This window comes from Kineosporia succinea (assembly GCF_030811555.1).
In the GTDB taxonomy this organism is placed as follows: domain Bacteria; phylum Actinomycetota; class Actinomycetes; order Actinomycetales; family Kineosporiaceae; genus Kineosporia; species Kineosporia succinea.
This window is the reverse complement of sequence record NZ_JAUSQZ010000001.1, coordinates 3041610-3155109: the sequence shown is the minus strand read 5'-3', so window position 1 is coordinate 3155109 and position 113500 is coordinate 3041610. Positions and strand designations below refer to the sequence as shown.

Sequence of the window (113500 nt, the reverse complement as noted above, 5' to 3'; positions counted from 1 at the left end):
TTTCGGCGATGACGCCGGTTCAGGTCTTACGAAGATCCCCACCCGGCACCAGGACCGGGGAAGGTGGCCACCGCCAGGCGGGCGGCCGGGTGGTTCAGGAAGCCAGGACCTCGTTGAGCAGGGCCTCGGCCTTGTCTTCGTTGGTGTGCTCGGCCAGCGCCAGCTCGGAGACCAGGATCTGCCGCGCCTTGGCCAGCATGCGCTTCTCACCTGCGGAAAGGCCACGATCCTGGTCACGGCGCCAGAGGTCACGCACGACCTCGGCGACCCGGACGACGTCACCGGAGGCGAGCTTCTCCAGGTTGGCCTTGTACCGGCGGGACCAGTTGGTGGGCTCCTCGGCGTAGGGGGCGCGCAGCACCTCGAACACCTTGTCGAGGCCCTCCTGGCCCACGACATCGCGAACACCGACGAGGTCGACATTCATCGCCGGCACCTCGATGGTCAGATCTCCCTGTGCAACCTTCAGGACGAGGTACTGACGCTCCTCGCCTTTAATAGTGCGGGTCTTGATCTCCTCGATGAGTGCCGCCCCGTGATGGGGGTAAACGACAGTCTCGCCGACCGTGAAAGCCATGTGTAAGTATCCCCTTTCCCGAATACAGACTACCACGTCCAGCTAGGGAGGGACCAGAGGATCTTCAGTATTTTCGCAGGTCAGAGGCATAGCAACGATACGACGTGATGAAAAGATGCAACACAGCGTGGTTTCGAGCGGTCACGCTGGGTTCATCCCGGCCCCGGACGGCGGCCGCAGGGCGGCGCACAGCACGCCGGCACGAGGCCCTCACAGGGGCTGCACGGCCAACCCGTCGAGGCGCTTTTCCCCGGCCCTCCGGGCGCCGATGCAGCAAGGGTGCAGCCCTGCCGCCCGCCCGCGCACAGACGGCATGTCCCAGCGGCGTGGGGTGCCTCAAGTGTCCGCCGGGCGCCCGATAGGCTGCGACCGCACTTTTCGAATCCGCAGGAGGCCAGCGCCGTGAAGCGCACCCGTGTTCTAGCCGCCAAGACCGCCCTTGCCACCAGCGTCCTGGCCCTCGGTCTGGCCGGCTGCTCGGTCCTGAACCCCGCCGTCATCAAAGACCCGTACCCGGCGTCCGACGGCATCGACGCCGACCTGCCCGGTCAGGGCCGGAGCAGCACCGTCCTGCTGCGCAACCTGATGGTGATCGGCGCCGAGAAGGGCGGCGAGGCCGAGCTCATCGGCTCCGTGATCAACCGCGGCACCACCGACGCGCGGGTGCAGCTGCAGGCCGCCGTCGGCGAGACCGGTCAGCCCAGCCAGACCACCGTCGCCGTGCCCGCCGGATCCTCGGTGCAGCTCGGCCCGGGCGCCAACCAGACCCCGGTCTCGATCAGCTCGCTCGCCGTCGACCCGGGGGCCCTCACCGGTCTCACCGCGTCGACCACGAACGGCGGGCGCATCGACCTGAGCCTGCCCGTGCGCCTGCCCGAGGGCGACTACGCCACCGTCACGCCGGCCGCCGAGCCCAGCCCGAGCGCGACCACCCGTCCGCGCAACGGCAACGGCAACGGCAACAACAGCGGCAGCAGCGAGACCACCGAGTCGACCGGCGCCGGGGCCTCGCCCGACGCCTCGGTCAGCCCGGCCGTCGAGGAGTCCGAGACCGCCAACTGAGGCCGGCTCGGGCAAGCAAGCCCCGGTCACACGCAGAAGGGCGGCTCCCGGTGGGGGAGCCGCCCTTCCGCGTGTCCGTGATCAGGCCTCGAACTTGTAGCCCAGGCCGCGCACGGTGACCAGGTAGCGGGGGCTGGCCGGGTCGGGCTCCAGCTTGCCGCGCAGGCGCTTCACGTGGACGTCGAGGGTCTTGGTGTCGCCGACGTAGTCGGAACCCCAGACCCGGTCGATCAGCTGCATCCGGGTCAGCACCCGGCCGGCGTTGCGCAGCAGCAGCTCGAGCAGCTCGAACTCCTTCAGCGGCATCGGCACGGCGTCGCCGTTGACCGTCACCACGTGCCGCTCCACGTCCATCCGGACCGGGCCGGCCTCGACCGTGGCGCCCTCGACCGCGTCCGGCTCGGTGCCGCGGCGCAGCACGGCCCGGATCCGGGCGACGAGCTCACGGGACGAGTAGGGCTTGGTCACGTAGTCGTCGGCGCCGAGCTCGAGCCCGACCACCTTGTCGATCTCGCTGTCCTTGGCGGTCAGCATGATCACCGGCACCTTGCTGCGCACGCGCAGCTGGCGGCAGACCTCGGTGCCGGGCAGGTCGGGGAGCATCAGGTCGAGCAGGACCAGGTCGGCGCCATTGCGGTCGAACTCGTCCAGGGCGGCCGGACCGTCGCCGGCCACTGCGACCTCGTAGCCCTCTCGGCGCAGGAGGTAGGACAGCGGGTCGCTGATCGACTCCTCGTCCTCCACCACCAGGATGCGGGTCACGGGGTTGCTCCTTTCAGCGCGGACCCCGCGTCCTGCGGGAGTCCTCTCTCAGCGGTCCCGGCGGCACCAGGGGTGGCCGGCGGGAGTGGTGCGGTCTCGGGTGCGGGAGCCTGCGGCTCCCAGGTCTCGGTGGTGGAGTGATCGGCGTCCACCACCGGGTGCGAGGCGGGCTGCACGCTCTCCGGCAGCCGCAGCGTGAAGGTCGAGCCCTGACCGGGCCGGCTCCACAGCATGACCTCGCCGCCGTGGTTCGCCGCCACGTGCTTCACGATGCTCAGCCCCAGGCCGGTGCCCCCGGTGACCCGGGAGCGGGCCGGATCGACCCGGTAGAAGCGCTCGAAGATCCGGTCCTGGTCGGCGCCCGAGATCCCGATGCCCTGGTCGCTGACCACGATCTCGCAGATCCCGCCGACGCGGCGCACCCCGACCCCGACCCGGGTGTTCTCCGGGGAGTAGGAGATCGCGTTGTCGACGAGGTTGCGGATGGCCGTGACCAGGAGGTTGTGGTCGCCGTAGACGACCGCGCCGTGGTCGCCCCCGACGACCACCTCGATGTTCTTGTTGCGCGAGGCCATCGAGCAGCGGTCGACCGCGTCGGAGATCGCGTCGTCGATGCCGACCGGCACAGGCGGGTGCAGGGCGTCGGCCACCTGGAGCCGGGACAGGTCGATGATCTCCTGCACCAGCTTGGTCAGGCGGGTCGACTCCCGGGACATCTGACCGGAGAAGTGCCGCACCGCGTCGGCGTCGTCGGCGGCGTCGGCCACCGCCTCGGCCAGCAGGCTGAGAGCGCCGATCGGGGTCTTGAGCTCGTGGCTGACGTTGGCCACGAAGTCACGCCGCACCTCTTCGACCCGCTTGGCCTCGGTGCGGTCTTCGACCAGCACCAGCACCAGGTCGGGCCGCAGCGGGGCGACGCGGGCGTAGACCACCAGGCGGCCACGGCCGAGCGGGCCGCGGGGCAGCTCCAGCTCGCGCTCGCGCACCAGGCCGAGGGTGCCCGCCTCGGCGGCCATCTCGCGCAGCTCGGCGTGCACCAGCTCGCGGCCACGCACCAGACCGAACGCGTGGGCCGCGGGGCTGGACTTGATCAGGCGGCCGTCGGTGCCGAGCACCACCGAGGCGGAGGCGAGAACGTTGAGGACGTCGGCCGCACCCTCGGGCAGCGGGCCGGTGGGCAGCGGGGTCACCGCCTGCTGCTCCTCGCGTCTGCCCCGCCCGGCAACGCTCAGGACGCCCAGGACCAGCCCGACGACCAGGCCGATCCCGGTGGCGATGGCAAAGGCCAGGGGCGTGCTCACCATGTCAGCGTAAGCTGATAGCCGGGCAGTTTTGCGGCGGAAGGTCTGACCGGCTCAACCCTTCGACGCCTGTTCACCTTCAGCTGGGGATCTATTCATGGGTCGCTGCGAGCGTGAGTCCCGATCCGCCGTCGCACCGTCACCCGCGGTGACGACGTCTGCCCCGACAGGTGAAGAGAGACAGCCGTGGCCGAAGCCAGACAACCGGGAGCTCCAGTGAGCGGCGGGATCCGCGAGCAGTTCGAGACCGACCTGCAGTCGATCGACGACCAGCTGGTCGAGATGACCCGCCTGGTGGGTTCGGCGATGGCGCGGGCCACCACCGCCCTGCTCGACGCCGACCTCCCCCTCGCGGAGAGCGTGATCGGCGCCGACGAGCAGGTCGACGCGCTGCACCACGACCTCGAAGAGCGGGCCCTGGTGCTGATCGCCCGGCAGGCTCCGGTGGCCACCGACCTGCGCACCCTGATCGCCGCCCTGCGCATGAGCGCCGACCTCGAGCGCATGGGCGACCTGGCCCGGCACGTGGCCAAGCTGGCCCGGCTGCGCTACCCGAACTCCGCGGTGCCGGCCGAACTGCGCGCCGACATCGTCGAGATGGGTCACATCGCCGAGCGACTGGTGATCAAGACCGGCTCGATCATCGCCAGCCGCGACATCAAGTCGGCCGAGGAGCTCGAGGCCGACGACGACGCGATGGACCGCATCCACCGCGACCTGTTCGGCAAGCTGCTGGCCCCCGACTGGGCCCACGGCGTCGAGACGGCCGTCGACATCACCCTGCTGAGCCGCTACTACGAGCGCTACGGCGACCACGCCGTGGGCGTCTGCCGCCGGGTGGTCTTCCTGGTCACCGGCGACCACTCCGCGGCCCACGGTGAGCCGGCCGAGCAGGTCTGAACCACCCCGAAAAATGAGGGACGCGTGGGGGTGGCCCCCACGCGTCCCTCATTTCTGGGCCCGGAAGCTCAGCGGCCCTGGTTGGCCACCGCCGCGACAGCAGCCGCGGCCGCGTCGGGGTCGAGGTACTTGCCACCCTTGACGACGGGCTTGAAGTTCTCGTCGAGCTCGTAGACCAGCGGGATGCCGGTCGGGATGTTGAGCCCGGCGATGTCGTCGTCGGAGATGCCGTCGAGGTGCTTGACCAGCGCGCGCAGCGAGTTGCCGTGCGCCGCGAGCAGAACCGTCTTGCCGGCCTTCAGGTCGGGGATCACCTCGCCCTCCCAGTACGGGAGGAAGCGGGCCACCACGTCTTTCAGGCACTCGGTGGAGGGCAGGTCGTCGCCGAGGTCCGCGTAGCGGGGGTCGTCCGCCTGGGAGAACTCGTCGTCCGCGGCGATCGGCGGCGGCGGCGTGGCGTAGGACCGGCGCCAGAGCATGAACTGCTCCTCACCGAACTCGGCCAGCGTCTGCTTCTTGTCCTTGCCCTGCAGAGCGCCGTAGTGACGCTCGTTGAGACGCCAGTTGCGCTTGACCGGGATCCAGTGCCGGTCCGCGGCGTCGAGCGCCAGGAAGGCCGTGGTGATCGCGCGGCGCAGCAGCGACGTGTGCACGACGTCGGGCAGGATCCCCGCGTCGGTCAGAAGCTTGCCGCCCGCAGCGGCCTCCTCGCGGCCCTTGGCCGACAGGGGCACGTCGACCCAGCCGGTGAACAGGTTCTTCGCGTTCCATTCGCTCTCGCCGTGACGGAGCAGCACGAGGGTGTACGCCATACCCCGCACATTAGTGGACGCGCCTTTTGGTCACTCGGCCCGTTGGTCGTCGAGCAGGTGACGAAAGGCCTCGAGGTTGCGGGTCGATTCACCACGATCGGTGCGCCAGGCCCATTCCCGGCGCATCGAGGTGAGGAAACCGAGGGCCAGCAGGTCGTTGAACGAGCCGTCGGACGCGGTCAGCAGCGCACCGAGCAGGTCGTCGATCGTGTCGGGGGTCACCCCGGGCAGCGGGATGCGGCCGGTCAGGTAGACGTCACCCAGCTGGTCGAGCGCGAACGCGATCCCGGGCAGCCGCACGTTGCGCTGCAGCATCCAGCGGTAGAACGCCTCGTGGTTCTCGTCGGGACGCCGCATCACGAACGCCGACACGCTGAGGGCGCGGTCGGTCACGAGCAACGACACCCCGGTCTTCAGCTTCGCCTCGCCCGGCAGCTCGACCACGAACTCGCCCCTGCGGGTCCCGGTCACCAACTCGAGGCCCGCCTCGTCCGCCCATCGGCGCAGGGCGTCCACCGCGTCCCCCGTCGGCTCGCTCATCCGGCTGCCACCACCCATTTGGGACGCCGGTGGGCGGCGCACGCGGCCGCGTAGGTCGCGAGGGTGGCGTCGACCGTGTGGTCCCAGCCGAAGCCGTTCGCGTGGCGCACGGCCGCCCGGCCCATGCGCTCGCGCACGAGCGGGGCGCCCAGCAGGTCGTCGAGGGCGCTCGCCCAGTGCGCCGGCTCGTGGCCGGTGATCAGCAGGCCGGTGCGACCGTCACGCACCGCGGAGGCCAGACCGCCCACCCGGGCCGCCACCACCGGGGTGCCGCAGGCCTGTGCCTCGACCGCGACCAGGCCGAACGACTCGCTGTGGGAAGGCATCGCGAGCAGGTCGGCGGCGCGGTACCAGTCGGCCAGAACAGCCCGGTCGGCCGGCGGGTGGAACTGCACCAGGTCGCCGATGCCCAGCTCGACGGCCAGCTTCTGCAGCTCCTCGGGACGTTCCAGCCCGGAGCCGCTGGGCCCGCCGAGCACCGCGACGAGGAGGTTCTCGCGGCGCTGCGGGTTGCGGACGACCAGCTCGGCAACGGCCTTCAGCAGCACGTCGGGGGCCTTCAGCGGCTGGATGCGGCCGACGAAGAGGATCACGTCGGTCTTCGCGGCCAGGCCCAGACGCTGACGGGCGCCGCTCCGGCCGCCGTTCGCGTGCGGGCCGAAGGTGCTCAGGTCGACACCCGGCGGGATCACCGAGACCAGGTCCGGATCGGCGCCGTAGAGGCTGATCAGGTCGCGGGCCTCGAGGTCGGTGTTCGCGATCAGCCCGTCGGCCGCCGCCACCACCTGCTCCTCGCCGATCACCCGGCCGGCCGGTTCCGGCTTGTCGTCCGCCGCCAGCGACAGGTTCTTCACCTTGGCCATGGTGTGCATGGTGTGCAGCAGCGGCACGTTCCAGCGCTCGGCGGCCAGCCAGCCGACCTGCCCCGAGAGCCAGTAGTGCGAGTGGATCAGGTCGTACCAGCCGGCGGTGCGGCGGGCCTCGGTGCGCAGCACGCCCGCACTGAAGGCACACAGCTGGCCGGGCAGGTCGTCCTTGGAGAGCCCGTCGTAGGGGCCCGCCACCACGTTGCGCACCAGCACCCCGGGCAGCATCTCGGTGACGGGCGGCAGGTCGCCCGAGGTGGCCCGGGTGAAGATCTCCACCTCGGTGCCGCGCTCGGCCAGCCGCTTGGCCGTCTCCACCACGTACACGTTGAGCCCGCCCGCGTCACCCGTGCCCGGCTGCTCCAGCGGGGAGGTGTGCACGGAGAGCATCGCGACCCGTCCGGGGGTTCCGTCCGGCCTCAGCCCCATGCGTCCTCCTTGCTCGTTCCACACCGCTGAAAAACCCCCGAAGGAAGCTAACTCACGGAACCAGGCCGCTCTTCCCGATGTTGGCGGGGGTGACCGTCACCACGTGGTCACAGCGGTGTGCGGTCCCGTCCCGGGAGCAGTCGGCGGGCTGTCCCCGGGCTGCAGTCAGGACAACCGTTCGGGCGTGTGCGGCGTGCCCCGGGTGGGCGGGCGCTGTCCTCCGCCGCACCCGTCGTCATCCGCCCGCGCGCTGCCGCGGTGACAACCATCGGGCGGGGTCGCGCGTTCCCTGGGTGGGCGGGGCCGGCCCGGGCCCCGGACGAGGCCACCTAGGCTCTGTCCCCGTGACCCCGCCCCGAGCCCCTGCCGTCCAGGGCACGATCACCCGGGGCACGACCAACCCCAACCGGCTGCGCCGCGTCGACCGCTGGCTGGCCGGGCCGGCCGCCGCCCGGCTGCGGCGGGCCCGCGACCCGCTGGTGGTCGACCTCGGCTACGGGGCCAGCCCGATCACGGCGGTGGAGCTGCACCGGCGGCTGAGCGTGGTGCGGCCGGACGTGGACGTGGTCGGCATCGAGATCGACCCGGCCCGGGTGAGCGTGGCCAAGCCGCTCGAACGGCCGGGGCTGAGCTTCCGGGTGGGTGGGTTCGAGCTGCCGCTGGACGGGCGCCGTCCGGTGTTCGTGCGGGCCTACAACGTGCTGCGGCAGTACGCCGAGCCCGAGGTCGCACCGGCCTGGGACCTGGTGCGCTCGCGGCTGGCCCCCGGCGGCCTGCTGGTCGACGGCACCTGCGACGAGATCGGGCGGCGGTCGGCCTGGGTGGCGGTGGACGCCGGGCACGGGCCGGTCTCGCTGAGCGTCTCGTTGCGGCTGGGTGGGCTGGAGCGTCCGTCGGACGTGGCCGAGCGCCTGCCCAAGGCCCTGATCCACCGAAACGTGCCGGGTGAGCGGGTGCACGCGTACCTGGGCGCGCTCGACGCGGCCTGGGCGCGGCACGCGCCGCTGAGCTCGTTCGGGGCACGGCAGCGGTGGCTGGCGACGGTGCACACGATGAAGGACGCCGGATGGCCCGTTCTCGACGGGCCGTCCCGGTGGCGACTGGGCGAGATCACGGTCGGGTGGGACAGCGTGCGGCCCGGTTCCTGAGCCGGCTCAGGCCTCGAGCAGGATCGTCACCGGGCCGTCGTTGACCAGCTCGACCTGCATGTCCGCGCCGAAGCGACCGGTTGCCACCTTGAGCCCGTGCTCGCAGCGCAGCGCCTCGGCGACGGCGTCGACCAGGGGCTGCGCCACCGGGCCGGGCGCGGCCTGGTTCCAGGACGGGCGGCGGCCCTTGGCGGTGTCCGCGTAGAGCGTGAACTGGCTGATCAGCAGCACTCCGGCGCCCACGTCGACGGCGGCCTTCTCGTCGCGCAGGATGCGCAGGGTCGCGATCTTGCGGGCGATGGTGGCCACCTGACCGGGCCCGTCGCCGTGGGTGGCACCGAGCAGCACCACCAGACCGGGCCCGTCGAGGGCACCGACCTCTTCACCCTCGACCGTGACCCGCCCCGACAACGCCCGCTGAACGACTGCTCTCACAGCCGTTCAGCGTAGCGGCGGGCGCACGCTCAGAAGCCCAGGGCGACCTGGTCGAGCTGGTAGCGCCGGGCGACCTCGGCGGTCAGCGCGTCGACCACGTGCTGAACCTGCTTGCGGGAGCGGGAGACCCGGCCCTCGACGTCGTGCAGCTTCTGGATCGCGGCCTCGAGATCGGCGTCGGGCATGTCGAGGTCGGAGGCGCTGACGTCGGACACGGCGCGCTCGGCCTCGCGGCGGTGCTCGCCCACCCGGCTCGGCTCGGCCGCCATGTGCCGGCCCATGCCGCGGTCGCTGCGCTTCTCGGCCCCGAGGATCTTCTTCAGCGTCTCGGCGATCGCCTCGTCGGTGCGGTTGCCGAACACCGGGGCGTCGGAGCCGTCACCGCTGCGGCGCTGTTGCTCGGCGCGCAGGATGTCGATGCGCCCCTGCAGCAGGCGGCGGGCGTAGGAGAGGTCGACCTCTTCCTGGTCGGCCTCGGCGCGGCGGGCCCTGACCTCTTCGAGCTCGAGCCCGTCGAGCCCGTCCACGAACTCCGGAGCGAGCACCCGGTCGATCCGGCGACGCCCTCCGGGCATGTACTCGGTCATGGACCCTCCTGAGGTCGAGCAGTCACGCTGGCACCGTCCGGCCCGCACGTCGCGAGCGCGGTGACTTCGGGTGAGCCTAGCGGCTCTTCGGTGCCGATGCGTGACTGTGCGACCTCGGAAAGCTACGAGTCTCCGGAGATAGCCCGACCGGGTGAACGACCTACCAGCGGCCGTAGGGGCCGCTGTTGCCGCCGCCGGTGATCGACTTGATCGCGGGGCGCACGTCGACCAGGTACACGGCCGCGGCCACGAAGGCGATCAGGTCGAAGAAGCTGAACGGGTTGAACACGAAGATCACGCCGATCGCCGTGGCCACACCCAGGATGGTCAGCCACAGCGGCTTGGTGAGCTTGCCCGCGGCCGTGAACGCGTCGGTGCGCTGACGCAGCGCGTCGACGAGGGCGAAGGCCTGCACACCCAGAGCCAGCACACCGATGGTGAGCGTCAGAAGGCCTTGGAGATTACCCAGCGCGTCCATAGACATACCTTAGGGCCTCGAGGTTTCCCCCGGGTCCCCCGGAGGCTGGTCGACAGGGAACAACGTCCGGGACGGGAACCGGTTCCCGTCCCGGCGCCGGGGAGGCTCAGTCGGTGATCTTGGGCGTACGGGGTGTGCGGGGCGCGCGCGGGGCGCGAGGGGTCTTGGCCACGCCCGGGGTCACCCCGGTGGCAGCGGGCTCGGCCGGGGCCACACCCTTCACCGCCGCGGCGCTCTTGCGGGTCGTGACCGTGGCCTTCTTCGCCGGGCGCACCCGCGGCACCGGCTTGTCGCCACCGTCACCGGCCGCCACCGCCTTCTCCACCGCGGCCACGTCGAGCTTCGCCGGCTCGTTCACCCCGGCAGGCGCGTCCACGGGGGCGACCACGACGCCGTTGCGCCCGTTCACCAGCGATCCGCGAATCACCGAGGCGGTGCCGTCGGCGGCCCGGCGCGCGACGGTGACGGCCGCCCGCCCCCGGTTCAGGGTGGTCTCGGCCTGGGTGCGGAACGTCTGGGTCTCGGGCTGCGTGGAGACCCGGTCGACGAGGTCCTTGCCGCGGCGGGCCAGTTCCTCGTAGGCGGCCTCGGCGCGGACCTTCGCCTCCAGGGCACGGGCCATCGCGAACGTCGGGGCCTGCTCGGCCTGGGCGCGCAGCGACTTCGGGTCGAGCCCGCCGACCCGCTTCTCCACCTCGGCCAGCCGGGCCTCGATGTCGGACTGGAAACGCTGCTGCACCGCCACCGCTCCGGCCGCGGCCGCGCGCACCTGCCGCAGCGCCAGGTCGGTGACGCCGACCACGGCGAACAGCGGGGTGGTGGGCAGACCGGGACGGCCCTTCGGCTGCGGCTCTTCGGTGCTCGTGTCCGTGCTCGAGAAGTTGCTCATGAGGTCCTCCAGGCTGATCGGGTGCCACCGGGAACCGGGGCGGGCGACGGGCCCGTCGGCGGCGCTGCCGGTGGACCGGATCGTGCGGTCGTGCGGTCGTGCGGTCGGCGGGACTTCAGTCGTCCGTGCCGACCTCGCGCAGTGACTTGGACGGGCCGGAGCGCCGGGGCCGGGTGGAGCGCGGCGCCCGCGGGGTGACGCGCTTGCGCACACCCCGCCGGGCGGCTCCCGCGGCGCGCGCCGGGTCGTCGGCGGTCAGGTCTTCGTCGGGCTCCTCGTCGGCGACGGGTTCGCCGGACTTGAACCCCTCACGGGCGATCAGCGGCACCACGGTCGCGGCCACCTCGGCGGCCCGGTTCGCGGCATCGGTGTCGTCGCGGGCGTTCTCGGCCCGGAACGTCTCGTAGATGTCGAGCAGCACCCGCTTCTGCCGGGCGGTCAGGCGCACGTCGCTCTGGATCGCCACCTCGACCTCGACGCCCACCGACTCCTCGAGCAGGCCGGCCCGCTGGAACAGCGCCTCGGCGGAGATCTGCAGCCCCTTGGCGATCTGCGTCAGCACCTCGGCGGAGGGTTTGCGCAGGCCGCGTTCGATCTGGCTGAGGTAGGGGTTGCTCACCCCGGCGGCGTTCGCGAGCTGCCGCAGCGAGAGCTTGGCGCTCTGGCGCTGCTCCTTCACGTACGCCCCGAGATCGGTCACCCGATCGGGCACTTTGAGGGTAGCCACCACGTCACTCTGCTTGCTCCAGTTAGCACTTTGCAAGCGGGCCGAGGTCCTGCGGTTCATGACCCGGGTCACAGGCCGAGCAGCTCGCGCGCCTCGGCCGGGCTCATCACCGGGCGTTGCAGCTGGTTGGCCAGCGACGCGGCGCGGGCCACCAGTTCGGCATTGCCGGTGACCGGGCGGCGCGGGGCGAAGAACAGATTGTCTTCCATGCCGACGCGCAGGTGCCCGCCCATCGCCAGGCTCGCCGCGAGCACCGGCAGGTGCCCGCGCCCGATCCCGGTCGCCGACCACGAGGTGACCGCCGGCGGCAGCGCCTGCACCCCGGCGACCAGGGCCGGCACCGTGGCGGGCAGCCCGCCGGGCACGCCGAGCACGAAGTCGCAGTGCACCTTCCCGCCCGCCGGGGGCCCGAACTCCTCGAGCAGCCGGGTCATCGCGGTCACCTGCCCGAGGTCGAACAGCTCGAACTCCGGCACCACCCCGGCGAACTGGGTGCGCCGGTAGAGCTCGGCCATGAACGGCCAGGGGTTGCTGAACACGTCGTCCCCGAAGTTCACGGTGCCGCAGGTCAGCGAGCAGGCGTCGGGGGCGGCGCGGAGCACGTCGAGCCGGGCGTCGAGCGGATCGTGCACGCTGCCCCCGGTGGACAGCTGCACGATCATCGCGGTGTTCTCGCGCAGCGCGCTCACGGTCTCGCGCAGGCGGCCGGGGTCGAGCGTGGGCCGGTGCCGGTCGTCGCGGACGTGCACGTGGATCATCGCCGCGCCCGCCGCCTCACAGGCCTTCGCCTCGGCGACGAGCTCGTCGAGCGTGGTCGGCAGCTGCGGGCAGTCGGCCTTGGGAACCTCGGCGCCGGTGGGCGCCACGGTGATCAGCGTGCGCTTCATCCGAACATCCTGAACCAGAATGGTGGACGAACGGGAGACCTTGCGGCGAACCTCGCCTCAAGCGGTAAGAAATTCCGTCAGTTCTGCGGGAGTCGCCGGATCTTGGGGGCCGGAGCGGAGGGGGCGGCCGCAGCGTCGACCACGATCTCCTGCGAGGCCTCCACTCCCCCGGCGCTGACCTGCGCGTCGGGCGGCGTGGAGCGCTTGAGCACGGCCAGGGCGACCGGGCCGAGCTCGTGGTGCCGCGCGGCGGTGGTGACCCGGCCGACCTCGCGGGTGCCGTGGAGCACGGGGGCGCCGGTGACGGGCAGCTCGTTCATGGTGCCGTCGAGGTGCAGCATCACCAGGCGGCGCGGAGGGCGACCGAGGTTGTGCACGCGGGCGACCGTCTCCTGCCCGCGGTAGCAGCCCTTCTGCAGGTGCACGGCGGTGCGCAGCCAGTCGAGCTCGTGCGGGATGGTGCGGTGATCGGTCTCGAAACCGTGCCGCGGCCGCCAGGCCGCGACGCGCAGCGCGTCCCCCGCCCAGGTGCCCGCGAAGGCGCCGTCGAACTCCCCGGCCGACACCTGCGTCCTGAATTCCGCTCGGGGAACCAGCACTTCGCGCCACGACCAGGCCGGGTGCCCCTCGACCTCGATCTCGGAGGTGGTGTAGATCGCGCCACCGGTGACCAGGTCGGGCCACGGGTCGCGCCAGGACAGCGGGTCGCCCTCGACGGTGGGATCGGTCTCGCGGTCGACGGCCTCGCCGTACACGGCCCAGTCGTCGGTGACGTCGGTGACCTCGACGCGGAGCATGAACTGCATCTTCTTCAGGAACGCGACCAGGTCGGGGGCGCCGCCGGGCTCGACCGTGATCCAGGTGGCCGTGCCGTCGTCGACGAGGTGCAGGTCGTGCTCGACGTGCCCGTTCGGCGAGAGCACCAGCGACTCGGTGGAGGTGTACGGCTTCAGGCCACTGAGGTGCTGGGTGGTCATCGAGTGCAGCCAGGTCAGCCGGTCGGTGCCCTCGATGCGCACGACCCCGCGGTTCGACAGGTCGGCCTTCGCCGAGCCCACCTCGAGCCGGCGCTGCTCGCTCACCGGGTTGCCGAAGTGCCAGACCAGGCCGGTGTCCGGACCGTTCTCGACCGGGACCGCACCGGGCCTCTCGAGCAGGGGGCTGCGGTAGGTCGGGGCCTGGATGTCCTCGGCAACGTCACTCATGCCCATCGCCAGCGTCGGCGGGGCCGCAGAACTTCCCGGCTCAGTCATGCGGGTGCCCGTGACCGTGGCCCGCGGGCCTCGCGACCCCTCGGCAGTCGGCGCAGGTGCCGTGCAGCGACAGGTGGGCCAGGTCGGTCTCGAAACCGGTGGCCGCGCGCACCGCCTCGGCGAACGGGACGGCCAGGTCGAGGTCGGCCTCGTCGATGCGCCCGCACCCCCGGCAGACCAGGTGCAGATGGTTGACGTGGTCGGCCACCTGGTAGGTCGGCGACCCGTGGGTGAGGTGCGTGTGGCTGACGACGCCGATCTTCTCCATCAGCTCCAGCGAGCGGTAGACCGTGGAGAGGTTCACCGACTCGCCGGAACCCGCCTGCCCGGCCTCGGTCTCGACGAAGTCGCAGACCTCCTCGGGCGTCGCGTGCCCGAGCTCGGCGACCGCCCGCAGCACCGACCGGCGCTGCGGCGTGGCCCGCAGGCCCCGTTCGCGCAGCGCCGCGTCGAGCGCCTCGGTGGTCACCCGGTCCACGTCGGTCAGACCCGCTTGAGCCGGGCCGAGGCCTGCGACTGCAGGGCGTGGCCCTCGGCGGCGACGTCGAGCGCCCACAGCAGGTCGCCCTCGACCAGGCCGTAGAGGCGGGTGGCCGCGGTGTACTCCTTGGCCGTGGAGGTGCGCGCCACCAGGTCGGTGGCCAGGTCGATGCGGGCCCCGGCGGCCCGGCCCAGGTAGATCTCGCAGATGCCGGTGGGGTGCACGATCAGCACCTCGAGCTCGGCGCCCTGGGTCTCGTCGCCCTCGTCCTTCGGGACGGGACGCCAGTAGCCGGTCTCGGTGGCCAGCGGCTCGACCTGGTTGCCCTCGGCGTCGAGACGCCAGGTGCGCGAGACGTACGACAGGAACGGGCGCCCGTCGTGCGAGAACTCGATCTCCTGGCCGAACTGGGCCTCTTCGATCGTCGGGTAGCCGAGCACCCCGGCGCCCTCCCAGCGGCCGATCAGCCAGGCCAGGGGCGCGAGCGGGGTGGGCAGGTCGGTGTCTAGTTGGAACGCCACGCCGGAATCGTATGCGCAAGCCCCCGGGTCGCATCCAGCCGTTAGCGTCCGCCCATGGCTGATTCGCTCGTCATCGAGGTGACCGTGGGGCCCGAGGCGCCCGAACGCTGCAACCAGGCCTTCACCGTGGCGGCCGCCGCCTGCGCCGCGGGGGTGCCCGTCGACCTGTGGCTCAGCGGGGAGGCGGCCTGGTTCGCGCTGCCCGGCCGGGCCGCCGCCCTCGACCTGGCCGAGAGCGCGCCCCTGCCCGAGCTGCTCGGCCTGATCGTCGAGGCCGGGACCGTGTCGGTGTGCACGCAGTCGGCCGCCCGCCGCTCGTTCGGGCCGGACGACGTGCTGCCCGGAGTCGTCGTCGCCGGGGCCGCGACCTACGTGGAACGGCTGCTGCGACCGGGGACCCAGGCTCTCGTGTACTAGGTGCCTCGGTCACCAGGAGCCTCAGTCACCAGGTGCCTCGGTCACTGGGTGCCTCAGTGCGAGAACTGCACCTTGGCCAGCGCGATGACGACCCCGACGACGGCGACGCCCACGCCGCTCCAGAGGGTCGCGCCCGAGACCCGGCGGCCGCTCAGGCGCTCGACCGCGATCCCGGTGCCGGCCAGCCGCAGCACGACCAGGCCCACCGCGGCGACCTCGGCGGCCAGCGGGTCGAACCGGTGCAGCGCCAGACCGGCGAAGATCAGGGCGGGCGCCACGCCGGAGCTGATGATCGGCACGGCGTCACGCATCTCCTGCCGCAGGCCGACCGCGTGCTCCTGCGGGTCGAGGCCCACCCGCTCGCCGATGTCGTGGGCGAGGACGTGCGCCGCGTAGGTGGTCAGCACCGTGGCCAGGACCACGATCCAGGAGTGCGAGTGGTCGTCCGCCCCGATCGTCCCGACGACGGCCGCCAGCACCAGGACGTTGCCGTAGACATAGGCCGAGAGCCGGCTGCGGGCCTGCTCCTGGTTCACCGGCCGGCCCGCCGGGAACTGACGGCTCAGAGGCCCGAACCGCAGCTCCGGGTCGGAGATCGCCTGGTTGGTCATGATCCGAACCTAGTGGCCGGGGTACCGGTTCGCCCCTGGAAGCACGAGCCGGGACAGGGCCTAGCCGATACCCAGCCGGAACACCGCGTAGGCGGCCATGCCGGCGGCCGCGACCGGGGCCGCGGCCCGGGCCAGGGTGGCGGGCTGCAGGCGGGTGAGCAGACCCTCGGCGTCGACCAGGCGGTCGATCGCGATGCCGATGCCCGACACCGCGACGCCCACCGTGGCGGCCGTGCCCACCGGCACCCCGCCCACGACGATCGACGCGATCACCGAGGCGACGAGCCCCGTGCCCACCCCCAGCCAGGTCAGCAGCGACGGAGAGACCGGCAGCGCCAGGGCCACCCGGGCGGCGGCGGTGCCGGCGACGGCCACCACCACGGCCTCCGGACCACCGCTGTCGGCGACGAGCACCCAGCCCGCGGCCAGCAGGGCGACCAGTTGCCCGGCGAGCGTGCCGGTGACCGACTCGACCAGGTCGTGCCGCCCGTCCAGACGCATGATCTCGTGGCCGAAGCTGGTCAGCACGGCCACGGCCATCACTCCGGAGAACACCGTGAGCGGCTGCTCGACGGCGAACCGGGGCGAGACGGCGAGGGCGCCGGCCACCAGGCCGGCGGCACCGAGGGCGAGGACCAGGGCCGAGGTACCGGAGCGGTGCGGCAGGCGGAGCAGGTCGCCCCAGCCGATCGCGAGCGCGAGCACGGTGAGACCCGCGGCGGCGGCGATCAGCCATCCTCCGGCGTAACCGGCCACGGCGAGGACGACGGTCGCCACCAGGGCGAGGCCGGCGGGAAGCGGGGCGGTCACCGTCGCATCCTGACAGATGGCCGCCGGGCCGCCGGGCCGGAGCGCACCTTCGTGCCGGTTCGGGTGGATTCCGGCACTGACGCGAGCAAAGTTCCCCGGGTCACACCGCCGGCCTCTTGGCGGGGACACGCCGAACCGGATTCACTGCAGACATCCCCTGGAAACGCCCCGGCGAAGTCGCGTTCACCTTCGGGACCGGGCGCCCGAAACGCATCCGTAACGTTGCGTGGCGATAAATCGCGGGTGACCCCTGTGCCAACAACGCCTGGTCACATACCCTGAGCGGGTTGTGCTCCGCAATGACGCGGCATCACGGGGGCTCGCCACCTGCACGGTCGGACGACGCGGAGGTCCACAGATGGCTTCACTTCTCTTGCTGACGAATGCCCTCGCCCCGTCCGCCGAGGTGCTTCCCGCGCTCGGTTTGCTGCCGCACCAGATCCGGGTGCTGCCGGCCGAGGCGGCGGTACTCGTCGACGCTCCACCCGCCGACGCCGTCATCGTCGACGGCCGGCGCGACCTGGCCGGCGCCCGCTCGCTGTGCCGCCTGCTGCGCACCACCGGGCTGTCGTCTCCGCTGCTGCTCGTGCTCACCGAGGGCGGCATGGCCGCCGTCGTCGCCGACTGGGGTGCCGACGACGTGCTGCTCGACTCGGCCGGCCCGGCCGAGGTGGAGGCCCGCCTGCGCCTGGCCGCCGGCCGCAGCCGTCTGGCCGAGGCCCAGCAGTCCGACGAGACCCCCGAGATCCGCGCGGGCGACCTGATCGTCGACGAGGTCACCTACAGCGCCCGGGTTCGCGGCCGGGCGCTCGACCTCACCTACAAGGAGTTCGAGCTGCTCAAGTTCCTGGCCCAGCACCCGGGCCGGGTCTTCACCCGGGCCCAGCTGCTGCAGGAGGTCTGGGGCTACGACTACTTCGGCGGCACCCGCACGGTCGACGTGCACGTGCGGCGACTGCGGGCCAAGCTCGGCCCGGAGCACGACGCGCTGATCGGCACCGTGCGCAACGTCGGCTACCGGTTCGTGCCGCCCGGCCGCGACCGCATCGGGGCCGAGGACACCGTCGACGCGTAGTCCGGCCCCATCGGGACAGAGGCCGGGAATGCGCCGTTTCCCGTCCGTTCACGTCGACACGACGACAATCCGCGGTCGACGTCTCACCGTCACGACCTATGCTGCGAACGGTGACCTCTCGCGTGACTGTTGACGTTCTCGAGCATCTGTCCGACTCCGACGCCCGGGGCGTCCGGGCCGTGATCGCGTCCGCGACGGCGGCCGACGGCGCCGCCCCGGTCTCCGAGCACGTGCTGCTGCAGTTCGGTTCGGCCGAGCCGGGCGGCGTGCACCTGCTGGTGCGCGAGGAGTCCGGCGCGGTGATCGGGTACGCGCACAGCGAGGTCTCCCCCGAGTCCGGCGGCCCGCGCACCGTGGTCGACGCCGAGGCCGTGATCGATCCGGCCCACCGCCGCCGCGGTCTGGGGCGCGCGCTGCTGGAACGGCTGGTGGACGCGGGGCAGCTGGCCCGGGTGTGGTCGCACGGTGATCACCCGGGAGCCCGCGCGCTGGGCGCGGAGCTGGGTTTTCGCGTGGTGCGGGAACTGCTGCAGCTGCGCCGCCCGTTGAACGGGGTGGAAGACCTGGCCGAGCCGGTGCTGCCCGAAGGAGTTGTGCTGCGCACGTTCCGGCCCGGCGCCGACGACGCCGAGTGGTTGCGGGTGAACGCGAAGGCGTTCAGCTGGCACCCCGAGCAGGGCCGGATGACGCAGGCCGATCTCGACGCCCGCAAGGCCGAGCCGTGGTTCGACCCGGCCGGGTTCTTCGTGGCCGAGTCCGCCGAGTCCGGTGAGTCCGGTGAGTCCGGCGCGAAGATGATCGGTTTCCACTGGACCAAGGTGCATCCCGAGGGTCTGGGCGAGGTCTACGCGGTGGGTGTCGACCCCGATCGGCACGGCGGTGGGCTGGGCACGGCACTGACCGCGGCCGGGCTGCGGCACCTGGCCGGGCTGGACCTGCCGGCCGTGTCGCTCTACGTCGAGGCCGACAACGCCCCGGCGCTGAAGGTCTACCACCGGCTCGGGTTCACGTCGTTCAGCGTGGACGTGGTGCACGAGGGCCCCTATGCCGACGCTCAGCCGCAAGCACAGCCTGACGTCCGGAAAGACTGAAGTTGCGGTCGGCGGACGCCGAACCAGGCCGTACAGGTGGGCTTTCGCCCGCGGCCGGCCGATTGACCGATCACCACGAATGCCCGGCTCCGGACACCTCCCGGACCGGGACACCGAGCGCGAGACCAGGACAGTGAGAGCATGGCGGACATGACCAGCTCGGCGGGCCCCTCCCCCACCCCGGCGGCCACCCGGACCACCGGCGCGGCGAGTTCGCGTCCCCGGAAAACCGCGTCGTCCTCCCCCGAACCGGCGGCTGACCACGCGGAACGACCGGCCCCCGCCCGCAGGAGCACGCCCCGTAAGACCACTCCCCGCACGAGCACTCCCCGCACGACCACCCCGCGCCAGGCGTCCACGCGTACAGCAGCTCCGGCGACGAAGGCCCCCGCGAAGAAGGTGACCGCGAAGAAGGTGGCCGCCGCCCAGTCCGACAGCGGTGTCGAGAACACCGTCACCGCCGCCACCGGCGAGCCCACGCCCGTCAGCACCTCACGCCGGGCCCCCGCGCGCCCGACCGCCAGGACGGCGACGAAGTCAGCCACCGAGGCCGCCCCCCGGAGCGCCACCAAGACCACCACCAAGACCGCCACCCGCCGCCCGCCGGCCAAGAAGGCCACCACCCGCACGACCACCGGCCAGTCGACCACGCCGCCCCGCGCGTCCACCCTTCGCGACCAGGCCGGCGAGAGCACCGAGACCCTGCCGTTCGCCGAGGAGACCCTGCGCGAACCCGCCCGCAAGACCGCCGGAACCACCCGGAAGACCCCGGCGAAGAAGGCCCCGGTGAAGAAGACGACGACGAAAAAGACGACGCCGCGCCCGAGCGCCCCGGCGGAGCCGAAAGCCGGAACCACCGTGCCGGCCAGCGAGATCGCGGCCTCGCAGATCACGTCGACGGCGTCCACCGTCGACCTGCCCGACGCCCTGGTGACCCCCGAGGAACCGGTCGCCCCCGCGGAGGTGGTGGCCAGTAAGGACGACGTGACCCCCGAGACCTCCACCGCCGACGCCAACCGCACCGCCCAGGCCCGGGCCCTGGTCGGGGCCGCCCAGGACGCCCAGCTGTCGTCGCTGTTCCGCGAGGTGGAGCAGACGCAGGTGCGGCGCTTCCTCGACCGCGAGCTGAGCTGGCTGGCGTTCAACGAACGCGTGCTCGAACTGGCCCGCGACCCCGACCTCCCGCTGCTCGAACGGGCCCGGTTCCTGGCCATCTTCGCCAGCAACCTCGACGAGTTCTTCATGGTGCGCGTGGCCGGTCTGAAGCGCCGCATCGCCACCGGTCTGGCCGTGCGCGCCGCCAGCGGCCTGGAGCCCCGCGACCTGCTCGGCCGCATCCGCAGCCGGGCCCACGAGCTTCAGTCGATGCACGCCAAGGTGTTCTCCGCCGAGATCGCCCCGGCCCTGGCCGACGCCAACATCACCATCGTGCGCTGGGACCAGCTCGCGGAGGGCGAACAGGCCCGCCTGCACACGTTCTTCCGCTCACAGGTGTTCCCGGTGCTGACGCCGCTGGCGGTCGACCCGGCGCACCCGTTCCCGTACATCTCCGGCCTGTCGCTGAACCTGGCCGTGGTGCTGCGTAACCCGGTGACCGAGAAAGAGATGTTCGCCCGGGTGAAGGTGCCGCAGCTGCTGCCGCGCCTGGTGAACGTCGACGCCGACGACGAGGCCAACAACGTCGACGAGGGTGACGACCTGCCCCGCGCGCGCTTCGTGCCGCTGGAAGACATCATCGCCACGCACCTCGACCAGCTCTTCCCGGGCATGGAGGTGCTCGAGCACCACACCTTCCGGGTGACCCGCCAGGAGGATCTCGAGGTCGAGGAGGACGACGTCGAGAACCTGCTCAAGGCACTCGAGAAGGAGCTCCTGCGGCGCCGTTTCGGCCCGCCGGTGCGCCTGGAGGTGGCCGAGGACATCGGGCCCCACATGCGTGACCTGCTGGTGCGCGAGATGGGCGTCAGCGAGTCCGAGGTGTTCCCGCTGCCCGAGCCGCTCGACCTGCGCGCGCTCAACCTGGTGGCCGACCTCGACCGCACCGAGCTGCGCTACCCGAAGTACGTCGCGGTGACCCCGCGCGCGCTCTCGGAGGTGGAACGCTCCAAGCCCACCAACATCTTCGACGCGATCAAGCGCCGCGACGTGCTGCTGCACCACCCGTACGACTCGTTCTCCACCACCGTGCAGTCGTTCCTGGAGCAGGCCGCCGACGACCCCCAGGTGCTGGCGATCAAGCAGACGCTGTACCGCACCTCGGGCGACTCGCCGATCGTCGACGCGCTGATCGACGCGGCCGAGGCGGGCAAGCAGGTGCTGGCCGTGGTCGAGATCAAGGCCCGGTTCGACGAGCAGGCCAACATCTCCTGGGCCCGCAAGCTCGAGCGCGCCGGCGTGCACGTGGTCTACGGCATCGTCGGCCTGAAGACGCACGCCAAGCTCAGCCTGGTGGTGCGTCAGGAGGCCGACGGCCTTCACCGCTACTGCCACGTGGGCACGGGCAACTACAACCCGAAGACCGCCCGGCTGTACGAAGACCTGGGCATGCTGACCTGCGACCCCCAGGTCGGCGAGGACCTCAGCCGGCTGTTCAACCAGCTCTCCGGCTACGCCCCGAAGACGGCCTACCGCCGGCTGCTGGTGGCGCCGCGCTCGCTGCGCACCGGTCTGGTCGACCGGATCGAGCGGGAGATCGCCAACCACGAGGCCGGGCGTCCCGCGGGCGTCAAGGTCAAGGTCAACTCGATTGTGGACGAGGTGGTCATCGACGCGCTCTACCGCGCCTCCCAGGCGGGGGTGAAGGTGGACGTGATCGTCCGGGGGATCTGTGCGATCCGTCCGGGGGTCCCCGGCCTGAGCGAGAACATCCGGGTGCGCAGCATTCTCGGCCGGTTCCTGGAGCACTCCCGGGTGTTCTGGTTCGCCGGCGGCGGTGAGCCGGTGGTCTACATCGGCAGCGCGGACATGATGCACCGCAACCTCGACCGCCGGGTCGAGGCCATGCTGCGGCTGCGCGACCCGCGGGACATCGCCGAGCTGGAAGAGCTGCTGGGCATCTCGATGTCGCCGGAGACCGCGTCCTGGCACCTCGACGGCGACGGCGTGTGGACGCGTCACCACCACGACGCCGAGGGCAAGCCGCTGCGCGACCTGCAGTCGTACATCATGGCGAGCCGTCCGCCCAAGCGCTCGGGGCGACGCCGCTAGAACCTCCCGAAAGACTCCTGACCAGGGGCGGAAGCCGGGAAATCACCCCGGTTTCCGCCCCTGTGGGGTTGTTCGGCGCCCGGGCGGCGGATGTGACCGGCCCGGCGCGTGCGGGCACCGGTGCGGGGGGCACACTTGTCCTCATGACTGACCAGCATCCGACGTCCACCGACCTGCTCGTCATCGGCGCCGGACCGGCCGGCTCGGCGGCGGCGGCCTGGTCCGCCCGGGCCGGGCTGAACGTGGTGCTGGCCGACAAGGAGACCTTTCCCCGCGACAAGGCCTGCGGCGACGGCCTGACGCCCCGCGCCATCGCCGAGCTCGACCGGCTCGGGCTGGGCGGGTGGCTGGCCGACTACCCGACCAACCGGGGCCTGCGCGCCTGCGGTTTCGGGCAGGAACTGCAGCTGCCCTGGCCCGGCGGCTCACTGCCCGCCCGCGGCTCGGCGGTGCCCCGCACCACGCTCGACCACCGTATCCGCGAAGAGGCCCTGGCCTCCGGCGCCCGCGGCCTCGAGAACGCCCGGGCGGTCGACGTGCTGCGCGACGGCGACCGGGTGATCGGCGTGGTGTTCGCCGGAAAGGACAAGCAGACCTTCACCGTCGGCTGCCGCCGCCTGGTCGTGGCCGACGGCTACCGGTCGCAGCTGGGCCGCGTGCTGGGCCGGGAATGGCACCAGAACACGGCTTTCGGGGTCGCGGCGCGCGCCTACGTGAAGTCCGGGCGCAGCGACGACGAGTGGATCACCTCGCACCTGGAACTGCGCGGCGCCCAGAACGAGCTGCTGCCCGGCTACGGCTGGGTGTTCCCGCTCGGCGACGGTGAGGTCAACATCGGCGTGGGTGCGCTGGCCACCGAGAAGCGGCCGTCCGAGGTGCATCTCAAGGATCTGATCAACGTCTACGCGGGCCTGCGGCGCGACGACTGGCAGCTCGAGGGCGACCCGCGCGCGGTGCGTTCGGCGATGCTGCCGATGGGCGGTGCGGTCAGCGGCGTGGCCGGGCCCAACTGGGCGCTGATCGGCGACGCGGCGGGCTGCATCAACCCGCTGAACGGTGAGGGCATCGACTACGGCCTGGAGACCGGCCGGCTGGTGGCCGAGCTGTTCGCCGCCGGGGCCGGCACCGGCCGCGGAACCGGGCGCAGCTACGCGGATCTCAACCGCGCCTGGCCCGCGACGCTGCGCGAGCACTACGGCTCGGCGTTCTCGATCGCCCGCCGCGCGGCCACCCTGCTCACCGTGCCCGGCCTGCTGAAGTACGCCGGGCCGGTCGGGATGCGCTCGAACTTCCTGATGACGATCGCGCTGCGGGTGATGGGAAACCTGGTGCTGGAAGAGGACAAGGACTACGTGGCCCGCCTCTGGCGCGGTGCCGGCGCGGTGTCCCGCCGCTTCGACGAGCGGGTGCCGTTCGGTGAGCTGAAGAGCTGAGAGCCGTTATTTCGCCGAGGCGATCAGGCGGGGGAGGTTCGTCTCGGCGAAGTCGGCCATCAGCTTCATGCCCCGGGTGTTCGGGTGCACCCCGTCGTTCGACAGTCCGGCCTTGAACCGGCCGTTCCAGGCTGCCAGCAGCGGGTAGGTGTCGAGCAGGGGCACGTCGTGGTTCCTGGCGTAGGCCCGGATCGCCTTGTTCAGCGCCGCCGCCTGCTTGGGCGTGGCGTTCCGCGGGGCGATCGTGCACAGCACCACGATCGAACCGGAGTCCTGGATCCGGGTGACGATGCGGTGGATGTTGCGCATGCTCTGCGCGGTGGTCATGTCGTGCAGCATGTCGTTGGTGCCGGCCATCACGGTGACGACCTCGGGGTGGAGATCGAGCACGTCGGTCTGGAGCCGCTTCACCATGCCCTCGGTGGTGTCGCCGCGGATGCCGGAGTCACGGCAGGTGTGGATGACACCCGAGCCGCAGACCCGGCGGAACCACGAGCCCTGGCGGTAGGTGATCGAGTCGCCCAGCCCCACGGTCAGTCTCAGCACACCGTCGGTGCGCTCGGGCGGCACCACGGTGAGGTCGGACAGGGCCTGCCCGCGATAGGTGACGATGCCACCGCTCTCGGTGGTGGTCGCGCTGCCGGCGGCCTTCTCGGCGGCCTCGCTCTGCGCGGCGCTGTAGGTCTTGCCGGTGACGTCGCTCGTGACCCCGGCACCGGGAACCGCATCGGCGCTCGCCTGCGGGCTCACCCCCGGACTCGCGGAGACCTGCGGGGAGGCACTCGCGGAAGGCGCCGCGCTGACGCTCGCGGAGGGCTCGGGCGATGCCGCGGCAGCGCTCGACGAGCCTTCACCGGAGAACCCCCCGGAGACGACCACCCCGACGACGACGCCGGCAGACAGCATGACCGCTCCAGACCCGATCCTACGCACGAGCGACAAGGGTAGTGACCAATACTGTCGATTCGTCACCCGAGCACTGCTGAACAACTTTTGCCCGATGTGAATCAGACCGCATTGACATGGGCACATTCCCTTGGTGCGTCCGTGCGGGAGGACATCAAAAGGGCATGTCGGTCGCGCGTCTTCGCAGCTCGGGGCCGATGCGCCGAGCCTCCGGCCTTCTGCGACACTCGCTGGTGTGAGTCGCCGTCCCACCCGCTCGTCAGGTTCCCGCGCTGCCGGTAAGCGACAAGGCAAGACCCAGCGAAAAGGACGCTCCGTCATCCCGCGCCCCCGCTCCCGCCGTCCGCCCCGTCCCCCGGCCCCCGCGTCCGTCGTCTCCGCCGGGGCCCTGTGCTGGCGCCCCCGCACCCCCGACGCCGCTCCCGGCGACATCGAGGTGCTCCTGGTCCGCAGTGCCCGCTGGAACGAATGGTCCTGGCCCAAGGGCAAGATCAAAACCGGGGAGACCCTGCCCGAGTGCGCCGTGCGGGAGGTGACCGAGGAGACCGGCACGCGTCCCGCACTCGGGCGTCCCCTGCCCTCGGTCGGCTACGTGCTGCCCGACGGGCGCGACAAGACCGTGCACTACTGGAGCGCCGCGGTCGCGGCCACCGGCGAACGCACCGCGGGGGCCGACGAGATCGCCGACGTGGCCTGGCTTCCCCCGGAGCAGGCCCGGATCCGGCTGACCCGGCCCAGCGACGTCCCGCCCCTGGACGCCCTTCTCGAGCACGCCCGCACCGGGGAGCTGCACACCCGCCCGCTGGTCGTGCTGCGGCACGCCAAGGCCCGGGCGCGCGCGAACTGGCCCGGCACCGAGGGAGACCGGCCCCTGACATCGGTGGGCCGCTCACAGGCGAACGCCCTGCCCGGTCTGCTCGCGGTCTGGGCCCCCGAGCACCTGCTCACCTCCCCCTGGGCGCGCTGCATGCTGACGCTGGCGCCCTACCTACGGGCACGCAACGACACCGATGACCCGTACGCCGGGGTGGAGGTGCTGCCGCTGCTGTCCGAACAGGGGCTGCGCAACGCCCCGGAGCGGGTGCCCGAGCTCCTGCGCTCGCTCCTGGCCCGGGACCTCACGTCCGGGGGCTCACTGGTCTGCACCCACCGCCCGGTGCTGGAGACCGTGATGGCCACGCTCGCGACCGCCTGCACGCCGCCCGCACTCGAGCGGCTGCCCGCGGCCAACCCCTGGCTGGGAACCGGTGAGGCCCTCGTCGCGCACGTCGCGGCCTCGGGGCAGATCGTGGCGATCGAGCGGTTCCGGGGCGCGGTCCGTCCTTCCTGAGCCATCCCGAAAACCCGATGGGGGACGCCGTGGTCACCACGACGTCCCCCATCGGGTTCTGGATGGGCCGGCTAGCCCACGAGCTCGCCGGCGTCCAGGTACCCGCTCTTGATGAGCAGGGTGTTGTAGTTGCTCTTGTCCACGGCCACCGGGTACAGCAGGTACGTCGGCACCGTCTTGACGCCGTTGTCGTACGTCTCGGTGTCGTTGACGATCGGTGTGGTGCCGGTCAGCAGCGCGTTGCCCTGCTGCACGGCGACCTTGGCGAGCTCGCGGGTGTCCTTGAAGATGGTCGCCGTCTGCTCGCCCGCGATGATCGACTTCACCGAGTCGAGCTCGGCGTCCTGGCCCGAGGTGACCGGCAGCGGCTTGGACTCGGTGCCGTAGCCGTCGGCCTTCAGCGCGTCGATGACGCCTCGTGTCATGCCGTCGTAGGGCGACAGGATGCCGTCCACGAGATCGCTGTCGCTGTAGTACTTCCCGAGGATGGTGGTCATCCGCTCGCCGGCGATCTTGCCGTCGTACTTCTCGGTGGTGATCGGCTTGAACCGGGTCTCCCCGCTGCCCACCACGACGTCACCGTTGCGGATGTAGGGCTTCAGCACCGACATCGAGCCGTCGTAGAACGACTTGGCGTTGGAGTCGGTCGGCGAACCGGCGAAGAGCTCGATCTTGGGCGCGCTCTCGTTGCCGCCCGACCCCAGCTTGAGCTTGTCCACCAGCAGGTTGGCCTGCATCACGCCGACCCGCTCGTTGTCGAAGGTCGCCTGGTAGCTCACGTCTTTGGTGCCGGTGAGCAGACGGTCGTAGGCGATGACCGGGATGTTCTTGGCCGCCGCCTTGGCCAGCACGTCGCCCAGGGCGCCACCGTCGAAGGCCGAGACCACCAGGAGCTTGGCGTCCTCGTCGATCATGGCCTGCAGCTGCGACGACTGCTTGGCCGCGTCGTCGGCGGCGAACTTCAGGTCGACCTGGTAGCCCATCGCCTTGAACTGGTCGGCCATCTGGTTGCCGTCGTTGATCCAGCGCTCGGAGGTCTCGTTCGGCATCGAGATGCCGACCATGGCCTCCTGATTCGCGTACACACTGTCGGCCGGCGCCGCGTCCGAGCCACAGGCCGCCAGGGCCAGGGCCAGGCCCGCGCTCACCAGTCCGGCGACGATCTTGCGCACTGCTCGTGCTCCTGTCTCAGCCACGGCTGCGGGATTTCGCCCGGGCCAGGATGCGCCGCAGCAGGGTCAGCACGACGGCCTTGACCTGCTCGCGGTCACGCGCGTCGACGGAGACCACGGGAACGTCCGGGTCCACGTTGACGGCGTGACGCACCTGCTCGAGGGTGAGCGACGGGCGCCCGGCGAAGTGGTTCACGGCCACCACGTAGGGCAGCCGGATGTTCTCGAAGTAGTCGAGCGCGACGAAGCAGTCCTCCATCCGGCTCGGGTCGACCAGGACCACGCCGCCCAGGGCGCCGTCGGCCAGGTCGTTCCACATGAAGCCGAACCGGTCCTGACCCGGCGTGCCGAACATGTAGAGGATGATGCTCTCGTCGATCGTGATCCGGCCGAAGTCCATGGCCACCGTGGTGGTGGTCTTCTGGCTGCCGGTACCCGCGTCGTCGACGCCGATCGACGCCGAGGTCATCGGCGCCTCGGTGCTCAGCGGGTCGATCTCGGACAGGGCGCCGACCGTGGTGGTCTTGCCCACGCCGAAACCACCGGAGATCAGGATCTTCACCGGGATCGGCGGGCGCTTGCCACCGCCGCCCGCCGGCTCGAGCCCTCCCGAGCTTCTGGTCTCAGAGTGCAGAGACACCGTGAATCAACCTCTCGATGAATGCGACGTCGTCCGCCAGGGACTTCGAGGACGCGGAACGCTGGAGAACGCCGGCGGCGACGAGGTCACCGGCGAGGACCTGGACGACGCCGATCGGGAGCCCGATCCGGGCCGCGACCTCGGCGCAGGCGACCGCCCGGTCGCAGGCCCGCACGATCATCATCATCTCCGGCGACCAGGAGCCGCTCGGGACCGCGCCCGGGTCGCGGATCAGCAGGGTCTCGATGCCGATGCCGGCCTTGCCACCACCGGTGCGGCCGCCCGTGATCAGGTACGGCCGGTTGACGCCACCGGGGGTGTCCTCGACCGGGGTGGTGAAACCCTGCTCGGCCTCGGACCGGATGACCCGGCCCAGGAACGGCCGCCCGAAGCTCTCCTCTTCTTGGTACCCGTCGTAGTTGCTCACCGCGCCAGGTTCGCCTTGAGCTCGGTGATCAGCTCGGGCGTGAGCAGGGCGCCGACGCGCTCCACCAGCATCGCGGTCTCGTAACCGACCAGGCCCAGGTCGCACTGGTGGCTGGTGACCACACCGAGGCAGGCCCGGCCGTTGATCATGGAGCAGAGCAGGTAGCCGCCGGAGAGCTCGATGATGACCTGGGTCAGGCCGCCCTTGTTCAGGAGGTGGCTGGCGCTCTGCGAGAGCGTGGTCAGGCCGGAGACCGTGGCCCCCAGCTTGTCCGCGTCACCGCGGTCCATCCGCACCGACATCGCCATCAGCAGGCCGTCGGAGGAGACCCCGATGATCTGCTCGACGCCCGCGGTCTCGCGGACGAAGTTGTCCAGCATCCAGCTGACGTTCTGGGCCGCGGGGCTCAGGACCGCCGTCGCGCCGTATCCGTTCGGGCTCATCAGTTGTTCCCCTTGGTGTCTTCGTCGCCTGCGTGGTGCCGGCCGGTCTCTCGCTCCGCGCGGGTGGTCGCCTGCTGCAGGCCCGACAGCTGACGGCCGATGCCGGCGGCGTCGCGCGGCAGGCCCCGGAAGGCGCCTCCGTTGCCGGTGTCGAGCTCGGAGAGCTGGGCGCCGCGGACGCGGCGGACGGGCTCGGTGGGCGGCGGGTTCTGCGACGGGTCGCCGGTGGGACCCGCCTCACGGCGTGCGGCCGCCACCCCGGACTGAAGCGAAGACATCTGTGACCTCACGCGGTTCGGATCTACGGTGGTGTTCTGGGACTCGCCCGGCGCCCCGGCGCCGAGTTCCCCGAGCTGTGCTCCCCGCACCCGGCGTACCGGCGCCGGGCCGGGCGGGGTGACCGGGGTCTGGGCCGTGGCGGGGCTGGGCAGGTTGCCGCCACGGGTCGAGGCCAGGCTGTTGCCGGGCGCCTGGCTGTAGCCCTGGTTCTGGCTGTAGCCCGGGTGCTGGCCCGGATTCTGGTACTGGCTCTGGCTCTGCTGCTGGCTCTGGCCCGGGTTCTGGCCGTAACCGTTGGCGCCCGGGCCGTTCTGGCGGGCGGCGGCCACCCCGGACTGCAGCGACGACATCTGCGAGCGGGCCGCCTCCGCGTTCACCGGCCGGGGGGCCTGGTCACGCAGGTTGGTTCCGAGGTCGCCGAGCTGGGCGCCGCGGACCCGGCGGGACGGGTTGCCGTCGTTGCCGTTCGACCCGTGACCGTTGGACCCGTGACCGCCGTTCGGGGCGCCTCCGGGCAGCGAAAGGTTTGACGAAACACCGGATGTCAGCTGTGGTAGCTGCGACAGCGGGTTGTCGGCGGGGGGAGCATACGAGCCGCCTGCCCCTCCCATGGTCGATCCGGCCGGAAAGGGCTGGACCACGCCGTTGCCGGCCGGTTTCGGGGTCGGGCGGCCCGCGGGGGCGGCGTTGGGCGTGCGACGGGGAGTCGGGGCCATAGCCGGTTCCAGCGGGGCCGGGGCCCCGTCGGGACGCGGCGCCGGGGCCGCGCTCAGCATCGGGACGTCGGTGACCTCGTGGAAGTTGGTCGGCAGCTTGGCGTCACTGATGACCGAGGCCGGCACCAGCACCTGGGCGGTGAGACCGACCTGGTCGGACGGCAGCAGCTGGACGACCATGTCACGCCGGGCGGCGATGCGGCCGACCACGTGGAGGCCGAGCACCTTGGCGTCCGGCCGGCGGGAACCGGCCTGGGCGATGCGCTCGTTCGCCGACGACAGCTCCTCGTCGGTCATGCCGAGGCCGGAGTCGATGACGTCGAACTGGTAGCCGCTCGGGATCAGGCGACCGACGACCTGCACCTGGCGCTCGCGCGGCGAGAACCGGGTGCCGTTCTCCAGGAGCTCCGCCAGCATGTGCGTGAGGTCGGCCGCGACCGACCCGGACACCTTGGCGTGGTCCATGTGGTGGACCGTGACCCGGTTGTACTCCTCGATCTCGGAGAGCGAGGCGCGCACCACGTCCTGCATGGCGATCGGGTGCGACCAGGTACGGGTCTGCTTGGCGCCGGCAAGAACCAGCAGCGACTCGGCGTTCCGCCGGATACGGGTGGTGAGGTGGTCGAGCCGGAACAGCTTGTCCAGCGCGCCCGGGTTGCTCTCGTCCCGCTCCAGCTCGGTGACGTAGCCGAGCATACGAGTCATCAGGCTCTGGTTACGGCGGCCCAGGTTGACCAGGGTGTCGGCGTTGGCCTGCTCGTTGCGTCGCTGCTCGAGGGCCAGGTCGACGGCGCTGTCCTGCAGGGTGCTCAGAGCACCGGCGAGTTCGGACAGCTCGTCCTTGGTGTCGACCCGGAACCGCGGCAGGCTCGGGGCGGGAGCCTCGGCCGGCAGGTCGGCGATCTCGGCGACGACCTTGGGCAGGCGCTGGTTGGCGACCTCGAGAGCGGCGCTGGTGAGCGAGCGCACGGGGCGCACGATGCCCCGCACGACGACGACGGCGAAGCCGGTCGCCATCAGGAGCAGCAGCACGCCACCGATGTAGATGAGGCGCAGACGCGACGCGGTCGAGTCGTTCTGCTGCTGGATCATCTCGTCGGCCGATCGGGTCCGGTAGTCGGCGATGTTGTTGACCAGGTCGTTCGGGAACTTCTCGAGGCCCTCGACCGAGGTGCTGATGCCTTCCGCGTCCTTGTACCGGGAGTTGACGAACGCGTCGAGGGCCGCGGAGTACTGGAACCCGACCGCCGCGTGCGAGGACTTGAACTCCTCCAGCGAGGTCTTCAGTCGCGGGTCCTCGGGGCCGACGTTGGCGAGCAGTTCGTCGGTGAGGGTCGCGACCGTGCCGGTGCGCGCGTCGTACTCCTTGCGCAGCCGCTCGTAGTCGGCCTTGCCGCGGGCCTGCAGCAGGATCTGCTGGAAGGCGGTCACCTGCTGTCCGAAGGCCACCAGCATCGTGCGAGAGGCCTCACGCTGCTGGATGTTGCCGCCGATGAGCTCCTTGTACTCCTTGGAGGTCGACGAGAGCTGGGCCGAGAGAACGAGGATCGTGACCAGTACCGCCGCCAGGAGAGCACCGACCAGCAGGCCGAGCTTCTGTGCGATCTTCATCGATGTGGACTCCAGTAGCGCTTCCGTGCGCGCGGTAGGGCGTTGCTGCGGAGGTGCCCGGCTGTCAGCCCGGGCGGGGGACGGGGTGTTTCGAGTGGGGGCTTGGCGGGATCGGGCTGGTGTTCGGCTGGTTCGGTTTCTCAGGGACGCCCGTCGGCGTCGCCCAGGCCCTCCCAGAGCAGGGCGGCGAGGTCCGAGACCACCAGGTCTTCCGAGCTGGCGCCCGGCATCGCGTCGGTGATCGAGGAGGACACCACCCCGAGGGGCTCGGTGATCGGGCCGCTGGACTGCGGGATCAGCGACCCGCGGATCACCTGGCGGCCGGGTTCGGACATCGACTGCGGACCCACGGTGGCGGTGGCCGTGGCGGGCTGCGGCTGGGGGGCGACCGGCATCGAGGCGGCGGGCTGCATCGAGGGCATCGACTGGGCGGCCGGCATCGATGGCGCCGCGGACACCGACGGGGCGCCCGTCGGACGCGGCCGCACGTCGCCCGCGTAGGCGTTCTCGAGCTCGATCACCTCGACCTTGACCTCTCCGTGCAGCTGCTGGATCCGCACGCCGAGCGGGGCGGAGGGCACGGTGAGAACGATGTCGAAGGTGGGACGACGGGCCGCCAGGCCGGCCAGGGAGGCGAGGGAGGCACGGAACGAGCCGTCGAAGTCGAACTGCTCCACGGTCATGCCGACACGGGAGGAGATGAGGTCGACCTGCTCGCGGATGGCGAGTTCGAGATCCCTGACCCGGTCGAGGCGCTGCTGCATCATCTGGCGCCGGCCGATCAAATCACTGGCCACCGGGGTCTTCCCTCACCATCTTCTGCGCTCCACTCTTCGGAACGGCGCTCATCCGGAACGGCTTGAAACAGTTACCTGCGGCAAACGAATCCACCCGCCGCGGCGAAAGGACCAGGCCAGAGCAGGGTTCTAGTTGCAGAGGATAATTACCATCGAAAGGGATGCAGCGTACCGCGATTGCACTATTCGTTGTAGCAAGGTAAAGGCCGGTCAAGCACGTTCGCAAGGGCCCTAATTGGTGCAACTCTTCGTCAGGAATGCTTTACCGTCGGTAGTTTTCGCGGTTAAAGCGGACATTTCGAGTCTCCTGGAAGACATTTGAATGGCTCGATGCGCACGATCCGGCACGGGGAGTGACGAGCAAGGGCGCAACAGGGCGTTATTGACCGTTTACGGTTGATGATCCGCACACAACTCGATCAGCCCAGAGGTCGGTCCGGCCGCCACGTTCCGAAACCGACAGTTGTCGCAAACGAAACTCTTGGGATACAGCGGTACACCCTATAGCACTCCGGGCACCGCCTCGGCCACGGCAGAACGACGAACGGCACCGCCCGGGCCTGGGCAGTGCCGTTCATGGGTTGTTACAGCGACCGTAAGGTCTGATGATCAGCCGAAGCGGCCCGAGATGTAGTCCTCGGTGGCCTTCTCGGTCGGGTTGCTGAAGATCTTGTCGGTGTCGTTGATCTCCACCAGGCGACCCGGCTTACCGGTGGCCGCCAGGTTGAAGAAGGCCGTGCGGTCGCTGACGCGGGCGGCCTGCTGCATGTTGTGGGTCACGATCACGATCGTGTATTCGGTCTTCAGCTCGTTGATCAGGTCCTCGACCGCCATCGTGGAGATCGGGTCCAGGGCCGAGCAGGGCTCGTCCATGAGCAGCACCTGCGGCTGGACGGCGATCGCGCGGGCGATGCACAGACGCTGCTGCTGACCGCCGGACAGGCCGGCGCCCGGCTTGCTCAGCCGATCCTTGACCTCGTTCCAGAGGTTGGCGCCGCGCAGCGACTTCTCCACGCGCTCGGTGAGGACCTTCTTGTTCTTCTCACCGTTCAGACGCATGCCGGCCGCGACGTTGTCGAAGATCGACATGGTCGGGAACGGGTTCGGGCGCTGGAACACCATGCCGACCGTGCGGCGCACCGCGACCGGGTCGACCTCCTTGGAGTACAGGTCACGCCCGTTGAGCTGCACGCTGCCCTCGACGCGGCCGCCGGGGATGACCTCGTGCATGCGGTTGAGCGTGCGCAGGAAGGTGGACTTGCCACAGCCGGACGGGCCGATGAAGGCCGTGACCGTGCGGGGGTCGACGGACATCGACACCCCCTCGACGGCCTTGAACGAGCCGTAGTAGACGTTCAGGTCTTTGACATCGATGCGCTGGGCCATCGAATGCTCTCCTTGCTCTCCGGGCCGTGGGGGACCCGAAACGGATGGTGGGCGACGGGGGGCCTAGCGGCTGACCTTGTTGGTGCGCGCGATCACGCGGCCGGCGATGTTGAGCAGCATGACCAGGAGGATCAGGGTGAGAGCGGCGGCCCAGACCCGGTTCACGGCCGGGCCGTAGGCCTCGGAGCGCTCCTGGTTGATCATCGTGGGCAGCGCCCCCATGAACCCGCTGAACATGTCGGTGTTGATCGACTTCGCGTACGGGCCGAGGATGAGCAGCGGCGCGGTCTCACCCATGACGCGGGCCAGGCCGAGCAGCACACCGGTGACGATGCCGCTGAAGGCGGTGGGCAGCACGATCTTGAAGATCGTCTTCCACTTCGGCACACCCAGGGCGTACGAGGCCTCACGCAGCTCGTTCGGAACCAGCTTGAGCATTTCCTCGGTGGAACGCACCACCACGGGGATCATCAGCAGGACCAGGGCGAGACAGACCGCGAAGGCCACCCGTTCGAAGTGGAACGTGGTCACCCAGAGCGCGTAGACGAACAGGGCGGCGACGATCGACGGGATACCCGTGAGGATGTCGACCATGAAGCTGACCGCGCGGGCCAGCTTGCCCCGGCCGTACTCGACCAGGTAGATCGCGGTGAAGACGCCGATCGGCACCGCGATGATCGCGGTGACGGCCGCCTGGAGCAGGGTGCCGATGATCGCGTGGTAGGCGCCACCGCCCTCGCGGCGGGCGATCATGCCGCGCTGCGAGTTCGTCCACCAGGTCGAGTCGAAGAGCAGGTTCGCTCCCCGGTCGATGACGGTGTAGAGGATCCAGACCAGCGGGATCAGCGCCAGGACGAACGCGGCGTAGACCGCGACGGTGGCGACCCTGTCCTTGACGACACGCATCGAGCTGGGCTTGTCGATGGGCGAGGCCGGTGCGGGGGACACGGTGTCCTGCGTCAGCGTGCTCACTCGGAGAAGGCCTTCCTGCGCTCGATGATGATCCGGGCCGCGGCGTTGACCAGGAAGGTCAGGATGAACAGCACCAGGCCGGCCGCGATGTAGGCACCGGCCCGGGAGGCGGTGCCGAACTCGCTGGAGTTGTTGGCGATCTTCGACGCGAACGTCTCGCCGCCGGAGAAGAGCGAGAACCGGAACGGTCCGGGGTTGGTGCTGACGATGATCATGACGGCGACGGTCTCACCGAGGGCGCGGCCGAGGCCGAGCATGGCGGCGGAGATGACACCGGGCGTCCCGAACGGGAGGACCGCGGTGCGGATCATCTCCCAGCGGGTCGCACCGAGCGCGAGCGCGCCCTCCTTGTGGGTCGTCGGCGTCTGCGCGAACACCTCGCGGGAGATGGCGGTCACGATCGGGAGGATCATGATGGCCAGCACGATCGAGGCCAGGAAGACGGTGCCGAGAGAGACCGGGCCGCCGAACAGGCCGGTCCAGCCCAGGGTTTTCGCCATCCAGTCCTGCAGCGGTTCCACGTAGGAACGGAAGACGTAGAAGCCCCAGAGGCCGTAGACGATCGAGGGCACCGCGGCCAGCAGGTCGACCAGGTAGCCGAACGGGGCGGCCAGGCGGGCCGGCGCGTACTGGGTGAGGAACAGCGCCACCAGCACGGCGACGGGCACCGCGATGATCATGGCGACGAGCGCCGAGATGACCGTGACGTAGAGCAGGTCGGGGATACCGAAGGCCAGGCCGCTGTCGTTCACGGTCCAGATCCGGTCGAACAGGAAGCTGGCCTTGTTGTCCATCAGGGCGGGGACGGCCTGGCTGAGCAGGAACCCCGCGACCGCGAGAACAAGAAGGATGACGAAGACGCCGGAGCCGGTGGCCAGACCGCCGAAGATGCGGTCGCCGCGCCTACCGGTTGAGGCCTTGTCGCCGGAGGGCTCGGCGTCGAGCTCCGAATGGCCGGTGATGGTGGACATCCGTGAATCCTCGGGGGGCTAGGGGGCTACGAGGGAGTGGGAGACCGTCGTCGAGCCGGTTCCAGTGGCTCTTCGGACAGCAGGTCCGGATACGAACCGAGCCCCGCCGCCGCCGATGCCGCCCTCTCGGGCGGGACCGGGGGCCGCGGGGCATCGGTCCTTACGTGGTGCTACTCCGTGCGTCGACCTGCAGAAGGTCAGGAGATCGCGTCGATCGCGGTGTTGACCTTGTCCGCGATCTCGGTCGGGATCGGCGCGTAGCCGGCGTCCTGCAGGCTGGTCTGGGTCTCGCTGCTGGCGAAGTGCTTGAGGAACGCCTTGATCAGCGTGGTCTTGTCGGCCTCGAGGCCCTTCGAGCAGACGATCTCGTAGGTGACCAGGACGGCCGGGTACACGCCGGCCTCCTTGGTCGCGTAGTCCAGCTTCAGCTTGAGGTCGTTGCCCTCGCCGACGACCTCGGCCGCGGTCAGGGCCTTACCGGCCGACTCACCGGTGAGCTCGACGGCGCCGCCGCCGTTGTCGATCTGCGCGACACCCAGCTGGTTCGAGGTGGCGTAGCTCCACTCGACGTAGGTGATGCCACCCTCGACGCTCTTCACACCCTGGGACACACCGTCGGACTTGGCGCGACCCTCGCCGACCTTGCCCGGCCACGCCTTCGACGGCTCGGCGGTCCACGCGTCCGGGGCGGAACCGGACAGGTACTTCTGGAAGTTCTCGGTGGTGCCCGACTCGTCCGAGCGGAAGAACACGGAGATCGCGGTGGACGGCAGGGTCACGCCCGGGTTGAGGTCGGCGATCGCCTTGTCGTTCCAGGTCTTGATGTCGCCCAGGAAGACCTTGGACGCGACCTCGGGGGTCAGGATCAGCTTGTCGACGCCCGGCAGGTTGTAGGCGATCGAGATGGGGCCGGCCACCAGGGGCAGGTTCCAGGCCTCGTTGCCGCCACAACGCTCCTTGGCGGCGTCGGCCTCGACGACACCGTCGACGGCCTCGGACTTCAGAGCCGAGTCGGAACCGGCGAAGTCGACCTGCTTGGCGATGAAGTTCTTGACGCCGTCGCCGGAACCGGTCGCGTTGTAGTTCACGGTCGCGTCGGGGTTGGCGTCACCGAAGGTCGAGATGACCTCTTCGATGGCGTTCTTCTGAGCCGAGGAACCCTCGCCGTTCAGCGTGCCGCTGACGCTCGCGCTGCTGCTCTCCTCGGTGGTGCTACCACCCGCGCTGTTGTCGTCCGAGCCGCAGGCGGTCAGCGCGAGAGCGCCGGCCAGCGCCACGCTCGTCAGTGCAACGTGCTTGGGGAGCTTCAATGGAATTCCCTTTCATGGAGCCGGGAACGAAGCCCAGCCAGTTCTTCGGGCGCCGCCCTCAGGCGCGTCGCCGGGGCACGGTTGGATGCCCCGACACAGAACGTAGGCAGCCGAGGTGAAGCGATCCGCCGACGATGGTTAACGACGGCCAAACGAACCCTCGACATCCAGCAAAGAGACCTGGACCACATGGCGACTTTCAAGTGAACGCCACCCGGGAAGGGCATTCCGCAAGCACACACCGTCACGTGATCGGTCGCTCTCGGTGTACTTGAGGCCGATTCTGCGCCCACCTGCGGGCCGGCCGGGTAGCGGAGAGTGGAGATCACGGACCGGGTGTCAGGCGTGACCCGATCGTGATGATCATGGTCGGGGCCCCGCGTCCCGATGTCTCCCCGTAGTCGCCGCAGAGCCCACCTGACCAGGGCCGGGGTCGATCGCAAACGACGAACGGTGCCGATCCCGCGAGGGGATCGACACCGTTCGTCATGCACGTCTTGGGACGTCGGACCGGGAGCACCTCACGGTGCAACGGCCGCTCTGGGCGGCTTAAAATGGGACCCGGGGCTACCGCAGCCCGACGCCCGGTGAGACCCCGAAGAGCGTCACCGAGGTCTATTAACTCACGACCGGACGCGGATGTTCCCCCGCCGGGCCCGTTTCGCCCCGCTTGTTTGCCCTCCTGGCGCAGCTCCCCCGGGGTGCCCCGCAGCGGTGAACTCAGCTAGGCATTGACTCAGGAGACCGGCCTAGCTGAGTTCACCGCTGCGCCACAGCTTCGCGGCCAGTTCGAGCTCGGTTCCGGTACGGGCCAGGCCCGAGGCCTGACGGGTGAGGCTGTCGTCGCGCGGCGGGTGCTCGGTGTCGGCCCGTACGGCCAGGCCGGTCGCCACCACGTGGCAGAAGGCCGCGGCCCGTTCCAGCGCGTCGGCCAGGTCGCCGGTGAAGGCGCCACCCAGGATCGCGTCGGACATGTCCTGCACCTCGGTCGGCCCGGGCGGGTCGGCCACGCCGGCCACCGCCTCGTGCACCGGAGCCCGGTGCCGGCCGGCGTCGAAGGCCCGGGACATGGCCAGCGGGTCCTGCCGGATCCCGGCCTGCAGAGCGTAGATGCGCCAGAGGGCGCCGGGCAGGGTGGACGCGGGACGCGCCGACCAGAGCTCGGCGATCTCGTCGAGCCCGTAGATGTCGGCGAGGGCGACGATGCGGGCGGTGGCCGCCGGGTCGCCGCCGCTGCGGGCGTGGTCGACCAGAGCCGCGGCCGTGCGATGGGCCGCCTCGATGCGCTGGACCGGGTCGATGTCGCCCTGGAACGTGTCCATGACGGCGGGGCTGAAGAAGGCCGGGCGCCGGGGGCGGACCTGTTCACCTGAGCTCATTCGCACCATGGTTCCACCGCCGGGGGCCAGGTGCAGCCCAGGCCCGGAAGACGAAGTTCACACCCAGGATCCGTCCGGATCCGCGCAGTCACGGAATACCCAGGTCAGCGAGGAGGGACCGGTGCGCCGGGCGCCGATCCCTCCTCGTCAGCAGCTGTGTGATCAGGCGGCGGTGACCGGTTCCGGGGTCTCGTCCGGGTCCGGGTCCGGCCGGCCCGCCGCGGGCGCGGTCCCGTTCAGCCCGTTCTCGCCCGGCTCGGCATCGGGGCTCCGGGGGGCCGGGCTCGCGGGTTCCGGGCTCGCGTGGGTCGGTTCGATGGTGGACGCGTCGGTCCCGTTCTCCTCGACCGCCCCCGCCGGGGCGGTGGGCACGGTGGCCTGCGCCCCCTCAGTGCGCTGTACCGGAATGGCGGTAGCGGTCACCTGGGCCACGGAACTCCCGTTGGTGACGTCGGACGACCTGTTCACCGACGGGTTCGAGAGCTCCGGAGCCCGGAGCACCCCGTTCTCGGGCGCGGGGACGATCTTCTCAGCCGCCCGAGACGTACCGGTCTCCCCGGCCGCCGGACGCGACTGCGTCTCACCGGCCGTCCGGGCCACCTTCTTCGCGGCCGCCCCGGTGCGGGGACCCGCACTCTTCACAGCCGACCGCCCCGAGGACGCCTTCTTCGGCGCCTTCTCAGCCGTCCCGGCAACGGCCCCGGACGCCGGAACCGCCTTGGCCGCGGACCGCGCCGTGGTCGTCTTCTTCACCACCGGACGCGTGGCGGACGCCTTCGTGGCCGCTCGCGTGACCGTCGCCTTCGTGGCCGCCGGACGCGTGGCCGTCGCCCTCGTGGCACCCGAACCCGTCGTGGCGCTCTTCGTGGCGCTCTTCGTGGCGGTCTTCGTGGCGCTCTTCGTGGCGGTCTTCGTCGTGGCCGGTCGCGGGGCAGCCGGCTTCTTCGCCGCCGACCGAGTCGTGGTCGCCTTCTTCACGGCTGGACGTGTGGCAGTCACCTTCGCCGCAGCCGCCCGCGTCGTGGTCGCCTTCTCGGCCGGACGAGCCGTCGCAGCCCGCTTCGTCGTGGCCGCCTTCTTCGTGGCCGGTCGCGTGGAGGTCATCTTCGTCGCAGCCGCCTTCTTGGCCGCCGAACGCGTCGCCGTCGCCGCCTTCACGGCCGGACGCGACGTGACCGACTTCTTCGCGGCCGAACCCGTTGGAGCAGCCGAACTCTTGGCGGCGGCGCGCGCGGGGGCAGTCTTCTTCGCGGCCGAACGTGTGGGGGCCGACTTCTTCGCGGCCAGTCGTGTGGAGGCCGCCTTCTTCGCGGCCGCTCCCGTGGAGGCCGCCTTCTTCGCGGCCACTCCCGTGGAAGCCGCCTTCTTCGCGGCCACTCCCGTGGAAGCCGCCTTCTTCGCGGCCACTCCCGTAGAGGCCGCCTTCTTCGCCACCGAACGGGTAGCGGTCGCTGCCTTCTTCGCGGCCGGTCCCGTGGAGGCCGCCTTCTTCGTCACCGAACGGGTAGCGGTCGCTGCCTTCTTCGCGGCCGGTCGCGTCGCTGCCGACTTCTTGGCCGGAGTACCGGCGGAGGCGGTCTTCCGGGCTGCGGTGGAGGTCGTGCGCTTCGAGGCCGTCGCGGACCTGCGCGTGGTCGCGGTTGTCTTCTCGGCCGAGCGGGTGGTCGCCTTCTTCGCGGCCGAACCCGTTGTCGCACCACGCTCAACCGCCGGGCCGGACTTCTTCACCGTCGTCCGTGTGGCAGTCGCCCTCTTCGTCGCTGGACGAGTCGTGGCCGCCTTCGCTGCCGGGCGAGCCTTGGACGTCTTCGTTGCCGAACGCGTCGTAGTCGCCTTCACCGCCGCACGCGTCGCGGTCGCCTTCACCGCCGGACGCGTCGCGGTCGCCTTCACCGCCGCACGCGTCGCGGTCGCCTTCACCGCCGCACGCGTCGCGGTCGCCTTCACCGCCGGACGCGTCGCGGTCGCCTTCTTCGCCGCCGCACGGGCCGAGGTCGCCTTCGCTGCGGGGCTGGCCGTGGACGTCTTCGCTGCCGAACGCGTCGTAGTCGCCTTGGCGGCCGAACGCGTCGTAGTCGCCTTCGCGGCCGAACGCGTCGAAGTCGCCTTCGCGGCCGAACGCGTCGAGGCCGCCCTCTTCGCGGCCGGGCGGGTGGCGGTCGCCTTTTTCGTGGGTGCGCCGGATGTGGTGCTCGCGGCCGGGCGCTTGGCTGCGGCCGCCGTCCGAGTGGTCGTGGAGGCCTTCCCGGCCGTGGACCGGCCGGCCGCCTGCGTCGCGGATGCCGTCCTGGTCGTGGGACGGGTCGCCACCGTCTTCTTCGCCGAAGGCCGCGCCGTCGTGGGGCTGGTCGTGGACGTCTTCTTCGCAACGGGACGCGTCGTGGCCGGCTTCGCCGCGGGCCGCGTGGTGGCTGTCTTCCTCGCCGCGGTCCCGGTCGTCGCCCGCTTCTCCGCCGTGGGCCGCGCCGCGGTGGTCTTCTTCGACGTGGCCCCGGCCGCAGACGTCTTCCTCGCCGTGGCCCCGGCGGGCGACTTCTTCGTCGCGGGGCGGGCCGTCGCTGCCTTCGCGGCGGGCCGGGTCGTGACCGCCTTCGCGGCGGGCCGGGTCGTGGCCGCCTTCCCGGCGGCGGTCCCGGTCGTGGCCGCCTTCCCGGCGGCGGTCCCGGTCGTGGCCGCCTTCCCGGTCACCGGACGGGTCGTGGCGGACTTCCTCGCCGGAGGGGTTCCCGTCGTCGCGGTCTTGCGGGCCGGGGAGAGCGTCGCGGGCCTCGTCTCCACCGACGTTCCGGCGGCGGGTGACTTCTTCGTCGCCGTCCGGGAGGAGCTCGTACGGTTCTTGCCCGCGGTGCTTTTCACGGCAGTGCTTTTCGTGGCAGCGGTACTGGTGGTCTTCGCCGGCGTGACGACCGCCGCGGAAGTCCCCCGGCGGGTGGCCGGACGAGCAGCAGGCGCCGACTCGACCGGCCGGGCGACCCGGTCGCCGGCCGGCTTCGTCGCCGCGGTGGTGGTGTTCGAGGGCACGGTGCCTCCTGGGTGAGATCCGGGGTTACGTCCGGATTCTGTGTGGCTTGCGCAACATCACGTCGCGCCACTACATCGACTGCCCGGCAAGCAGCTTTAACCCGTTCGGCAGATGCATTCACGCGAACTCCGTGATCCACGGGGCCGGTGAGGGGATTTCAGCCCGCGCCGGAGTCTCGCGTGAAGGGGCGTTCACGTCAGCTCGTGATGTCCTTGCGCTCGAAGTGCCACCAGGCCCACGCCAGCAGCACCACCGCGTACCCGGCCGACCACAATGCCCCTCGCACCATGGCGTTCCAGACCAGTTCGGGACCGAGGACGTCGGTCCAGGCCAGCGAGTAGTGCGTCGGCAGCACCCGCCGCCAGTCGCCGAGAGCCGTGATGGTGTCGAGGATGTTCGAGAGGATCACCAGCATCACGGCACCGCCGACCGCTCCCAGCGGCGCGTCGGTGTAGACACCCACCAGGAACGCGAGCGCGGCCACGAACAGCAGCGACACCATGATGTAGCCGACGGCCACCACCAGCCGCACGGCCAGCTCCGAGCCCGAGATCGAGCCTCCGAGAGGTGTCTTCAACGGCGCCCAGCCGTAGAACACTCCCCCGACGACGTACGACACCACCGGCAGCAGCACCAGCGCGAACGCGCAGTAGCCCAGCGCCACCAGCAGTTTGCGGCGCAGCAGGGCTGCTCGGGGCACCGGGATCGCCAGCAGGTAACGCAGACTCGACCAGCTCGCCTCGCTGGCCACCGTGTCCCCGGCGAACAGGGCCACGATCACCACCAGCAGGAAGCCCGAACTGACGAACAGCGTGAAGACGGTGAAGTTGGCCGCGCCGCTGGTGGCCAGGTCGACGAGCGCGGTCTGCGCGTTGCGTCCCTCGGGTTCACCGAAGCTGAACGCGGCCACCAGGATGAACGGCAGCGCGACCAGGAACCCGAGCGAGATCTGGGTCCGGCGCCGGGTGAGCTGCCGCCGGGCCTCCACCCGCAGGCTCAGGGTGCGCCGGGCGCTGTAGCCCGGGGCCGCGCCGTCGGCCGCCGCGGGCGCGGAGGGAACCGAGAGCCCCTCCAGCCCTTCCGAATGACCGGTCGCCGGCATCAGTTCTCCTCCCCGACCAGGGCCAGGAACGTCTCTTCCAGACCGCGTTGCGGCGCGATCCTCGAAACCCGTACGCCGGCGAGCACGAGGGCCCGCACCAGCTCGGCCCGGCCCTCGAGATCCGCCTGCACCACGAGAAGCCCGTCGGCAGTGTGCACTTCGGCGACCCCGGGAACACCCGCGGCCACCGAGACCGCCTTGTCCACGTCGTCCACCGTTACCGCCACCGACGCGCCGTCGCCGACCAGCTCGTCCACCCGCCCCTGGGCCACCAGCCGCCCCGCGGCCATGACCACCACGTGCGTGCACGACTGCTCGACCTCGGCGAGCAGGTGACTCGAGACCACCACGGTGCGCCCGGTGGCCGCGTAACGCCCCAGCACCTCACGCATCTCGCGGATCTGCGGCGGGTCGAGCCCGTTGGTGGGCTCGTCGAGCACCAGCAGGTCGGGCAGGCCGAGCATGGCCTGGGCGATCGCCAGCCGCTGCCGCATGCCCTGGCTGTAGGTGCGCACCTTGCGCTCCACGTCGGTGCCGAGTCCGGCGATCTCGAGCGCGACGTCGAGGTGCGGTTCGGCCGTGCGGCCGGTGGAACGCCAGTACAGCTGCAGGTTGTCGCGGCCGGACAGGTGCGGCAGGAAGCCCGGCCCCTCGATGAACGACCCCAGCCTCGACAGCACGGGCGCACCGGGGCGCACCTCGTGGCCGAAGATCCGGATCCGGCCCTCCGAGGGCATGATCAGGCCCATCAGCATGCGCAGGCTGGTGGTCTTGCCGGCACCGTTCGGCCCGAGAAGTCCCAGGACCTGGCCGCGTTCGACGCGGAAGCTCAGGTCGCTGACCGCCCGGAACCCGTCTTTGTAGGCCTTGCCCAGGTTTTCGATCGACAGGGGGACGTCGGCGAGACTCTCGTCGAAAGGTGCCCCTCGACGACGGCGGACGAGGAGGAGCAGGCCGAGCAGGAGCGTGCCGGCGGCCAGACCGATCACACCGCCCCAGGGCACCGTGGAACCGGCGTCGGTCACGGTGAGCGAGGGACGCGGCACCGTCAGGATCCCGTCGCCGCTCAGCTCGACCCGGTACAGGCGGGCCTCCTGGGGCATCGCGTACGCCTGGTCGGTGGTGCTCAGCACGACCCGCAGCCGGTGCCCGGCCGGGATGTCGCGCACCACCGAGGGCAGCGCGATCGTCACGTCTTTCGTCGCGTCGGCCAGCCCGGTCACCCGCACCGGCGAGACCAGCTGCGACGGAAGGGTGGTGCCGCCGTCTTCGTCGACGTCGAGCAGCGAGGCGAACAGCGTGGCGTCGTCGGCCGAGGAGGCCACCCTGACCGTGACCCGCGACGAGCCGGTGACCGTCAGGGCCCCGCTCAGCGGCGCGGTCTCGAAGGTCGCGGTCTCGCCCGGCAGGGCGTTGAGGCCGAGCGAACTGCCGGAGAGCGCCGACGACGACCCCAGCGCGTTCAGCAGGGCCCCGGCCCCGGGCAGTGAGGTGATGGCGGACGGGGTGGCACCCGGGGGTGCCAGCGCGAACTGGGCGTTTCCGTCGAGTTCGAGACGGGTGACGGGGGTGCTGTTCCGACTGACCCCGCCCGAGGCGTCCCGGGAGGAGACCCCGGGAGCCAGGTCCGACGTCCTCAGTCGGGAGTCGGCGGCGGTGGTGTCGGCGGCCGGTGTGCCGGAGGCGACATCGACGCGGAAGCCGGGCACGTCGTCCACCGACCCGTTCCGCAGCGAGCTGTCGAGGAAGGAGGCGACCACCGGGCGCAGCGCCTCGGTGTCGACGCCGGAGTCGTGGCCCCCGGTCTGCCAGTAGAGCTTCACGTCCGCCCCGGCCCCGGCGATGGCCTGCGCGTTCGCATCGGCCTCGGAGAGCGGGAAGAGCGAGTCGCCCTGCCCCTGGATCAGCAGCGTGTCGGCGCTGATCCGGTCGGCCACCCGCGCCGGGCTGGACTCCCCCAGGAGCTTCAGCATCCCGGCGGTGGGCCGGCCGGTGGTGGCGGTCTCGACGTAGCCCAGGCACAGGTCTTTGGCCAGGCGCCCGCAGACGGCCTGCTCGGCGTCGCCCGCGGCCAGGTTCTTCAGCTGATCGGCCGACGGCGTGGTGCTCAGCGAGCCCCCGGAACCGATCAGCGTGGAGCCGAGCAGCGTGGCCGTCCACTGCTTCTTGAACACGCCGGCCGCGTCGGCATCGACCTCGTCGCGCACCGGGTATCCCCCGCCGGCGAACTGCGGGAACAGCGACTGACGGAGGTCGTTCCAGGTCACGGCGGGCACGATCGCGTCGACCCGGTCGTCGGTGCCGGCCAGCATCAGCGCCAGCGCGCCGCCGTACGAGGCCCCGACGACGCCGACCACCGGATCGCCGTCGCGCTGCTCGACCTCGGGCCGGGCCGCGAGCTGGTCGAGCATCCGCTGCCCGTCCTTGACCTCGTAGTCCGGGCTGTCGAGGTGGATCAGGCCGCCGGACGTTCCCATGCCGCGAGCGCTGTAGGTGAGCACCACGTAGCCGCGGTCGGCCAGGTCCTCGGCATCACCCGCGACGCTGTCCTTGCTGCCGCCGAAGCCGTGGGCGAGCAGCACGGCCGGGGCCGGGGTGCGCTCGGGCAGGTAGAGCCGGGCGTCGAGGGTGACGGTGTCGCCGTCGGCCTCGGGGGTGCCGTCGACCTTCAGGTCCTGCGTGGTGAAGGAGGCCTCGGCCGAGGAGGAGGACGCGCGGGCCACCAGGAACCAGGCGACCAGGGCGATCACGAGGATCAGGGCGGGAAGCAGGATCCGGCGGGTCTGCAGTCGAGCGATCAACCCGGGCACTCCCTGGAGGGTCTTGGGATTCAGCCCTCAAACTACGGCACGGGCCGCCCCGTGACTCGGCGACCCGTGCTGAACGTGCAGGTGGATCAGGGTTGCGGCTGCTCCTGCTGGAGCTGGGTGTCGGTGCCCGAGCCGGTGTCGGTGCCGTCGCCGGTGCCGCCCTGGTCGGTGGTGGTGCCGTCGCCCTCACCCGTGCCGGTGCCGTCGGTCGGCTGCACCTCGTCGCTGCCCGTGGCGGGAGCGGTGTCGGTCGCGGTCGGCACGTCGGTGCTGGTGACGTCGGGGGCGGCCGTCTCGGTGGGGACGGTGCCCGCCGGGTCGGTCGCCTCGGGGGTGGCCGTCTCGGTGACGGTGCCCTCGCTCGGCGTGACGCTCTCGGTCGGCGTGGACTCGGAGTCGTCGGAGTCGTCGGTGGTGCTGCTGGTGTTGTTGCTGACCAGCTTGGACAGCGTGGTGCCGCCGCTGTCACCGCCCGAGATCGGCTTGTCGATAACGGTTTCGACGCCGGTGATGACGAACATGGCGATCAGGAAGGCCGCTCCGGCCAGCCCGGCCATCAGGAAACCCGGCTTCTTCCACCAGATCTGCGCGGCGGGGGCCTTGCGGGCCGCACTGCGCGACCCGTAGACCTGCGACCGGTGCGGCTGGGGCCCGGAATGCCCCGTCGCGCCGGCCACCGGGCCGGTGACCGGCGGCATCATCCGGGTCTGGTCGTCGTGGGCCGGGCTCATCAGCTCGGTCTCGTCACCGACCGGCACCTGCACCCGTTCGACGTCGACGTGGCGGGTGTCTTCGTGCCCGACCCGATTCAGCGAGTCGGCGACCGGCACCCCCGCGGGGCCGGACATCCGATGGATGCTGTCGGCCTGCGGCACGTCTCCCGGGAACCGTTGCACGACAACCGCGGTGGTCGTCTGCACGGCCTGGTGAGCCTTTTTCAGCGAGTTGGTGTAGAAGGTGCCCGCCACCGACGAGACGACGGAACCGAACGCTGCCCCGGCGATCGTTCCCCCGACCCCGAAGTACGACGCCGCGATCGCGGAGGTGACGGCGGCACCGGCACTCGCGCTGATCTGGATGACGTTGACGGGCAGCTTCGGCTTGTTCTCTTCTGGACTCTCGCCGACCGGCTGCGGATCACGACCGTGATGAGCGGTGGGTGATCCGTGGGAGCCGGCTCTTTGCGGCGGATGTTGTCTGTCGGTCATTGATCTCCGGTCTTACGCAATCGGCCAGCGATCAGTTTCTCCCATCCGGCCCCCCGGGCGCCAACGCCCCGGCGCGCACCCGCCAAGTTTTCAGCAAAGTCTCAGCCGGGCAGTGATTTACGCCAAACATCGGGTGATCCGGGAACTCGGGCCCCCGAACGCGCCGCAGGCACGGGTGGACCTACGGTGATCAGGGCGGACCGCCACCTGCGAATATCGGTGGCACGCGCCGGGATCCGGCCCTCGATGCAGTCCGCGTACAGCAAGAGAAATACGTCACTCGAAAATCCGGTAACGCCAGGGAAAGAGACACACCGCACGCCCGCCGGCGAAGTCTTTACATGCTCGCGAGGCGGGGTTTGCACGGGCTACCGACCGGACAGTCGGCACGCCTGGTGCGGGCCGGCGAGGCGGCCCCGGAGGGCGGCCGGACCGTCCACGATCGCCGCACGATCACCGGCCCGCGACCCGAGACTGCCCGAGTGGGCTGACACGATCGTGAATCTCCCCTGAACCTGTCCTGGACATCTGTACGTTTACGCTCGATGACACTCCGTCAGGACGTCCCTTCTCGTCTTGCGCTTCGGCTCCTCGGCCCGCTGGACGTCACCGTCGACGGAACATCAGTCACTCTCGGTGGCCGTCAATCACGGGCAGTGTTCATCCTGCTCGCACTCTCGGCCCGCACCCCGATCCCGACCGAGCGGCTCATCGACCAGCTGTGGGACGACGAGCCACCGGGCGGTGCCGTCAACACCATGCAGGTCTACGTCTCGAGGCTACGTCGCATCCTCGGGGTCGCCACCGGGCGCACCGGGCCCGACGCCGTGCTGCGCAGCACCTCGCAGGGCTACCTGCTCGACGTCCCGGCCGCGGCGATCGACCAGCACCGTTTCGAGCAGGCCGCGGCCACCGGCCAGGCCGCGCTGGCGGCCGGCGACCCGCGCGCCGCCGCCCGCGAGCTGCGCGCCGCGCTCGGCCTGTGGCGGGGTCCCGCGCTGACCGACCTGACCAGCAGCATCGGCGAGGTGCACCGGGTGCGGTTGGAGGGGCTGCGGCTGTCGGCGCTGGCGGCCCGGCTGGACGCCGACGCGGCCCTCGGCCAGGACGCCGCGATCGTGCCCGAGCTGCAGGAACTGGTGCGCCGCCACCCCCTCGACGAGCGTTTCACCGGGCAGCTGATGACGGCCCTGTACCGCTCCGGCCGGCAGGCCGACGCGCTCGCCGCCTACGCCGCGGCGCGACGCCGGCTCGGCGAGGAGCTGGGGGTGGATCCCTCCCCCGCGCTGCGCGCCCGGCACGCCGAGGTCCTGCGCCACGCCACCTCGCTGAGCCCCACCCGACCGGAGAGCCCCGGCGGGCCACCGCGTCCCCGCACCGGTCTGATCGGCCGCGAGCGCGAGCTGCGCGCCGCCCACGACCTGCTCGCCCGCGGCACCCGGCTGATCACCGTGGTCGGGCCCGGCGGCATCGGCAAGACCCGGCTGGCCACCGAGATCGCCGGGCGGGCGGCCGAGACGCGGCGTGTCGTCACGGTCGCTCCGGAGGGGGTGCGCGACGGCGAGGAGCTGCTCACCGCGATCGCCCGCACGCTGGGCCCGGGCGTCCGGCCGGAACGCCCGCGGCCGGACGCGGTGGCCGATGCACTCGACGAGGAACCCACGCTTCTGGTGCTCGACGCGGTGGAACCGGGGCACGGGGCGGCGCCGGTGGTGGCCGACCTGCTCGACCGCACCGGGGCGCTGGTGGTGCTGGCCACCGGCCGGGGCGCGCTACGGCTGCGGGGTGAGCACCTGCTGCCGGTGCTGCCCCTGCCGGTGGCCGACGCGGTGCGGCTGTTCCGCGACCGGGCCGCCGCGGTGCTGCCCGGGTTCGAGGTCAGCAGCGTGAACGCCGTTGAGGTGAGCGCGGTCTGCACGCTGCTCGACGGCCTGCCGCTGGCGATCGAGCTGGCCGCGGCCCGGGTGCGCACCCTGCCGCCGGAGGAGATGCTGCGCCGGCTGCGGAGTCCGGAGGCCGGCAGCGGGCGGCTGGACCTGCTCCAGCACGGCCCGGCCGACCTGCCCGAACGTCAGCGCAGCATGCAGGCGCTGCTGGACTCGGCGGTGGCCCAGCTGCCGGAGTCGGGGGTGCGGCTGCTGGCTGACCTCTCGGTGTTCCGGGGGGGCTGGACGCTGGCGGCGATGGAGGGGGTCTGCGAGAACGGGAGCCTGGGCGAGCTGGAGCGGCTGGTCGACCACTCGCTGGTGCTGGCCGACGGTTCCGGGCGCTTCGGGATGCTGGCCACGATCCGCGAGTACGCACACGGCCTGCTGGCCGCCCGGCCGCCGGAGCCGCGCCGCGCGGTGCTCGACCGGCACGCCCGCTGGTTCGCCGACCTGGCCCGGCTGGCCGCCGACGATCCGGGCCGCAACCCGGACTCGGCGGTGCTGCGGGCGCTGGAGACTGAGTCGGCCAACCTCACCGCCGCGCTCGAGCACGCCTGGTCGGCGCGCGACGGAAGTCTGCTCGTGAGCCTGGTTCTCAGCCTGCTCGGGCACTGGTTCTACACCGGCCGCCTGCGCCGGGCCGACCACTGGGTGCAGGCCGCCCGGGAGGCCGCCACCTCCGAGCACGAGCGGGCCCAGCTGCTGCTGGTGGCCGGCAACCTGGCCCTGGTCGGCGCCGACCTGGAGCGCGCGGTGCCTGCCCTGACCGGTGCGCACCAGGCCGCGCATGCCGTCGGCGAGGGGGAACTGACGGCCCGCACCCTGGCCGCCCGCTCGGTCGCCGCCCGCTACTCCGGCCAGCCCGTGACCGCGCTCGAACTGGTCGAGCAGGCCCTGACCGCGGCCCGTGAGGCCGGGGCCTGGGCGCTGGTCGTGCGGCTGGGCAACGAGCGCGGTGAGCTGCTCGACGAGACCGGTCACCCGGCCGCCGCGGAGTCGCTGTTCGAGTCGTTCCGGGCCTGGTCACAGGTCGAGCAGGCCTCGAGCAACCTGGCGGTGGCGCTGGTGAACCTGGCCGCGGTGGCGGCCGGGCAGGACGACGTGGCCCGCGCCTCCGACCTGCTGGCCGAGGCGGCGGCCGCGGCCGCCGCCGGGCAGTCGGTGCCGCTGCGGGCCGACGTGCTGGCCGGCACCGGGCTGGTGCAGCTACGGCTGGAGTGCCCGGACGCGGCGGGCGCGGCACTGCGCGCGGCGCTGCCCCTGATGTACGAGTCCGGGCAGCTGCTCACCCTGGCCGACACGGTGAGCCTCCTCGGCGCCGTGGCGCTGGCCCAGGGCGAGCGCCGGGCCGCGGTGCGGCTGCTGGCCACCGGCCGGGCCTGGCGCGAGTCCCGGGGGCTGGCCGTGGTGGGCCGGCTGACCCGGGAGGTGCTGGCCGAGGCGGAGGCGGATCTGGAACGGTCGGGCCCCGGCGAACATGACGCCCGCGACCGCGCAGCCGGCGCCGCAGTGCCGTTTGCCCAGCTCAGCGGCCTGGGAGCACCCGCCGCGTGGGGATCTGTCTGGATGACCGGACACCCGGACAGCGTCTCACATGCTGGGCATGTTGTTCAGATTCCGGAATCCGGGGTGCTGATGACCCTGCCCGGTGGCGAGCATCTTGCGGCAGACTCAAGACCATGAGCCACGACTTCCCCCTCTCCGGGAACGGCACCGCCCCGGAGGAGACACCGACCGTCCAGCAGATGGTGGACGCCGATCGCCGGGAACCCGACGTCGGTCAGTTCGCCGGCGGCGTGGCCTCCGACGAACAGCACACCGCGCTGCGGGCCTCCGTGCGGCAGCTGTCCACCCTGCTCGGCGAGGCCCTGACCCGGCACGAGGGTCCCGAGCTGCTGGCCCTGGTCGAGCAGGTGCGCGGCCTGGCCCGCCGGCCCGACGACGGCGAGCTGCACACCCTGCTGTCGGGTCTGGACGACCCCACCGCGATCGTGCTGGCCCGGGCCTTCACCGCCTACTTCCAGCTGGCCAACATCACCGAGCAGCTGCATCGCTGGCAGGAGCTCACCGCCCGGCCGGAGGGCCCGCTGCAGGCCACGGTCGGCCGGATCGGCACCGCCGTCGAGGCCGGTGAGATCGATCCCGCCCGGGTGACGGAGATCCTGGCCCGGGTCGAGCTGCGGCCGGTGTTCACCGCGCACCCGACCGAGGCCAGCCGCCGTTCGGTGCTCGACCTGCTGCGCAAGATCGCCGACGAGATCCAGGAGCAGGAAGACCCGCGCGCCCGGTCGGTCGACGTCGCGCGCACCCACCGCCGGCTGGCCGAGCTCGTCGACCTGCTCTGGCAGACCGACGAGATCCGCACCGAGCGGCCCAAGCCCACCGACGAGGCCCGCACCGCGATCTACTACCTGCGGACGCTCGCCGCCCAGGTGGTGCCCGACCTGCTCGAGGAGCTCGGCCTCCAGCTGGCCGCCATCGGCATCGAGCTGCCCGCCCACGCCCGCCCACTGCGCTTCGGCACCTGGGCCGGCGGCGACCGCGACGGCAACCCGAACGTCACCCCCGAGGTCACTCTCGACGTCCTCGGCCTGCAGCACGACTTCGGCCTGCGCGAGCTGATCGCCGCGGTCGACGAGCTGGTGCTCGACCTGGGCTCCTCGACCCGGGTGGTCGAGATCAGCGACGAGCTGAAGGCCAGTCTGGAGGTCGACCGCAAGGCCCTGCCCGGTGCCTACGCGGCCTTCATCGGCCTGAACCACGAAGAGCCCTACCGGCTCAAGCTCAGCTACATCCGGGTGCGTCTCTCGCGTACCCGTGACCGTCTCGACCACGGCACGCCGCACGAGCCCGGCCGCGACTACCTAGGCCTGGCGGGCGTTCTCGAAGACCTCGACCTGGTGCGTGACTCGCTGCTGGCCAACGACGGCGCGCTGATCGCGAACGGCCCGGTGCTGCGCCTGATCCGTACCGCCGTGGCCACCGGGATGGGCCTGGCCACGCTCGACATCCGTGAGCACGCCGGCCGGCACCACGCCGCGCTGGCCACGCTGTTCGACCGGCTCGGCGAGCTCGACCAGCCCTACGGCGAGCTGGAGCGGGCGAAGCGCATCGAGGTGCTGTCCAAGGAACTGGCCCACCGCCGGCCCCTGATCGGCGCGGGGGTCGACACGCTCCCCGAGCCGGCCGCCGGTGTCCTGCAGCTGTTCCGCACGATCCGTAAAGCCCTGCAGCGCTTCGGTCCGGGCGTGATCGAGAGCTACATCGTCTCGATGTCGCAGGACATCGACGACATCCTGGCCGTGGTGGTACTGGCCCGGGAGGCCGGTCTGGTCGACACCGGCAACGCCGACACGGCGGCCTGGGCCAAGCTCGGCTTCGTGCCGCTCTTCGAGACGGTCACCGAGCTCGAGACGGCCGGCCCGCTGATGGACGCGCTGCTCTCCGACCCGTCGTACCGCCGGGTGGTCACCGCCCGCGGTGACGTGCAGGAGATCATGCTGGGCTACTCGGACAGCTCGAAGGACGCGGGAATCGCGGCCTCGCAGTGGCAGATCCACCGGGCCCAGCGCGCGCTGCGCGACATCGCCGCCCGCCACGGCGTGGTGCTGCGCCTGTTCCACGGACGCGGCGGCTCGACCGGCCGGGGCGGTGGCCCGACCGGCGAGGCGATCCTGTCGCAGCCCTACGGCAGCCTGAACGGCCCGATCAAGATCACCGAGCAGGGCGAGGTCATCTCCGACAAGTACACGCTGCCCCAGCTGGGCCGTGAGAACATCGAGCAGGCCCTCGCCGCGGTGCTGGAAGCCTCGGTGCTGCACCGCAGTTCGCGACTCCCGGCCGACGTGCTGGACGGCTGGAACAGCACCATGGACCTGGTCGCGGGCTCGGCGCAGAACGCCTATCGCTCGCTGGTGCGCGACCCGCTACTGGTGCCCTTCTTCGTGGCGGCGACCCCGGTCGACGAGCTCGGCAACCTGAACATCGGCTCCCGGCCCTCGCGCCGGCCCGGTGGCGCGGGCGGTCTCGACGACCTGCGGGCCATCCCCTGGGTGTTCGGGTGGACGCAGTCGCGGATGAACCTGCCCGGCTGGTTCGGTCTGGGCAGCGGCCTGGCCGCCGCCCGCCAGGACGGCCGCGAGGACACGCTGAAGCAGATGTACGGCTCCTGGCACTTCTTCCGCACGTTCCTGTCGAACGTGCAGATGACGCTGTCGAAGACGGACATGCAGATCGCCGCCCGCTACGTGCGCACACTGGTCGACGACGACGCGGCGGCCAAGCTGTTCGCGATCATCGAGGCCGAGCACGCGCGCACGGTCGAGGAGGTGCTGCGGGTCACCGGGCACGAGCAGCTCCTGGCCACGTCACCGGTGCTGCGGCGCACGCTGGAGCTGCGCGACTCGTACCTGGCTCCGCTGCACGCGCTGCAGATCTCGCTGCTGGCCCGGTCGCGTCAGGCTCAGGCGTCGGGCATCACGCCCGATCCCGACCTGCAGCGGGCGCTGCTGCTCACGATCAACGGCATCGCCGCCGGGCTGCGCAACACCGGCTGAGTTCGTCTTTCGAAGGGGGGACGCGCCGGTCCGGCACCCGTGCGGGTGCCGGACCGGCGCGTCCCCCCTTTTGTTTCCGTGCTCGAGGACGCTTCGGTCACCGATCGCGTTCAAGGCGCGGCTCCCCCGGGCCGATTCCTGGAACGGTGCACCACAGCACAACCGGGGGATGGGGGATCCGTGGTGTTTGGCAGAAAGCGTTCCACCGGCGTGCCCGCGGCGGCCGCCGCGGGGTACATCGCGCCGCGCGACGTCGAGACGTACGCCGAGGTCATCGAGGCACTGGAGTCGGTGACCAGCGAGGAGAGCGCCTACCAGATCGCCGTGGACGCGTTCGTGCGGGCCAGCGGGGTCGACTACGGCGCCGCCTGGCTGCTGGAACCGGCCGGGGAACTGCGGATGATCCACGAGTCCGGGAACATCGCCGCAGCCATGGCCACGGCCTTCCCCGGCCGTCGCAACACCGTGGACGCCAGCCTCGTCGGCCGCGCGTTCCGCACCGGAGAGCCACTTTTCGTGGAGGATCTGCGCACCGCCACCGGTTCGGTGCGGGCCCAGGCCGCCCGTGACCTGGGCATGACCGCCGGGATGTTCTACCCGGTGAGCAACCAGGGCCAGGTGCGCGGCGTGCTGGAGTACTTCTCCTCCCGGCCGATCGCCGAGACCTCCGGACGCCGCGAGAAGATCGTCGAGATCGCGAAACTCGCGGACATGGCGGTGTACCGGGCCATCGCCCAGGCACAGCTGCAGGAGGTCGCGGACGACCGGCTGGCCGTCACCCAGGTGGTCAGCACCCTCAACGACGCCAAGGACGAGGTCACCTGCACCCGGGCCGCGCTCGACGCCGTGCGCGCCTCGTTCCACTGGGCCTACGGCTCCTACTGGACGATCCACGACGGCGAGGACGTGCTGCGCTTCGACCTCGAGTCGGGCTCCGCCGGTGACGAGTTCCGGGAGGTCACGCTGGCCGCGAGCTTCGCCGAGGGAGTGGGCCTTTCGGGGCGGGCCTGGCGGGCGCGGGACCTGGTGTTCGTGAAGAACCTGGCCGACCTGACCGACTGCGTGCGAGCTCCCGCCGCGGGCCGGGCCGGGGTGAAGTCGGGCATCTGCTTCCCGATCATCATCGGCGGCCGGGTGATCGGCACGATGGACTTCTTCACCACCGAGACCATCGAGCTGTCCGAGTCGCGGATGGGCGCCCTGCGCAACGTGCAGCAGCTGCTCAACCAGCGGCTCGAGACGATCCGTCGCGCCGACAACGAGAAGGAAGGCGCGCGAAACCTTCTCGACACCGTGGAGCAGTTGCGCGGTGCCACCCAGGACGCCACCCGGGTGCAGCGCGAGGCCGTCGACCGGGCCGGGGACATGACCGGCGAGGTCGACAACCTGGGGGCGGCCTCGGCGGCCATCGGCGACGTCATCAAGATCATCTCCGGGATCGCCGACCAGACCAACCTCCTCGCCCTGAACGCCACCATCGAGGCCGCCCGGGCCGGGGACGCCGGCAAGGGCTTCGCGGTGGTGGCGAGCGAGGTCAAGGACCTGGCCCAGGAGACGGCCCGGGCCACCGGGCAGGTCGCCGAGCAGATCGCGGCGATCCAGGCCAACGCCCGCTCGGTGGCCAGCGGCATCCAGAGCACCAGCGAGATCATCGGCCAGATGGACGCGGTGCAGATGCGCATCCAGGAAATCCTCGAGGTGCAGGCCCGGATGGCCCAGGAACTGGAGAGCTACTGATCCTCAGACGGGCCTCCACAGCGACAGGGAGAACCGGCCGTCCGGGTCGGTCCACCACCCGTCGTTGCCGAATCCCTGCTGCCCGAGCTCGTTCTCGAGCCGGGCCCGGGTGAACTTGGCCGAGATCTCGGTGCGCAGCTCCTCACCGCGGGCGAACGCCACGGTGAGATCGAGATGCCCGAAGCGCACGACGAGGTCGTCCCGCGCCCGCAACCGCATCTCGATCCACTCCTGCTCACCGTTCCAGACCGCCCGGTGCTCGAACGCCCGGGCGTCGAAATCGGCTCCCAGGCGGTCGTTCAGCACCTGCAGCAGGTTCAGGTCGAACGCCGCCGTGACCCCGGCGGCGTCGTCGTAGGCGGGCACCAGCTCGGCCGGTGACTTCACCAGGTCGGCACCGAGCAGGAAGCTGTCACCCTCACCCAGGCCCTCCCGCACCGCCCGCAGGAACCCGCCCCGCTGGTGCGGCGTCAGGTTGCCGATCGTGCCGCCGAGGAAGGCGACGAGCTTGCGGTCGCGGCCGTCGCGGAGCACCTGGGTGAGGTGCTGCTCGAAGTCCGCCCGCACGGCCTCCACCCGCAGGCCCGGGTAGGTGACGAGAAGGTCCGCGGCCGCGCCCCGGAGGGCACTCTCGCTGACATCCACCGCAGTATAAACGGTTTCGTCACCCAGCAGGGGCGCCAGCAGGATGGTGGCCTTCTCGGCCGACCCCGACCCCAGTTCCACGAGATGACGGGCACCCGACCGCCCGGCGATCGCCGACGCGTCCCTCATCAGGATCGCCCGCTCGCTGCGGGTCGGGTAGTACTCCGGCAGCCGGGTGATCTCCTCGAACAGCTCGCTGCCGGTCTTGTCGTAGAACCACTTGGGCGGCAGGCTCTTCGGCGTGGCGGCGAGCCCGCGGCGGACGTCGTCCCTCAGCGCCTCGTCGGTGAAGTCCTCGGGCAGCAGGTCGGTGAACCGGTAGTCCATGAATACCTTTCATCCTCGGAGCTGTTCGACGGTGACCTCTCCACGCTCCACCGTGAGCAGCCGGTCGTCGGGCACGTCGTGCCAGTCGGTCTCCTCGTCGTACGACTCGGAGGCCACGACCACTCCCCCGTGCGTGTGCCGGTAGCACAGGCTCGCCCCGGCCGTGGTCGCGGCGATCCGCTGCCCGTCGGTGAGCAGCAGGTTCACCCGGCCCCCGGTGGTCTCCAGCGCGCGGCGCGTCACGTGCCGCAGCGCCTCGCCGGGCGTCAGGCCGGCGTCGAGACGGTCGAGGGTCAGAGCCCAGAGCGCGGCCGCGTCGGTGGGGGCGTCGAGGCGCAGCAGCCGTTCCGGCGCCAGGTCCTTGACCAGCTCCGCGCCGGAGGCGGGCCAGCCCGGCAGCGCCCCGTTGTGGCTGAACAGCCAGCGCCCCGCGCGGAACGGCGCCGCGGCCCCCCGCCCCGACACCATGCCCTCGGTGCCGGACCGCACGGCCGCGAGCAGCCCGGTGGTGCGCACGGTGCGGGCCAGGTCGGCGAACGTCTCGTCGCCCCAGACCGGGCCGTCGCCGCGGTGCCGGGCGGGCACCGCGTCACCCTCGACGTACCAGCCCAGCCCGAACCCGTCGACGTTCATGATCCCGTGGGTCTGCCGGCGCGGGGCCCAGGCCTGCCGGGTCAGGGCGTGCGGCGGGTCGGCGACCAGCTCGCCGACCCGCACCGGCGGACCCACGTAGGCGAGGTGCCTACACAAGATCGCGCTCGGCGTCCGTCAGCGAACGGGCGCAGCGGAAACCGCTGAAGATCTGCCGGCGGATCGGGTAGTCCCAGTTGCGGAACGTGGCGCGCACGGCCGAGGGGTCGGAACCGAACGAGCCGCCGCGCAGCACCCGGTAGTCGTCACCGAAGAAGACCTCGGAGTACTCCCGGTAGGGCCAGGCGCGGAAGCCCGGATAACCGTGGAACGTGCTCGAGGTCCACTCCCAGACGTCGCCCATGAGCTGGTGCACCCCGAGCGGCGACCGTCCCTGCGGGTAGGCCCCGGCCGCGGCCGGTTCCAGGTGCCGCTGGCCGAGATTGGCGTGGGCCGGCGTGGGCTCGTCGTCGCCCCAGGGGTAGCGCCGCGAGCGCCCGGAGGCCGGGTCGAAGCGGGCGGCCTTCTCCCACTCGGCCTCGGTCGGCAGCCGGCGCCCGGCCCAGCGGGCGTACGCGTCGGCCTCGTACCAGTTCACGTGCACCACGGGCTGGTCGTCGTGAAGCGGTTCACTGCGCCCGAAAACCCGCCGGGTCCAGGTACTTCCCTCGCGCTTCCAGAACTGCGGGGCGGTGATGCCCGCCTCGCGCCGGTGCTTCCAGCCCTCGGGGTGCCACCAGCGCTCGTCGTCGTAACCCCCGTCGTCGATGAACTCGCGGTACTCGCGGTTGGTGACCAGGGCGGTGTCGATGAAGAACGCGGGGACGTCGACGGCGTGCGCGGGGCGCTCGTTGTCGAGGGCCCAGGGCTCGATGTCGGTGCCCATGGTGAAGGAACCGCCGGGCACCAGCACCTCCCGGGCGTGCGGACGCGTGGTGCTCCGGGGGGCCGGGGGTGCGCTCAGCAGCGCCTCACCGGCCCGCAGCTGGTGGGTGGCGAGCATGGTCTCGTCGTGCTGCTGCTCGTGCTGCACGATCATGCCGAACGCGAAACCCCGCTCGAGCAGAGGACGGCCGCGCAGCGGGATGCGCTCGAGCACGTCGAGCACCTTGCCGCGCACGTCGTTCACGTAGCTCCGGGACGGCTGGGGCTCCAGCAGCGGCAGCTTCGGCCGCACCGTGCGCGGGTACTGGAACGCGTCGTAGAGCTGGTCGACGGTCTCGGGCAGCAGCGGGTCGCGGCCGTCGACGTCACGCAGCAGCCACAGCTCTTCCTGGTTGCCGATGTGGGCCAGGTCCCAGACCAGGGGCGACATCAGCGGCGAGTGCTGGTGCACCAGCTCGGTGTCGTCGACCGAGGTCAGCAGCAGGGTGCGCTCACGGGCGCGGATCAGGTCGGCGGCCAGGCGCTCGCGCACCTGCGCCTCGTCGAACTCGGCGGGGTTCAGCACGGTGTCTCCGCAGCGGCATCGGGGTTCGGGGCGACATCGGTCTCGAGGGCGACGCGGTCGAGGTACTCGGCGGTGCGGGCGGCCAGGTCGGTGTCGCCGTCGCGGTCGAGGGCCGCCGCGGCGATCTCCAGCACGGCGCGGGCCGCCTTCTTGAGGGCCGGGTCGGTCAGACCGGCCCGGGCGGAGGAGTCCCAGGCGTCGCGCACCGGCTCGCAGACCTCCATCGCCTGGTCGGCGGCGGTGTCGTCCTGGGCCAGGGCGGCGACCGAGGCCGCCGCCACCCGCCACCACGGACCGGGCTGCTGGTCGAGGTAGCGCACCTCGTAGAAGCCGCGGGCCCGCACCGGCGGGAACAGGGTGGTCAGGTGGAACTTGAGGTCTTCGAGCGTGGGCGCGGCGGTGTCGCTCATCGCGCGGTCACCCTCGCGCAGCCACCGGCGGAAGGTGAGGCCGGCCGGTGCCGTCCAGGGGCGGTCGTTTCGGCGCACGGCGAGAACCGGGGCGTCGAGAACCCAGCGGGTGTAAGCCTCCTGAAGCGTTTCACCGGAGGTCGGGACGGGTGCGAGGCAGCGCTCCGGATCGAGCTCACGCCAGATGCCCTGACGCAGAAGGCGATACCCGGACAGACGGGGATCGATCGCGCGGTGCGCCGAGGGGCGCCCGAAGGCCGCGGCCGTGGCCGGGCCGATCGCGTGGAGCAGGTCCCACCGGCGCTGGAAGTCGCCCGGCGTGAGGCCGGACTCGACGTTCACCTGCACCGAGGCGCTGGAGCGCATCATCGTGCGCCCGGCACTGCCGGTGCGGTCGAAATACTCTTCCATGGCGGCGTATCGGGGTTCTTGCAGGTATCGCACGGGCGAGGGGAGCGCGTCGATGCCGGTGCCGACGAGGCGCGCACCGTGGCGCGCGGCGACGGCGGTGAGAACGGCGAGATCGCCTGTCAGATCGGCGATCGCACCGGAGAGACGATCGGCCGGGAGGGAGCTGAGCTCGACCTGCCCACCGGGCTCGACCGTGAATCTTGACCGCAGGGGTTGAGTTTGGATGTCGGCGTGCAACATCGCGAGCTTGTCGGGAGCGAGGTGTTCCGGCGGATCCACGTCACGGTGGATCAGGAACTCCAGCTCGATACCCACCCGGCGCGGTGGGCCACACTTGAAACAGGTTCGGGGGATCCAGCCTTCGGCATCGGCCTCGGTGATCGGCTGCTCGTTGGGGAGCTCCGACACCGGCCCGGCCGCCGGACCCGCCGCCTGGGCGAGGTCTTCGATCGACACGCCGACCATAGTGCGCACCGAGAGTGAGAAAACGCTACCCGAAACTTCGCCCGAATCCCGACAGGGGTAATCGGGAATGCTTTCACCTGCGCGGATGCTGAGCTATCCGAATAAATTGGCCCCACCCAAACAATCGGTGAGAGGAAGTGACATGGCCCGTCTTGGCTTCGGCCGTGGTCAGCTCAAGGACCCCCGGCTGCCACCCGGCCAGTACGACACCGGCAGCAGCTTCCCGGTGCTCACCGCGGAGGTGTCCCCGCGCCTGACCGCGCAGGACTGGAGCTTCCGGGTCGACGGCCTGGTCGACACCGCGCGCACCTGGGACTGGGAGGCGGCGCACCGGCTGCAGGCCGACACCTGGAACGGCGACATCCACTGCGTCACCAGCTGGTCGAAGCTCGGCACCTCGTTCGGCGGGGTCAGCCTCGACACCTTCCTGGCCGAGGCCGGGGTGAAGCCCGAGGCCACGCACGTGGTGGCCTGGAGCCACAGCGGGTACACCACCAACCTGCCGCTGGCCGAGGTCACCGGGGGCCGGGCCTGGGTGGTCTGGGAGCACGAGGGCAAGCCGCTGCCGCACGAGCACGGTGGCCCGGCCCGGCTGCTGGTGCCCAACCTGTACTTCTGGAAGAGCGCCAAGTGGATCGGCGGGATCCGGCTGCTCGACCACGACGAGCCCGGCTTCTGGGAGCAGCGCGGCTACCACGAGCTCGGCGACCCGTGGCTGGAACAGCGGTACACCGGTGACTGACGGCCTGCCGCCGTTGCCCTCGCTGCCGGGGCTGGACCTGCCGCCGCTGCCGACCCTGGGGCCGGTGTCGCGGCAGGTGCCGCCCTCCGGTGCCCGGCGGCGCTGGCTGCCCGCCGAGGTCACGGCGATCCGCGACGAGACGGCCACGGCCCGCACCTTCCGGCTGCGCATCCGGGGCGAGGCCCCCGACCGGCACGTTCCCGGCCAGCACTACGACGTGCGGCTCACCGCGCCCGACGGCTCCACCGCCCAGCGCTCGTACAGCATCGCCTCGGCCCCCGACCGGGCCGACGAGGTGGAGCTGACCGTCGAGCTGATCCCCGACGGCGAGGTCTCCCCGTTCCTGCACGAGGAGATCGGCGTCGGCGACCGGGTGGAGCTGCGCGGGCCGTTCGGCGGCTGGTTCGTCTGGCGGGGCGACACTCCGGCGCTGCTGCTCGGCGGCGGCTCGGGCGTGGTGCCACTGATGGCCATGCGCCGGTTCTGGCACGACAGCGGTGAGCGGGTGCCGCTGCGGCTGCTGGTCTCGGTGCGCCGGCCGGAAGATCTCTACTACCGGGGCGAGTACGGCTCGGAGACCACGGTGATCCACACCCGGCAGGCCCCGCCCGGCGACCCACGCCCGGCGGGCCGTCTGAGCGCAGACGATCTGAGGCCCCTGCTGACCGGGGGCCAGATCGCCTACGTCTGCGGTTCGGCGGGCTTCAGCGAGCACGCCTCGCAGCTCCTGGTGTCGCTCGGGATGCCGGCGGCGGACGTGCGCATCGAGCGGTTCGGACCCGGCTGACGGGAGAGGCGTGGTGGGCACCCGACCGTGCCCCCACGTCCACCATCGACGATCTTGAGAAAAGCTTGCCGGAACCTTGCCCAGAAGGTGGTTCTGACCTGAACGGCGTGGCCGACTCGATGGGGGACAGCACGTCCACCGCCACGCAGGGAGCACCGGCAGATGAAGCTCGGACTGACCACGATGACCGGCAAGCTCGTCGCCTCCGTCGCCGTCCTCGGCTCGGCCGCCGCCGTGGCCGGTCTCGGCACGTTCGGTACCTTCACGTCGTCGACCTCGGCCAGCACGAGCGTCACCACCGGCACCGTGAACATCGCCGTGGGCGCGGCGGGCACGGCCGCGAACCGGCTGACGCTGGGTGCCACCGGCGTGGTGCCGGGCGACACCATGCAGCGAGCGGTCGACCTGGTCAACGGAGGCAACCAGAACCTGGCCAGCGTGGTGCTCACGACCAACGCCACCTCCACCAGCTTGCTGGACACCGACGCCACCAACGGCCTGCAGATGGCCATCGACCGCTGCTCCACCGGCTGGACCGAGGCCGGCACCTCCCCCGCCTTCACCTACACCTGCGGCGGCGTCACCTCGGTCGTGCTGGCCAGCACCCCGGTGATCGGCGCCAACCTGGCCCTGAACAACCTGGGCACGCTCACCGCCGGTGCCACCGACAAGCTCCGCGTCACCCTGACGCTGCCCGCCGGCGCCGGCAACTCGCTCCAGGGCCTGAGCAGCACGGTGAACTTCACCTTCCTCGGCACCCAGCGAGCCGCCACGAACAAGTAAGAGTTCGTCCCCTCGGAGCCGACAACCACAACGGAAGCACTACCCACCGGGGAGGTCGTGGACATGGTCGTGGTCGTCACCGCGCCGGTCCGCGACCTCTCCGAACCGGTTTCCCCCGCATCGGTCTCGTTCGACGAGATCGTGCGGGGGACGGGCCGTTGCGGCGATCTGGGCCTGGGGACCCGGACGCCCGCCTCCGTCACCCTCCTCCCCCGCGCCCGGTTCACGGGCACCCGTACCCAGAAGCTCCTGGGCAGGCTCTTCTTCCAGCTCGGGAACATCGTCAGCTCGATGGCTTTCGCGCTCTTCCTGTTCCTGGCGGTGGGCCCGCACCTGTTCCCGTACCAGACCATGACCATGCTCACCGGCAGCATGGTCCCGACGATCAATCCGGGGGACGTGGCGGTGGACACCCAGGTCTCGGTGTACGACCTGAAACCGGGTGACGTGATCACCTATCGCATCCCGGTCGACGACAACCGGATCGTCAGCCACCGCATCGTCTCGGTCACCGGCGAGCCCGACGGCAGCCTCACCGTCCAGACCAAGGGCGACGCCAATCCGGACAACGACCCGTGGAAGGCCAACTTTCCCGGCGGCACGATCTGGCGCGTCGACACCGTGATCCCGAAGATGGGCGAGGGTATCCGCTGGTTCCGGCAGCCGGGCGTCGCGAAGGTCGCGGTCTACGTGGCCCCGGCCCTGGTGTCCCTGATGCTCCTGTCGGTGATCTGGAAACCGGCCCGGCGCAAGCGTTCCGAACCGGACCCGCACGACGTCCCGTTCACCGGGAGCGGTGCCCGATGATCGCCGCCCTGCGCCGGCACCCTCTGCCGATCGCCCTGGCGGCAGTGGTTTTCGTGCTGCTCAGCCCGTTCCAGGCCCAGGCGGCCTGGCAGAGCGCCTCCTCCGTCAGCACCTCGGTGGGCACCGCCACCCTGGCCCCGGTCCCGTCAGCGAGCGCGGTCGCGGGTCTGAACAACTGCGGCCTCGGGACGCAGGGAACCGTGACAGTGTCCTGGACGATCACCCCGGCCGCCTTCGCCACCGGCTACCAGATCACCCCCGTGCGCAACGGGACGCCGCAGACCCCGATCACCGTGAGCGGGCGGTCCACCCTGACCGCCCAGGTGCCGGTGGACCGGGCCCTCCTGGGAACGCTCCCCTACACGTTCATGGTGCGGGCCGGCTTCGCCAACTGGACGAGCACGGCGGTGACCACGAACTCCGCCTCGTGCGGGCTCCTGATCGGGGGGCTCTGAGGCTCAGTACGTGGTCGGCAGGCCCGCGTGCTGCCCGGCCGACTGCGCCGGGTCGAGAGGGGCCATCCGGTAACCGATTCCGCGTACCGTCTTGATGATCGGAACCCCGGCACCGGCCACGTCCGAGAGCTTGCGGCGCAGGTTACCGATGTGCACCTCGACCACGTGGTGGTCCGACCACTGCCCGCCCCACACGATGTTGAGCAGGGTCTCCCGTCGCCAGACCCGGCGCGGGTTGCCCGTCATCGTGGCCAGCAGGTCGAACTCGATCTTCGTGAGCGGCAACTCGGTGCCGGCCAAGGTGGCGATGCGGCCCTCGACGTCGATCGTCAGGCGACCGTGCCGCAGGATCGTGTGGTCGTCGGGCACCATGGGCAGTCCCGGCCAGGGCGGGGCATCGGGTACGGACGCCCCTCCCGGGGTTCCGTACGCGTGCCGCCCCTCGCCGGTGCTCCGGGGAAGGGGAACACCGTGGCGCGGAGCGGGATTCAGGTAGCTGCGGGGCTCGGGAGCGGGACGCTCCACGCGACGCGGGCGGCGGAACATCGCGGCCACCCGGGCCTGCACCTCACGCGGGCTGAACGGCTTGGTCACGTAGTCGTCCGCGCCGGTGGCCAGGCCGACCAGGCGGTCCGCCTCGTCCGAGCTGGCCGTGATCATGATGATGTACGCGTCTGTCAGTTCCCGGATCCGACGGCACACCTCGACGCCGTCGAACCCGGGAAGGACAAGATCGAGTGTGATCAGGTCCGGGTTGCTCTCCCGCACCAGAACCACTGCATCGTGCCCCGTCGTCGCCTCCGACACCGTGAAACCGGTGGACTCCAGCGCAGCGCGCAGAATCATCCGGGTCTCCGGGTCGTCGTCCACGATGACAGCGGTTCTCACCCCCTCGACCATGAGGGGTACTTCGCCCCGGTCACCCCAGGGATGAAGGTCAGCGGCCGGGTTCAGCCCGAACGGCCGGGGGTGCGTCACTGTACGTGCGCGTAGCAAACCCTCGGCAGATCAGGCCTTTTGACCGAACTCGCCGGTGAAGAACGAACTGCGCAGCATCGCCCGCAGCCGCAGCAGCTCCTCGGCCGTGGTGTTCGCCGACAGCTGCAGCGGGTCGGGCATCCAGTCGATCAGCAGCACGTGCCCGGCCTCGTGCGGCGCCGGCACCCGGCTGACCGCGCAGATCCAGGCGATCACGTCGGCCGCGGTCTGCGCCGTGCCCGCGCTGATCCCGATCGCCTCACCGCTGCGGTGCAACGCCAGCACCGCACCGCGCGCGCTGCCCGGCTGGTGCAGCCCGGGCAGGTGCAGGTACGCCGCGAGCACGTCGGCCACCTGCCCCTGCGCCCGCACCTGCACGGCGTCGGGCCACACGTGCGGCGCCAGGTCGGCCAGCAGCGCCCCGTCGAACCGGAAGCGGCCGCCGTTCACCGCGAGCATCGCCTCGATCATGACACCACCACCACGATTCCCGGGATCGCCAGCCGGTCCATCCGCGCCTGCACCGACTCGGCCACGCGCGGGTCGGAGACCACCACCTCGACCGCCCGGAACGGGTTGCCCGGGTAGTTGACCGCCGTGGTGAACTCGATCAGCCGCCGGTCGAGCTCGAGAGCGGCCCGGTGGCGCACCATCTCGGGCAACGTCGAGGGCAGAGTGCCGGGAACCGTCCACGACGAGGCGCCCGAGTACCACAGGCCGAGCACGCACAGGCCGTACCGCAGCGAGCGCTCGGTGGTGCCCGACGACCAGATCTCGGGCCGGTTCGACACCATGAACTCGTAACGACCACAGGACTGGGCCCGCCACCGGGCGCCATCGCCCTCGGGTTCCGGCTCGTAGCGGTCGAGACCGTTGAGGTAGGCCGTGAACTCGCGCTCGGCGTCCGGGCTGAGCGGCGAGAGCAGGCGCCCGTCGGCCAGTTTCAGCGCGGGCAGCTCCTCACCGGGCACCCGCCTGCACACCGCGGGCAGCACGTCGGGCTCTTCCTCGTCTTCCAGCTGCACCGAGCCGGCCCGGATCTGGCGCCGGCGGCGTTCGAGGAACGAGCGCGGGTCGGCGCGGAAATCGCCCACGGCGGCCCGGATCGCACTGCCCGACGGACGCGTCTCGGCCCGGCTGGGCAGGGTGCCCGCGAGCAGGCAGCCCAGGTCGACGAGGGCGCCCGAGAGGCTGGTGCCGCGCAGGTAGTCGCCCACGGACGCGCGGCCCTGGGGCACGGGACGGCGACTCAGGAAGGTGTTGCGGTAGCCCAGCGCCGACCAGTCGGCCCCGCCGGCCAGGAGCACGACCAGGGCCACCAGCAGCACGACCCACACCGCGCCGTCGAAGCCGTGCACCCCGGCGCGCCAGCGGTTCTCGACGATCTGCCCCGGCCAGGTGAGGCCCTCGGCGGCGGCCCCGGAGACCCCCTGCGCCCAGTACGGCCCGAGCAGCGCGGCCGTGGCCAGCATGACCCCGATGCCGATGCCGCCGGCCAGCCGGTTGCGCCAGAGCGCGGCCCGGGTGTCCGGGTCGGCGGCCAGCTGGATCGCCTCGGCCCGCACCCAGCGCACCATCACCCCGGCGGCGCGGCCCCGGCTGATCGCGGTCCAGCGGGCGGCGCCCGACCCCGGGCCGCTGCGCCGCACGGCCGCGAACACCACGCCCAGGTCGCGCCCGGCGAAGGCGACGACCGAACAGGCGGTGGCGACCAGCCAGACCAGGGCCGTGACGGTACGGGTCTCGCTGGTGCCGGCCCAGCGGGTGGCCCGGCCGGCCCAGGCGTCGGCGGCCTGCACCGGGTGGAACGGGTGGGGCACCGGGTCGGGCTCGAGCTCGGCGGCGTTGCGCAGCCGCCCGGCGTCGACCAGCAGGGCCAGCACCAGCAGGGCGAGGAGCAGCCAGACCGGGACCCGGCCGTGGGCGCTGACCGTCCAGCCCCAGTCGAGCAGCGGGGGCCGGGCCCCGGCGAGCGCCGGGCCGACCTGCACCGAGACCGCGAGCCACCACATCAGCACCGGCCAGAGCACCGCCAGGCCCAGCCAGAGCGCGCGGCCCACGATCGTGAGCCCGGCCTTGCGGGCGTGCCGGCGGGCGGCCACGGCGAACCCGAGCGCGGCCCCGGCGAGGCCCGTGAGCACCGGCTGACCGGTGCCGGAGAACAGCCGGGCCGGCGTGTCCAGGTCGAGAAGGTGCAGGGTGAGCCCGAACCCGGCCCCGATCACCACCCCGGCCAGCAACCAGTCGGCCATCGACAGCCGCCGGGCCCGGGAGGGCACCAGGGCGGGGAGGGCCAGAAGGGGAACGAGAAGAAGGGACTGCTGGGCAACGGCCGCCATCACGGTGCCGTGGGCCAGCACGGGCAGTGACGAGCCGACGGTGTCCTCGAGGCCCCAGCCGGCCGCCGCGACGAGCACGGCCCACGGCAGTGAGGCGAGCAGGAGCAGCACGACCGACGACCAGGAGAGGGTCTTGGTGCGGGCGACGACGAAGCCGAGCAGCACCACGCCCAGGCATCCGAGCACCGCCGCCGGGCCGGACCGCCAGTCGGGCAGCACCGCGATCAGGAGCAGCACCGGCAGGGCCAGCCAGGCCGCCAGCGAGCGGGCGACCCCGACCCGGCCTCCGGGTTTCTGGCCGGCGAGGGCGCGCGCGGCCACCGGCCGCGGCGGTCTGGACGGCGTGCCGGCGGGGCGCGAGGGGCGCACGTCAGTAGTGGCCGGGGTGGCCGGGACCCCGGCCAGAACCCCGGGTGGACGGCGCATGGTGCCCATGGCGCGATAACGCTCCTGTTCCGAACAGCCCGCCAGTTCCGCGCCGAGATCACTCGGCGAGAGCACGATTCTGACGTATCGGTGGATGCCGTGGCCATCTCATCACTCTGTGCACCCACAGCGGCACACCCCGGGGAGACCCGGGAGTAGCCCCAGGGTCCCCCGGGTTCGGCCCCCGGGATGCCCGGGCCACCCTGGGGTCCGACCCTGATCCGCCCCGGGACGTAGGTCTCTAGCGTTCTAGGTGTTCTTCCACGAACTCCCGGAGGCCAGTAGCCATGACCGTTCTCGACGTGATCGACGCGACCGACCGGACGCGGCTCTACCAGGTCACCGACACCGAACCGACCGTCGCCGACCTGGTCCTGGCCGCCCGTCGCGGTGACCGCCGCGCCTACGAGCAGCTGGTGGAGCGTCACCAGCGTCAGGTGTGGGCGGCCGTGCGGGGCTTCCGCCTGAGTGACGCCGACGCCGGCGACGCGGTGCAGATGACCTGGCTGCGGCTCGTGGAGAACCTGAACCGGCTGAACGACCCGGAGCGGGTCGGCGCCTGGCTCACCACCACCGCCAAGCGCGAGTGCCTGCGCCTGATCCGGCGCCGGGGCCGCGAGGTCGGCACCTCCGACGAGTTCTTCGCGGCGGTGCCGGACGAGTCCAACCCGACGCCCGAGAAGCAGATCACCGACGACGCGATGACCGAGGTGCTCTGGGGTTTCGTCGACGAGCTGCCCAGCCGGGGCGCGCACCTGCTGCGCGCGGTGACCAGCTCGGACCGCCCGGCCTACGCCGAGATCTCGAAGCAGACCGGAATGGCGATCGGCAGCATCGGCCCGACCCGCGGCCGCTACCTCACCCGCCTGCGCAAGCGCATCGAGGAGTCGGGCCTGGACGCCCACGCCTGGCGCTGAAGAGCTTTTTCGTGGGGGCGCGCGGGGCACTGTGGAGGGTGTGAAACCCGCGCTGGGGGAGGAAGGACGCCGACGGGATCAGGGGCCCGTCGGCGTCCTTCGCTTTGCCGACGAGCACCCGAGGCGGGCCGAGAGTCGTGGTGCGGCAGGCGCGTCCACCATTTGATGTAGAGCTGCCGATGGTGGACGCGCCGGTCGCCGACAGCGGTCGGGTCACCCGGGAGCGTCGGCGAGTTGGGTGAGATCGCCGCGCGAGCGCAGCCCGGTCTTCCGGTAGACGTTGCTGAGGTGGTACTCGATCGTCTTCTGGCTCAGGAACAGCGCCGCGGCGGCCTCGGAGTTGCTCAGCCCCCGGGCGACCACCATGGCGACCTGGAGTTCCTGGGGCGTCAGCTCGGCGGCGATACCGGTGCCCCGCTCGAGGGTCTCGCCGGTGGCCTTGAGCTCGTTGCGGGCGCGGTTGGCCCAGCTCGGTGCGTCGAGCTGCTCGAAGATCTCGATCGCCTTGCGCAGCCGGGTGCGGGCCTCGGCGCGCTGCCGGCCCCGGCGCAGCCGCTCGCCGTAGTAGAGCAGCGTGCGGGCCCGCTCGAACGGCATCGGGAGCCGGTCGTGGGCCTCCAGGGCCGCCTCGAACGCCTCTGCCACCTCCGCCTTGCCGTTCGCCAGCAGACCGCGGCAGCGCCAGGTGCGCGCGATCAGCATGTCGGAGCGGACACCGGGAGGCGCCTCGTAGACCGCGATCTCGTCGAGCAGGGTCTGGGCGTCGGCGGTGCGGCCGGCCCGGGCGTAGGCCTCGACCAGGTCGAACGCCCAGGGCACGATGCTCTGGTCGCGGGTGTTCACGGAGACCGGCAGCCGGCCCGTCTCCTCCAGCCGGGCGATGGCCTCGTCCAGGTCGCCCTCGCCGAGCGCGAGCAGGCCCAGCACGTGGGTGGTCTGGAGCCTCATGCCGACGGCGTCGTACTTCGTGGTGATCTCGTTGATCAGCCCGATCATCTTCAGGGCTTCCTTCGAGCGGCCCCGCACCGCGTGGTTGCGGGCCACGAAGTACATCCCGTAGACGTTGGCCTGCCGGGTCTCCTTGGCCAGCTCGACGCTCTCGTCGGCGTGCACCTGCGACTCGCGCCAGCGGCCGAGGCGGAACGCCAGCTCGGCGGCGATCGACAGGGCCTGGGGCAGCACCCCGAGGGCGCCGTTCGCCCGGGCCTCGCTGATGATCGCGTCGAGCAGCTTCCCGGCGAGGGCGTAGTCCTCCAGCCACATCGCGATGAACGCCGAGTGGGCGAACTCCTGGGCCCGGGGCAGGGGCGAGACCTCGAGCAGCGGCGGCACCACCTGGGACAGCAGTTCCTGCCCCTGCGCGCGGTGGCCGTTGATCACGAGCGAGCCGCTGTAGGCCACGGCCGCGACCAGCCGGGCCACGCCCTCGGTGCCCTCGCTCAGCTCGAACGCGCGCTTGGTGGCGGCGAGCAGCTCGACCGGCTCGCCCAGCATGAAGTGGGCGATGGCGGCGTCGGCGTACATCAGCGAGGCGCGCGCGGCGTCGACCTTCTCGACCTCGTTGGCGCCGTCGATCATCTCGGCCAGCGCTTCGCGCGGAAGCGCCCGCCACATCCGCATGTAGCCGCGCATGTGCCGGATCAGGGCCCGCAGCTTGGGGTCGGTGGCCAGTTCCAGGGCCTCGTCGAGCAGCGGGATCATCTTGCCGCTGCGCCCGGCCAGCTGCCAGCACCGGGCCGCCCGCAGCAGCAGCGCGGGCCGGGCGGCGGGGGCGCAGAACCGGGCGGCCTGCTCGAAAGCCCGGGCCGCCTCCCGGTTTCCACCACGGTAACGAGCGCGGGTACCGGCCTCGGCGAGCAGTTCGCTGACCCGCTCGTCGGGCGGCAGCGCGGCCTGGGCCAGGTGCCAGGCGCGGGCGTCGGCGGCGGCCTCGCCCGGCACCTGGGCCAGCGCCTGGGCCAGCGCCGAGTGCGCCGCGGTGCGCTCGTGCAGCGTGGCGGCCGAGTTCAGCACCGAGCGCATCAGCGGGTGCCGGAAGTCGACGTGCTCGTCGTCGGCCAGGATCAGCCCGGCGTCCTCGGCCGGGGCGAAGTCGGCCAGCTCCAGCCCGATCACCCCGGCGGCGCGGCGCACCACGTCGGTCTGGCCACCGCCGGCCGCGGCCACGAGCAGCATCGCCTGACGGGTGCGGCCGGGCACCTCGGCGAGCCGGGCGGCGAGCGTCTGGGTGAGGCGGGTCGACTGGGCCGGCACCGGGTGCCCGCCCGAGGCGGTGCGACCCAGGGCACCCACGAGTTCCTGGATGCCGAGCGGGTTCCCGGCGGTGTCGGAGTAGATCTGCTCGATCTCCTCGGGCGAGGCCGAGGGACGCAGGGTGCGGCACAATTCGCGGGCGTCGGTCTCGGTGAGGCCCCGCAGGGCGAGCTGGGGCAGCCCGGCGTACTGCCGGTCGAGCACCCCGGCCCGGTCGGGCTCGGTGCGCAGCGCGGCGAGCAGGCCGATGCCGTCGTTGGCCAGGCGCCGGCCGGCGAAGAGCACGGCCTCGCGGGACGAGACGTCGAGCCACTGCAGGTCGTCGATGACGACGAGGAGCGGAGTGTCGGCGGCCGCGGCGGCGAGCACGCCGACCGTGGCGGCGCAGACCGAGAACCGGTCACCGGCCACCGGCGGGCCGAGGGAAAGGGCGCTCTGCAGGGCGGCGGCCTGCGGCGGCGGCAGCGTCTCGAGCAACCCGAGCACCGGGCGGATCAGGTCGGCCAGGCCGGCGAAGGGGATGTCGGACTCGGACTCGAAACCGCGCACCGACAGCACGCGCATGTCCTGGGCCTGCTCCTGGGCATAGCCCAGCAGAGTGCTCTTGCCGATACCGGCTTCGCCATGGATCACGAGAGCTGCCCCGCGGCCCTCCCGCACGCCGCTGAGCAGTTCGTCGATCACCACTCGTTCGGCGATCCGTCCGAATACCATTCGTCGAGTCTAGGTGAGGATTCAAACTGGTTTAGCACGTTCTGAACCCTTGGTGTGCATCCGGTTGATGGGAATACCCCAGGGTCGGACCCTGAAGCGGATCGCTCCCCCACGCCCTAGCGTCGGGGGGTCGGTCCATTCAGACCTCTCCGTATTGCGTTCGGTAATGACATGAACACTCTACGGTGAACGCCGGGTCCGGACGACAGCATTTCGGAATTCATTTTCCCAGGGAGGGGACCCATGCGGTCGCGAGAGAGCAGCGACCCGGTGGCACCGGTCGGCCGGCTACGGCGCCTGGGCGCCGGCCCGGCACACCGGCCCGGGACGCCCGAGAGCGGGCCGGGGCACGATCCGGAGCACGGTTCGGACCCGGGAGAACTCGACATCATCGCCGCCAACCGATCCGGCCGGGCCACCGGCCTGACCGTCTGCACCCCCCTGCCCCGCCGCTGGGCGCCGCTCGTGCGCGCGGTGCTGCGGGTTAAGTCGTGGGCGGGCCCCGATCCCACGTTGCGGCGCCTCGCCTTCATCCACGTGGCGCACTGGGTTCTCATCGACCGCTTTCCGGGTGACACGAAGCCACGCCGCTACAGCTATCTGATGTTCGTGAGCAATTTCAATGGCTCGTGGCTCGACTACATCGATGCGTTCTCCCGGGCGATACCGCACAAGATGTTTCTGCTCTGGGGATCGGCGTTCGGTTTCCCGGGCCCGATGCCGCCGAGGCCGTTCACCGATTACATCCGCGGCAACGACTGGCGGCTGGCGCACTACTTCTCCGCCTACCCCGGCGCCACGGCCACCGAGATCGCGTCCGCCCTGCGGGTGCGCCAGGGCCTGACCGAGCACCTCCCCCGTCACCAGAAGCTCGAGGACGTCGACAACGTGCAGCTGGCGCGCGCCTGGCGCAGCCTCCTCGCCGACGTCCAGCGCGACCTCTAGAGCCTCTCCGCATTCCCTGGAGCCCTGCCATGCCCACCCGCGAGAAACCCCGTCAGCTGCTGCGCCGCGTCCTGCCCGGCGCCGTGGTGCGCCGCCTGCCCGCCGGACTGGTGCACGAGTACATCAACCCCCCGGCCAGCCGCCAGCGGGTGCTGACCGTGATGGCGCTGGTCCCCGACCCGGCCCTGCCCGACCTGCAGCGCAACCTGGCCCGGATCCGCAGCACCGCCAGCCCCTTCCTCGACGTGCCGGGCACCCACTTCGCCCGCCTGGCCGTGATGGCGAGCCACGAGTTCCGCCCGCAGCCGAGCCCCGACCGGGCCCGGATGGGACGCGTCGCCCGGCTCGTCGACCTGGTCATGCACGGCGGACGACACCAGGAACCGGACCCGCCCCACACCTCGTACCTGCTGTTCGCCGCCAGCTACGACGGGGTCGGCGGCACCGAGGACGAGGACCTGGCCGTCTACGCCGAGCACCTGCGCACCGGTCTGGGCGAGCACGCGGACCGGATCTGGCAGTACTGCGAGGGCTACCCGGGGCGGGACGACGCCGACGCGTTCCGGCAGTTCCTGGTCGACCACACGCTGCGATCGGGCTACGTGTTCTCGGCCAGCGACGCGGAACCCTCGGTGCAGGACGTGCGTTCGGCGCTCGACCTGCGCCGGCGGGTGGCCGCGCTGGCCGTCGAGACCGAGGGCCTGAGCGACGACGAGCTGGCCGAGCGGCTGCGGGCGGAATGGGCCGCGCAGACCGAGACCGCGCTCGTCCCGCCGCTTCCCGACACCGCCGAGGAACTGCTCAGCCAGCTCGACGACGACCTGGCCGACCTCACCCCCGGCGACCTGAGCCTGCCCGCAACGCGTTTCGGGCACCGGCGGGCCGACCGGGTGGAGACGCCCGCGGGCGCCCTGCCCCTGCGCTACCCGGAGCAGCGCCGCGCACCGGTCGCCTCCGACCAGCCGGTCGAGCGCCTCGGCACCGGGAGCCCGGCCACCGACCCGGATCTCACCGACGTGCAGAACCTGGTCTCGTCCGGGTACCCGCGCCACAACGCGGCCCGGCACATCATGCTCGAGGTGACCGACGCGTCCGCCGCCCGGACCTGGCTGGGCCGCCTCGTCGACGAGATCCCGACCGCGGGCTGGGCCGAGCACCTCGTCGACCGGCTGGGCCGCGACGTGGAGGGTGCCGACGCCGGCACCCCCACCCGCGAACGTCCCAGCTCACCCACCTTCGCCGCGCACCTGGCCGTGAGCTACGCGGGCCTGGGCGCGCTCGGTGTGCCCCCGGCCGAGCTCAGCGGGCTCCCGGTCGAGTTCACCACCGGCATGGCCGGGCGCGAGGCCGGACTGCTCCCGGGCACCGGAACCAGCACCTGGCAGGCCCCTTTCACCGGACCGCAGCCCCCTCACCTGCTGCTCATGGTCTCCGCACCGAGCCACGAGATCCTGAGCGCCGAGCTGGCGGCCCGCGACGGCCTCTACCCCGCCGACGGCTCCGGACTGCGGGTGCTCGACGACATCGAGGCCGGCCGGATCGCCGACGCCCCGACCCCCGACGGTGCCCGCGCGGCCGGTTTCCGCGAGCACTTCGGCTTCGTCGACGGCCTCTCCCAGCCCCGCGTCCACGGCGTCACCACCGGTCGTCACACCGCCGAGCTCCCGCCCGGCGAGGCTCTTCTCGGCTACCGGGACGTCGACGGGGACACCAGCGGCGCCACGGTGGCGGCCACACTCGGGCGGAACGGGAGTTTCCTGGTCTGGCGCAAGCTGGAGCAGGACGTGACCGGGTTCGACGAACTGACGGCCGATCTCGCGGAGAACCTGGCCGGCAAGGTGCCCACCGGTACCGACGCGAAGGAACTGGCGGCGGCGAAGCTGATGGGGCGCTGGCGCGACGGGACGCCGATCACGCTGTCGACCGACGGACCGCGCCCGGCCCTGGCCCGGCAGACGTTCAACTACCAGGCCGGTGACCCGGAGGGCTTCGGCTGCCCGGTCGGTGCGCACGTGCGGCGGGCCAACCCGCGCGACTCGCGGCCGGTCGACCCGGATCCGGACCGGGTCGCGGGCGGCAGTGCCGATCTGGAGGGTACGCTCGCGCTGCGGCACCGCATGCTGCGACGCGGGATCCCCTACGGCAAGCCGGTTTCGGCGGGCGCCTGGGCCGGTTCCGAGGTCTCGGACGCCTCGCCGGACGACGAGCGCGGCCTGCTGTTCGTCGCGCTCGTCGGCGACATCCAGCGTCAGTTCGAGTTCGTGCAGGCGCACTGGATGAGTGACGGCAACGCCTTCCGGCTGGGCAGCGACCGCGACGTGATCTCCGGGGCGGCGCCGAACGGGTGCAAGTTCGTGGCTCAGGGTCCGCACCCGACGTTCGTCGAACAGCCGAAGCAGATCGTCACCTGCCGGGGCGGTGAGTACTTCCTGCTGCCGGGCATCGCGGCGCTGCGCCGGATCGCCGCGTACTGAAACTGCTTTTTGATGGAGGACGTTGTGGAGACTCGAGTCTCCACAACGTCCTCAATCTGTGTCTGCGGCCGGGGTGTCTGCGGCGAGGACCCAGGCGATCTTGCGGTCGGAGTCCCAGCGGCGCACCGCGACGGCCTGCCCCTCGAGCTCGGTGACGGGTGTGAGGACAGTGACAGCGGTGGCCAGCTGGTCGGGGGTGAGGCCGTGAGCGAGGGTGACGTGGGGTGTCCAGTGGCCGGGGGCGAGGTGCCGGTCGGTGCCCTCGAGGCCCTCGTAGAGCCGGGCGGCCTCGGCGTGGAGCTCGAGGAGCTCCTGGGTGGCCACGACGGACCGGACCAGCACCTGCCGCCCGTTGGGGCGGCCGAAGAGGAGCAGACCTCCGAGGGTGATGTTCACGGGGAGGTTCATCGGGTGGTTGCGGATCCGTCGCTCGACGTCCTCGGGCAGGCGTTGGGCGACGGCGAGTGTGATGTGCGGTGCATTGCTGGTTCCGGTGTGGCGGGCCTGGCTCGGCAGGCCCGCGGCCTGGAGGGTGCGCCACTGCGCGCGGACGGCCTCGTCGAGCTGGTCGTCGAGGAGAAGTTCGAGGCTCTGGGTCACCCGGGCCATGCTGCCCGTGGTTGGGCCTTTCGGGGAACCACGCTGAGCCACCGGGTGGGCACGGTAAGCTGAGGGCGGGACGGCAGTTGGTGAACTTTTGGCCCCGATAGAGTATCTCCTCGGCACCCGACCGGGGAGTAGGCCCTCCATTCGGTCTACCGCACGGTAATCTGTCGGTGGGATTGCGACCCGGACGGCTGCCGACCGGGCGTCCCTCCCCTAGCCTGAGGGGCGGGCCGACGTCGTCCCATGGGCCTCTAGCTCAACCGGCAGAGCAGCGGACTTTTAATCCGCGGGTTCGGGGTTCGATCCCCCGGGGGCCCACCCACAACGCAGGCCAGAGTCCGAGACTCTGGTCTGCGGCCCGTTCGCCCGGCGGGCCTCATTCTCCCAGGAGGCCCGCCGGCACGTCGCATGACAAGCATCAGCGCGGGAACGTTGAGATCTGAGACGACGCCGTGACGTCCGGTTCCCATTCCTGCAACGCCTCGGCCATGAGCTTCTTGAGCCGCTCTTTGCTCTCGTGCAGAGACAGGTCGATAAACGACTGGCAATGGCTCAACGGGCGGTCTGCCAGGACGCAGACGGCGATGCCCAACATCTGGAGACCGCGAGCCATCACCACCATCTGGTCGTTGACCGGGTTCGGAATGCGCTTGACCAACTCCCGGGCGATTGCCCGCTCAACACGGCCACTACCTGCGCGTGCCAAGGCCTGGTCGACGGCCTCTCCGACGCGCTCGTCGAACTTCTCCTTCACCGCGAGCAGTGCCCGAGCCAGCTCGGCGAGAGCTTTGCAGTCCATCGCCCTGCGCTCTCCGAACAGCCTGTCCCACGACGAGCGGGTCAGGATCCCCTTGGCCCTGTCAGCAACAGTATTCGCCCAGCCGTCGTTCACCAGATCGAGGCAAAACGCGGCACATTCCTCAACACGTTCTTGTTGCTCAGGGCTGAGCTCCGAGGGCGTGCTGGAGAGGTCTGGTCCAGCATCGCGCCCCTTCGGCGACGGACGGTGCCCGGCAGGTAGGAGCACCTCAGGGCCCTTGCGTCTCTTCGGAGCGGGACGAGGCCCCCCGGCCGGGAGCCCGGAATGCTGATAGCAACGGACGCCCGCTTCCTTGACCCGCCTCCGGCACAGATTGTGAGGTGGAGTCTTGTTGCGTGCGCCACAGGTTGCCATGCAGAAAGTCTCAAATTGCCTGCACCACAGCACAATAAGTGACACACGTGTAATTCATTTGCCAGCCTCGAAGCTGCCCCGATGTCTGTACGGGGGTTGTCAGGACACTCAGCTCGTCGTAAGAACAGCACCTTTCGGGGCCAGTCAAACTGATCAAACGAGCGCCTCAGCCGTTCCGCAGGGGGCTGGGTTGAGCTGGTCCACCCAGGCGATCCGGAACAGTGCGTGGGCTCGGAAATCAGGCCCCTCCGTAGGGTTCTCGCTCTCCGGGCAGCTGCGGACCGCGTTGTGCAGCACGGCCTTCAGGCGGTCGAACTCGTCGCACGCCGGGTTCGGGCGTTCGTTGACCACAGCGCCCACCACGGTCTGCCGCTGATGTCATCGGCGGATACGAGTCTTGGCGGCGGCCACCGACAAACGTTCGGCACGAACGATGCCCGTCAACGCGTCCACCATTCTGCCTGCATCGGAACGCCTTTCGCATCGGCCGGGGCGCCAGGTGTAGCGGTAGTGGCGCGGGGGGGCCGGCGATGCCCGTCGTTGCAGCCTGACGTCGGCGAACCAGGTTGAATGGTGGACGTCGAGGTCCAGGAGGCGGGCGAGCTCGGTTTCGCTGTCGATCCACGGGAGGTGCGGCGAGGACCGGCCGGCCAGGCGGTTCGGCGCGGTGTGGCTGTGGCGGGCCCAGTTCCTCCCGGATCAGGATCTCGGCCTGGAGGACGTAGCCGGCCAGCTCCCGGGGACGGTGCTGGCCCTGGACGGAGCGGCGTTCCCGATCCGGTCCCACCGTATGGCCGACAATACCTGGCCGCTCGGCGCAGGCACGGGACCGACCGTTTAAATAAGCATGACTTACAAATAGCGTTGTCTTGGCCCGGGACATCGGCGCTCCCAGCTATTTTGACGCGTCGACCACTCCCGTCGTCTCCTCCAATCCCTGACCCGGAGGTACAGATCCCATGCCATCGTCATTCACCCGGAAACCGTGGAAACGCCTGCTCGTGCTCGTCGCGGCGGCCATGCTGCCGGTCGCGGCGGCCGTCACGGTGTCCCAGCAGGGCGCCCAGGCGGTCGTGCCCGCCACCCCGTCCGGCTTCACCCTGACCTGGAGCGACGACTTCGACGGCGCATCCGGCGCCGGCCTCGACACCAGCAAGTGGAAGTACGACACCGGACCGGGCAGCAGCTTCGGCACCGGTGAGATCGAGACCATGACCAACAGCACCTCGAACGTCTACTACGACGGGCAGAGTCATCTGGTGCTGCGGGCCCTGCACTCCGGCTCCGACCCGGCCTCCGGCTGGACCTCGGGCCGCGTCGAGACCCAGGCCGCGACCTTCGGGGCCGCGCCCGGCGGCGTGGTGCGGATGGAGTCCCGGCTCCAGCAGCCCGACGTCACCACCGCCAACGGGGCCGGCTACTGGCCCGCCTTCTGGATGCTCGGGGCGCCGCTGCGCTCGGGCGTGACCTGGCCGAAGTCCGGCGAGATCGACATCATGGAGAACATCAACGGACGCCCGTCCACGTTCGCCGCGATGCACTGCGGCGTGAACCCGGGCGGGCCGTGTAACGAGTCCACCGGCATCACCTCGGGCGAGCGGGCCTGCGGGGGCTGCTCGACCGGGTTCCACAACTACGCCGTCGAGATCGACCGTTCGACCTCGCCCGAGCAGGTGCGTTTCTACCTGGACGGCAACAACTTCTACACGATCAGCGCCAACCAGGTGGACGCCACGACCTGGGCCGACGCCATCGACCACCCGTTCTTCATCATCTACGACCTGGCCATCGGCGGCGGTTTCCCGGCCGCCTTCGGCGGGGGCCCGAACGCGTCCACCGTCTCCGGAGGCAAGCTCGTCATCGACTCGGTGGCCGTTTACAACAAGGGCGGCTCGGCCGTGTCGGGCAAGACCATCAAGGGGCCGGGCGGCAAGTGCGTGGACGTGGCCGGTGACGACACCGGCGGCGACGGCACCGCGGTGCAGCTCTGGGACTGCCAGGCGAACGCCAAGGACCAGCACTGGACCTGGAACGGCCAGACCCTGCGCACGCTGGGCAAGTGCCTCGACATCGCCGGTGGCGCCAACGCCGCGGGCACGAAACTGCAGCTGGCCAACTGCAACGGCGGTGGCTACCAGAACTGGGTGGCCCAGTCCGACGGTTCGATGAAGAACCCGACGACCAACCGGTGCATGGACTCCCCGTCCGGGGCCACCGCCAACGGCACCCGGCTGCAGATCTGGGACTGCAACGGCGCTGCGGCACAGAAGTTCTCGGTGGTGTGAACCGTGCGGGCCGGGCACCCCGGCCCGCATCACCCACCTGACCAGCCGGAACGTCCCAACGCTCAATGGTTTACACGGAAGCCGGGTTCGGCCTGATCAGGCGTTCCCCTTCTTCTGACCCTCGCTCGGTGTTCCGATGGGACACGTCAGCAACCGGTTCTGGAGAAGGAAGATCGCCATGCACAGAGTTCTGATCGTCGTCGGCCTCGCCGTCGCCCTGGTCTTCGGCGGCGCCGTGGCCGCCGACGCCGCCCCCAAGAACAAGCCCTGCGCCACTGTCGGCGAGTTCGGCACGGTGAACGTCGGGATGTCCAAGGCCCGGGTCGCGAAGATCTTCGGCACCAAGGGAACTCGCGTCAGCCTGGGCAAGGAAGGGCACGGCTACACCCGCGAGGTCCGCCAGTACAAGGCCTGCAAGAAGCCCAACGCCGTCGTGCGGGTGTCGTTCGACTCCGGCGCCGACCTGCCCTCGGGCAAGGTGGGCTGGGCCAGCTTCAAGTCCTGGAACGAAGGGTGGACGCAGTAGTCGCCCGATGAGGAGGACGGCTCCGGGGCCGTCCTCCTCACACGGCGAACCTCACGCCATGGTGATGTCGTCGACCTTGATGTTGACCGCGATGACCTTGAGCCCGTACCTCACCAGGGCCTCGGTCACCGTGGTGCGCACCGCCGTCGTGATGTCCGGCACCACGCCGTCGGCACTGATCACGAGCACCACCGACACGGTCGTCTCGATCCCGTTCACCTCGGCCCGCACACCCCGGGTGGCGTCGCCGACCTCGTCCAGCCCGATCCGGTCCAGAACCGAGTCGAAGAACCGGGCGATGTCACCGCCCAGGTCGCTCACCCCGGGCACCGACCGGGCCGCCGCGGCCGCGATCTTCTCGACCACCTCACGCTCGACCTCGGTCGCGCCCGTCCCCACCGGCTCCCGCCGGATCGGGGTGGTCTCCGCGACCACCGGCGCTTCCGCGGCCGGCTCCCCCGACTCGACCGGGGCGTCCTCAATCGTCTCGTTCCCAGCAGGCGTGCTCATGCGTCGATCCCACTCTCGCCCAGTTCGTTCCCACGTGTGCCAGGCAGCACATCTGCGGAGCCTATAAAGACATACCGACGAAAAGCACTCAATGCGCTCGTGCGCCGCCAGTAGACTCCCCGGCCGTGACATGCATCGTCGGGATCACGGACGGCCACACCGTCACCATCGGCGGGGACTCGGCGGGCAGCGACGGCTGGCACGTCGCGGTCCGGTCGGACACCAAGGTGTTCCAGGTCGGCCCCTACCTCATGGGTTTCACCACCAGCTACCGGATGGGCCAGCTGCTGCGCTACTCGCTGGAGATCGGCGAGCCGGACACCTGGGACGTCGACCGGTTCATGGCGACGACCTTCATCGACGCGGTGCGCGACTGCCTCACCGCCGGTGGGTACGCGAAGACCGAAGACGGGCGCGAGGAGGGTGGCCAGTTCCTGGTCGGCATCCGCGGCCGGCTCTACCTGGTCGACTCGGACTACCAGATCGGCCACACCGCAGCCGGTTACGCCGCCGTCGGCTCGGGCTACCTGGTCGCGCTGGGGTCGCTGCACTCGACCGCCAGGTCGCCCATCGACAGCTACAGCCGCGCCCTGATGGCGCTCGAGGCAGCGGTCGAACTGACCGGTGAGGTACGGCCGCCGTTCACGGTGCTGCAGTCGACCTAGGCGCCCCGGCCTGGCCTCTTTCAAGATTGTCGGTGGGCTCCGATAGACATGGAGACACCCGGAGGGGCCGGGCCAGGGAAGGCAGGGGTTGTGCAGCCACGCAGCAGCACGTCACAGCAGGTGCCGACGGTGAATCCGCGCAAGCTGGCGAAGGTTCCGTTCCTCGAGCTGTCCGAGGGCCGGCTGCAGGGGGTCGTCTCGAGCGGGTCCGACATCGAGCGGGTCTACGTCTCGTCGATCTCCGCCGGTGACCACGGCCTGAGCTGCTCCACCAACAACAACCGGCCCTGTGGCGGCCTGCGCAGCAACTACGGCTGCAAGCACATCCAGGCCCTGCTCACCGAGGCCGAGAAGCAGTTCGGTTCCGAGCGGGTGGCCCGCTACCTGAGCATCGAGATCCCCGAGCAGGGCTCCCTGTTCAGCGCTCTGCACGCCACCGAGGCGCCCAGTCGCGCGGCCGAGGTCTTCAGCAGTTTCCTGCGCCACCTCGCCTATCTCGAGATCCCGGTGAGCACCGAACCGCTGCCCGAGATGCAGTGGTTCCCGGCCGGGCCGGTGCGGCTGTGACGTCGCTACCGGCGCTCGGCCCGGTTCCGGAAGGGCTGCCCGAGGCTCTGGCCCTGGTCGACGGGCTCGACGACGCGCTGGAACACGGTCTCGGTCGCCCCGACGACGCCCATCTGCGGTCGCTCACCGACCTGGCCGGCGCCTTCGCCGGATCTCCGCTCGCGGCGCCTCTGAGCGAGGCCGCGGGCAAGATCGCGGCCGGTTCGGTCACCGATGAGCACCTGCTCGCGGTGGCCGGCGCCCGGGTCGCGCTGCTGGGTGCGGTGCACGATGCCCTGGCCTCTCAGGCTTTTGCCCGCACGAGAGCACCTTTCCCCGACACCTCACCCGAGGTCTCGGTCCCGTCGAACATCCGTTCCTGGCTCCGCGAGCTCGCCATCACCGGCTGGCGCGGCGTCGATCACGAGATCGCCGCGGCCGGGGCCCGGGCGGTGCCCGGTCTGCTCGACGATCCCGGTCAGCGGCGGCTGGCCGTGCTGATCGACGGTTTCGCCGCCGAGCTGCGGGCCGGTGCCCCGGTGGCGACGCTGAGCCAGGTGCCGTCCCGGCGCTGGGCCGACCTGTGGAGCCGGGCCCTGCTGATGCCGTCCGGCGAGGTCCCGGCCGAGCCGGTGAGCGGCCGGTTGCTGCTGCTGGGCGCCGATCTTCGCGAGCACCCGACCGCCTTCCAGGTGCAGGTGCACGGTCTGCTCGAGAGCGGCGACGCGGTGCGCGTCGTCCGGGTCACGGTCACGGCGGCCAAGGTCGACACGATCACCGGGCCTTCGGCCTGGCGCATGCTGGCGGGTGTCCCGGTGCTGCTGGGGGCGCTGGCCGGGCACCAGTCGCTCGAGCTGAAGGGTATGTCCCTCACCGCCGCCGGCGACCTGCTGTGGCAGGAAGAGCTGGCCACGCCCGGCGAGGTGGCCGACCCGTTCGCCACGGCCCGAGTACTGCTCGGCACGGCGGTCGCGACCTTCCCGGCGCCGCTCGACCGGCATCCCGCGGCTCTGGCCGAACCCGTTCTGCTCGAGGGCTACTCGTCCGGTGACGAGGGTCTCGACCTGGGCGGGGTCGTCGTCGGGGTCGATCCGCTGCCCACCGCCGGGCCGCTCACGTCGGAGCTGGTGTCCTCGTCGTCCGCCTGCATCGGCCTGCTCCGGTGGGACGCGGGCGGTTGGTTCGTGCGGCCGCTCGCGGTGCAGGCAACGGTGCGCAAGAAGGTGGTCGCGGTGCACACCGGCGACTGGGCGCTCGGTCCCACCGAGGCCAAGGCCGCCAAGGCCGAGGCGGTCAACGGTGCCGCCGTCGACGTGCTGCGCGAGCGCGCGGGAAGGCTGCTGCGCAAATGAGTACCGACGAGAACCGCCGCCAGGTGCTCTACTGGCGCCTGCTGGCCCGGCTCTTCGATCCCGATGAGCAGGCCGCTCTCGAGACCGCGAGCCTGGCCGTGGTCGAAGACCTCGACCTGCCGGTGGCCGTGCTCGACCCGGCCATCGCGGTCGACACCCTGGTGCAGCGTTTTCCGCATCTGGAGGCCGAGTTCGACGGGCTGATGACGCCGGGTCCCGACGGAGGCGCCGACTCCGAGTCCGGCTCCGAGTCCGGCACCGGCGACGAGGTTCGTCGCGCCGCTCTGGTCTCCAAGATCCTGCTCAACGTCTTCGACACGGGCAACGGCTCGGTCAGCGCCGGGCAGCTGGCCCGGTGGCAGTCCGACGCCGGCTGGTTCGAGCGCGCCTGTGGCATGCAACCGGGGGCGATGCGGGGCAAGCGTTCCGGCGCCCAGAGCGGACCCGACGACGCCGGCAACACTCCCGGCGGGCAGGCTGCGGGCACCGGTACCGGCACCGGCTTCCACCCCGGTGACTTCAGCAAGCTCCCGCCGGTGCTGGCCACCATCGAAGGCGACCTGGTGCGGCGCATGCACCTGCGCGAGGTGCTGGCCGACAACCGCCTGGCCCAGCAGCTCACGCCCAGCATGTCGCTGATCGAGCAGCTGCTGCGTGACAAGGACAATCTCGACGGCGTGGCCCTGGCCAACGCCAAGGCGCTGATCCGGCGGTTCGTCGACGAGGTTGCCGAGGTGCTGAAAACCCAGGTGGCGCAGGCCAGCGCGGGCACGATCGACCGCTCGGTGCCGCCGAAGCGGGTGTTCCGCAACCTCGATCTCGACCGCACCATCTGGAAGAACCTGCCGAACTGGAACCCCGACGACGAGAAGCTCTACGTCGACCGGCTGTTCTTCCGGCAGACGGCCAAGCGCATCGAGCCGGCCCGGATGATCGTGGTGGTCGACCAGTCCGGGTCCATGGTCGACGCGATGGTCAACTGCACGATCCTGGCGTCCATCTTCACCGGTCTGCCCAAGGTCGACGTGCACCTGATCGCCTACGACACGCGGGCTCTCGACCTGACGCCCTGGGTGCACGACCCGTTCGAGGTGCTGCTGCGCACCCAGCTCGGCGGTGGCACCGACGGCCGGGCGGCACTGGAGCTCACCCGTCCCAAGATCGCCGACGCGCGCAACACCGTCGTGGTGTGGATCTCCGACTTCTACGAGTGGCAGGAGAAAGAAGTCTTCACCGGCCTGGAGTCGCTGCACAAGTCCGGGGTGAAGCTGATCCCGGTCGGGTCGGTCTCCAGCGGCGGTCAGCAGAGCGTCAATCCCTGGTTCCGCCAGCGCTTCAAAGACCAGGGCACCCCCGTGCTCTCCGGTCACGTGCGCAAGCTCGTCACCGAGCTCAAGAACTTCCTGGCCTGAAACCCCTTGAACGATACGGAGAAAGCTATGAGTGAGATCCTGCGCGCCCCGGCCGAGTCCAAGTACGCCGAGGAGCTCGACTGGCTGGAGTCGGTCGACACCGGGCAGAAGCCGTTCTCGTGGCGGCTCAGCCCGAAGATGGTGCGCACGTTCGTGCTCGGCTCGGAGCGGTCCGACGGCCTCGATCGCGAGATCAGCCAGAAGTGGTTCGGCGACCGCAGCATCGTCGAGCGGGCGATCGTCACGCTGGCCTCCGACCGGGGTCTGCTGCTCATCGGCGACCCGGGCACCGGCAAGAGCTGGCTGGCCGAACTGCTGGCCGCCGCGATCAGCCGCAACTCCACGCTGGTGGTGCAGGGCACGGCGGGCACCACCGAAGACCACATCAAGTACTCGTGGAACGTCTCGATGGTCATCGCGAAGGGGCAGTCGCGGGAGTCGATGATCCCGTCGCCGATCATGAGCGCGATGGAGGGCGGTGTGATCGGCCGCTTCGAGGAGCTCACCCGTTCCACCAGCGACGTGCAAGACGCGCTGATCTCGATCCTGTCCGAGAAGTACGTGTCCATCCCCGAACTCGACGACGACAACATCGTCTTCGCCAAGCCCGGTTTCTCGATCATCGCCACGGCGAACAGTCGCGACCGCGGTGTGAACGACCTGTCGTCGGCACTGAAGCGGCGGTTCAACTTCGTGCGTATCCCGGTGGTGACCAACAAGAAGAGCGAGGCGGAGATCGTGCGCTTCCGCACCGAGGAGCTGCTGCGCCGCCACTCGATCGACCTCGAGGTGCCGCCCTCGCTGTTCGACGTGCTGCTGCAGAGCTTCGCCGACCTGAGGGCCGGGGCCGCGGCGGCCGGCAGTGACGACGAGAAGCTGGAGTCGTCGCTGTCCACGGCCGAGCAGATCGGTGTCCTCGAAGACGCGGTGCTGCACAGCACGTTCTTCGGCGCGCGGGAGCTCACCCCCCAGGCGCTGGCCAGCTCGCTGGTCGGGTCGCTGGCCCGGCGCAGTCCCGAAGACCTGGCCATCCTCAACACCTACTGGCACGGCACCATCGAGCAGCGCAGCCAGAACGAGGGCGGCCCGTGGACCGGGTTCCTCGAGGGCGGCCGCCAGGCGATCAGCGTCCTGTCATGAGTCAGGTCTTCGAGCCGCTGCGGCAGCAGCTGATCGAGGCCGCCGAGGCCTTCGCCGACGGCCCGGCCGCGCTCCCCGAGATCCTGACCGGTCTGGTCAGCGACGTCGACCACGCCACGGCCGAGCCGCTGGAGATCTTCCCGGTCTGCCATCACTCGCCCGCCTCGGCGCTGGCGATGGGCCGGCGACTGCGCGAGAAGCAGCCCAAGGTGGTGTATCTCGAGCTGTGCGAAGACCTGCAGCCGCTGCTGACCGAGCTGCGTAACTGCAAGCTGCCCGTGGCCCTGCAGGCATTCGCGTCCGAGCTCGACGGGTTCCCGGCCGACTGGGGTCCGCTGAGCGTGGTCGCGCCGATCACCGAGGCCTCGGCCGAGTACCAGGCCATCGCCTACGCCCTCGAGACCCCGGGGGTGGAGCTGGTTCTCGTCGACCGCTCGTCCGACCACGTGTTCCAGTGGTCGCCCGACTCCTCGGAAGAGCACACCGAGGTTGAAGACGACCTGCACGGCGACGCGGTCGGGGTCGAGATCGGTGATCTGCGACCCCGGTTCGCCGAGTTGGAAGAGCACCTCCTGCATCACGGGCGGGTGCGCCACTGGTCGGAGTGGTGGGACCAGTACGTCGAGCAGCCGCTGGCGAATGCCGACCACGACACCTACCGCCAGGTGATGACGTTGATCGGCAGCCTGTTCCGCCGGCTCACCCCGGAGGGCACCCGCCGGCTGGCGATCGACGAGCAGCGTGAGCGGTACATGTGGACGCGCATCCGGGCGCACCTGGCCACCTCCGGTGTCGACCGCGACGACTGCCTCTACATCTGCGGCGCTTTCCACGCGGTCAGCCGGGTGGCGGAGGCCGGGTCGGAGCCGGGCACCCCCGATCTGGAGATCACGCCGCGCACCGGCACCGAGTGGCTGTACGGGCTGATCCCGTCGAGTCACTCGGCGATCGAGGCGCAGTTCGGCCTGGCGCCGGGCTCGGTGTCGATCGCGGCGGCCACCTGGCAGAAGGGGCTGACCCGGTCGAAGCTCACACCGTTCCGGCTGGAGGGGCAGAAGGGCGGCCGCCGCCGGGCCAGGAAGGCTCTGCCGCCCGCCCCGGTCGTGCCCGGCCCGACCGCCGACCGGCTCACCGAGTACCTGGCGGCCCCACCACCCCCGGGTGGTCTCGACGACGAGGAGCTGCGCGGCTGGTGCGTCGACGTGGTGCGGCTGGCACGGCGCAACGGGTACCTCGCCAGCACGGCCGACGCGATCGCGGTCTACGAGACGTCGGTGCTGCTGGCGAACATGCGGGGCCGGGCGCGCCCGACGCCGTACGACTTCCAGGACGCGGCCGTCACCTGCATCGAGAAAGACGTGGTGCCGGGCCGGCGCGACGTGCGGCGGCTGTGCGAGATCCTGCTCGGCGGCGACAAGGTCGGGCAGGTCGGCTACGAGGCGCTGCCCCCGCTGGCCAAGGATGTGTACGACCGGCTGGAGCCGCTGGGGCTCGACCTGACGTCACGCACGATCCGGCGGGCGCTGATCGACCTGGTGGGCCAGCCCGAGCTGGCGCCCTGCTCGCGGTTGCTGTGGCGGCTGAAGTACCTGCTGCCGGGCCCGGCGCTGCGCACGGTCATGGGCTCGCAGCGACTCGGCGAGAAGTCGGTGCAAGAGAGCTGGGACCTCGACCTGGGCCGTCACCAGCGCACCGTGATCGAGCTGGGCTATGAGGGTGTCACGGTCGAGCAGGTGCTGGAGCAGCGCCTGCGGCGGTCGGTGCGCGATCCGAAGGCCACGGCGGCCGAGGCCCTCACGGCCGTCGAAGACTCACTCCGGCTGCTCGAGAGCCCCCGGCTGACCGACGAACTCGGGGTGCGGGCGGTGGAGCTGCTGGCCGCCGAGCGCACGGTCGACGACGCCCCGCTGGTGCTGGGCCGAATCCGCCGTCTGATCGCCTACTTCGAGAGCCGTCCGGGTGGTGCGCTGCCGGCGTGGTGCCAGCAGTTCGTCACGGCGGGCTATGCGCACTACTGCACGCTGCTGCCCACCGCCTTCGCCGACGAAGAGACCGGGGTGCGGCAGGTCGCGGCCATGCTGGGCTTCCTCTTCAGCATGGAGAGCCTGGCGCTGAGTCTGGGCTGCGAGCGCATGCAGCTGGAGCTGGCGGTGAAGCAGTCCGTGCCGTTCGGCCCGGCCAAGACGGCTCTGTTCTGGGCGGCGGGGCACCAGCTCGGCGACCTGGCGGTGGCCGACCTGCGCGAGCGCAGCGACGAGCTGCTGGCGAACCCGCTCGTCGTGCCCAGTTTCCCGCAGTACGTGAGCGGTTTCGTGCACGCGCTGGAGCCGGTGCCGAGGCTGGCCCCGTTCGTGGTCGAGATCCTCTCGAAGGCCTTCGCCCGCCTGCCCGACCCGGTGCTGCTGCCCTGGCTGCCGACGCTGATCACCACCCTGAAGCAGGAGGCGGCGGAGCTGGTGCCGCTGCTGACGCGGGAGGCGGGGCGTACGTTCCCGGGGGCGTTGCCCGCGCTCGACGGCTGGACGGCGCCGTGGGAGCGGAAGACTGCTCCGGCCACGTCCATGCCGGTGCTGTCCCCGGACGCCTCACTCGCCCGGCGTCTCGTCGACAGCCATCCGGTCACCGCGCTGGCCGTGGCGCGCATCCTGGGGCAGCCGGACGAGTGGTCGAAGGCGGCGACCGAATCGGATTCCGGTGGGCCTGTGCTCCTGCTGGAACAGTACCCGGACACTGCGACAGCTGTGGCCGCGCTCGTGGGGTAGCCATGGAGCCGGATCGGCGTGCACCCACGCCGATCCGGCGTGACCACGAGCTCCTCTGCGCAGGAGTTCGTCGGCATACGATTGGTGATCGCCTGAGACCTTCAGGTACACGAGACGCAGGCCAGCCAACCCAGCCATCCCCGGCATCCCGGCATCCGGAGAGTCCGGAGAGTCCGGAGAGTCCGGAGAGTCCGGAGAGTCCGGAGAGTCATGCCACCCCTTTCCGACACCCACCTGATCGTCATCCGCGGCAACTCCGGCTCCGGCAAGAGCACCGTCGCCCAGCGGCTACGCTTGCAGGCCGGACGCGGCTGGGCCCTCGTCGAGCAGGACTTCCTCCGCCGCATCGTGCTCCGCGAACGCGAACACGAACGCGACAGCCACCACGGCCACGGCCACCACGACACCCCATCCCTGGCCCCGGCCTTCATCGCGCACAACGTCACCTTCCTCCTGCAGCACGGCTACCACGTCATCCTCGAAGGCATCCTGCACAGCCCCCGCTACGGCGACATGCTGCGCACCCTGGCCGAGGCCCACAACGGCCCCGCCCTCTTCGTCTACCTCGACGCCAGCTTCGAGGAAACGGTGAAGCGTCATGCCACGCGTCCGCAAGCCAGCGAATTCACCCCCGCTCACATGCGGGAGTGGTACTCGGCCCGCGACCTGCTCGGACAGCCAACCGAGATGGTCATCCCCGAGAACTCAACTTTGGACCAGACTTTGGCCGCGATCACCACCGCCGCCGGCCTCTAGGCTGACCCCATGCACAGGAGCCGCTTCTCCACCCTGCTCATCGACGTCCCCCGCGACGACGTCCCCGCCGCCACCACCTTCTGGTCCGGCGCCTTCGGCGTCCCGGCCAACCCGGTAGCCGGTGAGGAACAGTTCACCAACATCAACGGTGCCTTTCCCGGCCTGGTCACGGCCATCCAGAGCATCGACGGCGCCCCGCGCTTCCACATCGACATCGAGACCGATGACCTCGACGCCGAGACAGCCCGGCTCATCGCCCTCGGCGCCGTCGAGATCAGCCGCTGGCTCGACTGCCACACCCTGAAGGCCCCGGGCGGTCACCTGCTGTGCGTCATCCCGGTGCACAGCGACCCGGACGTGTTCAAGCAGCAGGCCACCGTCTGGCCGTAACCACCGGCAAGCTCAATCAGCCGCACCCGCACTCGACCAGACCCCCGCCGTCTCCCCCACCTTCGGCGCCCACACCAGGTAACCCTCACCCACCCCCGCGAATCGCAGATCGCCCTCTCGCACCGCACCGTCACGCACCGACAGCGAGCGCCAGCCCGAGCTCTCGGGCGCCTGCTGCGACAGGTCTCCGCCCGACCAGACGAAATCATCGGCCCGCACCGCGAAATGATCTGACCAAGAACCGTATTCGCCGGACGACGCGACCCGAACGTGCACCGATCCCGCCGCGGCCACCGACACCGTCACCCGCCCCCGCGCCTCACTCCCCTGGTACGCGGTCACCGTCGCGCCGTCTTGCAGGTACCAGACCTCGTCACCGGCCACCGCCTGGGTGACGCTCTCACCCACGCTCCACGCCGCCGCCAGCCGGTCGGTGCCCGGCAGCGTCCAGGCCAGCTCCCCCGCCGACACCTCGTCGTAGGTCAGGTTGAGGGTCTCGACGCCGTTCACCGTCACCTCGTCGGCCGCCCCGACCGGCGTCTGCTCGAGTGAGTCACCGGCCCAGACGAAATCGGAGGGCTGGACGGTGAAATCACCGTCGGCGTCGACCAGCAGCACCACCGTGCCCCGGCCGGAGGCGTCGAGCGACACGGACCGCACCGTCACCCGGGCCAGCGGGTCCGACCCCTGCGACACCGCGACCGACCCACCGTTCTGCGCGTACTCCAGCGGCGCCGCGACCGGCGTCTCATGAACAGGCGGGTCGGGCCACCACCGACCCCCGGTGAACAACCCCGCCACGACCAGTGCCGCCGCAGAGGTACCCAGCACGAGCGAATGGCGCCGCTGCCGACGACGCTCGCCGCCCCGGATCACCGCGTCGAGGTCGAACTCCGGCATCCCTCGCGCCGCCTGGACCTCGTCGAGCTGTTTCAGGCGCTGGGACAACGGCATCTGCTCTGGGCTCATCGAACACCTCTGCGAGTCACGTCGAGATCGAGGTCATGGTCGAGGACGGGGAGAGAAGCAGACGGCGAGCGACGTGGGTCGTCGTCCTGGCGGTCGTCGGTGAAGTCTTCACCGAGGATGTGCCGCAGCCGGACGACAGCGTCGGAGCAGTGACGCTTCACGGTACCCGGAGTCGTGCCCATGATCTGCGCGACCTCGGCCACAGACCGGTCTTCGACGTAGCGCAGGATCACCGCCGCCCGCTGCCGCCTGCTCAGCCCACGCAGCGCCCGCGCCAGGTCGAGCACCAGGACGGCGTCGTCGGTGGTCTCGTAGCCGACTTCGGGCAGCACCTCGGTGCTGTGCTCACGCCGCCAGGGCCGCCGCCACTCGTTCAGCATCTGCCGCACCAGGATCGTGCGCAGATAGGCCCCCGGGTGCGAGATGTCGTGCACCTTCGGCCAGGCCATGTACATGCGCTCGAGCGCGGCCTGCACGTAATCGTCGGCCCGGTGCCAGTCTTCGCACATGCTGAACGCGAAGCGCCTCAGCCTCGGCAGTTCCGCCTCCACCAGGTAGTGAAAACGCTCTTGCAGGTCCTGCGTCATCGTCCCCCACGATCACCCGACCCAGCACGATCACCCGGCCCAGCACGATCAGCCGCCCCCAATACGATCAGCAGACCCCAGCACGATCAGCCGACTCGCCACGAACAACCGCCCCGGGCAACAGCATTCGATCCGCCGGAGGCCGCCGGGCGGACAGTTTCCCGCCCGCCCGGCGACTTCACCCAGCGCCGCAGGTCAGGTCAGCCGACGCCCCACGCACCGGCGGTCAGCCCCCGCCGCGGCGACCAGGCGAGCTGCCCGGCCCCCACCTCGGAGTACCGCAGATGCACCGTCTGCCGGGCGCCCGGCTTCAGCGTGATCTTCTTGGCCCCCACCGGGACGTGCCGCACTCCGGCCCGGTCGGTCCACCCGAACGCAGCCGGCCTCACCGAGAACTTCTTCACCGCCTCGATGTCGAGCCGCACCGTGCCCCAGCCCTTCTCGTGCACTGCCGACTGCGCCTTCACCCGGCCAACCACCCGGCCGGACCGGTAGACCGACACCCGGGCGTCTTTCTGCACGTAGCTGGGCGACAGCAGATGCCCCAGCCCCTTGGCCGCGCTCCCCTCGACCTGCCACACGCCGACCGAGTTCTCCCGCCGGGGCGCCCACACCACGTTGCCGTTGCGCACCCCGGCGAACCGGATCGAGACGGTCTCGGTGTCGCCACCCTTCACCCGGAACTTGCGCACCGGATCCGAGGCGTCGTGATCCCCCTCGGCGTCGGCCCAGAGGAACTGCCCGGCCCGGAAGGCGAACGTCTTGTGCGCCTTGACCCTGAGCACGAGTTTCGCCCGCCCACCGGGATGCGCCGCGGACCGCACCTCGACGTCGGCCAGCCGCTCGCCGAAGCGGTACACGGCCACCGAGTCACCCCGCTGCACGTAGGACATCTGATCGCCGGTCTGCGGCAGACCCGCCGCACGAATCGGGTCGGCGTGAGCCGTGCCCCCCGCGCCACCCGCCAGTGCCACGCACATGGCCAGGGCCCCCATCACGGTCACCATCTTCATCAGGCTGTTCTCCCCTCGATCCAACAGCTCGATCCGACAGCGACGTTTCGCTGTCGTGGGGAAGAACACGGCGACCCACCCCCCAGGTTGAGTCCCCACCCAAAAAACTTTTACCGGTTCTATCCCCCCGAAAACACCCAGCCGCGATCATGGCCACCATGAGTCCCACCAGCACCACGCAATGGCAGAGGTACCTGGCCCGCCTCGACGAGCAGCCCCACCGAAAAGCCACGGAGGAAGACCTCACCCGGGCGCGACAACGTCTCGGCACCGACCTGCCCGAGAGCCTGGCCAACCTGCTGCGCGAGACCGACGGCTGGCCCCACCCGGGCGTCCTGCACGGTCTGTGCAGCACCACGGAACTGCGCTGGACCAGCGACCCCACCCACGACCTGGTCGACGCCTGGACCAGCTTCGAGGAGATCGTCGAGGTGATCGCCGGCTGCCTGGTGGTGGTCGACGGCGGTGACGGTCGCTACTGCCTGCTCGACGCGTCCCGAACCGGTGACGACGGCGAGTGGATCGCCTACGACTGGGGGGCCGGGGACGGCGAGGACCCCGTGCCGTACCCCAGCCTCAGCGCTCTGGTCGACGACCTCACCACCCGGTAGGCAGCGGGCGTCCCTCCTCGTAACCGGCGGGCGACTGCGTGCCCACGACCACCTGGTCGGAGAACTCCGTGACGGTGCGCGCCCCGACGTAGGTGAAGGCCGAGCGCACGCCCGCGGTGATCTGGTCGATCAGGTCCTCGACCCCCGGACGGGCCGGGTCGAGATACATCTTCGAGCTCGAGATGCCCTCTTCGTACAGGCCTTTCCGGGCCCGCTGGAACGGCGAGTCGGCCTTGGTGCGCGCGGCCACGGCGCGGGCCGAGGCCATCCCGAAGCTCTCCTTGTAGGGACGCCCGGACGCGTCGTGCGACAGGTCGCCCGGGCTCTCGTGGGTGCCCGCGAACCACGAGCCCACCATCACCTGGCTGGCCCCGGCGGCGAGCGCGAGGGCCACGTCGCGGGGGTGCCGCACGCCACCGTCGGCCCAGACGTGCCCACCCGCCTCCCGGGCGGCGACGGAACACTCCAGAACCGCGGAGAACTGGGGACGACCGACACCGGTCATCATCCGGGTCGTGCACATCGCGCCCGGGCCGACCCCGACCTTGACGATGTCCGCCCCGGCGGCGATCAGGTCGCGCGTGCCCTGGGCGGTGACGACGTTGCCCGCCACCACCGGCACCTGCGGGTCGACCGAGCGCACCGCGCCCAGCGCCTCGATCATCTTCTCCTGGTGACCGTGCGCGGTGTCGACGACCAGCGTGTCCACCCCGGCGTCGAGCAGGGCCTTGGTGGTGCCCGCGACGTCACCGTTGATGCCGACCGCGGCCGCGATCCGCAGACGCCCGGAGGCGTCGAGCGCCGGCGTGTAGACCGTGGACCTCAGCGCCCCGGTGCGCGTGAGCGCCCCGACCAGCACCCCGTCCCGCACGACCGGCGCGAACCGGCGGCGGCTGGAGTGCAGCACCTCGAAGGCGGCCTCCAGGTCGGCGGACGCCGTGTCCGCGTCCACCGAGACCACACCCGTCGTCATCACGCTCCCGACCTGAGTGAACCGGTCGACCCCGGTGCAGTCGGCCGCGGTGACCACCCCGAGGACGTGCCGCTGCGCGTCCACCACCACCGCCGCCCCGTGCGACCGCTTCGGCAGCAGGTTCAGCGCGTCGGCCACGGTGTCGTGCTCGTGCAGCTCGACCGGCGTCTCGAAGATCGGGTGACGCTGCTTGACCCACGCGACCACCTCGGCCACCACGTCGAGCGGCAGGTCCTGCGGCAGCACGGCCATACCGCCGCGGCGGGCCACGGTCTCGGCCATCCGCCGGCCCGAGATCGCCGTCATGTTGGCCACGACCAGCGGAATCGTCGTACCGGTGCCGTCCGGGCTGCTCAGGTCGGCGTCGAAACGGGAGGTGACCGCCGAGCGGCCCGGCGCGATGAAGACGTCGTTGTAGGTCAGGTCACGCTCGGGGCGGTGACCGTCGATAAAGCGCACGTGAAACTCCAAGGAGAAGTGAAGACCTCACAGTAAACGTACGAGATCTACGAAACAGTGCCCATCCGCCGGGCCACGAACCGCTCCGCCGCCGACACCACCGCGTACGCCAGCACCGACAGCGTGATCACCACGACCGTCTCCGACCACATGTCGTTGAACTGCGAGGCCGCGAAGTCCTTGACCAGCATGCTGCCGATGCCCTCGCCCGTTGCCAGCCATTCGGCCAGCGTCGCGCCGGCGATCGCCCCGGGCACCGCGATCCGGGCCGAGGCGAACACCGCCGGCACCGCGTGCAGCAGACGCACCTTCGCCGTCACCGTGACGCTGGAACCACCCATCGAGCGCACCACGTCACAGGCGATCGCCGGCGCCGACCGCAGCGCCGCCACCACGCTCACCAGGGTCGGGAAGAACGTCACGACCGACACGATGACCGTGACCCCGAGCAGCCCGCGCCCGAACACCAGGGCCAGCAACGGCGTCATGGCCACCAGCGGTACCGATCTCAGCGTGATCGCCAGCGGCATGAAGAACCGCTCGACCAGCGGCCACTGCATCACCGCGACCGCCAGGAGACAGGCGAGAGCCGTGCCGATCAGGTAGCCGATCCCCGCGTCCCTGACGGTGATTCCCAGACCGGACAGCACGTACGACCGGTTCTCGGCCGCATCGGCCGCGGTGACCAGGTGGTTCCAGACGTCCAGCGGCGTCTTGGCGAAGTACGGACTCAGGTCGAACGCCCGGATCAGCCCCCACCAGCCCGCGCAGACGATCACCACCGAGCCCAGGACCCCCAGGAGCGCGACGGGAACCGACGTCCGCCCCGCCTCCGCCGCCACCCCGGTGCTGGTCGTCACGTCCCGGCCCACCCACGGCGTCAGCCGTCGGCCGAGCAGACCCGCCAGCGTGAACACCAGCGCCGAGAGCGCCGACATCAGCAACGCGGTCGCCCAGGTGCGCGGCACCTCGAACGACGACTGCGACTGCACCAGCAGCACACCGAGCCCGCTCGCCGACCCCAGGTACTCGCCCAGGATGGTGCCCAGCAGAGCGGCCGGGGCGGCGATCTGCAGACCGGCGAAGAGCCCCGGAAGCATCGACCACAGGCGGATCTTCAGCAGCTCGGTCCAGCCCGAGCCACCCATCGAGCGGATCACGTCGTGGGTGCTCGCGGGCGACGAGCGCAGCCCGAGGATGCACGACACCAGGGTGGTGAAGAAGACCGACAGCCCGGCCAGCACCTGTTTCGGCGCGTCCCCGGGCAGCACCACCGTGAGGATCGGGGTGATCGCCACCAGCGGCACGCAGAAGCTGGCCACGGCGATCCGCAGCAGCAGCCGCTCCATCCACAGCACCTGCACGAACAGCACCGCGGCGGCCACGGCCAGCAGGTTGCCGAACAGGTAGCCGACGAACGCGTTGGTGAGCGTGACCGAGAGGTTCGCCGGGTACACGGGCAGGTCGTGCGCGAACGCCCGGGCCACCGCCCACGGTGTCGGCACCACCCGCCGTTCCTCGAAGAGCCGGGCGGCGAGGATCCAGAGCAGCAACAAGAGGACGACGGGCGCACCGCGCCCGGTCAGTTCCCTCACCCGGGTGGTCACGACGCGAACAACCCCAGCGCCAGGTGGTCGCAGATCTCGTGGAACTCCTTGGACTGCAGCAGCTCGGCCGTGCGCGGGCGAGGGAAGTCGATGTCCACGATCTCCACCACCCGGCCGGGCCGGGCAGCCATCAGCACCACCCGGTCGGCCAGGAACACGGCCTCCGAGATCGAGTGCGTGACCAGCAGCGTGGTGGTGGCCCGCTCGCTCCAGATGCGCTGCAGCTCGAGGTTCATGCGGTGCCGGGTGACCTCGTCCAGCGCCCCGAACGGCTCGTCGAGCATGAGGATCTCGGGCTGCACGGCCAGCGCCCGGGCCAGCGAGACGCGCTGCCGCATACCGCCCGACAGCTGGTTCGGCCGGGCCCTCTCGAATCCCTTCAGCCCGACCAGATCGATCAGCGAGTCGACCTCGGCCCAGTCCCGCCTGCGCCCGCAGACCTCCTGCGCCAGCGCGATGTTCGACCGCACCGAGCGCCAGGGCAGCAGCGCGGCGTCCTGGAAGGCCACGCCCACCTGATGATTCAGCCGCGCTCGCGAAGGATCGCCGCCGTGCACCCGGGCCTGCCCGGACGAGGCGGAGTCGAGCCCGGCGAAGATCCTCAGCAGGGTGGACTTACCGCACCCGGACGGGCCGAGCAGCGCGGTGAACTCGCCGCGCCGGGTGGCCAGGTCGACGTTCTCCAGCGCCCGCACGGTGCCGTCACGGGTCTCGAACTCCTTGACCAGGCCGGCCGCGAAGAGGCCCTCACTCACCCCTTCCACTGCCCCGACCTCTGCAAGGAACGGATCTCGTCGCGCAGCGTGTGGTCGCGGCCGGGCCGCTCGTTCTCCACGTGTGAGGCGGTCTCCCAGAAGTGCTCGACCGTCCGGCCCGACTCCTGCCCCCGCCGGGTGTGCACGTCGAGGGCGTACTCCGGGATCTCGAAAGGCTTGTCGGAGGAGTTGATCAGGTGCATGGCGATGTTCGCCCACTCGTCCGACGAGCGGTCCTTGACCCGGTCGCTGAGGAACCGCACCGCGTGCACGGCGAACAGCCAGCGGTCGCCGAAGCTCCGGTCGAGCCGCTCGTGCATCTGGTAGAGCGAGTTGAGCACGACCGGCTCGCTGAACGTGCCGTCACCGGTGTCCTCGCAGGAGATCACGCACAGACGGGCCCACATCATCTCCTCGAGAGCGGCCGAGCTCTCGTACATCTCGCGGGCCACCAGCAGCGCGAGCTTCGTGTCACCGCGGCGGATCGACTTCTGCAGCGTGGAGATCAGCTCGTCGGCCGGGTAGCCGCGCTTGCTGCTGACGTGGGTCCACGGGTCTTCGGAGAAGTGCACAGGCATGGGGGAGTTTCCTTACAGATCGGTGCCGTCGGCGTAGACGGCCTCAAGGATGCTGGTGTCGAAGAGGGACGCGAGGTCGTCACCGGGGACGCCGATGTCCTGCATCGTCTTCACGTTGCCGGCGATACCCTCGGCGCTCATCGAGAGCAGGCCGTTCGCGGTGGTCTCGTCGGTCTTGATCAGGTCGGTGAACTCGGCCATGGCCAGCTTCTGCTGCGCCAGGTCGAGGTTCTGGTCCTTGCCCGGGCCGTTCACCATCAGCTCGGCCGCCGCGTCGGTGTCGGCCAGCGCGTCGTCCCAGCCCTTGGCCGTGCCCTTGACGATCCCCTCGAGGGTCTTGCGCGACTCGTCGTCGGCCAGCGCCTCGTCGGTGGTGAAGAGCACGTTGCCCCAGGCGTTGTACCCGTAGTCGCTGAGCAGGAAGGTGGTGGTCTCCACGCCCTGGGCCTTGAGCGTCAGCGGCTGGTTGTTCAGCAGCGAGACGAACGCGTCGCAGTCCCCGGCCACCAGTGGCGCCGGGTCGAAGTCCGCCGGCACCATCGACACGTCGTCCGGGTCGATGCCGTTGCCCTCGAGCACCGCGTTGATCACCGACTGCCCGCTGGTCTGGACGCACAGCTTCTTGCCCGCCAGGTCGGCCAGCGTGTTCACCGGGTTGTCGGCGAGCGACATGATGCTCGTCGGGTTCTGCTGCAGCGTGGCTGCGATGATCTTCAGCGGGGCCCCCTCGGCCACCGCCCGGGCGATGACGTCCGTGGAACTGAGCCCCACGAGCGCCTTTCCGCTGGCGACCAGGGGCTCGACGGTCGTACTGGGGCCACCCGGGGTGATGGTCAGGTCCACCCCTTCGGCCTCGTAGTACCCCTTGTCCAGACCGGTGTACGGCCCGGCGTTCTCGACGTTGGCGATCCAGCCGAGCTGCAGAGTGGCTGTCGACGAACCACTTTCGGCCGACGAACCACCGGAACCACAGGCGGCGAGCAGCCCGGTGAGCGCCGCGATCGCGACGGGGACACGGAAGGCGTTGCGGGACATGGAGGGACCTTTCACCGGGCCGCCCGGGCAGGGGCGACGACGTGGGGCATATTGAGCCGGCCACCGACAGGGACGACGGGGCGCTCACGTACGCGGTAAAGACAGAACGGGCCGGACCGGCGTCGTCGCGCGGTGGGCCGGAAAGGACGAGGCGAACCTCAGCAGGGCGTCAGATGCCCGGGGAACGAGTCAGGAACGACCGGGCGCACGAGAGTTGGACCGGCGCCAGCAACCGGAGTCGCTCCTCATCGCCGCACCATCCTCTCCGTCACCTGTCGCGTTGGGCTCGTAGGAGTGAAGGTAGCCACCGGCGATGCGACGAAAACGGACATCAGCCGGATCCAGCTCGGGATTTAACCTCGAAGTAACGCCGCGACCCGACTTGGCCGCCCGCCCGGCGACGTGCGACGATCCGGCTCCCGCCACCCGGACCAGCACCGGGATGGCCGGCGGCTCTGGACAATCCTTCTCGATATCGCCAGGCCAACCCGTCACGCACCCATGACCGGAAGGCATCCACATGTCAGCCCGCCTGTACCTCGCCGGCTTCGAGGTCTTCGCCCCCGACGGCCCGCAGCGCGCCGAGAAGATGCGCCAGATCTGCGTCGAGCACGGCCTCGAGCCGATCTCCCCGCTCGACGGCGACGACAAGACGGACCTCGACGAACTGAGCGGCGCCGAACTGGCCGCCGCCATCTTCCGCATCAACGTCGAGATGATCGAGCGCGCCGACGCGGTGGTCGGCAACTTCAACCCGTTCCGCGGTCCCGACCCGGACGCCGGCACCTGTTGGGAGGTCGGTTACGGCTTCGGCCGGGGCAAGGCCGTCTACGGGTGGACGCAGGGCCCGGCCACCGCGGTCGAGCGCACCGAACTGCACTACCCGCCGATCACGCGCCGCGACGACGGCTCGGCCGTGGACCGCGACGGGATGACGATCGAGAACTTCGGCCAGCCCTTCAACCTCATGCTGGCCTGCTGCGGCACGGTCGTGCAGGGCTCGTTCGAGGACTGCATCCGCACCGTCGCGGCCGACGTCGCGTCGGGCAGGCTCACGAGCTGATCCGATCCGCGCATCCCTGCCCTGCGTACGGGCAGGGATGTGCCATCGTGAACCGTGCAGCCCGACGACACCACCGACCACGCCTGCTGTGCACCCGCCCGCCCACCGGGCGATCGCCTCGCCCGGCCGCAGATCCGGGCGGCCTCGGGAGAGCACCGCATCGAGCAGTGCCCGATCCCCGGCCAGACCTTCGCGATGGGCGACCACCACGGCGACGGCAAGCTCCCCGACGGCGAGACCCCCGTGCACCCGGTGACCGTCTCCCCGTTCAGCATCGACGCGACCAGCGTCACCAACGCCGACTGGGCCGTTTTCGCCGACGCCACCGGATACCGCACAGAGGCCGAGACTTTCGGCTTCTCCGCGGTGTTCCACCTGGCGCTCGCCGCCGACGAGGCCGACATCCTGGGCCAGCCCCCGGCCACCCCGTGGTGGCTCGGCGTGAGGGGCGCGGACTGGAAGCACCCCCAGGGGCGGCACTCCGGCATCGACGACCGGCCCGACCACCCCGTCACCCACATCAGCTGGAACGACGCCGACGCCTACTGCACCTGGGCCGGACGCCGCCTGCCCACCGAGGCCGAGTGGGAGGCAGCCGCGCGGGGCGGTCACCCCGGCCGGCGATACCCCTGGGGAGACGCGGAGAGGCCGGACGGCGACTGGCTCTGCAACATCTGGCAGGGCACCTTCCCGCAGCAGAACACGCTCGAGGACGGCTTTCTCACCACCGCCCCGGTGCGCACCTACTCCCCCAACGAGTACGGCCTGTGGCAGACCGTCGGCAACGTCTGGGAGTGGTGCTCGGACTGGGCGCACCCGGCCTACTACCGCTTCTGCCTCACCGCCGGCACCGTCACCGACCCGCGCGGCCCTCAGGCCGGGAGCCAGAAGGCCATGCGCGGCGGCTCTTTCCTCTGTCACCCGTCGTACTGCAACCGCTACCGCAACGCGGCCCGGTCGCAGAACACCCCCGACTCCTCGATGGCCAACACCGGTTTCCGCACCGTGAAGAGCCGAACACCCTCCGTCACCTGATAAGTGCCGCACAGGAAGGCTTTACCGGGCGCTTGATCCGACATTGAGCCTCTCACCAGCAGGATCACCAGGCAATGAAGGTTCCGCCGATCTCCTGACGTTCGGCGGCCACGTTCCTCGGAGGCCCTGACCTGATGAGCAAAGTCCAGACCCGCCGTTCGATGAAGAACACCCGGCGGCGACGCGTGTACCTGGTCTCCGCGTCCCTCACCGCGCTCGTGCTGGCCGCGGGCGGCACCGCCGCCGTGGCCGTCAACCAGTCGAAGCCGCAGAGCACCACCACGCAGGACGAAGCCGCCACGGTCGCCTACAAGCGCAGCGCCTACCCGGCCTCCGACGGCACCACGCACAAGATCGTCAAGAAGAAGAAAAAGAAGAAGCGGCCCACCTCCACCGCCTCCCCGTCCGCGACGGCCACCCCGGAGGCGACGCCCAGCACCACCGCGTCCGCAAGCCCGGAGGCGACCACCCCGGAAGAGACCGCGACCACCCAGCCGGTCCCGGCCGGAACGGTTTTCGCGGGCGCGAAGAAGACGGAGAACTGGACCAGCACGGTCTCGGAGCTCTACACGAACTACGCGCGCGGCGGCAGCACGGTCAAGGGCGGGGTCAGCGACCCGGGCGCCACCGACGGCAAGGCCCTCAACCTGACCATCCCGGCCGGCGCGGGCGCCTCGCCCAGCAACGCGGCCGAGGTGGCCTCCAAGCAGGAGTTCACCTACGGGAGCTTCACCAGCCGGGTCAAGACCGCCGACTGCTCGGCGGCGCCGAACACCGGTGCGGTGACGGGCATCTTCACCTACGGCAACGACGGCACCGACCAGGACGGTGACGGCCTCACCGACAACAGCGAGATCGACATCGAGGTGCTCTGCGCCCGTCCCGACGTGCTGAACCTGACGATCTACACCGACTACGAAGCCAGCACGGAGAAGTCGCAGCGCGTCTCCCGGATCGTGGATCTGAAGGCCGGCAAGGTGATTTCGACCTGCTACTACACCGACTTCTCGGGTGAGTGCAAAGAGGTGCTGAGCGGCGGGCAGGCCAGCCCGGCCACGGTTCCGGTCGTGAAGGACTTCGACTCCTCGAAGTCGTACAACGACTACACCATCGACTGGGCCGAAGACGGGGTGAGCTTCAAGCTGAAGACCACCGACGGCCAGGAGATCTCGCTCTGGGACTACCAGGGTCCGGCCGAGCGCATCCCGAACCGCCCGGCCAGCTTCCTGGTGAACTTCTGGCACACCAACAGCTGGCCGGCCGAGGGTCGCCCGAACTCGATCCAGGCCCCGACCACGCCGCTCACCGTCGCGGTCGACTCGATCGTCACGCAGTCACTCAAGTAGCGGTCACTGAAGCAGGAGCGCCGCGCGTCCCCCATCCGGACGCGCGGCGCTCCTGCCGTTTTCGGGGTGATGACCGAAAACGGCCCCAGAAGGCCGCGTACGCACTGTCGCAGTCGGCCTCGACGGCGCGCAGGTTCGCCCCGGCCGGCGAGTAGCCGCCGTAGGGCATGTTCCCGAGCGCACTGATCACCCGGCCCGGCAGTTCCTCAGGGCGTCGATCTCGTGCTGCTGATCAGCGAGTCCGGCGTGCGCTGCAGCCGGCTGTTCGCCCGGTTCGCGTCGTCGGGACTCTTCACGCCGAGCCCGACACCGCCCAGCAGCAAGGCGAACACGGCCACCCCGGGGACGACCCGGAGGCGGCCTCGCCGGACCGGGGCCGGCGGTGGGGCGACGGAAATGATCTTGCCCGGACGCAGTTCGGGCACACGCCCTCGGAACGGGCAGTACCGCCGGAATTGCAGAAGACGGTCCGGCGGCGAACCGGGGACTGCTCGGTGGCTCCGGGCTGCATTCAACGTCTCCCGCGATCGGCGGCTCTCCCGGTCACTCCGGGCGTGAGCCGCCAGTCGGTCGCCGGCCGACGTTCATTGCCTTCTCGCAGGCGCTTTCAGCCGATCGCCGCAACCGCTGCCGCGGCCCGTGCTCGGCCCGGGTGCTGTGCGTGTCCGGCGGCCCGTCCGGGCGCACGCCGGGCGGGGCCGCCGGCGCCGCACCGCGTACGAACCCCAAAACGCATGATCACGGCCGGATCCGAGCCGGTCGTGATCATGCGCGGTAGGGGATGAGCGGCTATGTGCGGCTCAGCAGGCGCCGCCGTCCACCCACACGTCCTGGGCGTTCTGGCCCGGGGTGTCGCCGTACGTCCACCACTTCGCCGACCAGGCGTGGCCGTTGTACGAGACCTTCGTACCGCCGGTGTAGGCCGTGGTCTTGTTCCACGCCTGCAGGCCGGTGCAGCCCTGGCTCGGGGCGGTCGTCGTGGTCGTGGTGGTCGGGCCGGTGGTCGCGGTCGGGCCGGCCGTGGGCTGGGCCGGGCCGGTCGGCGCGACGGTGGGCGTGCTGCCCCCGCCGGTGCCTCCACCCGTGTCACCACCCGTGCCGCCGGGCAGGCTCGCCAGGTGGCCGCCCACGGTGTTCGCCCACTTGTAGCCGTTCGCCGCGTCCCAGTTGATCGACCAGGTCATCGCGCCGCGCAGCGTCGGGTACTTGGCGGCGGGCTTGTAGGAGCCGCAGTTGGTGCCCTGGGTGAGGCAGTCGAGCGCCGCGTTCACCACCGACGGGTCGACGTAGCCGCTGCCGGCCGCCTGGCTGGTGGCGGGCAGACCGAGGCCGACCTGGTCGGCGCGCAGGTGGCCGTTGAGCAGCACGTCGGCGAGCGCGGTCTGGAAGTCGACCGTGCCGGCGCTGTACGACTTGCCGTCGCGGCCGAGCATGCTGCCGGAGTTGTAGTACTGCGTGTTGACCACGGTGATCAGGTCTTTCACCTGGTCGATGAGCGCGAGGTAGGAGCCGCCCTCCTGCACGTACAGGGTCTCCGGGGCCATCGTGAGCACGAAGCTCGAGCCCGCCTCGTCGGCGATCTTGTTCAGCGCCGTGGTCATGTTGGTGAGGTTCGGCGCGTTCTCCAGGTCGATGTCGACGCCGTCGAAGCCGTACTCGTCCATCAGGGCCAGCGTGCTGTCGGCGAAGGAGTTCGCGGCGGTGGCGTCGGGCAGCGTGATCGTGCCGTTCTGGCCACCGACCGAGATGATCACCTTCTGGCCGCGGCCCTGGAGGGTCTTCACGTCGGCCTTGAACTGCGCGTCGGTGTAGCCACCGGCGAGCGAGGTGTCGAGGTTGAAGTCGATCGCGCCGGTCCTGCCCGCCACGGCGTCGGCGAACGACACCGCCACGATGCCGTAGCTGGTCGGAACCTCGGACAGTTTCAGGGCTTTGGCGCCGTTGTCGAAGTTCTGCCAGTAGCCGGTGAGCAGGTGCGTGGGCAGCGAGGGCGAGGCGGTGGCCGCACCCGACCCGAGCATGGTGGTGGCAGCCACGGCCGCGGCGACGGCGGCTACCGAGAAGGCGCCCACCATCGTCTTCCAGCGGCGGCCGGAGGGTTTCGCGGTGCGGTCAGGGCGGACTGAGAGGCGTCGGCTCATCAGTGACTCGATTCAGAAGAGGTCCGGCTGGTTTCAGGGACAGCCACGATTAGTAAGCAAGCTTCACAAATCGACGATTCAAACGTAGCAGTGCTTCTCGGCGCAGATAACCGCTAAAACCCCTTTTCACATTCATTTAGGTGTGCCACAAGCCCACACTGAGGAAACCGGTTGGCCCCCGGCGAGCGGCGCCGTAGATTGGCGGCATGGTTCCTGGCACCGCACTCATGCGGCTCCGGTCCGCCGCCTGACGGCGGCGCCCCGAGGAGATCTCCACGCCGTCGTCCCGGTCATCGCGCCGGGCGGCGACCCGATGCTGCCCGCGCTCCCACCTCAGACGCGGAGCCACCTGTGCCCATCCTTTCTTCCGGCCTGCCCGCGGGCAGCCACGCCCAACTGCGGGCCGAACACCTGAACCTGACCCTCGGCGGACGCCGGGTCCTGAACGATGTCTGCGTCACCGTGACCGCCCGGTCCCGGCTGGCCGTGGCCGGTGAGAACGGCCGGGGCAAGACCACCCTGCTGCACGTGCTCGCGGGCACCCTGTCCCCCGACTCCGGAACCGTGCAGCGGACAGGCACTTTCGCCCTGCTGCACCAGGCTCTCGCGGTGGCGGACGGCCAGAGCGTGGGCACCCTGGTCGACGAGGCGCTGAGCGCACCCCGGCGGGCGCTGGCGGCCCTGGACCGGGCCGCGCAGGCGCTGGCGGAGGGCCGGCCGGGTGCGGACGGCGACTACGCGCAGGCTCTCGACGTCGCCACCCGGCTCGACGCCTGGGACGCCGAACGCCGCGTCGACATGGCCCTGGAGGCACTGCGGGCCTGCCCCGACCGGGCCCGGACCCTGAGCACGCTCTCGGTGGGCCAGCGGTACCGCGTGCGGCTGGCCTGCCTGCTCGGTGCCCCGTACGACCTGCTGCTGCTCGACGAGCCGACCAACCACCTCGACGCCGGGAGCCTGGAGTTCCTCACGGGGAGGCTGAGGCAGCACCCGGGTGGCCTGGCCGTCGTCACGCACGACCGGGCCCTGCTGCGCGACCTGGCCACCGACGTCCTCGACCTCGACCCCAGCCGGGACGGGCGTCCTCGCGTGTACGCCGGCGGATACCCGGGCTGGCAGGACGGACGGCGGCGGGAACGAGAGAGCTGGGTGGCCGACCACGCCGGGCAGGTGGCGGAGCACCAGCGGCTGGCGCAGGCCGCCGACCGGGCCCGGGACCGGCTGAGCACCGGGTGGCGGCCGGACAAGGGCACGGGCAGACACCAGCGGCAGTCGCACGCGCCGGGCGCGGTGCAGGCGTTCCGGAGGCAGCAGGAGGCCCTGGAGGCACACCGGATCACGGTGCCCCCGCCCCCGCCGGCGCTGAACTGGCCGCATCTTCCGGTGCGTCCGGGGGCGCCGTTGCTGAACTGCGAGGACGTCATGGTGGACGACCGACTCACCGCCCCGGTGAGTGTGCGGCTGGCCGGCGGCGACCGCCTGCTCGTGACCGGCGCGAACGGTGCCGGTAAATCAACCGTCCTGAGCGTGCTTTCGGGGTTGCTGGCCCCGTCCCGGGGTCGTCTCGAGGTGACGGCGGACGTGGTGGTCGCCCTCGTCGGTCAGGAGACACCGCAGTGGCCCGCCGATCGGACCGCGCAGGAGATCTACGACGCGGTCCCGGGCGACAAGCCGTCGCTGAGCAGCACGGGCCTGCTCGACGCGGAGGCCCGGCGCACGCCGGCCGCCCGGCTGTCGCAGGGGCAGCAACGGCGGCTGGACCTGGCCCGGCAGCTCGCCCGGCGCCCCGGCCTGATCCTCTTCGACGAGCCCACCAACCACCTGGCGGCGACGCTCGTCGACGAGCTGACCGAGGCGCTGGACCGGACGCCGGCCGCGGTGGTGGTGGCCACCCACGACCGGCAGCTGCTGGCCGACCTGGCCGGCTGGCCGCAGCTGGTCCTGTAGTGCCTCCAGGGATGGGTCAGGGCATCCGCACGACGACCTTGCCCTGCGCCGGAGCCGGGTCGAGGGCCCGGCGGAACGCGGCCTCGATCTCCACCACGTGGATCACGTCGGTGACGTAACCGGTCTCCAGCCCCGGGTGCTCGGCGAGGTAGCGGCCCGCCTCACCGAGCATCCGGCGCCGGTCACGGGTGAGCCCCGTGTACAGCGTGAGGTTCTTGCGCTGCAGCTGGCGCAGGTTCACGCTCTGGGCCGCCTCGTCCGCCACGCCGAAGTAGTAGATCTGCCCGCCGTACGCGGCCACCCGGATCGCGTCGTTCAGGGTGCCGGCCTGGTGCCCGATGCACTCGACCACCACCTCCGGCTCGAGGATGGCGTCGCGCGCCCAGCGGTCGGACGAGGCCCACACCACCTCGTCGACCCCGAACCGGGTGGCCATCTCGTCGCGGCGCACCCGGTCGACGCCGGTGATGCGCCCGGCGCCACGGGCCCGCAGCACGTGGGCGAACAGCAGCCCGATCGGCCCGAGCCCCAGCACGGCCACGTTCTTGCCGGTCACGTCGCCCAGCTGCTCGACGGCGTGGAGCACGCAGGCGAGAGGCTGCAGCAGCACGGCGATCTCGGGTTTCAGCGTGGAGCGGTACCCCGCGACCTGGTCGCCGCTGGTGGTGACGTACTCGGCCACCCCGTCGGTGCGGGTGGCCCAGCCGACCACCTGGTCGCCGACCTCGTGATCGGGGTGCGCCGACGCCACCACCTGCCCGGTGATCTCGTGCAACGGGAAACCCGGCTCCCCGAACATGCTCTCCTTCAGCGTGCCCTCGGGCGTCGTGGCCCCGCGGAAGAACCCGAGGTCACTGCCGCAGATGCCGCCCGACGTGGTGCGCAGGACCACCTGCCCCGTGGTCGGGGCCTCCGGCTCCGCCACCGTGCACCGCTCGAACCGCCCTGGACCCGCCAGCCGATACGCCCACATACAGCTCACCCCATCCGCACGTGATCCACACCCGTTGGGACAGGCTAAGTCTCCCGGGCCCCACCGTGCCCCCCGAGCCGGTGAACGGCTCCGGCCGGTGCGGCGGACGCGGCGAAGACCCCTGGTCAGCGTGGCTGGGCCGCGAGCCACTCGGCGTAGGTCTGCCGGCCGTGCACCGCGCCGGCCCCGGTGACCAGCGTGCCGTCCCGCATGGCCCGGCCGCCCGCACCCGGCACGGGAACCGGCAGCACGAACCCCCGACGGCCGGTGTGCCGCAGGTACGCCCGCGCCATGTCGGCCATCCGTTCCTCCCGCGGCCCACCGAGATCGGGCACGCGCCCGGCCGGGCCCTTCTCCACCCGGTCGGCCAGGTGCTCGGCCACCTCCCGGGCCGCCACCGGCTCGTTGCGCATGACCGGCACCGGGTGCAGCGGCCCGACCCGGAGCGCGGCCAGGATCTGCGCGGCGAACTCGTGGAACTGGGTGGCGCGCAGGATGGTCCAGGGCACCCCGCCCTCCTCGACGAGTCGCTCCTGCAGCACCTTGCCGCGGTAGTACCCGGTCGGGGCGTCGTCGATGCCCACGATCGACAGCACCACGTGATGCCCCACCCCGGAGGCCTTCCCGGCCTCGAGCAGATGGCCGGTCACGGCGCCGAAAAAGCTCTCGGCCTCAGCCTGCTTCTGCGTCGACACCGAGGTCACGTCGACCACCGCGTCCACCCCGCCGAGGTCCAGATCCCGGCCGGTGACCAGGTCGACCCCGGCCGAGCGGGCCAGCACCACGGCCTCGTGCCCGCGCTCGCGCAGGACGTCGACGACGTGCCGCCCGACCGCACCGGTCCCCCCGGCCACCGCGACCCTCATCGCGCACCCGCCTGCTGCCAGGACTCCAGCGAGACCTCCGAGACGACCGCGTCACCCACCGGAACCAGTGACGTGGGCTGCAGTTTCGCCCCGGCGTAGGTGGCTTCCGGGTCGGTCACGACCGGCGTGCCGGGCGCCGCGCGGCGGACGTACTCGTCCAGCCCGAACCGCTCCGGCCCGGCGATGTCGATCTGCCCCACCGGGGAGCCCACCACGACACCGGCCAGGATGCGTGCCACCTCGGCGGCGGCGATGGGCTGCACCAGATCGGTCGGGAGCCGGACGGTGCCGGCGGCGTCGGTGGACATCGCGGCGACGCCCGGCGCGAACTCGAAGAACTGGGTCGCCCGCACGATCGAGAACGGGATGCCGGAGGCCCGCACCAGCTCCTCCTGCGCCGCCTTGGCCCGCAGGTAGCCGCTGCCGGGCACCCCGTCGGTGCCGACGATCGACAGCACCACGTAATGCTTCACCCCCGAGGCCTTCTCGAGCACGGTCGCGGTCGAGGTGGTGAAGAAGCGCAGCACGTCGTCATCGGCGAACGACGGCGAGTTCAGGACGTCGACCACGACCTCGGCCCCCTCGAGCTCCAGACCGGAGCCGGTGAGCACGTCCACCCCGGTCGAGCGCGAGGCCGGAACCACCTGATGGCCCTGCCCGCGCAGGATCTCGACCAGCTGGGCACCGATCAGGCCACTGCCACCCAGTACGACGATCTTCATGACCGCTCCCTCGAGGTAACTCGGATATTTTCTGTCCGGGTCAACATACTCGGATAGAGAACATCCGAGTCAAGTACCATGTGCGTATGAAGATGTCCGACGGTGTCGAGTGGGCGGTGCACTGCTGCGTCCTGCTCACCGCGGCCGACCGGCCCGTTCCCGCCGCCCGGCTGGCCGAGTTCCACGACGTCTCCAGCAGTTACCTGGCCAAGCACCTGCAGGCCCTGTCGCGCGCCGGCATCATCCGCTCGGTCCAGGGAAAAGACGGCGGCTACGTGCTCGGGCGCGCTCCGGGCGAGATCAGCGTCCACGACATCGTGAAGGCGGTCGACGGAGGCCGGCCCGCGTTCGTCTGCTCCGAGATCCGGCAACGGGGCCCGATGGGCACCCCGGCCGAGCAGTGCCAGGAGCCCTGCGGCATCGCCCGCACGATGGCCGGGGCCGAGCGCGCCTGGCGGGAATCACTACGCGGCGTGAGCATTCTCGACCTGGCCACCGAAGTCGCGGCCAAGCGCGACAGCACCGCCCTGGCCCGTCTGACCGCCTGGCTCGCCGGCGATCACCCTGATGACCAAGGTGCCGTTACCGTCTCGTAAGTTAGCCTGCGCAGAGTCAGCGATCCGATCGAAGGAGATGCTCGTGACTTTGGGTAGGCGATTCGCGGTCGGCACCGTGGCCCTCGGCCTGACCGGTACCGCGATGCTCGGCCTCAGTAGCACCGCTCATGCGGCCACCCCGACCTGCCAGGGCAAGAAGGCCACGATCATCGGCACCGCCGGTAGCGACAACCTGATCGGCACCGCGGGGGCGGACGTCATCGTCGGCCTGAGCGGCAACGACTACATCGAGGGCAACGGCGGCAACGACCTGATCTGCGGTGGCGACGGCAACGACTCGATCTCCGGGGGCACCGGCAACGACCGGGTCAACGGCGACGCGGGCGTCGACCTGATCACCGGGAACGCCGGGAACGACACGCTGTCCGGCGGTTCCGGCACCGACACGATCAGCGGTGGCGCCGGGCACGACAAGATCTACGGCAACTCCGGTTCCGACGTGGTCACCGGCGGCTCGGGCAACGACTGGATCTCCGGCGGCGAGGGTTCCGACGACCTGCGGGGCAACGCGGGCCGTGACACTCTTCTGGGCGGCAACGGCTCCGACTACCTGGCCGGCGGCGCGGACAAGGACAAGCTCGACGGCGGCCCGGGAGCCAACCGGGTGTACCAGGGCAACGGACCCCGCTGACCTCGAAAACGCCCACCGGGGTGGAACCTGTGTGAAAACTGTGCACTAGGTCACAGGCCGTTTCTCGACGCAAAAGCCTTGCCCCCGATAGCGTCACACCTCCTGCGGATGGATTCCGCGGAGATGTGGTGCTGCATCCCGGGCCATGGAGGCCCGGTGGACATCATGGGGAGCAGTTTTTTGAACGTCTTCAAGCGTGTGGCGATCCTCGGTTCCGCGGCCCTCGTGACCGGCGGTCTGGTGCTGGGCATGGCCGGCACGGCCGAGGCCGCCACGCCGACCTGCGGGGGCAAGAAGGCGACGATCATCGGCGGCAACAGCACCGATGCGCTGATCGGCACCAAGGGCAACGACGTGATCGTCGGCCTCGGCGGGGCCGACAGCATCGAGGGCCGGGGCGGCAACGACCTGATCTGCGGCGGTGCGGGCGACGACGAGATCTCCGGTGACGCGGGCAACGACACCGTCTACGGTGACGCCGGCGACGACACCATTCTCGGCGCGTCGGGCAACGACAAGATCTACGGCAACTCCGGCGACGACCTGATCTCGGGCGACGCCGGCAACGACTGGATCGACGCCGGTGCGGGCGACGACCTGGTGCTCGGGGCCAGCGGCAACGACAAGATCTACGGCGGCAACGGCGAGGACATCGTCTCCGGCGACGCCGGTGTCGACTGGATCTCCGGCGGCAACGGCCACGACGCCCTGCTCGGTGGTTCGCACAACGACACGATCTACGGCAACTCGGGCAACGACACGATCGCCGGCGAAAGCGGTAACGACAGGCTCTACGGCGGCACCGGTCGCAACCTGGTCTACCAGGGCAACCTGCCCAAGTAACCCGGAAGCAGAGGCGCCCGGACACCGAAAGGTGCCCGGGCGTCTTTCATTTGGTCTCCGGACGACGTGAGCGCCGGGCCGCCGAACGTGGGGGCCGACCCCGCATGTGAGTGCGCACGAGATCGAGGACGCGGGTCAGTTCGTCGGTGTCCTCGGTCGCCAGGGGGTCGAGGAACAGTTCCCGGACCACTCCCAGGTGCCCCGGCAGCACCCCGGCGAGCACCTCCCGGCCCGCGGGCGTCAGCGTGGCCATGGTGCTGCGCTCGTCGCCAGGCGCCGGGCCGCGGGTGAGATACCCGGCCTCCTCGAGCTTCTGGGCCTGATAGGTGAGACCGCTGCGGCTGTGCACGATCTGGTCAGCGACGTCGGTCATCGTGCGTGAGCCCTCGGGGTGCTCGCTGAGCGCCGCGAGGATCTGGAACTGCACGAACGTGATGCCCGCGTCCTCGCGTGCCTGCTGCTCGAGCTCGTGGTGCAGCAGGGCGCTGACCTCGAGCAGGGCGAAGTACGCGCTGGCACCGGGCGGCAGCTCACGAGGGGGCATCCCCCGAGTTTAGCTTCGAATTCGACCCAGGACCTCAGTGACCGCCGGGCGCGGACAGCGTGCCCCAGCTCCAGCCCGAGATGTGCTCGATGCGCCCACGCCACAGCACCGGGCCGCTCGGCGGCGTCGGCACGAACGACTCCCCCGACACGTAGCGGGCGCCCTTGAGGTGCAGGTACTCGTACTCCTCGGGCTCCGGGTCGTCGTTCAGCGGCTCGATCACCTCGGTGACGGCCTCGTGCAGGTTCTTGTTCAGGTAGCGGCGCAGCGACTGGGCGATCGACTCGCCGCCGTCGAGCGTCTGCCCGAGCAGCCGCAGCCACTCGTCCTGCCCCACCAGCACTCCGGAGACCAGGGCCCCGTCCACCGCGACGGTGATGCCGAGCTCGAACGCGGCCTGCTCGGCGATGCTCGCGAACAGGCGCAGGATCGGGTCACCGGGCACGCCCGCGAGGCTGGTCGACCCGGTCGCGCCCGGTCCGTCCGGGTGCACGATCACGGTCTCCATGGCCACGGTGTCGTCGGTCATGCGGCCTGTATCGGCAGGCGCCGGGCGGCGGTTGAGCCGTGCCGAAGATCTTGGAAAGCGTACTTGCCCCTCACATTGATGTGAGCTTTTAGCGTGCTCGCAGGCGCCGGCCACTCCGGCCGGCCCAGCGAGAGGAACACCATGAACATCACCGGATCCGTCGCCCTGGTCACCGGGGCCAACCGCGGCATCGGCCGCGAGATCGCCGCCCACCTGCTGCAGCGTGGCGCTGCGAAGGTCTACGCGGGTGCCCGCACCCCCTCGACGGTGGATCTGCCGGGCGTGGAGCCCCTGCCGCTCGACATCACCGACCCGGACTCGGTGGCCGCCGCGGCCGCCGTCGCGCAGGACGTCACCCTGGTCGTCAACAACGCGGGAATCTTCACCGGGGCAGGCCTTCTCGGCGACCGGCCGGACCTGGTGCGCCTGGAGATGGACACCCACTACTACGGAACGCTCGAGGTGTCGCGGGCCTTCGCGCCGATCCTGGCCGCGAACGGCGGGGGCGGGCTGGTGAACATCCTGTCCGCGATGAGCTGGTTCTCGTACAACGGTGGGGGCGGGGCCTATTCGGCGGCCAAGGCCGCGGCCTGGTCGCTGACCAACAGCCTGCGGGTCGAGCTGTTCCGGCAGAACACCCAGGTGACCGGGGTGCTGCTGGGCATGGCGAAGACGGGCATCTCCCCCGGCGACTACACCGGCCCGATGCTCAGCGTGGCCGAGGTCGCCACGGCCACGCTCGACGGGGTCGAGGCGGGTGCCCAGGAGGTGCTGGTGGACGAGTGGAGCGCCTATGTGAAGGCTTCTCTCGCCAAGGATCCGGCGGAGTTCTACACCCCGACCTACCTGGCCGGGGAGTTCCCTCTGTGAGTCAGGCGGCGACGGGCTCGGAGGTGGGCTCGAGCTTGCCGGTGCGCTTGGCCCACACCTCGAAGATCACCGTGAAGAACGGCGGGATGGAGGCGGCCAGACCGAGCAGCGTGGTGCCGATCGCCCAGCGCTGCACCCGCGCGGTGTAGAGGGTGAGCAGCACGTAGGCCACGAAGACGCCACCGTGGATCGGGCCGAAGACCTGCACACCGACCTCGGTGGTCTCGGCGACGCGCTTGAGGTACATGCCGATCAGCAGCCCGAGCCAGCTGACCGCCTCGGCGAAGGCGACGACGCGGAACGCGGTGACCACGCGGGAGCTCATGACCAGCAAGTCTGCCACGGCGACCGGTGTGACCCGTCTCGCGCCGACGGGAGGGAACTTCCGCTCGATCACGATTGAGCCGTTCAGGGCACATACCATGCGAGTGACGTTGCGTAACCCTACGATCACACTATGTCAGTCACTGTGATCCTTTCCCGCCACAACGACACCGGCCCCACCGCCAGCGCCGATGTGTACAACGACGCCGAGAACATCGAGATCACCGAGTCGGGGGTGCTCACGATCGGCTGCGGCTGGAACGACCACCGCGTCGTGGTCGGTGCCTACCCGCCCGGCGGCTGGCTCAACGCGTATGTCGACGCGGACCGCACCTACGCCGACAGCGAGCCTCCCAAGGTCGTCTGAGGCCTTGCCCCCGCAGCCTCAGACGACCTCGGCAGCGTTCAGGACTTGCGGTTGTACATGCGCAGCGCGATCGGCGAGAACACCGCCGTCAGCACCACCGAGGCACCGAGCACGAAGAGGATGTCCCCACCGTCCGGGTTGTCGTTCATCAGGCCCCGGGCGGCCTCGACGAGCAGCGTCACCGGATTCACGTCGACGAAGGCCTGCAGCCAGCCCGGCATGGTCTCCGGCGGCGCGAACACCGAACTGACGAACGTGAGCGGGAACAGGATCATCATCGCCATGCCCATCACGGCATTGGGCGTGCGCACCTTCAGGCCCAGGATCAGCCAGAGCCAGCTGAGCGAGAAGCAGAACACCAGCAGCAGCCCCACGGCCGCGATCACGCCGACGAAGCCGCCGGGCGCGCGGTAGCCGATGAGCACGCCCACCACCAGCACGATGGTGGAGGCCATCAGGTAGCGCAGGGTGTCTCCGAGCAGCGCCCCGACCAGCAGCGAGGGGCGCCAGACGGGCAGCGACCGGATGCGGTCGAACACGCCCTTCTCGATGTCGCTGTTGATGGTCATCGCGGTGTACATCGTGATGAACACGATGGTCTGCACCAGGATCCCCGGAAGCGCGTACTGCAGATACTCTTTCGGTGATCCCGAGACGGCGCCGCCGAACACGTAGGTGAACATCAGCGTGAACATGATCGGGAACATGGTCACGTCGAAGAGCTGCTCGGGCACGTGCTTGATCTTGAGCAGGGCGCGCCAGCCAAAGGTCAGCGAGGAACTGACCGGGCCGGCCGCGGGCGGGCGCTCCGAAGAGCCGAGGGCCGCGAGAATCTTGGCGTCGACGGTCTTCTTCGCCGGCGCCGGGCTGATCGTGCTCATGCCGCAGCCTCCTTGTCAGCCAGGTGCCCGGTCAGCGCCAGGAACACCTCGTCGAGACTCGGTTGCCCGAGCGAATATTCACTGATCACCAGGCCGCGCTCACCCACCCGCTGCAGCGCACCGGCGACCGCGGTGGGGTCGACGACCCGCATCGAGATCGAGGCCGCGTCGGACTCCAGCACCGGCTCGGCGTGCAGGCTCTCGGCCAGCAGCCGGGCCACCTCGTCACGCGCGGCCGGGTCGGCCACGCGCACCTTCACCGCGCCGGAGCCGACCGAGGCCTTGAGCTCGCCGCTCGTGCCCTCGGCGATGACCTTGCCCTGGTCGATCACGGCGATGCGGTCGGCCAGCTGGTCGGCCTCTTCCAGGTACTGCGTGGTGAGCAGGATCGTGGTGCCGGCCCCGACCAGGGCCCGCACGATCTCCCAGACCTGGTTACGGCTGCGCGGGTCGAGGCCCGTGGTGGGCTCGTCGAGAAACATCAGGTCGGGCCGCACCACGATGCTGCCGGCGATGTCGATGCGCCGCCGCATACCGCCCGAATACGCCTTGACCTGCTTGTTCGCCGCGTCGGAGAGGTCGAAGGCGGCGAGCAGCTCGTGCGCCCGCTGCTTGGCCGCGCCGCGCCCGTAACCGTAGAGACGGCTCAGCAGGAGCAGGTTCTCCAGGCCGGTGAGGTCTTCGTCGAGCGAGGCGAACTGCCCGGTCATGGCCACCCGGGCCCGCACCTGCCGGGCCTCGCGCACCACGTCGTGCCCGAGCACGGTGGCGGTGCCCCCGTCCGGCTCGAGCAGGGTGGCCAGCATCCGGATGGTGGTGGTCTTGCCGGCTCCGTTCGGCCCCAGCACGCTGTAGACGCCGCCGGTGGGGATCCGCAGATCCACCCCGTCGACGGCCCGCATCTCGCCGAACTTCTTCACCAGACCGGCTGTTTCAATAGCCAGGTCGGTCATCGCACCCTCCCGGATGAGTCGGTTTCACGTGCTTGGACCGGCCCGCCGCCCAGAACTCATCGGCCCTCCGCCAACAACGCACAGGTCTTCCACAAGTTCCCGGCTCGCGAGAATAGGCCGTCCGGGGGCCGCACCGCGCTTCCCTTTTCGCCCGGGCGTAGCCTGAAACGACTCCGAGCGAAGGAGAACGACGATGTCTCTAGGCCCACCCGACGGCGTCAACGACCACGACTACGGCCCCGACGATGCCGCCCGACCGACGCGCCCCAGCGACCGCGGCGCCTGGCGCAACCACGACCACGACACCACCGACGACGAGGTGGACTCGGGAGTGAGCCGGCTGCCACTGTCCTGAAACGTTGCCTCGGGCAATTGAACTCGTCAGGTCACCCGAACCCGGGGCAACGTTCTAGAACAACCTGTCCAGCAGCAACTGCAGCGAGAACTCCACGTGGATGCGCGCGATCTCCGACGCCCCGTCGGCGTCCCGTGCGCACACCGCGTCGATGAGCTGCCCGTGCTGCCGCGAGGTGGTGCGCAGCGACTCCTCGTCGTACAGCGCCCCGATGTGCCGGTTGAAGTGGAACAGGCGCTGGTCGCGGATCGTGCGCAGCAGCCGCGGGTTTCCGGACGCCCCGCTGATCAGATCGTGGAACTCGTCGTTGGCCGTGCCCCGCTGAACCAGGGTGATCAGGTTCTCGCGCGTCATCACCTCACGCCGGGCCTCGATGCGCTCCAGCGTGGCCCCGTCGGCGTTGAGCGCCGCCAGCCGGGCCGCGTGTGACTCCAGTGCTGCCCGCACCCCGTAGATCTCGCTGATCTCCTCGGGCTGGTAGGCGTGCACGATCCAGCGCCGGCGGCGGGAGTCGACCAGGCCGTCGGCCGCCAGCCGCTGGATGCTCTCGCGCACCGGGGTGCGCGAGACGCCGAGGCGCTCGGCGATGTCGTCTTCCACCAACGGCGTGCCGGGAGCCAGCACGCCGTCAGTGATCTCCTGCCGGAGGGTGCCGTAGACGGTCTCCGAACGGAGAACGGGCCGCGCGCCCTCGGAAACAGACATTCGCTCAGTAAACCGGGCGCTCGGTGTCACCGGCCAGTCCCTTGTCCCACGCGGGCACCGGCGGGGCGTAGTCGATCATGTGAGGCACGTCGACGTCGATGTAGAACGGACGCGGATC

The 113500-nt window shown here is 70.9% G+C and carries 105 protein-coding genes, 1 tRNA gene and 2 pseudogenes (1 of these 108 running past the window's edge); 43 read left to right on the top strand and 65 right to left on the bottom strand.

Translation table 11 applies throughout. The annotated features are described in order from the left end of the window. Positions 1–94: 94 nt before the first annotated feature. Complete coding sequence (locus J2S57_RS13820) at positions 95–577, bottom strand: CarD family transcriptional regulator (RefSeq protein ID WP_214153782.1); 483 nt, start codon at positions 575–577, stop codon at positions 95–97. Positions 578–979: 402 nt separating this feature from the next. Between J2S57_RS13820 and J2S57_RS13815 the strand changes: the two genes are divergently transcribed. After that, the gene (locus J2S57_RS13815) at positions 980–1639 is read left to right on the top strand and encodes a hypothetical protein (protein WP_307242469.1); all 660 of its coding nucleotides are present in this window, start codon (positions 980–982) and stop codon (positions 1637–1639) included. An 81-nt stretch (positions 1640–1720) separates the two neighbouring features. On the opposite strand, the gene J2S57_RS13810 is transcribed toward J2S57_RS13815, so the two are convergent. Further along, entirely contained in the window at positions 1721–2401 is a 681-nt protein-coding gene (locus J2S57_RS13810) for a response regulator (protein WP_307242467.1), read from the bottom strand. Then, positions 2398–3705, bottom strand: coding sequence for a sensor histidine kinase (locus J2S57_RS13805; protein WP_370882468.1), 1308 nt, complete (start codon positions 3703–3705; stop codon positions 2398–2400). Before J2S57_RS13805 ends, J2S57_RS13810 begins: the two co-directional genes overlap by 4 nt. Before the next feature lie 213 nt (positions 3706–3918). Between J2S57_RS13805 and phoU the strand changes: the two genes are divergently transcribed. After that, on the top strand, positions 3919–4602 hold the full coding sequence (gene phoU, locus J2S57_RS13800) for a phosphate signaling complex protein PhoU (RefSeq protein ID WP_307242462.1): 684 nt from the start codon (positions 3919–3921) through the stop codon (positions 4600–4602). A gap of 68 nt (positions 4603–4670) precedes the next feature. On the opposite strand, the gene J2S57_RS13795 is transcribed toward phoU, so the two are convergent. The 3 genes from J2S57_RS13795 to mshA are packed head-to-tail and all read right to left on the bottom strand — an operon-like array spanning position 4671 to position 7249. Continuing rightward, positions 4671–5414, bottom strand: coding sequence for a phosphoglyceromutase (locus tag J2S57_RS13795; RefSeq protein ID WP_307242460.1), 744 nt, complete (start codon positions 5412–5414; stop codon positions 4671–4673). A 30-nt stretch (positions 5415–5444) separates the two neighbouring features. Continuing rightward, complete coding sequence (locus tag J2S57_RS13790; protein ID WP_307242458.1) at positions 5445–5954, bottom strand: type III secretion system chaperone family protein; 510 nt, start codon at positions 5952–5954, stop codon at positions 5445–5447. Continuing rightward, entirely contained in the window at positions 5951–7249 is a 1299-nt protein-coding gene (mshA, locus tag J2S57_RS13785; protein ID WP_307242456.1) for a D-inositol-3-phosphate glycosyltransferase, read from the bottom strand. The genes J2S57_RS13790 and mshA overlap by 4 nt, the downstream gene beginning before the upstream one ends. Positions 7250–7593: 344 nt before the next feature. Between mshA and J2S57_RS13780 the strand changes: the two genes are divergently transcribed. Next, positions 7594–8397: a class I SAM-dependent methyltransferase gene (locus J2S57_RS13780; RefSeq protein WP_307242454.1), complete on the top strand. Its 804-nt coding sequence runs from the start codon at positions 7594–7596 to the stop codon at positions 8395–8397. 6 nt (positions 8398–8403) lie between these two features. On the opposite strand, the gene dtd is transcribed toward J2S57_RS13780, so the two are convergent. From dtd to J2S57_RS13735, 9 genes and pseudogenes are all read right to left on the bottom strand, one after another. Continuing rightward, positions 8404–8832, bottom strand: coding sequence for a D-aminoacyl-tRNA deacylase (gene dtd / locus J2S57_RS13775; protein ID WP_307242452.1), 429 nt, complete (start codon positions 8830–8832; stop codon positions 8404–8406). A gap of 29 nt (positions 8833–8861) precedes the next feature. After that, complete coding sequence (locus J2S57_RS13770) at positions 8862–9419, bottom strand: RsiG family protein (protein ID WP_307242449.1); 558 nt, start codon at positions 9417–9419, stop codon at positions 8862–8864. A gap of 160 nt (positions 9420–9579) precedes the next feature. After that, positions 9580–9897, bottom strand: coding sequence for a DUF2516 family protein (locus J2S57_RS13765; protein ID WP_307242446.1), 318 nt, complete (start codon positions 9895–9897; stop codon positions 9580–9582). Between the two features lie 106 nt (positions 9898–10003). Beyond that, positions 10004–10786 (bottom strand): hypothetical protein, encoded by a 783-nt coding sequence (locus J2S57_RS13760; protein WP_307242444.1) that lies wholly within the window; start codon positions 10784–10786, stop codon positions 10004–10006. Positions 10787–11141: 355 nt separating this feature from the next. Then, a pseudogene (locus J2S57_RS35330) lies at positions 11142–11573 on the bottom strand (helix-turn-helix domain-containing protein); the annotation flags it as partial. An 8-nt stretch (positions 11574–11581) separates the two neighbouring features. Beyond that, the gene (locus tag J2S57_RS13750; protein ID WP_307242440.1) at positions 11582–12400 is read right to left on the bottom strand and encodes a beta-keto acid cleavage family enzyme; all 819 of its coding nucleotides are present in this window, start codon (positions 12398–12400) and stop codon (positions 11582–11584) included. A gap of 77 nt (positions 12401–12477) precedes the next feature. Beyond that, positions 12478–13605, bottom strand: a complete 1128-nt coding sequence (gene ygfZ / locus J2S57_RS13745; protein ID WP_307242438.1) for a CAF17-like 4Fe-4S cluster assembly/insertion protein YgfZ — start codon at positions 13603–13605, stop codon at positions 12478–12480. 40 nt (positions 13606–13645) lie between these two features. Next, positions 13646–14122 (bottom strand): Fur family transcriptional regulator, encoded by a 477-nt coding sequence (locus J2S57_RS13740; protein WP_307242436.1) that lies wholly within the window; start codon positions 14120–14122, stop codon positions 13646–13648. A gap of 14 nt (positions 14123–14136) precedes the next feature. Then, complete coding sequence (locus J2S57_RS13735; protein WP_307242433.1) at positions 14137–14655, bottom strand: heme-binding beta-barrel domain-containing protein; 519 nt, start codon at positions 14653–14655, stop codon at positions 14137–14139. A gap of 54 nt (positions 14656–14709) precedes the next feature. Here J2S57_RS13735 and J2S57_RS13730 point away from each other — a divergent pair, with 54 nt between their 5' ends. After that, on the top strand, positions 14710–15072 hold the full coding sequence (locus J2S57_RS13730) for a DsrE family protein (protein WP_307242430.1): 363 nt from the start codon (positions 14710–14712) through the stop codon (positions 15070–15072). A 53-nt stretch (positions 15073–15125) separates the two neighbouring features. Here J2S57_RS13730 and J2S57_RS13725 read toward each other — a convergent pair whose 3' ends face one another. Both J2S57_RS13725 and J2S57_RS13720 read right to left on the bottom strand, forming a co-directional pair. Next, on the bottom strand, positions 15126–15683 hold the full coding sequence (locus tag J2S57_RS13725) for a hypothetical protein (RefSeq protein WP_307242428.1): 558 nt from the start codon (positions 15681–15683) through the stop codon (positions 15126–15128). Between the two features lie 60 nt (positions 15684–15743). Further along, positions 15744–16493 (bottom strand): hypothetical protein, encoded by a 750-nt coding sequence (locus tag J2S57_RS13720; RefSeq protein WP_307242426.1) that lies wholly within the window; start codon positions 16491–16493, stop codon positions 15744–15746. Between the two features lie 358 nt (positions 16494–16851). Here J2S57_RS13720 and J2S57_RS13715 point away from each other — a divergent pair, with 358 nt between their 5' ends. The 4 genes from J2S57_RS13715 (at position 16852) to J2S57_RS13700 (ending at position 23299) form a co-directional block, all read left to right on the top strand. Continuing rightward, the gene (locus tag J2S57_RS13715; protein WP_307242424.1) at positions 16852–17568 is read left to right on the top strand and encodes a winged helix-turn-helix transcriptional regulator; all 717 of its coding nucleotides are present in this window, start codon (positions 16852–16854) and stop codon (positions 17566–17568) included. Positions 17569–17666: 98 nt separating this feature from the next. Next, positions 17667–18659 (top strand): mycothiol synthase, encoded by a 993-nt coding sequence (gene mshD / locus J2S57_RS13710; RefSeq protein WP_370882467.1) that lies wholly within the window; start codon positions 17667–17669, stop codon positions 18657–18659. Between the two features lie 930 nt (positions 18660–19589). Continuing rightward, on the top strand, positions 19590–21866 hold the full coding sequence (locus J2S57_RS13705; protein ID WP_370882639.1) for an RNA degradosome polyphosphate kinase: 2277 nt from the start codon (positions 19590–19592) through the stop codon (positions 21864–21866). 143 nt (positions 21867–22009) lie between these two features. Then, positions 22010–23299, top strand: coding sequence for a geranylgeranyl reductase family protein (locus J2S57_RS13700; RefSeq protein WP_307242416.1), 1290 nt, complete (start codon positions 22010–22012; stop codon positions 23297–23299). 6 nt (positions 23300–23305) lie between these two features. On the opposite strand, the gene J2S57_RS13695 is transcribed toward J2S57_RS13700, so the two are convergent. Continuing rightward, positions 23306–24205: an SGNH/GDSL hydrolase family protein gene (locus J2S57_RS13695; RefSeq protein ID WP_307242414.1), complete on the bottom strand. Its 900-nt coding sequence runs from the start codon at positions 24203–24205 to the stop codon at positions 23306–23308. 235 nt (positions 24206–24440) lie between these two features. On the opposite strand from J2S57_RS13695, the gene J2S57_RS13690 reads away from it, so the two are divergent. Next, the gene (locus J2S57_RS13690) at positions 24441–25535 is read left to right on the top strand and encodes an NUDIX hydrolase (protein ID WP_307242412.1); all 1095 of its coding nucleotides are present in this window, start codon (positions 24441–24443) and stop codon (positions 25533–25535) included. Positions 25536–25606: 71 nt separating this feature from the next. Here J2S57_RS13690 and J2S57_RS13685 read toward each other — a convergent pair whose 3' ends face one another. The 12 genes from J2S57_RS13685 to J2S57_RS13630 all read right to left on the bottom strand — a co-directional run bounded on the left by J2S57_RS13685 (position 25607) and on the right by J2S57_RS13630 (position 38061). Then, a complete protein-coding gene (locus J2S57_RS13685) occupies positions 25607–26707 on the bottom strand; it encodes a substrate-binding domain-containing protein (protein ID WP_307242410.1) in 1101 nt (366 codons plus the stop codon). Positions 26708–26723: 16 nt separating this feature from the next. Then, on the bottom strand, positions 26724–27347 hold the full coding sequence (locus J2S57_RS13680) for a GTP-binding protein (protein WP_307242409.1): 624 nt from the start codon (positions 27345–27347) through the stop codon (positions 26724–26726). After that, complete coding sequence (locus J2S57_RS13675) at positions 27331–27774, bottom strand: DUF742 domain-containing protein (RefSeq protein WP_307242406.1); 444 nt, start codon at positions 27772–27774, stop codon at positions 27331–27333. Before J2S57_RS13675 ends, J2S57_RS13680 begins: the two co-directional genes overlap by 17 nt. Continuing rightward, positions 27771–28217 carry a roadblock/LC7 domain-containing protein gene (locus tag J2S57_RS13670; protein ID WP_307242404.1) on the bottom strand — a complete coding sequence of 149 codons (447 nt, stop codon included), beginning with the start codon at positions 28215–28217 and terminating at the stop codon, positions 27771–27773. The genes J2S57_RS13675 and J2S57_RS13670 overlap by 4 nt, the downstream gene beginning before the upstream one ends. Beyond that, on the bottom strand, positions 28217–30823 hold the full coding sequence (locus J2S57_RS13665) for a HAMP domain-containing sensor histidine kinase (RefSeq protein WP_307242402.1): 2607 nt from the start codon (positions 30821–30823) through the stop codon (positions 28217–28219). Before J2S57_RS13665 ends, J2S57_RS13670 begins: the two co-directional genes overlap by 1 nt. A gap of 140 nt (positions 30824–30963) precedes the next feature. After that, complete coding sequence (locus J2S57_RS13660; RefSeq protein WP_307242400.1) at positions 30964–31620, bottom strand: hypothetical protein; 657 nt, start codon at positions 31618–31620, stop codon at positions 30964–30966. Positions 31621–32229: 609 nt separating this feature from the next. Next, positions 32230–33006 carry a phosphate ABC transporter ATP-binding protein PstB gene (gene pstB / locus J2S57_RS13655; protein WP_307242398.1) on the bottom strand — a complete coding sequence of 259 codons (777 nt, stop codon included), beginning with the start codon at positions 33004–33006 and terminating at the stop codon, positions 32230–32232. 63 nt (positions 33007–33069) lie between these two features. Continuing rightward, positions 33070–33978, bottom strand: a complete 909-nt coding sequence (gene pstA, locus J2S57_RS13650; protein WP_307242395.1) for a phosphate ABC transporter permease PstA — start codon at positions 33976–33978, stop codon at positions 33070–33072. Then, positions 33975–34949, bottom strand: coding sequence for a phosphate ABC transporter permease subunit PstC (gene pstC / locus J2S57_RS13645; protein WP_307242392.1), 975 nt, complete (start codon positions 34947–34949; stop codon positions 33975–33977). The genes pstA and pstC overlap by 4 nt, the downstream gene beginning before the upstream one ends. Before the next feature lie 197 nt (positions 34950–35146). Next, complete coding sequence (gene pstS / locus J2S57_RS13640; RefSeq protein ID WP_307242390.1) at positions 35147–36259, bottom strand: phosphate ABC transporter substrate-binding protein PstS; 1113 nt, start codon at positions 36257–36259, stop codon at positions 35147–35149. Positions 36260–37008: 749 nt separating this feature from the next. After that, the gene (locus tag J2S57_RS13635; protein ID WP_307242387.1) at positions 37009–37638 is read right to left on the bottom strand and encodes a hypothetical protein; all 630 of its coding nucleotides are present in this window, start codon (positions 37636–37638) and stop codon (positions 37009–37011) included. 162 nt (positions 37639–37800) lie between these two features. Then, entirely contained in the window at positions 37801–38061 is a 261-nt protein-coding gene (locus tag J2S57_RS13630; protein ID WP_307242385.1) for a hypothetical protein, read from the bottom strand. Between the two features lie 22 nt (positions 38062–38083). On the opposite strand from J2S57_RS13630, the gene J2S57_RS13625 reads away from it, so the two are divergent. Then, positions 38084–40675, top strand: coding sequence for a hypothetical protein (locus tag J2S57_RS13625; protein ID WP_307242383.1), 2592 nt, complete (start codon positions 38084–38086; stop codon positions 40673–40675). 181 nt (positions 40676–40856) lie between these two features. Here the strand turns inward: J2S57_RS13625 and J2S57_RS13620 are convergent, their stop codons facing one another. From J2S57_RS13620 to J2S57_RS13610, 3 genes are all read right to left on the bottom strand, one after another. Continuing rightward, the gene (locus J2S57_RS13620; RefSeq protein ID WP_307242380.1) at positions 40857–41762 is read right to left on the bottom strand and encodes an ABC transporter permease; all 906 of its coding nucleotides are present in this window, start codon (positions 41760–41762) and stop codon (positions 40857–40859) included. After that, the gene (locus tag J2S57_RS13615) at positions 41762–44572 is read right to left on the bottom strand and encodes an alpha/beta fold hydrolase (protein ID WP_370882466.1); all 2811 of its coding nucleotides are present in this window, start codon (positions 44570–44572) and stop codon (positions 41762–41764) included. Before J2S57_RS13615 ends, J2S57_RS13620 begins: the two co-directional genes overlap by 1 nt. An 86-nt stretch (positions 44573–44658) precedes the next feature. Then, complete coding sequence (locus J2S57_RS13610) at positions 44659–45780, bottom strand: hypothetical protein (protein ID WP_307242375.1); 1122 nt, start codon at positions 45778–45780, stop codon at positions 44659–44661. Between the two features lie 656 nt (positions 45781–46436). Here J2S57_RS13610 and J2S57_RS13605 point away from each other — a divergent pair. From J2S57_RS13605 to J2S57_RS13595, 3 genes are all read left to right on the top strand, one after another. Further along, the gene (locus J2S57_RS13605) at positions 46437–49391 is read left to right on the top strand and encodes an AfsR/SARP family transcriptional regulator (RefSeq protein WP_307242373.1); all 2955 of its coding nucleotides are present in this window, start codon (positions 46437–46439) and stop codon (positions 49389–49391) included. Beyond that, on the top strand, positions 49388–52264 hold the full coding sequence (gene ppc, locus J2S57_RS13600; protein ID WP_307242370.1) for a phosphoenolpyruvate carboxylase: 2877 nt from the start codon (positions 49388–49390) through the stop codon (positions 52262–52264). The genes J2S57_RS13605 and ppc overlap by 4 nt, the downstream gene beginning before the upstream one ends. Before the next feature lie 183 nt (positions 52265–52447). After that, complete coding sequence (locus J2S57_RS13595) at positions 52448–54001, top strand: GAF domain-containing protein (protein ID WP_370882638.1); 1554 nt, start codon at positions 52448–52450, stop codon at positions 53999–54001. A gap of 3 nt (positions 54002–54004) precedes the next feature. Here J2S57_RS13595 and egtD read toward each other — a convergent pair whose 3' ends face one another. From egtD to J2S57_RS13575, 4 genes are read right to left on the bottom strand one after another with little or no spacing between them, the layout of a single operon-like run. Beyond that, entirely contained in the window at positions 54005–54973 is a 969-nt protein-coding gene (egtD, locus tag J2S57_RS13590) for an L-histidine N(alpha)-methyltransferase (protein WP_307242365.1), read from the bottom strand. A 9-nt stretch (positions 54974–54982) separates the two neighbouring features. After that, positions 54983–55723: an ergothioneine biosynthesis protein EgtC gene (gene egtC / locus J2S57_RS13585; RefSeq protein WP_370882465.1), complete on the bottom strand. Its 741-nt coding sequence runs from the start codon at positions 55721–55723 to the stop codon at positions 54983–54985. Beyond that, positions 55716–57053, bottom strand: coding sequence for an ergothioneine biosynthesis protein EgtB (gene egtB / locus J2S57_RS13580; RefSeq protein WP_307242361.1), 1338 nt, complete (start codon positions 57051–57053; stop codon positions 55716–55718). The genes egtC and egtB overlap by 8 nt, the downstream gene beginning before the upstream one ends. After that, entirely contained in the window at positions 57047–58330 is a 1284-nt protein-coding gene (locus tag J2S57_RS13575; RefSeq protein WP_307242358.1) for a glutamate-cysteine ligase family protein, read from the bottom strand. Before J2S57_RS13575 ends, egtB begins: the two co-directional genes overlap by 7 nt. 151 nt (positions 58331–58481) lie before the next feature. On the opposite strand from J2S57_RS13575, the gene J2S57_RS13570 reads away from it, so the two are divergent. The 5 genes from J2S57_RS13570 to J2S57_RS13550 all read left to right on the top strand — a co-directional run bounded on the left by J2S57_RS13570 (position 58482) and on the right by J2S57_RS13550 (position 61913). Further along, a complete protein-coding gene (locus J2S57_RS13570) occupies positions 58482–59081 on the top strand; it encodes a sulfite oxidase-like oxidoreductase (RefSeq protein ID WP_307242356.1) in 600 nt (199 codons plus the stop codon). After that, a complete protein-coding gene (locus J2S57_RS13565) occupies positions 59074–59868 on the top strand; it encodes an FAD-binding oxidoreductase (protein WP_307242353.1) in 795 nt (264 codons plus the stop codon). The genes J2S57_RS13570 and J2S57_RS13565 overlap by 8 nt, the downstream gene beginning before the upstream one ends. Before the next feature lie 162 nt (positions 59869–60030). Further along, positions 60031–60651, top strand: coding sequence for a TasA family protein (locus J2S57_RS13560; RefSeq protein ID WP_307242351.1), 621 nt, complete (start codon positions 60031–60033; stop codon positions 60649–60651). A gap of 63 nt (positions 60652–60714) precedes the next feature. After that, complete coding sequence (locus J2S57_RS13555) at positions 60715–61458, top strand: signal peptidase I (RefSeq protein WP_307251030.1); 744 nt, start codon at positions 60715–60717, stop codon at positions 61456–61458. Next, entirely contained in the window at positions 61455–61913 is a 459-nt protein-coding gene (locus tag J2S57_RS13550) for a hypothetical protein (protein WP_307242349.1), read from the top strand. Before J2S57_RS13555 ends, J2S57_RS13550 begins: the two co-directional genes overlap by 4 nt. Before the next feature lie 3 nt (positions 61914–61916). Here the strand turns inward: J2S57_RS13550 and J2S57_RS13545 are convergent, their stop codons facing one another. From J2S57_RS13545 to J2S57_RS13535, 3 genes are all read right to left on the bottom strand, one after another. After that, positions 61917–62801: a response regulator transcription factor gene (locus J2S57_RS13545; RefSeq protein ID WP_307242347.1), complete on the bottom strand. Its 885-nt coding sequence runs from the start codon at positions 62799–62801 to the stop codon at positions 61917–61919. A gap of 120 nt (positions 62802–62921) precedes the next feature. Then, positions 62922–63362 carry a hypothetical protein gene (locus tag J2S57_RS13540; protein WP_307242345.1) on the bottom strand — a complete coding sequence of 147 codons (441 nt, stop codon included), beginning with the start codon at positions 63360–63362 and terminating at the stop codon, positions 62922–62924. Continuing rightward, entirely contained in the window at positions 63359–65731 is a 2373-nt protein-coding gene (locus tag J2S57_RS13535) for a hypothetical protein (RefSeq protein WP_307242342.1), read from the bottom strand. Before J2S57_RS13535 ends, J2S57_RS13540 begins: the two co-directional genes overlap by 4 nt. Positions 65732–65943: 212 nt before the next feature. Here J2S57_RS13535 and J2S57_RS13530 point away from each other — a divergent pair, with 212 nt between their 5' ends. Further along, positions 65944–66573 (top strand): RNA polymerase sigma factor, encoded by a 630-nt coding sequence (locus J2S57_RS13530; protein ID WP_307242339.1) that lies wholly within the window; start codon positions 65944–65946, stop codon positions 66571–66573. A 213-nt stretch (positions 66574–66786) separates the two neighbouring features. Here the strand turns inward: J2S57_RS13530 and J2S57_RS13525 are convergent, their stop codons facing one another. Then, a complete protein-coding gene (locus J2S57_RS13525) occupies positions 66787–69540 on the bottom strand; it encodes a helix-turn-helix transcriptional regulator (RefSeq protein WP_307242337.1) in 2754 nt (917 codons plus the stop codon). A gap of 243 nt (positions 69541–69783) precedes the next feature. On the opposite strand from J2S57_RS13525, the gene J2S57_RS13520 reads away from it, so the two are divergent. Further along, entirely contained in the window at positions 69784–70485 is a 702-nt protein-coding gene (locus J2S57_RS13520) for a hypothetical protein (RefSeq protein ID WP_307242335.1), read from the top strand. Between the two features lie 29 nt (positions 70486–70514). Further along, the gene (locus J2S57_RS13515) at positions 70515–72959 is read left to right on the top strand and encodes a Dyp-type peroxidase (protein WP_307242333.1); all 2445 of its coding nucleotides are present in this window, start codon (positions 70515–70517) and stop codon (positions 72957–72959) included. Positions 72960–73010: 51 nt separating this feature from the next. Here J2S57_RS13515 and J2S57_RS13510 read toward each other — a convergent pair whose 3' ends face one another. Continuing rightward, entirely contained in the window at positions 73011–73559 is a 549-nt protein-coding gene (locus J2S57_RS13510) for a 2'-5' RNA ligase family protein (RefSeq protein WP_307242330.1), read from the bottom strand. 251 nt (positions 73560–73810) lie between these two features. On the opposite strand from J2S57_RS13510, the gene J2S57_RS13505 reads away from it, so the two are divergent. Next, positions 73811–73883, top strand: a tRNA-Lys gene (locus tag J2S57_RS13505). A 100-nt stretch (positions 73884–73983) separates the two neighbouring features. Here the strand turns inward: J2S57_RS13505 and J2S57_RS13500 are convergent. After that, positions 73984–74457 carry a hypothetical protein gene (locus J2S57_RS13500; RefSeq protein ID WP_307242328.1) on the bottom strand — a complete coding sequence of 158 codons (474 nt, stop codon included), beginning with the start codon at positions 74455–74457 and terminating at the stop codon, positions 73984–73986. 435 nt (positions 74458–74892) lie between these two features. After that, positions 74893–75090: a hypothetical protein gene (locus J2S57_RS13495; protein WP_307242325.1), complete on the bottom strand. Its 198-nt coding sequence runs from the start codon at positions 75088–75090 to the stop codon at positions 74893–74895. A 608-nt stretch (positions 75091–75698) separates the two neighbouring features. Here J2S57_RS13495 and J2S57_RS13490 point away from each other — a divergent pair. Beyond that, positions 75699–77024 carry a glycoside hydrolase family 16 protein gene (locus J2S57_RS13490; RefSeq protein ID WP_307242322.1) on the top strand — a complete coding sequence of 442 codons (1326 nt, stop codon included), beginning with the start codon at positions 75699–75701 and terminating at the stop codon, positions 77022–77024. A 178-nt stretch (positions 77025–77202) separates the two neighbouring features. Next, positions 77203–77550 carry a hypothetical protein gene (locus tag J2S57_RS13485; protein ID WP_307242319.1) on the top strand — a complete coding sequence of 116 codons (348 nt, stop codon included), beginning with the start codon at positions 77203–77205 and terminating at the stop codon, positions 77548–77550. A gap of 51 nt (positions 77551–77601) precedes the next feature. On the opposite strand, the gene J2S57_RS13480 is transcribed toward J2S57_RS13485, so the two are convergent. Further along, entirely contained in the window at positions 77602–78060 is a 459-nt protein-coding gene (locus J2S57_RS13480; RefSeq protein ID WP_307242316.1) for an Asp23/Gls24 family envelope stress response protein, read from the bottom strand. A 125-nt stretch (positions 78061–78185) separates the two neighbouring features. Here J2S57_RS13480 and J2S57_RS13475 point away from each other — a divergent pair, with 125 nt between their 5' ends. The 8 genes and pseudogenes from J2S57_RS13475 to J2S57_RS13440 all read left to right on the top strand — a co-directional run bounded on the left by J2S57_RS13475 (position 78186) and on the right by J2S57_RS13440 (position 87083). Beyond that, entirely contained in the window at positions 78186–78725 is a 540-nt protein-coding gene (locus J2S57_RS13475; protein WP_307242314.1) for a hypothetical protein, read from the top strand. A 48-nt stretch (positions 78726–78773) separates the two neighbouring features. Continuing rightward, positions 78774–79292, top strand: coding sequence for a hypothetical protein (locus J2S57_RS13470; RefSeq protein WP_370882464.1), 519 nt, complete (start codon positions 78774–78776; stop codon positions 79290–79292). Then, positions 79289–80623 carry a hypothetical protein gene (locus J2S57_RS13465; protein ID WP_307242310.1) on the top strand — a complete coding sequence of 445 codons (1335 nt, stop codon included), beginning with the start codon at positions 79289–79291 and terminating at the stop codon, positions 80621–80623. The genes J2S57_RS13470 and J2S57_RS13465 overlap by 4 nt, the downstream gene beginning before the upstream one ends. After that, positions 80620–82035: a vWA domain-containing protein gene (locus tag J2S57_RS13460; protein ID WP_307242308.1), complete on the top strand. Its 1416-nt coding sequence runs from the start codon at positions 80620–80622 to the stop codon at positions 82033–82035. Before J2S57_RS13465 ends, J2S57_RS13460 begins: the two co-directional genes overlap by 4 nt. Before the next feature lie 27 nt (positions 82036–82062). Beyond that, positions 82063–83175: an ATP-binding protein gene (locus J2S57_RS13455; RefSeq protein WP_307242306.1), complete on the top strand. Its 1113-nt coding sequence runs from the start codon at positions 82063–82065 to the stop codon at positions 83173–83175. Continuing rightward, positions 83172–85710, top strand: a pseudogene (locus J2S57_RS13450) (DUF5682 family protein); the annotation flags it as partial. The gene J2S57_RS13455 and the pseudogene J2S57_RS13450, both read left to right, overlap by 4 nt. Before the next feature lie 437 nt (positions 85711–86147). After that, on the top strand, positions 86148–86693 hold the full coding sequence (locus tag J2S57_RS13445) for an AAA family ATPase (protein ID WP_307242300.1): 546 nt from the start codon (positions 86148–86150) through the stop codon (positions 86691–86693). A 9-nt stretch (positions 86694–86702) separates the two neighbouring features. Next, a complete protein-coding gene (locus tag J2S57_RS13440) occupies positions 86703–87083 on the top strand; it encodes a VOC family protein (RefSeq protein WP_307242297.1) in 381 nt (126 codons plus the stop codon). Positions 87084–87095: 12 nt separating this feature from the next. Here the strand turns inward: J2S57_RS13440 and J2S57_RS13435 are convergent, their stop codons facing one another. The 3 genes from J2S57_RS13435 to J2S57_RS13425 all read right to left on the bottom strand — a co-directional run bounded on the left by J2S57_RS13435 (position 87096) and on the right by J2S57_RS13425 (position 89652). After that, the gene (locus J2S57_RS13435) at positions 87096–88052 is read right to left on the bottom strand and encodes a hypothetical protein (protein ID WP_307242295.1); all 957 of its coding nucleotides are present in this window, start codon (positions 88050–88052) and stop codon (positions 87096–87098) included. Next, complete coding sequence (locus J2S57_RS13430) at positions 88049–88639, bottom strand: SigE family RNA polymerase sigma factor (protein WP_307242293.1); 591 nt, start codon at positions 88637–88639, stop codon at positions 88049–88051. The genes J2S57_RS13435 and J2S57_RS13430 overlap by 4 nt, the downstream gene beginning before the upstream one ends. A gap of 200 nt (positions 88640–88839) precedes the next feature. Further along, positions 88840–89652 (bottom strand): hypothetical protein, encoded by an 813-nt coding sequence (locus J2S57_RS13425; RefSeq protein ID WP_307242291.1) that lies wholly within the window; start codon positions 89650–89652, stop codon positions 88840–88842. A gap of 158 nt (positions 89653–89810) precedes the next feature. Between J2S57_RS13425 and J2S57_RS13420 the strand changes: the two genes are divergently transcribed. Beyond that, on the top strand, positions 89811–90263 hold the full coding sequence (locus J2S57_RS13420) for an SMI1/KNR4 family protein (RefSeq protein ID WP_307242290.1): 453 nt from the start codon (positions 89811–89813) through the stop codon (positions 90261–90263). Here J2S57_RS13420 and J2S57_RS13415 read toward each other — a convergent pair. The 5 genes from J2S57_RS13415 to J2S57_RS13395 are packed head-to-tail and all read right to left on the bottom strand — an operon-like array spanning position 90250 to position 95670. Continuing rightward, complete coding sequence (locus J2S57_RS13415) at positions 90250–91695, bottom strand: GuaB1 family IMP dehydrogenase-related protein (RefSeq protein WP_307242289.1); 1446 nt, start codon at positions 91693–91695, stop codon at positions 90250–90252. The genes J2S57_RS13420 and J2S57_RS13415 overlap by 14 nt on opposite strands. A 47-nt stretch (positions 91696–91742) precedes the next feature. Further along, on the bottom strand, positions 91743–93302 hold the full coding sequence (locus J2S57_RS13410) for an ABC transporter permease (RefSeq protein ID WP_307242287.1): 1560 nt from the start codon (positions 93300–93302) through the stop codon (positions 91743–91745). Beyond that, on the bottom strand, positions 93299–94057 hold the full coding sequence (locus J2S57_RS13405; protein ID WP_307242285.1) for an ABC transporter ATP-binding protein: 759 nt from the start codon (positions 94055–94057) through the stop codon (positions 93299–93301). The genes J2S57_RS13410 and J2S57_RS13405 overlap by 4 nt, the downstream gene beginning before the upstream one ends. Then, positions 94054–94635: a hypothetical protein gene (locus J2S57_RS13400; protein WP_307242283.1), complete on the bottom strand. Its 582-nt coding sequence runs from the start codon at positions 94633–94635 to the stop codon at positions 94054–94056. Before J2S57_RS13400 ends, J2S57_RS13405 begins: the two co-directional genes overlap by 4 nt. A 12-nt stretch (positions 94636–94647) precedes the next feature. After that, entirely contained in the window at positions 94648–95670 is a 1023-nt protein-coding gene (locus tag J2S57_RS13395; protein WP_307242280.1) for an ABC transporter substrate-binding protein, read from the bottom strand. Between the two features lie 520 nt (positions 95671–96190). Between J2S57_RS13395 and J2S57_RS13390 the strand changes: the two genes are divergently transcribed. The 3 genes from J2S57_RS13390 to J2S57_RS13380 all read left to right on the top strand — a co-directional run bounded on the left by J2S57_RS13390 (position 96191) and on the right by J2S57_RS13380 (position 99114). Then, a complete protein-coding gene (locus tag J2S57_RS13390; protein WP_307242278.1) occupies positions 96191–96733 on the top strand; it encodes a nucleoside 2-deoxyribosyltransferase in 543 nt (180 codons plus the stop codon). A gap of 54 nt (positions 96734–96787) precedes the next feature. Further along, positions 96788–97768 carry a formylglycine-generating enzyme family protein gene (locus tag J2S57_RS13385; protein WP_307242276.1) on the top strand — a complete coding sequence of 327 codons (981 nt, stop codon included), beginning with the start codon at positions 96788–96790 and terminating at the stop codon, positions 97766–97768. Between the two features lie 134 nt (positions 97769–97902). Then, on the top strand, positions 97903–99114 hold the full coding sequence (locus J2S57_RS13380; RefSeq protein ID WP_307242274.1) for a glycoside hydrolase family 16 protein: 1212 nt from the start codon (positions 97903–97905) through the stop codon (positions 99112–99114). A 206-nt stretch (positions 99115–99320) separates the two neighbouring features. On the opposite strand, the gene J2S57_RS13375 is transcribed toward J2S57_RS13380, so the two are convergent. Both J2S57_RS13375 and J2S57_RS13370 read right to left on the bottom strand, forming a co-directional pair. Further along, complete coding sequence (locus tag J2S57_RS13375; RefSeq protein ID WP_307242272.1) at positions 99321–99539, bottom strand: hypothetical protein; 219 nt, start codon at positions 99537–99539, stop codon at positions 99321–99323. Between the two features lie 375 nt (positions 99540–99914). Next, positions 99915–101255: a glycosyl hydrolase family 18 protein gene (locus J2S57_RS13370; protein ID WP_307242270.1), complete on the bottom strand. Its 1341-nt coding sequence runs from the start codon at positions 101253–101255 to the stop codon at positions 99915–99917. Between the two features lie 351 nt (positions 101256–101606). Between J2S57_RS13370 and J2S57_RS13365 the strand changes: the two genes are divergently transcribed. Continuing rightward, positions 101607–103202, top strand: a complete 1596-nt coding sequence (locus tag J2S57_RS13365) for an ATP-binding cassette domain-containing protein (protein ID WP_307242268.1) — start codon at positions 101607–101609, stop codon at positions 103200–103202. Between the two features lie 16 nt (positions 103203–103218). Here J2S57_RS13365 and J2S57_RS13360 read toward each other — a convergent pair whose 3' ends face one another. The 3 genes from J2S57_RS13360 to J2S57_RS13350 form a co-directional block, all read right to left on the bottom strand. Beyond that, entirely contained in the window at positions 103219–104127 is a 909-nt protein-coding gene (locus J2S57_RS13360) for a zinc-dependent alcohol dehydrogenase (RefSeq protein ID WP_307242266.1), read from the bottom strand. Between the two features lie 173 nt (positions 104128–104300). After that, entirely contained in the window at positions 104301–105041 is a 741-nt protein-coding gene (locus J2S57_RS13355; RefSeq protein WP_307242264.1) for an SDR family oxidoreductase, read from the bottom strand. Next, a complete protein-coding gene (locus J2S57_RS13350; protein WP_307242262.1) occupies positions 105038–105763 on the bottom strand; it encodes an SDR family oxidoreductase in 726 nt (241 codons plus the stop codon). The genes J2S57_RS13355 and J2S57_RS13350 overlap by 4 nt, the downstream gene beginning before the upstream one ends. A gap of 86 nt (positions 105764–105849) precedes the next feature. Between J2S57_RS13350 and J2S57_RS13345 the strand changes: the two genes are divergently transcribed. The 3 genes from J2S57_RS13345 (at position 105850) to J2S57_RS13335 (ending at position 107854) form a co-directional block, all read left to right on the top strand. After that, entirely contained in the window at positions 105850–106359 is a 510-nt protein-coding gene (locus J2S57_RS13345; protein WP_307242259.1) for an RrF2 family transcriptional regulator, read from the top strand. A 43-nt stretch (positions 106360–106402) separates the two neighbouring features. Beyond that, positions 106403–107011 carry a calcium-binding protein gene (locus tag J2S57_RS13340; RefSeq protein WP_307242257.1) on the top strand — a complete coding sequence of 203 codons (609 nt, stop codon included), beginning with the start codon at positions 106403–106405 and terminating at the stop codon, positions 107009–107011. 165 nt (positions 107012–107176) lie between these two features. Next, entirely contained in the window at positions 107177–107854 is a 678-nt protein-coding gene (locus J2S57_RS13335; protein ID WP_307251028.1) for a calcium-binding protein, read from the top strand. A gap of 46 nt (positions 107855–107900) precedes the next feature. On the opposite strand, the gene J2S57_RS13330 is transcribed toward J2S57_RS13335, so the two are convergent. Both J2S57_RS13330 and gvpU read right to left on the bottom strand, forming a co-directional pair. After that, entirely contained in the window at positions 107901–108398 is a 498-nt protein-coding gene (locus tag J2S57_RS13330; RefSeq protein ID WP_307242255.1) for a MarR family winged helix-turn-helix transcriptional regulator, read from the bottom strand. A 34-nt stretch (positions 108399–108432) separates the two neighbouring features. Beyond that, entirely contained in the window at positions 108433–108927 is a 495-nt protein-coding gene (gene gvpU / locus J2S57_RS13325) for a gas vesicle accessory protein GvpU (protein ID WP_307242253.1), read from the bottom strand. Between the two features lie 141 nt (positions 108928–109068). On the opposite strand from gvpU, the gene J2S57_RS13320 reads away from it, so the two are divergent. After that, on the top strand, positions 109069–109797 hold the full coding sequence (locus J2S57_RS13320; protein ID WP_307242250.1) for an SDR family oxidoreductase: 729 nt from the start codon (positions 109069–109071) through the stop codon (positions 109795–109797). Position 109798: 1 nt separating this feature from the next. Here the strand turns inward: J2S57_RS13320 and J2S57_RS13315 are convergent, their stop codons facing one another. Further along, on the bottom strand, positions 109799–110122 hold the full coding sequence (locus J2S57_RS13315) for a DUF3817 domain-containing protein (RefSeq protein WP_307242248.1): 324 nt from the start codon (positions 110120–110122) through the stop codon (positions 109799–109801). Positions 110123–110254: 132 nt separating this feature from the next. Between J2S57_RS13315 and J2S57_RS13310 the strand changes: the two genes are divergently transcribed. Then, positions 110255–110488, top strand: coding sequence for a hypothetical protein (locus J2S57_RS13310; RefSeq protein WP_307242245.1), 234 nt, complete (start codon positions 110255–110257; stop codon positions 110486–110488). Positions 110489–110526: 38 nt separating this feature from the next. Here J2S57_RS13310 and J2S57_RS13305 read toward each other — a convergent pair whose 3' ends face one another. Continuing rightward, positions 110527–111369, bottom strand: coding sequence for an ABC transporter permease (locus J2S57_RS13305; protein ID WP_307242243.1), 843 nt, complete (start codon positions 111367–111369; stop codon positions 110527–110529). Beyond that, on the bottom strand, positions 111366–112322 hold the full coding sequence (locus tag J2S57_RS13300; RefSeq protein WP_307242240.1) for an ATP-binding cassette domain-containing protein: 957 nt from the start codon (positions 112320–112322) through the stop codon (positions 111366–111368). The genes J2S57_RS13305 and J2S57_RS13300 overlap by 4 nt, the downstream gene beginning before the upstream one ends. A gap of 193 nt (positions 112323–112515) precedes the next feature. Between J2S57_RS13300 and J2S57_RS13295 the strand changes: the two genes are divergently transcribed. Beyond that, on the top strand, positions 112516–112677 hold the full coding sequence (locus J2S57_RS13295; RefSeq protein ID WP_307242237.1) for a hypothetical protein: 162 nt from the start codon (positions 112516–112518) through the stop codon (positions 112675–112677). Positions 112678–112731: 54 nt separating this feature from the next. On the opposite strand, the gene J2S57_RS13290 is transcribed toward J2S57_RS13295, so the two are convergent. Next, the gene (locus J2S57_RS13290; protein ID WP_307242233.1) at positions 112732–113382 is read right to left on the bottom strand and encodes a GntR family transcriptional regulator; all 651 of its coding nucleotides are present in this window, start codon (positions 113380–113382) and stop codon (positions 112732–112734) included. 4 nt (positions 113383–113386) lie between these two features. Next, on the bottom strand, positions 113387–113500 hold the end of the coding sequence (locus J2S57_RS13285; RefSeq protein WP_307242231.1) for a thiamine pyrophosphate-binding protein. It continues 1611 nt past the right edge of the window; only the last 114 of its 1725 coding nucleotides appear in the window; the start codon falls outside the window, past its right edge; the stop codon is at positions 113387–113389.

Bases quoted from the DNA above. Each gene is read 5' to 3' on its own strand.
- J2S57_RS13790 (WP_307242458.1), bottom strand. From the start codon at position 5,954: ATGAGCGAGCCGACGGGGGACGCGGTGGACGCCCTGCGCCGATGGGCG.
- J2S57_RS13550 (WP_307242349.1), top strand. From the start codon at position 61,455: ATGATCGCCGCCCTGCGCCGGCACCCTCTGCCGATCGCCCTGGCGGCA.
- J2S57_RS13345 (WP_307242259.1), top strand. From the start codon at position 105,850: ATGAAGATGTCCGACGGTGTCGAGTGGGCGGTGCACTGCTGCGTCCTG.
- J2S57_RS13715 (WP_307242424.1), top strand. From the start codon at position 16,852: ATGGCTTCACTTCTCTTGCTGACGAATGCCCTCGCCCCGTCCGCCGAG.
- J2S57_RS13610 (WP_307242375.1), bottom strand. From the start codon at position 45,780: ATGACCGACAGACAACATCCGCCGCAAAGAGCCGGCTCCCACGGATCA.
- J2S57_RS13380 (WP_307242274.1), top strand. From the start codon at position 97,903: ATGAGCAAAGTCCAGACCCGCCGTTCGATGAAGAACACCCGGCGGCGA.
- J2S57_RS13520 (WP_307242335.1), top strand. From the start codon at position 69,784: ATGCGGTCGCGAGAGAGCAGCGACCCGGTGGCACCGGTCGGCCGGCTA.
- J2S57_RS13525 (WP_307242337.1), bottom strand. From the start codon at position 69,540: ATGGTATTCGGACGGATCGCCGAACGAGTGGTGATCGACGAACTGCTC.
- J2S57_RS13290 (WP_307242233.1), bottom strand. From the start codon at position 113,382: ATGTCTGTTTCCGAGGGCGCGCGGCCCGTTCTCCGTTCGGAGACCGTC.
- J2S57_RS13310 (WP_307242245.1), top strand. From the start codon at position 110,255: ATGTCAGTCACTGTGATCCTTTCCCGCCACAACGACACCGGCCCCACC.
- J2S57_RS13350 (WP_307242262.1), bottom strand. From the start codon at position 105,763: ATGAAGATCGTCGTACTGGGTGGCAGTGGCCTGATCGGTGCCCAGCTG.
- J2S57_RS13560 (WP_307242351.1), top strand. From the start codon at position 60,031: ATGAAGCTCGGACTGACCACGATGACCGGCAAGCTCGTCGCCTCCGTC.
- pstC (WP_307242392.1), bottom strand. From the start codon at position 34,949: ATGTCCACCATCACCGGCCATTCGGAGCTCGACGCCGAGCCCTCCGGC.
- J2S57_RS13725 (WP_307242428.1), bottom strand. From the start codon at position 15,683: ATGACCAACCAGGCGATCTCCGACCCGGAGCTGCGGTTCGGGCCTCTG.
- J2S57_RS13390 (WP_307242278.1), top strand. From the start codon at position 96,191: ATGTCAGCCCGCCTGTACCTCGCCGGCTTCGAGGTCTTCGCCCCCGAC.
- J2S57_RS13805 (WP_370882468.1), bottom strand. From the start codon at position 3,705: ATGGTGAGCACGCCCCTGGCCTTTGCCATCGCCACCGGGATCGGCCTG.
- mshD (WP_370882467.1), top strand. From the start codon at position 17,667: ATGCTGCGAACGGTGACCTCTCGCGTGACTGTTGACGTTCTCGAGCAT.
- J2S57_RS13370 (WP_307242270.1), bottom strand. From the start codon at position 101,255: ATGAGCCGACGCCTCTCAGTCCGCCCTGACCGCACCGCGAAACCCTCC.
- gvpU (WP_307242253.1), bottom strand. From the start codon at position 108,927: ATGACCGACGACACCGTGGCCATGGAGACCGTGATCGTGCACCCGGAC.
- J2S57_RS13320 (WP_307242250.1), top strand. From the start codon at position 109,069: ATGAACATCACCGGATCCGTCGCCCTGGTCACCGGGGCCAACCGCGGC.
- J2S57_RS13395 (WP_307242280.1), bottom strand. From the start codon at position 95,670: ATGTCCCGCAACGCCTTCCGTGTCCCCGTCGCGATCGCGGCGCTCACC.
- J2S57_RS13665 (WP_307242402.1), bottom strand. From the start codon at position 30,823: ATGAAGATCGCACAGAAGCTCGGCCTGCTGGTCGGTGCTCTCCTGGCG.
- J2S57_RS13315 (WP_307242248.1), bottom strand. From the start codon at position 110,122: ATGAGCTCCCGCGTGGTCACCGCGTTCCGCGTCGTCGCCTTCGCCGAG.
- J2S57_RS13695 (WP_307242414.1), bottom strand. From the start codon at position 24,205: ATGCTGTCTGCCGGCGTCGTCGTCGGGGTGGTCGTCTCCGGGGGGTTC.
- J2S57_RS13555 (WP_307251030.1), top strand. From the start codon at position 60,715: ATGGTCGTGGTCGTCACCGCGCCGGTCCGCGACCTCTCCGAACCGGTT.
- J2S57_RS13670 (WP_307242404.1), bottom strand. From the start codon at position 28,217: ATGAGCCCGAACGGATACGGCGCGACGGCGGTCCTGAGCCCCGCGGCC.
- J2S57_RS13620 (WP_307242380.1), bottom strand. From the start codon at position 41,762: ATGCCGGCGACCGGTCATTCGGAAGGGCTGGAGGGGCTCTCGGTTCCC.
- J2S57_RS13300 (WP_307242240.1), bottom strand. From the start codon at position 112,322: ATGACCGACCTGGCTATTGAAACAGCCGGTCTGGTGAAGAAGTTCGGC.
- J2S57_RS13700 (WP_307242416.1), top strand. From the start codon at position 22,010: ATGACTGACCAGCATCCGACGTCCACCGACCTGCTCGTCATCGGCGCC.
- mshA (WP_307242456.1), bottom strand. From the start codon at position 7,249: ATGGGGCTGAGGCCGGACGGAACCCCCGGACGGGTCGCGATGCTCTCC.
- J2S57_RS13515 (WP_307242333.1), top strand. From the start codon at position 70,515: ATGCCCACCCGCGAGAAACCCCGTCAGCTGCTGCGCCGCGTCCTGCCC.
- J2S57_RS13770 (WP_307242449.1), bottom strand. From the start codon at position 9,419: ATGACCGAGTACATGCCCGGAGGGCGTCGCCGGATCGACCGGGTGCTC.
- J2S57_RS13730 (WP_307242430.1), top strand. From the start codon at position 14,710: ATGGCTGATTCGCTCGTCATCGAGGTGACCGTGGGGCCCGAGGCGCCC.
- J2S57_RS13485 (WP_307242319.1), top strand. From the start codon at position 77,203: ATGCACAGAGTTCTGATCGTCGTCGGCCTCGCCGTCGCCCTGGTCTTC.
- J2S57_RS13570 (WP_307242356.1), top strand. From the start codon at position 58,482: ATGGCCCGTCTTGGCTTCGGCCGTGGTCAGCTCAAGGACCCCCGGCTG.
- J2S57_RS13400 (WP_307242283.1), bottom strand. From the start codon at position 94,635: ATGCCTGTGCACTTCTCCGAAGACCCGTGGACCCACGTCAGCAGCAAG.
- pstB (WP_307242398.1), bottom strand. From the start codon at position 33,006: ATGGCCCAGCGCATCGATGTCAAAGACCTGAACGTCTACTACGGCTCG.
- ygfZ (WP_307242438.1), bottom strand. From the start codon at position 13,605: ATGAGTGACGTTGCCGAGGACATCCAGGCCCCGACCTACCGCAGCCCC.
- J2S57_RS13305 (WP_307242243.1), bottom strand. From the start codon at position 111,369: ATGAGCACGATCAGCCCGGCGCCGGCGAAGAAGACCGTCGACGCCAAG.
- J2S57_RS13440 (WP_307242297.1), top strand. From the start codon at position 86,703: ATGCACAGGAGCCGCTTCTCCACCCTGCTCATCGACGTCCCCCGCGAC.
- J2S57_RS13445 (WP_307242300.1), top strand. From the start codon at position 86,148: ATGCCACCCCTTTCCGACACCCACCTGATCGTCATCCGCGGCAACTCC.
- J2S57_RS13490 (WP_307242322.1), top strand. From the start codon at position 75,699: ATGCCATCGTCATTCACCCGGAAACCGTGGAAACGCCTGCTCGTGCTC.
- J2S57_RS13425 (WP_307242291.1), bottom strand. From the start codon at position 89,652: ATGAAGATGGTGACCGTGATGGGGGCCCTGGCCATGTGCGTGGCACTG.
- J2S57_RS13295 (WP_307242237.1), top strand. From the start codon at position 112,516: ATGTCTCTAGGCCCACCCGACGGCGTCAACGACCACGACTACGGCCCC.
- J2S57_RS13430 (WP_307242293.1), bottom strand. From the start codon at position 88,639: ATGACGCAGGACCTGCAAGAGCGTTTTCACTACCTGGTGGAGGCGGAA.
- egtD (WP_307242365.1), bottom strand. From the start codon at position 54,973: ATGGACTACCGGTTCACCGACCTGCTGCCCGAGGACTTCACCGACGAG.
- J2S57_RS13795 (WP_307242460.1), bottom strand. From the start codon at position 5,414: ATGGCGTACACCCTCGTGCTGCTCCGTCACGGCGAGAGCGAATGGAAC.
- ppc (WP_307242370.1), top strand. From the start codon at position 49,388: ATGAGCCACGACTTCCCCCTCTCCGGGAACGGCACCGCCCCGGAGGAG.
- J2S57_RS13460 (WP_307242308.1), top strand. From the start codon at position 80,620: ATGAGTACCGACGAGAACCGCCGCCAGGTGCTCTACTGGCGCCTGCTG.
- J2S57_RS13355 (WP_307242264.1), bottom strand. From the start codon at position 105,041: ATGAGGGTCGCGGTGGCCGGGGGGACCGGTGCGGTCGGGCGGCACGTC.
- J2S57_RS13455 (WP_307242306.1), top strand. From the start codon at position 82,063: ATGAGTGAGATCCTGCGCGCCCCGGCCGAGTCCAAGTACGCCGAGGAG.
- J2S57_RS13335 (WP_307251028.1), top strand. From the start codon at position 107,177: ATGGGGAGCAGTTTTTTGAACGTCTTCAAGCGTGTGGCGATCCTCGGT.
- J2S57_RS13760 (WP_307242444.1), bottom strand. From the start codon at position 10,786: ATGAGCAACTTCTCGAGCACGGACACGAGCACCGAAGAGCCGCAGCCG.
- J2S57_RS13330 (WP_307242255.1), bottom strand. From the start codon at position 108,398: ATGCCCCCTCGTGAGCTGCCGCCCGGTGCCAGCGCGTACTTCGCCCTG.
- J2S57_RS13420 (WP_307242290.1), top strand. From the start codon at position 89,811: ATGAGTCCCACCAGCACCACGCAATGGCAGAGGTACCTGGCCCGCCTC.
- J2S57_RS13435 (WP_307242295.1), bottom strand. From the start codon at position 88,052: ATGAGCCCAGAGCAGATGCCGTTGTCCCAGCGCCTGAAACAGCTCGAC.
- J2S57_RS13540 (WP_307242345.1), bottom strand. From the start codon at position 63,362: ATGATCGAGGCGATGCTCGCGGTGAACGGCGGCCGCTTCCGGTTCGAC.
- J2S57_RS13750 (WP_307242440.1), bottom strand. From the start codon at position 12,400: ATGAAGCGCACGCTGATCACCGTGGCGCCCACCGGCGCCGAGGTTCCC.
- J2S57_RS13480 (WP_307242316.1), bottom strand. From the start codon at position 78,060: ATGAGCACGCCTGCTGGGAACGAGACGATTGAGGACGCCCCGGTCGAG.
- J2S57_RS13470 (WP_370882464.1), top strand. From the start codon at position 78,774: ATGGAGACACCCGGAGGGGCCGGGCCAGGGAAGGCAGGGGTTGTGCAG.
- J2S57_RS13820 (WP_214153782.1), bottom strand. From the start codon at position 577: ATGGCTTTCACGGTCGGCGAGACTGTCGTTTACCCCCATCACGGGGCG.
- J2S57_RS13765 (WP_307242446.1), bottom strand. From the start codon at position 9,897: ATGGACGCGCTGGGTAATCTCCAAGGCCTTCTGACGCTCACCATCGGT.
- J2S57_RS13635 (WP_307242387.1), bottom strand. From the start codon at position 37,638: ATGAGCTCAGGTGAACAGGTCCGCCCCCGGCGCCCGGCCTTCTTCAGC.
- J2S57_RS13530 (WP_307242339.1), top strand. From the start codon at position 65,944: ATGACCGTTCTCGACGTGATCGACGCGACCGACCGGACGCGGCTCTAC.